The organism is Sphingobium phenoxybenzoativorans (genome assembly GCF_018286635.1).
Taxonomy (GTDB): Bacteria; Pseudomonadota; Alphaproteobacteria; order Sphingomonadales; family Sphingomonadaceae; genus Sphingobium; species Sphingobium phenoxybenzoativorans.
This window is the reverse complement of sequence record NZ_CP073910.1, coordinates 2879514-2994159: the sequence shown is the minus strand read 5'-3', so window position 1 is coordinate 2994159 and position 114646 is coordinate 2879514. Positions and strand designations below refer to the sequence as shown.

Annotated in this window: 102 protein-coding genes and 6 pseudogenes (2 of these 108 only partly in view); 52 read left to right on the top strand and 56 right to left on the bottom strand. The window is 62.1% G+C overall.

Annotation, left to right across the window (positions count from 1 at the left end; genetic code table 11):
* Positions 1 to 288, bottom strand: partial view of a hypothetical protein gene (locus KFK14_RS14885; RefSeq protein ID WP_212608178.1) — the beginning only. Its footprint begins 600 nt before the window's first position; only the first 288 of its 888 coding nucleotides appear in the window; the start codon lies at positions 286 to 288; its stop codon lies beyond the left edge, outside the window.
* 243 nt (positions 289 to 531) lie between these two features.
* Here KFK14_RS14885 and wecC point away from each other — a divergent pair, with 243 nt between their 5' ends.
* Complete coding sequence (gene wecC / locus KFK14_RS14880; protein WP_212608177.1) at positions 532 to 1836, top strand: UDP-N-acetyl-D-mannosamine dehydrogenase; 1305 nt, start codon at positions 532 to 534, stop codon at positions 1834 to 1836.
* A 25-nt stretch (positions 1837 to 1861) separates the two neighbouring features.
* Here wecC and rfbA read toward each other — a convergent pair whose 3' ends face one another.
* The 10 genes and pseudogenes from rfbA to KFK14_RS24085 form a co-directional block, all read right to left on the bottom strand.
* A complete protein-coding gene (gene rfbA / locus KFK14_RS14875) occupies positions 1862 to 2737 on the bottom strand; it encodes a glucose-1-phosphate thymidylyltransferase RfbA (protein ID WP_212608176.1) in 876 nt (291 codons plus the stop codon).
* 6 nt (positions 2738 to 2743) lie between these two features.
* A complete protein-coding gene (rfbD, locus tag KFK14_RS14870; RefSeq protein WP_246524650.1) occupies positions 2744 to 3646 on the bottom strand; it encodes a dTDP-4-dehydrorhamnose reductase in 903 nt (300 codons plus the stop codon).
* Positions 3646 to 4707 (bottom strand): dTDP-glucose 4,6-dehydratase, encoded by a 1062-nt coding sequence (gene rfbB, locus KFK14_RS14865; RefSeq protein WP_212608174.1) that lies wholly within the window; start codon positions 4705 to 4707, stop codon positions 3646 to 3648. Before rfbB ends, rfbD begins: the two co-directional genes overlap by 1 nt.
* A 27-nt stretch (positions 4708 to 4734) precedes the next feature.
* Positions 4735 to 5325, bottom strand: coding sequence for a dTDP-4-dehydrorhamnose 3,5-epimerase (gene rfbC, locus KFK14_RS14860; protein ID WP_246524649.1), 591 nt, complete (start codon positions 5323 to 5325; stop codon positions 4735 to 4737).
* Between the two features lie 748 nt (positions 5326 to 6073).
* Positions 6074 to 6283, bottom strand: a pseudogene (locus tag KFK14_RS14855) (nucleotidyltransferase); the annotation flags it as partial.
* A gap of 71 nt (positions 6284 to 6354) precedes the next feature.
* Positions 6355 to 7215, bottom strand: coding sequence for an IS21-like element helper ATPase IstB (istB, locus tag KFK14_RS14850; protein WP_281417154.1), 861 nt, complete (start codon positions 7213 to 7215; stop codon positions 6355 to 6357).
* Positions 7212 to 8475, bottom strand: a pseudogene (gene istA, locus KFK14_RS14845) (IS21 family transposase). Before istA (KFK14_RS14845) ends, istB begins: the two are co-directional and overlap by 4 nt.
* Before the next feature lie 149 nt (positions 8476 to 8624).
* Positions 8625 to 9344, bottom strand: a pseudogene (locus KFK14_RS14840) (nucleotidyltransferase); the annotation flags it as partial.
* A gap of 78 nt (positions 9345 to 9422) precedes the next feature.
* A complete protein-coding gene (locus tag KFK14_RS14835) occupies positions 9423 to 9644 on the bottom strand; it encodes a sigma factor-like helix-turn-helix DNA-binding protein (RefSeq protein ID WP_212608173.1) in 222 nt (73 codons plus the stop codon).
* Positions 9641 to 9925: pseudogene (locus tag KFK14_RS24085) on the bottom strand (zincin-like metallopeptidase domain-containing protein); the annotation flags it as partial. The pseudogene KFK14_RS24085 and the gene KFK14_RS14835, both read right to left, overlap by 4 nt.
* 144 nt (positions 9926 to 10069) lie before the next feature.
* Between KFK14_RS24085 and KFK14_RS24080 the strand changes: the two are divergent.
* The 9 genes and pseudogenes from KFK14_RS24080 (at position 10070) to KFK14_RS24065 (ending at position 15561) form a co-directional block, all read left to right on the top strand.
* A complete protein-coding gene (locus KFK14_RS24080) occupies positions 10070 to 10660 on the top strand; it encodes a hypothetical protein (RefSeq protein ID WP_246525093.1) in 591 nt (196 codons plus the stop codon).
* 117 nt (positions 10661 to 10777) lie between these two features.
* Positions 10778 to 10954 carry a site-specific integrase gene (locus KFK14_RS24075; protein ID WP_246524648.1) on the top strand — a complete coding sequence of 59 codons (177 nt, stop codon included), beginning with the start codon at positions 10778 to 10780 and terminating at the stop codon, positions 10952 to 10954.
* 28 nt (positions 10955 to 10982) lie between these two features.
* Complete coding sequence (locus tag KFK14_RS24070) at positions 10983 to 11279, top strand: tyrosine-type recombinase/integrase (protein WP_343227815.1); 297 nt, start codon at positions 10983 to 10985, stop codon at positions 11277 to 11279.
* Complete coding sequence (locus tag KFK14_RS14820) at positions 11276 to 11503, top strand: hypothetical protein (protein ID WP_246524647.1); 228 nt, start codon at positions 11276 to 11278, stop codon at positions 11501 to 11503. Before KFK14_RS24070 ends, KFK14_RS14820 begins: the two co-directional genes overlap by 4 nt.
* 110 nt (positions 11504 to 11613) lie before the next feature.
* A pseudogene (gene istA / locus KFK14_RS14815) lies at positions 11614 to 12858 on the top strand (IS21 family transposase); the annotation flags it as partial.
* Between the two features lie 15 nt (positions 12859 to 12873).
* Positions 12874 to 13482 carry an ATP-binding protein gene (locus tag KFK14_RS24245; protein ID WP_425516688.1) on the top strand — a complete coding sequence of 203 codons (609 nt, stop codon included), beginning with the start codon at positions 12874 to 12876 and terminating at the stop codon, positions 13480 to 13482.
* Positions 13479 to 13736 carry an ATP-binding protein gene (locus KFK14_RS24240; protein ID WP_281417152.1) on the top strand — a complete coding sequence of 86 codons (258 nt, stop codon included), beginning with the start codon at positions 13479 to 13481 and terminating at the stop codon, positions 13734 to 13736. Before KFK14_RS24245 ends, KFK14_RS24240 begins: the two co-directional genes overlap by 4 nt.
* 122 nt (positions 13737 to 13858) lie before the next feature.
* Positions 13859 to 14572, top strand: a complete 714-nt coding sequence (locus tag KFK14_RS14805; protein ID WP_246524646.1) for a tyrosine-type recombinase/integrase — start codon at positions 13859 to 13861, stop codon at positions 14570 to 14572.
* Positions 14569 to 15561 (top strand): tyrosine-type recombinase/integrase, encoded by a 993-nt coding sequence (locus KFK14_RS24065; protein ID WP_212608827.1) that lies wholly within the window; start codon positions 14569 to 14571, stop codon positions 15559 to 15561. Before KFK14_RS14805 ends, KFK14_RS24065 begins: the two co-directional genes overlap by 4 nt.
* 136 nt (positions 15562 to 15697) lie before the next feature.
* Here the strand turns inward: KFK14_RS24065 and KFK14_RS24345 are convergent.
* Positions 15698 to 16279: pseudogene (locus tag KFK14_RS24345) on the bottom strand (ArdC family protein); the annotation flags it as partial.
* A 650-nt stretch (positions 16280 to 16929) separates the two neighbouring features.
* Here KFK14_RS24345 and KFK14_RS14795 point away from each other — a divergent pair.
* Entirely contained in the window at positions 16930 to 17184 is a 255-nt protein-coding gene (locus tag KFK14_RS14795) for a helix-turn-helix transcriptional regulator (RefSeq protein WP_425516621.1), read from the top strand.
* A 9-nt stretch (positions 17185 to 17193) separates the two neighbouring features.
* Here the strand turns inward: KFK14_RS14795 and KFK14_RS14790 are convergent, their stop codons facing one another.
* Complete coding sequence (locus KFK14_RS14790) at positions 17194 to 18498, bottom strand: tyrosine-type recombinase/integrase (protein ID WP_212608171.1); 1305 nt, start codon at positions 18496 to 18498, stop codon at positions 17194 to 17196.
* Between the two features lie 466 nt (positions 18499 to 18964).
* On the opposite strand from KFK14_RS14790, the gene KFK14_RS14785 reads away from it, so the two are divergent.
* The 8 genes from KFK14_RS14785 to KFK14_RS14750 all read left to right on the top strand — a co-directional run bounded on the left by KFK14_RS14785 (position 18965) and on the right by KFK14_RS14750 (position 28953).
* Entirely contained in the window at positions 18965 to 19705 is a 741-nt protein-coding gene (locus KFK14_RS14785; RefSeq protein WP_343227759.1) for a polysaccharide biosynthesis/export family protein, read from the top strand.
* A 1-nt stretch (position 19706) separates the two neighbouring features.
* The gene (locus KFK14_RS14780; protein WP_212608169.1) at positions 19707 to 21842 is read left to right on the top strand and encodes a GumC family protein; all 2136 of its coding nucleotides are present in this window, start codon (positions 19707 to 19709) and stop codon (positions 21840 to 21842) included.
* Positions 21843 to 21976: 134 nt separating this feature from the next.
* Positions 21977 to 23095, top strand: a complete 1119-nt coding sequence (locus KFK14_RS14775) for a glycosyltransferase (protein WP_212608168.1) — start codon at positions 21977 to 21979, stop codon at positions 23093 to 23095.
* 138 nt (positions 23096 to 23233) lie between these two features.
* A complete protein-coding gene (locus KFK14_RS14770) occupies positions 23234 to 23998 on the top strand; it encodes a class I SAM-dependent methyltransferase (protein ID WP_212608167.1) in 765 nt (254 codons plus the stop codon).
* Positions 23995 to 25332, top strand: a complete 1338-nt coding sequence (locus KFK14_RS14765) for a hypothetical protein (protein WP_246524644.1) — start codon at positions 23995 to 23997, stop codon at positions 25330 to 25332. The genes KFK14_RS14770 and KFK14_RS14765 overlap by 4 nt, the downstream gene beginning before the upstream one ends.
* Entirely contained in the window at positions 25329 to 26504 is a 1176-nt protein-coding gene (locus KFK14_RS14760; RefSeq protein WP_212608166.1) for a glycosyltransferase family 4 protein, read from the top strand. Before KFK14_RS14765 ends, KFK14_RS14760 begins: the two co-directional genes overlap by 4 nt.
* On the top strand, positions 26501 to 27256 hold the full coding sequence (locus KFK14_RS14755) for an FkbM family methyltransferase (RefSeq protein WP_212608165.1): 756 nt from the start codon (positions 26501 to 26503) through the stop codon (positions 27254 to 27256). Before KFK14_RS14760 ends, KFK14_RS14755 begins: the two co-directional genes overlap by 4 nt.
* Positions 27253 to 28953 carry an MFS transporter gene (locus KFK14_RS14750; protein ID WP_212608164.1) on the top strand — a complete coding sequence of 567 codons (1701 nt, stop codon included), beginning with the start codon at positions 27253 to 27255 and terminating at the stop codon, positions 28951 to 28953. The genes KFK14_RS14755 and KFK14_RS14750 overlap by 4 nt, the downstream gene beginning before the upstream one ends.
* Positions 28954 to 28966: 13 nt before the next feature.
* On the opposite strand, the gene KFK14_RS14745 is transcribed toward KFK14_RS14750, so the two are convergent.
* Genes KFK14_RS14745 through KFK14_RS14730 form a run of 4 tightly spaced genes read right to left on the bottom strand, consistent with a single transcriptional unit; the run spans position 28967 to position 33255 of the window.
* Positions 28967 to 29812: a metallophosphoesterase gene (locus KFK14_RS14745; RefSeq protein ID WP_212608163.1), complete on the bottom strand. Its 846-nt coding sequence runs from the start codon at positions 29810 to 29812 to the stop codon at positions 28967 to 28969.
* A gap of 19 nt (positions 29813 to 29831) precedes the next feature.
* Positions 29832 to 30638, bottom strand: a complete 807-nt coding sequence (locus tag KFK14_RS14740) for a class I mannose-6-phosphate isomerase (RefSeq protein ID WP_212608162.1) — start codon at positions 30636 to 30638, stop codon at positions 29832 to 29834.
* Positions 30635 to 32389, bottom strand: coding sequence for an amidohydrolase (locus tag KFK14_RS14735; protein WP_212608161.1), 1755 nt, complete (start codon positions 32387 to 32389; stop codon positions 30635 to 30637). The genes KFK14_RS14740 and KFK14_RS14735 overlap by 4 nt, the downstream gene beginning before the upstream one ends.
* The gene (locus tag KFK14_RS14730; RefSeq protein ID WP_212608160.1) at positions 32386 to 33255 is read right to left on the bottom strand and encodes an NAD(P)-dependent oxidoreductase; all 870 of its coding nucleotides are present in this window, start codon (positions 33253 to 33255) and stop codon (positions 32386 to 32388) included. Before KFK14_RS14730 ends, KFK14_RS14735 begins: the two co-directional genes overlap by 4 nt.
* Positions 33256 to 33342: 87 nt before the next feature.
* Here KFK14_RS14730 and KFK14_RS14725 point away from each other — a divergent pair, with 87 nt between their 5' ends.
* The gene (locus KFK14_RS14725) at positions 33343 to 34590 is read left to right on the top strand and encodes a threonine ammonia-lyase (RefSeq protein ID WP_212608159.1); all 1248 of its coding nucleotides are present in this window, start codon (positions 33343 to 33345) and stop codon (positions 34588 to 34590) included.
* Positions 34591 to 34756: 166 nt separating this feature from the next.
* Positions 34757 to 35134, top strand: a complete 378-nt coding sequence (locus KFK14_RS14720; protein ID WP_212608158.1) for a hypothetical protein — start codon at positions 34757 to 34759, stop codon at positions 35132 to 35134.
* 56 nt (positions 35135 to 35190) lie between these two features.
* On the opposite strand, the gene KFK14_RS14715 is transcribed toward KFK14_RS14720, so the two are convergent.
* Positions 35191 to 36501 carry an exopolysaccharide biosynthesis polyprenyl glycosylphosphotransferase gene (locus KFK14_RS14715; RefSeq protein WP_212608157.1) on the bottom strand — a complete coding sequence of 437 codons (1311 nt, stop codon included), beginning with the start codon at positions 36499 to 36501 and terminating at the stop codon, positions 35191 to 35193.
* A 299-nt stretch (positions 36502 to 36800) separates the two neighbouring features.
* On the opposite strand from KFK14_RS14715, the gene KFK14_RS14710 reads away from it, so the two are divergent.
* Together KFK14_RS14710 and KFK14_RS14705 are read left to right on the top strand one after the other, a co-directional pair.
* Positions 36801 to 37799: an NAD-dependent epimerase/dehydratase family protein gene (locus KFK14_RS14710; protein ID WP_212608156.1), complete on the top strand. Its 999-nt coding sequence runs from the start codon at positions 36801 to 36803 to the stop codon at positions 37797 to 37799.
* 209 nt (positions 37800 to 38008) lie between these two features.
* Entirely contained in the window at positions 38009 to 38830 is an 822-nt protein-coding gene (locus KFK14_RS14705) for an arginyltransferase (RefSeq protein ID WP_212608155.1), read from the top strand.
* A gap of 75 nt (positions 38831 to 38905) precedes the next feature.
* On the opposite strand, the gene KFK14_RS14700 is transcribed toward KFK14_RS14705, so the two are convergent.
* From KFK14_RS14700 to KFK14_RS14680, 5 genes are all read right to left on the bottom strand, one after another.
* Complete coding sequence (locus KFK14_RS14700) at positions 38906 to 39724, bottom strand: RcnB family protein (RefSeq protein WP_246524643.1); 819 nt, start codon at positions 39722 to 39724, stop codon at positions 38906 to 38908.
* 199 nt (positions 39725 to 39923) lie between these two features.
* Positions 39924 to 40409, bottom strand: a complete 486-nt coding sequence (locus KFK14_RS14695; protein ID WP_212611164.1) for a GAF domain-containing protein — start codon at positions 40407 to 40409, stop codon at positions 39924 to 39926.
* Positions 40410 to 40452: 43 nt separating this feature from the next.
* Positions 40453 to 41019, bottom strand: coding sequence for a hypothetical protein (locus tag KFK14_RS14690; protein ID WP_212608153.1), 567 nt, complete (start codon positions 41017 to 41019; stop codon positions 40453 to 40455).
* Positions 41020 to 41115: 96 nt separating this feature from the next.
* Entirely contained in the window at positions 41116 to 41520 is a 405-nt protein-coding gene (gene arfB, locus KFK14_RS14685; RefSeq protein WP_070155515.1) for an alternative ribosome rescue aminoacyl-tRNA hydrolase ArfB, read from the bottom strand.
* On the bottom strand, positions 41507 to 42208 hold the full coding sequence (locus KFK14_RS14680; protein WP_212608152.1) for an RluA family pseudouridine synthase: 702 nt from the start codon (positions 42206 to 42208) through the stop codon (positions 41507 to 41509). The genes arfB and KFK14_RS14680 overlap by 14 nt, the downstream gene beginning before the upstream one ends.
* A gap of 90 nt (positions 42209 to 42298) precedes the next feature.
* Between KFK14_RS14680 and KFK14_RS14675 the strand changes: the two genes are divergently transcribed.
* The gene (locus tag KFK14_RS14675; RefSeq protein ID WP_212608151.1) at positions 42299 to 43255 is read left to right on the top strand and encodes an acyltransferase family protein; all 957 of its coding nucleotides are present in this window, start codon (positions 42299 to 42301) and stop codon (positions 43253 to 43255) included.
* Positions 43256 to 43302: 47 nt separating this feature from the next.
* Here KFK14_RS14675 and wrbA read toward each other — a convergent pair whose 3' ends face one another.
* Together wrbA and KFK14_RS14665 are read right to left on the bottom strand one after the other, a co-directional pair.
* The gene (gene wrbA / locus KFK14_RS14670) at positions 43303 to 43902 is read right to left on the bottom strand and encodes an NAD(P)H:quinone oxidoreductase (RefSeq protein WP_212608150.1); all 600 of its coding nucleotides are present in this window, start codon (positions 43900 to 43902) and stop codon (positions 43303 to 43305) included.
* 99 nt (positions 43903 to 44001) lie between these two features.
* The gene (locus KFK14_RS14665) at positions 44002 to 44700 is read right to left on the bottom strand and encodes a pirin family protein (protein ID WP_070155506.1); all 699 of its coding nucleotides are present in this window, start codon (positions 44698 to 44700) and stop codon (positions 44002 to 44004) included.
* Between the two features lie 128 nt (positions 44701 to 44828).
* On the opposite strand from KFK14_RS14665, the gene KFK14_RS14660 reads away from it, so the two are divergent.
* The 3 genes from KFK14_RS14660 (at position 44829) to KFK14_RS14650 (ending at position 48040) form a co-directional block, all read left to right on the top strand.
* Positions 44829 to 45728 (top strand): LysR family transcriptional regulator, encoded by a 900-nt coding sequence (locus KFK14_RS14660; RefSeq protein ID WP_070155561.1) that lies wholly within the window; start codon positions 44829 to 44831, stop codon positions 45726 to 45728.
* Between the two features lie 410 nt (positions 45729 to 46138).
* A complete protein-coding gene (gene ctrA / locus KFK14_RS14655; RefSeq protein ID WP_070155504.1) occupies positions 46139 to 46846 on the top strand; it encodes a response regulator transcription factor CtrA in 708 nt (235 codons plus the stop codon).
* 405 nt (positions 46847 to 47251) lie between these two features.
* The gene (locus KFK14_RS14650) at positions 47252 to 48040 is read left to right on the top strand and encodes a sugar phosphate isomerase/epimerase family protein (protein WP_212608149.1); all 789 of its coding nucleotides are present in this window, start codon (positions 47252 to 47254) and stop codon (positions 48038 to 48040) included.
* Between the two features lie 9 nt (positions 48041 to 48049).
* Here KFK14_RS14650 and trpE read toward each other — a convergent pair whose 3' ends face one another.
* Positions 48050 to 49579, bottom strand: a complete 1530-nt coding sequence (gene trpE, locus KFK14_RS14645) for an anthranilate synthase component I (RefSeq protein ID WP_246524642.1) — start codon at positions 49577 to 49579, stop codon at positions 48050 to 48052.
* Between the two features lie 14 nt (positions 49580 to 49593).
* Complete coding sequence (locus KFK14_RS14640; protein WP_212608148.1) at positions 49594 to 51561, bottom strand: peptidylprolyl isomerase; 1968 nt, start codon at positions 51559 to 51561, stop codon at positions 49594 to 49596.
* Between the two features lie 142 nt (positions 51562 to 51703).
* Here KFK14_RS14640 and tpiA point away from each other — a divergent pair, with 142 nt between their 5' ends.
* The 4 genes from tpiA (at position 51704) to KFK14_RS14620 (ending at position 55716) form a co-directional block, all read left to right on the top strand.
* On the top strand, positions 51704 to 52444 hold the full coding sequence (gene tpiA / locus KFK14_RS14635; RefSeq protein WP_212608147.1) for a triose-phosphate isomerase: 741 nt from the start codon (positions 51704 to 51706) through the stop codon (positions 52442 to 52444).
* 47 nt (positions 52445 to 52491) lie between these two features.
* Complete coding sequence (locus KFK14_RS14630) at positions 52492 to 52803, top strand: hypothetical protein (protein WP_212608146.1); 312 nt, start codon at positions 52492 to 52494, stop codon at positions 52801 to 52803.
* Between the two features lie 105 nt (positions 52804 to 52908).
* Positions 52909 to 54885 (top strand): TonB-dependent receptor plug domain-containing protein, encoded by a 1977-nt coding sequence (locus tag KFK14_RS14625; protein ID WP_212608145.1) that lies wholly within the window; start codon positions 52909 to 52911, stop codon positions 54883 to 54885.
* A gap of 192 nt (positions 54886 to 55077) precedes the next feature.
* Complete coding sequence (locus KFK14_RS14620; RefSeq protein WP_212608144.1) at positions 55078 to 55716, top strand: carboxymuconolactone decarboxylase family protein; 639 nt, start codon at positions 55078 to 55080, stop codon at positions 55714 to 55716.
* Positions 55717 to 55780: 64 nt separating this feature from the next.
* On the opposite strand, the gene KFK14_RS14615 is transcribed toward KFK14_RS14620, so the two are convergent.
* A complete protein-coding gene (locus KFK14_RS14615; RefSeq protein ID WP_212608143.1) occupies positions 55781 to 56194 on the bottom strand; it encodes an EthD domain-containing protein in 414 nt (137 codons plus the stop codon).
* A gap of 298 nt (positions 56195 to 56492) precedes the next feature.
* Between KFK14_RS14615 and secG the strand changes: the two genes are divergently transcribed.
* Together secG and pyrG are read left to right on the top strand one after the other, a co-directional pair.
* Positions 56493 to 56885, top strand: a complete 393-nt coding sequence (gene secG / locus KFK14_RS14610; RefSeq protein ID WP_212608142.1) for a preprotein translocase subunit SecG — start codon at positions 56493 to 56495, stop codon at positions 56883 to 56885.
* 93 nt (positions 56886 to 56978) lie between these two features.
* A complete protein-coding gene (pyrG, locus tag KFK14_RS14605) occupies positions 56979 to 58610 on the top strand; it encodes a CTP synthase (protein WP_212608141.1) in 1632 nt (543 codons plus the stop codon).
* A 153-nt stretch (positions 58611 to 58763) separates the two neighbouring features.
* Here pyrG and KFK14_RS14600 read toward each other — a convergent pair whose 3' ends face one another.
* Positions 58764 to 59069: a glycine zipper 2TM domain-containing protein gene (locus KFK14_RS14600; protein WP_070155484.1), complete on the bottom strand. Its 306-nt coding sequence runs from the start codon at positions 59067 to 59069 to the stop codon at positions 58764 to 58766.
* A 158-nt stretch (positions 59070 to 59227) separates the two neighbouring features.
* Between KFK14_RS14600 and KFK14_RS14595 the strand changes: the two genes are divergently transcribed.
* Positions 59228 to 60883: a dipeptidyl-peptidase 3 family protein gene (locus KFK14_RS14595; RefSeq protein ID WP_212608140.1), complete on the top strand. Its 1656-nt coding sequence runs from the start codon at positions 59228 to 59230 to the stop codon at positions 60881 to 60883.
* Between the two features lie 49 nt (positions 60884 to 60932).
* Here the strand turns inward: KFK14_RS14595 and KFK14_RS14590 are convergent, their stop codons facing one another.
* The 3 genes from KFK14_RS14590 to KFK14_RS14580 form a co-directional block, all read right to left on the bottom strand.
* The gene (locus KFK14_RS14590) at positions 60933 to 61679 is read right to left on the bottom strand and encodes a class I SAM-dependent methyltransferase (RefSeq protein WP_212608139.1); all 747 of its coding nucleotides are present in this window, start codon (positions 61677 to 61679) and stop codon (positions 60933 to 60935) included.
* A gap of 124 nt (positions 61680 to 61803) precedes the next feature.
* Complete coding sequence (locus KFK14_RS24055; RefSeq protein ID WP_246524641.1) at positions 61804 to 62937, bottom strand: DUF2279 domain-containing protein; 1134 nt, start codon at positions 62935 to 62937, stop codon at positions 61804 to 61806.
* A 160-nt stretch (positions 62938 to 63097) separates the two neighbouring features.
* Positions 63098 to 63559, bottom strand: coding sequence for an Hsp20 family protein (locus KFK14_RS14580; protein ID WP_070155480.1), 462 nt, complete (start codon positions 63557 to 63559; stop codon positions 63098 to 63100).
* A gap of 484 nt (positions 63560 to 64043) precedes the next feature.
* Here KFK14_RS14580 and KFK14_RS14575 point away from each other — a divergent pair, with 484 nt between their 5' ends.
* Positions 64044 to 65288 (top strand): lipoprotein-releasing ABC transporter permease subunit, encoded by a 1245-nt coding sequence (locus KFK14_RS14575; RefSeq protein WP_212608138.1) that lies wholly within the window; start codon positions 64044 to 64046, stop codon positions 65286 to 65288.
* Complete coding sequence (locus tag KFK14_RS14570) at positions 65281 to 65955, top strand: ABC transporter ATP-binding protein (RefSeq protein ID WP_212608137.1); 675 nt, start codon at positions 65281 to 65283, stop codon at positions 65953 to 65955. Before KFK14_RS14575 ends, KFK14_RS14570 begins: the two co-directional genes overlap by 8 nt.
* 11 nt (positions 65956 to 65966) lie before the next feature.
* Here KFK14_RS14570 and KFK14_RS14565 read toward each other — a convergent pair whose 3' ends face one another.
* Positions 65967 to 67775 (bottom strand): diguanylate cyclase, encoded by a 1809-nt coding sequence (locus KFK14_RS14565; protein ID WP_212611161.1) that lies wholly within the window; start codon positions 67773 to 67775, stop codon positions 65967 to 65969.
* A 77-nt stretch (positions 67776 to 67852) separates the two neighbouring features.
* Here KFK14_RS14565 and KFK14_RS14560 point away from each other — a divergent pair, with 77 nt between their 5' ends.
* Positions 67853 to 68332, top strand: a complete 480-nt coding sequence (locus KFK14_RS14560; RefSeq protein WP_212608136.1) for a glutathione peroxidase — start codon at positions 67853 to 67855, stop codon at positions 68330 to 68332.
* Here KFK14_RS14560 and KFK14_RS14555 read toward each other — a convergent pair.
* Positions 68325 to 69515, bottom strand: a complete 1191-nt coding sequence (locus KFK14_RS14555; RefSeq protein WP_212608135.1) for a Yip1 family protein — start codon at positions 69513 to 69515, stop codon at positions 68325 to 68327. The genes KFK14_RS14560 and KFK14_RS14555 overlap by 8 nt on opposite strands.
* A gap of 148 nt (positions 69516 to 69663) precedes the next feature.
* Here KFK14_RS14555 and dnaE point away from each other — a divergent pair, with 148 nt between their 5' ends.
* Entirely contained in the window at positions 69664 to 73224 is a 3561-nt protein-coding gene (dnaE, locus tag KFK14_RS14550) for a DNA polymerase III subunit alpha (protein ID WP_212608134.1), read from the top strand.
* 77 nt (positions 73225 to 73301) lie between these two features.
* A complete protein-coding gene (locus KFK14_RS14545) occupies positions 73302 to 74894 on the top strand; it encodes a long-chain fatty acid--CoA ligase (protein ID WP_212611160.1) in 1593 nt (530 codons plus the stop codon).
* Between the two features lie 3 nt (positions 74895 to 74897).
* Here KFK14_RS14545 and KFK14_RS14540 read toward each other — a convergent pair whose 3' ends face one another.
* From KFK14_RS14540 to KFK14_RS14525, 4 genes are all read right to left on the bottom strand, one after another.
* A complete protein-coding gene (locus KFK14_RS14540) occupies positions 74898 to 75965 on the bottom strand; it encodes a PA0069 family radical SAM protein (protein WP_212608133.1) in 1068 nt (355 codons plus the stop codon).
* A 307-nt stretch (positions 75966 to 76272) separates the two neighbouring features.
* A complete protein-coding gene (gene moaB, locus KFK14_RS14535; protein ID WP_212608132.1) occupies positions 76273 to 76800 on the bottom strand; it encodes a molybdenum cofactor biosynthesis protein B in 528 nt (175 codons plus the stop codon).
* On the bottom strand, positions 76790 to 78547 hold the full coding sequence (locus KFK14_RS14530; protein WP_425516619.1) for a lytic transglycosylase domain-containing protein: 1758 nt from the start codon (positions 78545 to 78547) through the stop codon (positions 76790 to 76792). Before KFK14_RS14530 ends, moaB begins: the two co-directional genes overlap by 11 nt.
* Positions 78544 to 79275, bottom strand: coding sequence for a uracil-DNA glycosylase family protein (locus tag KFK14_RS14525; protein WP_246524640.1), 732 nt, complete (start codon positions 79273 to 79275; stop codon positions 78544 to 78546). Before KFK14_RS14525 ends, KFK14_RS14530 begins: the two co-directional genes overlap by 4 nt.
* 149 nt (positions 79276 to 79424) lie before the next feature.
* On the opposite strand from KFK14_RS14525, the gene KFK14_RS14520 reads away from it, so the two are divergent.
* The 5 genes from KFK14_RS14520 (at position 79425) to ilvD (ending at position 86064) form a co-directional block, all read left to right on the top strand.
* Positions 79425 to 81077: an electron transfer flavoprotein-ubiquinone oxidoreductase gene (locus tag KFK14_RS14520; protein WP_070155461.1), complete on the top strand. Its 1653-nt coding sequence runs from the start codon at positions 79425 to 79427 to the stop codon at positions 81075 to 81077.
* A 70-nt stretch (positions 81078 to 81147) separates the two neighbouring features.
* On the top strand, positions 81148 to 82725 hold the full coding sequence (locus KFK14_RS14515) for a tetratricopeptide repeat protein (protein ID WP_246524639.1): 1578 nt from the start codon (positions 81148 to 81150) through the stop codon (positions 82723 to 82725).
* 13 nt (positions 82726 to 82738) lie between these two features.
* On the top strand, positions 82739 to 83587 hold the full coding sequence (locus KFK14_RS14510) for a 4-(cytidine 5'-diphospho)-2-C-methyl-D-erythritol kinase (RefSeq protein WP_246524638.1): 849 nt from the start codon (positions 82739 to 82741) through the stop codon (positions 83585 to 83587).
* Positions 83584 to 84300 carry an N-formylglutamate amidohydrolase gene (locus KFK14_RS14505; RefSeq protein WP_212608130.1) on the top strand — a complete coding sequence of 239 codons (717 nt, stop codon included), beginning with the start codon at positions 83584 to 83586 and terminating at the stop codon, positions 84298 to 84300. The genes KFK14_RS14510 and KFK14_RS14505 overlap by 4 nt, the downstream gene beginning before the upstream one ends.
* A gap of 42 nt (positions 84301 to 84342) precedes the next feature.
* The gene (ilvD, locus tag KFK14_RS14500; RefSeq protein ID WP_212608129.1) at positions 84343 to 86064 is read left to right on the top strand and encodes a dihydroxy-acid dehydratase; all 1722 of its coding nucleotides are present in this window, start codon (positions 84343 to 84345) and stop codon (positions 86062 to 86064) included.
* A 10-nt stretch (positions 86065 to 86074) separates the two neighbouring features.
* Here the strand turns inward: ilvD and KFK14_RS24050 are convergent, their stop codons facing one another.
* Complete coding sequence (locus KFK14_RS24050) at positions 86075 to 86395, bottom strand: hypothetical protein (protein ID WP_246524637.1); 321 nt, start codon at positions 86393 to 86395, stop codon at positions 86075 to 86077.
* Here KFK14_RS24050 and KFK14_RS14495 point away from each other — a divergent pair.
* Both KFK14_RS14495 and KFK14_RS14490 read left to right on the top strand, forming a co-directional pair.
* Positions 86395 to 87789 carry an NAD(P)H-hydrate dehydratase gene (locus tag KFK14_RS14495; RefSeq protein ID WP_246524636.1) on the top strand — a complete coding sequence of 465 codons (1395 nt, stop codon included), beginning with the start codon at positions 86395 to 86397 and terminating at the stop codon, positions 87787 to 87789. The genes KFK14_RS24050 and KFK14_RS14495 overlap by 1 nt on opposite strands.
* Positions 87786 to 88985 carry a class I SAM-dependent RNA methyltransferase gene (locus KFK14_RS14490; protein WP_212608127.1) on the top strand — a complete coding sequence of 400 codons (1200 nt, stop codon included), beginning with the start codon at positions 87786 to 87788 and terminating at the stop codon, positions 88983 to 88985. The genes KFK14_RS14495 and KFK14_RS14490 overlap by 4 nt, the downstream gene beginning before the upstream one ends.
* A gap of 120 nt (positions 88986 to 89105) precedes the next feature.
* On the opposite strand, the gene KFK14_RS14485 is transcribed toward KFK14_RS14490, so the two are convergent.
* The 3 genes from KFK14_RS14485 to KFK14_RS14475 form a co-directional block, all read right to left on the bottom strand.
* A complete protein-coding gene (locus KFK14_RS14485; protein WP_070155450.1) occupies positions 89106 to 90299 on the bottom strand; it encodes a type III PLP-dependent enzyme in 1194 nt (397 codons plus the stop codon).
* Between the two features lie 137 nt (positions 90300 to 90436).
* The gene (locus KFK14_RS14480; RefSeq protein WP_070155448.1) at positions 90437 to 91609 is read right to left on the bottom strand and encodes a carboxynorspermidine decarboxylase; all 1173 of its coding nucleotides are present in this window, start codon (positions 91607 to 91609) and stop codon (positions 90437 to 90439) included.
* A 136-nt stretch (positions 91610 to 91745) separates the two neighbouring features.
* Entirely contained in the window at positions 91746 to 92951 is a 1206-nt protein-coding gene (locus KFK14_RS14475) for a saccharopine dehydrogenase family protein (protein WP_070155446.1), read from the bottom strand.
* A gap of 58 nt (positions 92952 to 93009) precedes the next feature.
* On the opposite strand from KFK14_RS14475, the gene KFK14_RS14470 reads away from it, so the two are divergent.
* Complete coding sequence (locus KFK14_RS14470) at positions 93010 to 93978, top strand: threonine ammonia-lyase (RefSeq protein WP_070155444.1); 969 nt, start codon at positions 93010 to 93012, stop codon at positions 93976 to 93978.
* A 95-nt stretch (positions 93979 to 94073) separates the two neighbouring features.
* On the opposite strand, the gene KFK14_RS14465 is transcribed toward KFK14_RS14470, so the two are convergent.
* From KFK14_RS14465 to murI, 8 genes are all read right to left on the bottom strand, one after another.
* On the bottom strand, positions 94074 to 94424 hold the full coding sequence (locus tag KFK14_RS14465) for a GFA family protein (protein WP_212608126.1): 351 nt from the start codon (positions 94422 to 94424) through the stop codon (positions 94074 to 94076).
* Positions 94425 to 94550: 126 nt separating this feature from the next.
* Positions 94551 to 96149 (bottom strand): cisplatin damage response ATP-dependent DNA ligase, encoded by a 1599-nt coding sequence (locus KFK14_RS14460; protein WP_212608125.1) that lies wholly within the window; start codon positions 96147 to 96149, stop codon positions 94551 to 94553.
* Between the two features lie 109 nt (positions 96150 to 96258).
* Entirely contained in the window at positions 96259 to 97260 is a 1002-nt protein-coding gene (locus tag KFK14_RS14455; RefSeq protein WP_212608124.1) for a ligase-associated DNA damage response exonuclease, read from the bottom strand.
* A 68-nt stretch (positions 97261 to 97328) separates the two neighbouring features.
* Entirely contained in the window at positions 97329 to 98975 is a 1647-nt protein-coding gene (ybaL, locus tag KFK14_RS14450; protein ID WP_212608123.1) for a YbaL family putative K(+) efflux transporter, read from the bottom strand.
* 88 nt (positions 98976 to 99063) lie between these two features.
* Entirely contained in the window at positions 99064 to 99246 is a 183-nt protein-coding gene (locus KFK14_RS14445) for a hypothetical protein (RefSeq protein WP_212611284.1), read from the bottom strand.
* A gap of 33 nt (positions 99247 to 99279) precedes the next feature.
* Positions 99280 to 99684, bottom strand: a complete 405-nt coding sequence (locus KFK14_RS14440; protein ID WP_212608122.1) for a hypothetical protein — start codon at positions 99682 to 99684, stop codon at positions 99280 to 99282.
* A gap of 101 nt (positions 99685 to 99785) precedes the next feature.
* Positions 99786 to 101006: a 5-aminolevulinate synthase gene (gene hemA, locus KFK14_RS14435; RefSeq protein ID WP_212608121.1), complete on the bottom strand. Its 1221-nt coding sequence runs from the start codon at positions 101004 to 101006 to the stop codon at positions 99786 to 99788.
* A 167-nt stretch (positions 101007 to 101173) separates the two neighbouring features.
* Complete coding sequence (gene murI / locus KFK14_RS14430; RefSeq protein ID WP_212608120.1) at positions 101174 to 101977, bottom strand: glutamate racemase; 804 nt, start codon at positions 101975 to 101977, stop codon at positions 101174 to 101176.
* A 272-nt stretch (positions 101978 to 102249) separates the two neighbouring features.
* On the opposite strand from murI, the gene plsY reads away from it, so the two are divergent.
* The 4 genes from plsY (at position 102250) to KFK14_RS14410 (ending at position 107832) form a co-directional block, all read left to right on the top strand.
* Positions 102250 to 102858 carry a glycerol-3-phosphate 1-O-acyltransferase PlsY gene (gene plsY, locus KFK14_RS14425; RefSeq protein ID WP_070155431.1) on the top strand — a complete coding sequence of 203 codons (609 nt, stop codon included), beginning with the start codon at positions 102250 to 102252 and terminating at the stop codon, positions 102856 to 102858.
* A gap of 2 nt (positions 102859 to 102860) precedes the next feature.
* Complete coding sequence (dprA, locus tag KFK14_RS14420) at positions 102861 to 103943, top strand: DNA-processing protein DprA (RefSeq protein WP_212608119.1); 1083 nt, start codon at positions 102861 to 102863, stop codon at positions 103941 to 103943.
* Between the two features lie 169 nt (positions 103944 to 104112).
* Positions 104113 to 106671 carry a type I DNA topoisomerase gene (gene topA, locus KFK14_RS14415; RefSeq protein ID WP_212608118.1) on the top strand — a complete coding sequence of 853 codons (2559 nt, stop codon included), beginning with the start codon at positions 104113 to 104115 and terminating at the stop codon, positions 106669 to 106671.
* Positions 106672 to 106782: 111 nt separating this feature from the next.
* Positions 106783 to 107832, top strand: coding sequence for a spore coat protein U domain-containing protein (locus KFK14_RS14410; protein ID WP_212608117.1), 1050 nt, complete (start codon positions 106783 to 106785; stop codon positions 107830 to 107832).
* Between the two features lie 3 nt (positions 107833 to 107835).
* Here the strand turns inward: KFK14_RS14410 and KFK14_RS14405 are convergent, their stop codons facing one another.
* The 5 genes from KFK14_RS14405 to KFK14_RS14385 all read right to left on the bottom strand — a co-directional run bounded on the left by KFK14_RS14405 (position 107836) and on the right by KFK14_RS14385 (position 111575).
* On the bottom strand, positions 107836 to 109134 hold the full coding sequence (locus KFK14_RS14405) for a M28 family peptidase (RefSeq protein ID WP_212608116.1): 1299 nt from the start codon (positions 109132 to 109134) through the stop codon (positions 107836 to 107838).
* Positions 109135 to 109335: 201 nt separating this feature from the next.
* Positions 109336 to 109890, bottom strand: coding sequence for a dCTP deaminase (gene dcd / locus KFK14_RS14400; protein ID WP_070158122.1), 555 nt, complete (start codon positions 109888 to 109890; stop codon positions 109336 to 109338).
* A gap of 5 nt (positions 109891 to 109895) precedes the next feature.
* Positions 109896 to 110399 carry a cytidine deaminase gene (locus KFK14_RS14395; RefSeq protein ID WP_212608115.1) on the bottom strand — a complete coding sequence of 168 codons (504 nt, stop codon included), beginning with the start codon at positions 110397 to 110399 and terminating at the stop codon, positions 109896 to 109898.
* The gene (locus tag KFK14_RS14390; protein ID WP_212608114.1) at positions 110396 to 111088 is read right to left on the bottom strand and encodes a GH25 family lysozyme; all 693 of its coding nucleotides are present in this window, start codon (positions 111086 to 111088) and stop codon (positions 110396 to 110398) included. The genes KFK14_RS14395 and KFK14_RS14390 overlap by 4 nt, the downstream gene beginning before the upstream one ends.
* A 4-nt stretch (positions 111089 to 111092) precedes the next feature.
* Entirely contained in the window at positions 111093 to 111575 is a 483-nt protein-coding gene (locus KFK14_RS14385; protein ID WP_070157746.1) for a UPF0262 family protein, read from the bottom strand.
* A gap of 172 nt (positions 111576 to 111747) precedes the next feature.
* On the opposite strand from KFK14_RS14385, the gene KFK14_RS14380 reads away from it, so the two are divergent.
* Complete coding sequence (locus tag KFK14_RS14380) at positions 111748 to 113238, top strand: replicative DNA helicase (RefSeq protein ID WP_070157747.1); 1491 nt, start codon at positions 111748 to 111750, stop codon at positions 113236 to 113238.
* A gap of 225 nt (positions 113239 to 113463) precedes the next feature.
* On the opposite strand, the gene KFK14_RS14375 is transcribed toward KFK14_RS14380, so the two are convergent.
* On the bottom strand, positions 113464 to 114646 hold the 3' portion of the coding sequence (locus KFK14_RS14375; protein ID WP_212608113.1) for a DUF885 domain-containing protein. It continues 623 nt past the right edge of the window; only the last 1183 of its 1806 coding nucleotides appear in the window; its start codon lies off the right edge, out of view — the gene reads right to left on this strand; its stop codon occupies positions 113464 to 113466.

The following is a 114646-nucleotide window of genomic DNA, read 5'->3' as shown; positions in this document are numbered from 1 at the left end:
GTCTGATGGACGCTCCCGAAGAGGACCGTCTTTGAAATGCTTCCAGACATGGTCTTGATTGCTTGGGACCTTATTCCTCATCTGCCAGAATACATATTTATCGCGCCGCGCGCCTGTTCCCGTAGGTGGCTCTATATTCGACAGAAATTCGAAATCGGCATCGATCCTGATGTCCGTCAGGATAACCACGTCGCCGCGCTCGAAATGCGCTCTCACCTCTCTGGGCCTTGTCGACGGAATGAGGAAAATATTGTTCGGGATGTCTGTGTTCAGATCGATGATGGCCATCAGCCTCTCCCGGCATTGGCTTCGCAGCGGCTCGCATGAGGTTTTGACATCTCTTTCAGGACGAGTCTCCCGAATTTTGAAGTGAACTACCCTTCGCCGTGCCGCAAGATGGAAGGGAGGCTTCCGGGGTGGACGGATGTCGCGATCTCTTCGGCAAGAATTACGGAATATTCATGGTTTTGCGCCAAATAGTGCGGGTCGGCGATGGTTGCATCGCTGCCTATGCATTGAGGTTCTCTTCCTATGCCCGCAGACGTTTCGCTGAAGGTTTCCGTCATCGGCCTTGGCTATATTGGCCTGCCGACCGCCGCCCTGATCGCCCGGTCGGGGATGAACGTGCTGGGAATCGATAACAATGCGCGGGTGGTTGAGACCGTCAACAGCGGACGAGTGCATATCGAGGAGGTGGATCTGGACGGACTGGTGCAGGGCGTCGTTGCCCGGGGCAACCTGCGCGCTGCGACACAGGTCGAGGCCAGCGACGTTTTCGTCATCGCGGTGCCGACACCAGTTGCCGAAGATCGCGCGCCGGACATCAGCTATGTTCTCGACGCTGCCCGTGCCGTTTCGACGGTGCTGAAGGCTGGCGATACAGTCATTCTTGAATCGACATCTCCTGTCGGGACGACCGAAGCAATGCGCGACCTGCTCGCGCAGCTCCGGCCGGACCTCAGGATGCCGCGCGACGGCGCTGCCAGCCCTAACGCGGCGGACATCGCCATCGCCTATTGTCCGGAACGGGTTCTGCCCGGCCGCATCCTGGTCGAACTGATCGACAATGATCGCTGTATTGGTGGCATAACGCCGCGTTGCGCGCGAAAGGCACTGAGTTTCTACCGTCAGTTTGTGCGTGGGCAGTGTGTCACCACCACCTCGCGATCTGCCGAAATGGTAAAGCTCATCGAAAACAGCTTCCGGGACGTCAACATCGCCTTCGCGAACGAGCTTTCCGTGATCGCGGAGGGCATGGGCATCGATGTGTGGGAAGTCATCCGGCTCGCCAACCGGCATCCGCGCGTCAATATTCTCCAGCCTGGTCCGGGTGTGGGCGGCCATTGTATCGCGGTTGACCCCTGGTTCATTGTCCACTCGGACCCGGAAAACGCCCGCATGATCCGTATGGCGCGTGAGGTCAATGACGGGAAAACCGACTATGTCGTCTCTCATGCCTCTGACGTGATCGATGAATTGCCGGGTGCAACGATCGCCTGCCTGGGGCTTGCTTTTAAGGCGAACATTGACGATTTCCGCGAAAGCCCGGCCATCAAGGTCGCTCATCGCCTGGCAAAGCGCTACGGCCGCCGGGTAAAGCTGGTCGAACCCCATATCAGGGACGTTCCCGCCGAATTTATTGGCACGGGTGCAGAACTGATCGATCTGGATGACGCGCTTGAAAGCTGCGATATCCTGATCGTTCTTGTCGATCACGACATCTTCAAATCGGTGCCTGTGGCCGAGCGTCTCAACAAGATTGTCTACGATACGCGCGGCATCTGGCCGGACCAGCCAAAGTCATCCGCGCCTGCGCCTATCCGCGCCGTAAGCTGATCTCGCAGCGGATGAGCGAAGCGGTTTAGCTGCTGCGCCTTAGCGCCACGGCCTTGAGATATACGCCATAGGCGCTCTTGCCCAAGGCAACGGCGAGCCGCTCGAGTTGCTCTGCATTGATAAAGCCCTGTTCGAATGCGATTTCTTCAGGGCAGGCGATCTTGAAACCTTGTCGCTTCTCCAGTGTCCGGACAAATTCGGCGGCTTCTATCAAGCTGTCGGGAGTGCCGGTGTCCAGCCAAGCATAGCCGCGGCCCATCATTTCGACCGACAGCTGCCCCATGTTCAGATAGGTGCGATTTACATCGGTGATTTCCAGTTCACCGCGCGATGACGGCTGCAGGTTCCGGGCGATATCGACCACCTGATTGTCGTAGAAATACAATCCAGTGACCGCCCAGTTGGAGCGCGGCGCAACCGGCTTTTCTTCTATCGATAAGGCCCGCATTCCTGAATCGAACTCTACCACACCATATCGCTCTGGATCGGTAACGTGGTAGGCGAACACCGTCGCGCCGTTGGCCCGTTCGAGTGACCGGGTGAAGAGTTCGGTGGCGCCATGACCGTAGAAGATATTATCACCCAGAATCAGGGCAGAATTGGAGGCACCGACAAAATCCGCGCCGATTATATACGCCTGCGCCAACCCGTCCGGGCTGGGTTGTACGGCATATTGAATATCCATGCCCCATTGCGAGCCGTCACCCAAAAGCGCTTCGAAACTGGGTAGGTCTCGGGGAGTCGAGATGATCAGTACCTCGCGAATGCCAGCCAGCATCAGCGTTGTCAGCGGATAATAGATCATCGGCTTGTCGTAGACCGGCATCAGTTGCTTGGATGTGACAAGCGTCATGGGGTGCAGCCGCGTGCCCGAACCGCCGGCGAGAATAATGCCTTTCAAGAGCTGCTAAACCTCTGCCGTTTGCGGAACCGTTGCGGTCAGTTCTGTGATGATCTCAGACACGGCATTTTCCCATGGACGCGGGGTGATGCCATAGTCCGCCGAAATTTTTTGCGTAACCAGACGGGAATTTGCCGGCCGTCTTGCTGGCGTGGGGTATTCAGCGGTTGTGATCGCCAGGACGTCTGCGTCCGGGCCTCCGCGAGCCTTGCTCATCGCGAAGATTTCCCGGGCGAGTCCGCACCAGCTCACTTCACCCGCATTGACGAAATGATAGATGCCTGCCGGAGCATTTTCGTCCGCAATCATCCGCAATGTGATTGTCTTGAGCGCCTGGGCAATGTCGCTCGCGGCCGTCGGGCAGCCGACCTGGTCATCGACTACGCGGAGCTGTGGATTGGCCGCCGCAACGCGCAACATCGTCTTGAGGAAGTTTCCCCGATGGGCGCTTAACACCCAGGCCGTTCGCATGACTACCGAACGAGAATTGCCGGCGCGGACCGCAATTTCTCCAGCGAGTTTTGAGGCTCCATAAATGCCAAGAGGGGCGACCGGATCCGTTTCATCATATGGACCAGTCTTGTCACCAGCAAACACATAGTCGGTCGAAACATGAACCAGCGGTATGCCTGCTTTGCGGGTTGCCTCAGCAAGATTGGCCGGCCCCTGCGCGTTGGATAGAAATGCTGCGGCACTGTCATCTTCCGCCTTGTCAACGGCCGTATAAGCAGCGGGATTGATCACGGCGGCGAAAGTGCGTTGGCTGAAATAGGATGTGACACTCGCAGTCGAACTGATGTCCAGCTCTGTGCGATCGGGCAGGTGCAGGGTTACGTCCTGTCCCCAATCCTGGCGCGCAAGTTCAAGACCGACCTGCCCGGTGCCACCCGTAATCAGAATGTCCAGCATCAACTTGCCTTTGCGAGGCCGAGCCGGCCGGTATTGTAGCGCCCGGCGAGGATAGCGCCCCACCAGTCGCGATTTTCGAGATACCACGCCACTGTCTTTGCAATCCCGTGCTCGAATGTCTCTTCGGGCTTCCATCCCAATTCGGTTGCGATCTTCGTCGCATCGATCGCGTAGCGATGATCATGTCCGGGGCGGTCTGCCACGAAACTGATCTGCGTCGCATAGGATATGCCGTCTTTACGTGGCAATTGCTCATCAAGTGCCGCACATATGGCGTTCACGACGTCGATATTACGCCGTTCGGAATTGCCGCCGACATTATAGGTCTGCCCTGGCTCACCGGTCTCGAACACCGTGCGCAGGGCGCGCGCGTGATCCTCGACGAACAGCCAATCGCGAACATTGCTGCCATCGCCGTAGACAGGAAGCGGTTCGCCGTTGAGCGCCCGGATGATGATGAGTGGAATCAGCTTTTCCGGGAAGTGATAGGGACCATAATTGTTCGAACAGTTGGTGACCAGAACGGGCAGGCCGTAGGTATGGCCCCACGCACGCACCAGATGATCGGAGGAAGCCTTTGAAGCGGAATAGGGCGAACGCGGATCGTATGCGGTTTCCTCGGTAAAATAACCCTCTTCACCAAGCGAGCCGAATACTTCGTCCGTTGAGATATGATGAAAACGGAACATGTCCTGCTTGTCGGCAGGGAGGCCTTGCCAATATCCCAGTGCCTGATTCAGCAGGGTGAATGTGCCGACCACATTGGTTTGAATGAATTCGCCAGGCCCATCGATGGACCGGTCGACGTGGCTCTCCGCAGCCAGATGCGCAACTATGTCCGGCTGAAACTCGTTCAGCAGAGTCGCAATCAGTTCTCCGTCGCAAATGTCCCCCTGAACGAAGCGATATCGTGGAGATTGGTCCACAGGAGCCAACGACGTCAAAACGCCCGCATAGGTCAATTTGTCGAGGTTAAGCACCTCATGATCCGTGTCATTGATGATATGACGGATCAGTGCCGATCCTATAAAACCGGCCCCTCCAGTCACCAAAATACGCACATTAGTCTCCGTCTATGGCTCTTCGCTTCACAGCGGCAGCAGGGGCTGGCCATCGTAGGTAAAGGGGCTGTCGAAATCCGCAAGCGCCGGAAGCACCATATCCTTGGGCGATAGAGTTGGTCCACCCTCAGGGAGCGGCCAGTTGATCCCGATCGTCGGACAGTTCCACAAGACGCCACCGTCGCAATCCGGTGCATAGATGTCGGACACTTTGTAGATGACTTCGACATCGGGTTCGAGGGTAACAAAGGCATGGCCGAAGCCGACGGGCACGAAAAGCTGATGCCCGTTATCCGCCGTCAATTCAGCCGCCACATGCTGGCCATAGGTGGGCGATCCTTTGCGCAGATCAACGGCATAATCCATGATCCTGCCGCGCACGCACCGCACCAGCTTGTCCTGCGCGTGGGGCGGTGATTGGAAGTGGATGCCGCGAACGGTGCCCGCCGGTCTGGAGTAACTGTGGTTATCTTGCACAAAGCGACATCTTACGCCTTTTTCAGCCCAACCTTTTTCACTGTAGGTTTCGGAGAACCAGCCTCGGTCATCGCCAAATCGGCGTGGTGTGATGAGTTTTATGGGGGAAGGTATGCTGTTTGATTCCATGGTCGCCTCCATGGAAAAATCTTGCGTCGAGAGCAAGCTCGCTGAGAGATGTCATTCTGGAATTTCTTAGTCTGAAATTGTGGATTGACCACTTGTTCAACGCGGTCAGCGGTGCGACAGTCCTTTATACACGGCCCCATTCAAGCTCGTTGGCTCGGGATCTCTCGCCAAAAATCTGCGTATCAGAGGCGCCTCATGTTCCCAATGATTCTCGTGATGCTTGTAAAAATTCAGACCTCTTTTTCATCAGGTAGATCGATCGTCCGTGAGGAATGATTTGCTTATTTTGTGACTTTTCGAGAGCAGTTTACGCTAAACAAATTTGTACAAAAATCAGCTTTGCAATGGGCGATTCACGCCGCGAAATCTGTCGCATTTTATTTGAATTTTTGATGCTGCCAAAAAGGCTAAAGAGTCTCGCTACAGTCTCGTTAATCGGAGAGACTCGCTCTCAAAAATATTGAAATATAATAATGCTTTCGAGAATCCCGAGAGATAAGCCTTCAATCTTGTGTCCCACCCCCTATCTCTCAATTGTCTCTAAGCGTTGATAGATGAGTTTTTGTGAGATCTTGAATTTTTTGAGCCCGAACTTCCACGATTAGCCCATGTGCTGAGCATTTGGTCGAGGCCTCAAAATCAGCGCCAAATTGTCGGGTGTGCCGCAGCTTAAAGTGCGATGGTTCTATACGTCAATTATGTAAGGGGATGTGCCGCCGGCGGGTACCGGACAATGCTGCAGTGACCGCCAGCATTTCGATCACCTGGCAGCCTCTTCCAGCGCCGCGATCCTTTCGCTGCACACAGCATGCACAACACGCCCAAGCTCCTCGACCTGGGTACCAAGCCATGTGAGTTCCTCCTCACTGATGCGGTAGTGCTTTGAGTAGCGCGCCTTCACATAGGCGTCCTTCAGTTTCTCGAACATCGCCCGCTCCTTGCGATTGTCGGAGGGCCAGACATGTGTCAACGGGCACCGAAGATTCCGCAAAAGTGGGCATCTAAAATTCCCTAGTTTGGCGGGAGGGTTGGTGTCGGTGATCAGCCGTGATGGAGATCGGGCTTTTCCTTTGCTGGCGGGCGGCCGCGCCGTTTCGGCAAGGGCGGTGGGTTGATGGACGGTGCCATGCGCGCATGCTCGGGCAGCAGGTCGGCGTGCTGTCGCATGCGATAGCTGGAGCCCTCGATCTGGACGACCACAGCGTGGTGAAGAAGGCGGTCGAGCAGCGCGGTGGCCACCACCGGATCGCCAAAGACATCACCCCATTCGGCGAAGCCGCGGTTGGATGTCAGGATCATGGCACCCTTTTCGTATCGGGCGTTGACGAGCTGGAAGAAGAGATTGCCGCCGCCGGGCGTGACGGGAAGATACCCGATCTCGTCGACGACGAGCAGGGAGGATCGGCATAGGAAGCGGATCTTCTCGCGCAACGTGCCCTCGCGTTCAGCCTTGGTCAGTGAAGCGATCAGATCGGCGAGCGGGATGAAGTAGACGCTCTTGCCCGCCTTCACGGCCTCGACGGCAAGGGCCGTGGCGATATGGCTTTTCCCGGTACCGGGGCGGGCCCAGCAGATGCACCACCTCGGCCCGGTTGATGAAGTCCAGGCCAGCGAGCGCCAGGATGCGGTTCCGGTCGAGCGATGGCTGGAAGGAGAAGTCATATCCGTCCAGCGTCTTGATGATCGGCAGCTTGCCATGCGCAGGGGCTGCCTTGATCCTGCGGTTCTCCGGAGCGACAGTTCTTCGTTCAGCAATATGTCGATGGCCTCGATGCCATCGATTTTGCCCTGCTCTATGCCGCGCAGGGTGGCGTCGAGCATCTCCAGGGCGCGTGGCATTTTGAGATGGACCAGGCTGCGGCGGATATTATCGACGCGGGATGCGGCACCCCCATGGTTCATGGCCGTTCTCCCCGCGCCAGTTGGCTGCCGATCGCTTGATAGATGGCCAGGGAGCGCACGGTGACATGCTCGCCTACACGACCGATGGCGATTACCTCTTTGCCATGGATACGGCGCTTGGCGCGCTGCTTGCCTGTCCGGTGCGCAGGATCGATCCTGTACTGCCGGCGCCCCTCAAGAACCGGGTGCTCGGCAATGACCTGGCCCAGGTCTACGATCCGGATCTTGTCGGGCAACTGCTGGATTTCGACGACGCGCCGGGTGCGATCGGGAACGCTGTAGTAATTGCCGCCGACCGAGGACCATCCCATCGTGGCTGACGCGGCGCTCCAGCTTCAGAACAGCGTCAAAGCGGCCCGCCGGGAGCAGCTGCAACTCAGGCTGCTCGGCGGCGAAGGCTTCAGCAATAATCCGCTGCGTCGTGCCGTGGACACGGGACGTTGGCGACGGTATCGAGCCAGTCGATCAGCTGGACATTGAGATCGTCCAGATTGCGGAAGCTCCGGCCCAGGAAGAAGTCCTTGCGGATATAGCTGAATGGCCGCTCGACCTTTCCCTTGGTCTTGGCCCGATAGGGACGGCAGGCGCGCGGCACGAAGCGATAATGCCCGGCCAGAGCCAGCAATGATCGATTGTAGATGATGTGGCCCTGATCATCTTCCCCGGTCACAGCGGTTTTCATGCGATCGTAGAGGATCTCGATCGGGACGCCGCCGGAGCGCTTCAAAGGCCTGCATATGACAGCGCAACAGGCTTTGGAGATCCTGATGCATGACGTAGCGCGCAAACAGGAAGCGCGAATGTCCCAGCACCAGGCTGAACAGCCAGACGATCCGGCTGACGGGCTCATCGTAAATTCGACGACGAACCGGGCAAAGTCGACCTGTGCCTGCACGCCAGGCGGCGTCTCGAACCGAACCTCAAAGGGCTTAGGCCCGTTTTCCGGCCGGATCGCTGCCAGGAACCGCTTTACCGCGGTATAGGCGCCCCATATATCCCAGCTCACGGATTTCCCGCGTCAGGCGCGCCGCAGTCAGATCGGGAAAGGCCGTCACTCGCTCACGCAAAAAATTCCAGATAGGGTGCCAGGTTTGTTCGGTCGACCCAGCATGCGAGGGCCGTAAACCGGGGCCTCGATGCCCCGTTCGATTATTTTCGGATGGTCTTGGGATCGCGACCAGTGCGTCGGGCAATGGCGGATATCGATACACCCTGCCGATGTAGTTCGAGGATCATCATCAATTCTCCAAGTCGGATCATCGGCCCCGTCTCCGCGTCTGCAAAGGAGATGAGGACAATGTCGGCTCATCTCATTCTGCCGGGGCTAGCCCCGGCAGAATGAGATGAAGGGGCCACCAACTAGGGAATTTTCAAAGCCCACTTTTGCGGAGAATTGCACGACCGATGACAACATGGACCAGCCGCCGGTCGATCCGCTCCGCCTGCGTACGCAGAAACCCGAGATTGTGCACGTGAGGTGTATAGAAGGTGCAGACCAGAAGCACGCAGTGATAGAGGCGTTCAGTTGCTTGGTGCAGATCAAAAGCTGCTTTCTTCTGCCAACCTTGGGAAATTGAATGTTGGGCAGAGCCATGAAAATGACTCGCCGTTGGAAACCACTCCTCAAAATACTCCCTGGCCATGGCGAGGGCCTGATCGGGTGTCTTGGGCTTGGGGGTGTGGAGCTCACTGTCATTGGCCTGATAGAGGGCGATGCCGTCACGGGCCACGTCCATGAAAAAGTACCGCCCATGCGCCAGACCGTCATTCACCTCCTGCAGACTGTGCACGATGAAGTTCACTGGCGTGCGCAGCGTGCCCGTGATCGCCCGCTCCCGGTTCAGACGCTCCTCCGCACGCGCCCAATAGGCAACCCGGTCCGTCAGCTCCTTGCCGCTCACAATGATCAGCAGATCAAAGTCCGACTGATAGCCCTTGGCGGTATGCGGCTCATCCACCCAGCCGCCTCGCGCATAGGAGCCGTACAAAATGATCTTGCCGATACGCCCCAGCCGCTTGCGGCCGGTCGCCCCCGCCAGCGCATCGCCAAACTCCTCGAACAGGATCTGCACAACACGCTCAAGCTCACGCACCTTGGCCGGGGGAAGATGATCAAGATCGGTTCGCATGCGACTTATCCCTTAGACCGATCCACGGCCTCATGACGAGAGGCTGAGGATGAGGAGATGGACCCGCTTTGACCATAATCATGAGGATGGGTCCTCCAGCGCCCTGGCCAGCGCCGCCAGCGCCTTGGCCAGATGCCGTTCCACCTCCTGCATGGAAAGGCCGGTGATGCGGGATATGGCACCATAGTCATGACCCTCGACCGCATGGAGGTGGAACACCCGCGCAGATGTGGGATCGATGCTCCCGAGCGCCTGTTCGAGGCGCTCGGGGGTGAGGGCGGGATGAGGGGGGCGGCTCATGACTCGCCATCCTCGGGGATAAGGAACGCCATCAGATAGCGGGCCGCCTTGCTCGCCTGGGCAGCGGCCCGGAAGATGGCGCGATTATCTTGCCTGAGGATGGCCAGCCAGGATCCGATATAATCAGCATGCCGGACCGTGGGGATGATCCCGAGCTCGGCACACAGGAACGCTGCGGCCATCTCGGCAACCAGCTCCTCCCGTGCATACCAATGCTGGGGATCGATGGCCGCGACGCCATGGAAACGGTCAAGCCTGCGTGCATGTCCGGTCCAGTGGGTGTTATGCCGATATCGGCATAATACCCATAATGCCGCGATCCGGATTATGCCGCATGTCGCTGAATTAGCGCGGCTGGCGGCATGATTACGTGCGGGCCATTCGGCATAATCTTCGTCGCTCCGACAACATGGAGCACGAAGATCATGTCCGAAAATCTGAAAACCTGCGTTGAGCCGTATCTGGCGGCGTTCGAGCAGACCTATGCCGCAGAGAACTACAAAGCTCGGACGATCATCGCTTATCGGTGTCTGGCGAGGAAGTTCGGCGCGGTTCTGGACGAAGCGGGTATCGCACCCCCGTCCGTAACGCTCGACTGCGTCGAGCCGCTGACGCGCGACCTTCCAAGGGAGCGGAAGAATACAATACGCCTCGACACCATCGCGCGCCGGTTCGTCCAGCACTTGGTCGATATCGGCGTGGCGCAGCCGGTGCCGCTGACAGACAATGAGATCGCGCGTGCGACTTTGCTGGCGGACTTCGAGACCTATCTCATCAAACAGCGCGGCCTCAGTCCGCGCAGTATCCCGCACTCGGTGGGTTTTGCGCGCCGCTTTCTCGACTATCGGTTTGGCAAGGCATTGCCCGATCCGGGGCGCCTGTGCCCCGCCGATGTAATCGGCTTCATGGAGCATGTGCTGGCCAGCGCGCGTCGCGACAGACGGTGGCGACCCACGTCCGTATCTTCCTTCAATACCTGTTCGCGTGCGGCGCGACCGCGACCAATCTGGCGCTGAGCGTTCCAAAAACGGCGAAACGCTGGGCTGCACGACTGCCGCGCCACTTGTCGCCCGATGGTGTCGAGGCCGTGCTTGCGTCCGTTCGCGACAATCACCGGCATGGTGCGCGGGATTATGCGATGCTGTTGGTTATGGCCCGGCTCGGGGCGTGCGGCCGAGGTCGTCGCGATCCAACTCGACGATATCGACTGGCGCGCGGGCGAACTGATGGTGCGCGGCAAGGGCAAGCTGCACGACCGTCTGCCGCTCACCGCGGAGGTCGGCGACGCGCTGAGCCGGGTATCTTCGTGAGGAGCGAGGACCGGCGACCTGTCGCACGCTGTTCGTCGCGCATCGCGCGCCACATCGGCCGTTCAAGGATGGGACGATCGTCAACGCCATCCTCAAAGATGCCTTGAAAGCGACCGGCCAAAAGCCGGTGACGCCTTATGTGGGATCGCACCTGCTGCGTCATAGCCTTGCCACCCAACTGGTGAACACGGGTGCATCGCTCGACGAGGTGGGCGACATGTTGCGACACCGATCGCGGTCATCGACGATGATATATGCGCGGCTCGACATCGACGGGCTGCGGTCGATCGCGCAGCCCTGGCCGGTTGCGGGAGGCACGCTATGAGCCTCACCGACCAGCTCGACCGCTATCTGAGCGTCCGGCGCGGCCTCGGCTACGATCTTGGCACCAGCGAGCGCATCCTCCGCCGCTTTACCCGGTTCGCTGACGGCGAGGGTGCCGCTTATATCGACACGCCGCTGTTCCTGCGCTGGCATGCCACGCTGGCGGAGGCCCAGACCTCGACTCGTGTCATCGGTCGTGCAATTCTCCGCAAAAGTGGGCTTTGAAAATTCCCTAGTTGGTGGCCCCTTCATCTCATTCTGCCGGGGCTAGCCCCGGCAGAATGAGATGAGCCGACATTGTCCTCATCTCCTTTGCAGACACGGAGACGGGGCCGATGATCCGACTTGGAGAATTGATGATGATCCTCGAACTACATCGGCAGGGCGTATCGATATCCGCCATTGCCCGACGCACTGGTCGCGACCCCAAAACCATCCGAAAATATATCGAACGGGGCATCGAGGCCCCGGTTTACGGCCCTCGCATGCTGGGGCGACCGAACAAACTGGCACCCTATCTGGATATTTTGCGTGAGCGAGTGACGGCCTTTCCCGATCTGACGGCGGCGCGTCTGACGCGGGAAATCCGTGAGCTGGGGTATATGGGCGCCTATACCGCGGTAAAGCGGTTCCTGGCAGCGATCCGGCCGGAAAAACGGCCCTAGCCCTTTGAGGTTCGGTTCGAGACGCCGCCTGGCGTGCAGGCACAGGTCGACTTTGCCCGTTCGTCGTCGAATTTACCGATGAGCCCGGCGTCAGCCGGATCGTCTGGCTGTTCAGCCTGGTGCTGGGGACATTCGCGCTTCCTGTTTGCGCGCTACGTCATGCATCAGGATCTCCAAAGCCTGTTGCGCTGTCATATGCAGGCCTTTGAAGCGCTCGGCGGCGTCCCGATCGAGATCCTCTACGATCGCATGAAAACCGCTGTGACCGGGGAAGACGATCAGGGCCACATCATCTACAATCGATCATTGCTGGCTCTGGCCGGGCATTATCGCTTCGTGCCGGCGCGCCTGCCGTCCCTATGGGCCAAGACCAAGGGAAAGGTCGAGCGGCCATTCAGCTATATCCGCCAAAGACTTCTTCCTGGGCCGGAGCTTCCGCAATCTGGACGATCTCATGTCCAGCTGATCGACTGGCTCGATACCGTCGCCAAACGTCCGTGTCCACGGCACGACGCAGCGGATTATTGCTGAAGCCTTCGCCGCCGAGCAGCCTGAGTTGCAGCTGCTTCCGGCGGGCCGCTTTGACGCTGTTCTGAAGCTGGAGCGCCGCGTCAGCCACGATGGGATGGTCTCGGTCGGCGGCAATTACTACAGCGTTCCCGATCGCACCGGCGCGTCGTCGAAATCCAGCAGTTGCCCGACAAAGATCCGGATCGTAGACCTGGGCCAGGTCATTGCCGAACCCGGTTCTTGAGGGGCGCCGACAGTACAGGATCGATCCTACGCATCGGACAGGCGGCAGCGGCGCCAAGCGCCGTATCCATGGCAAAGAGGTTAATCGCCATCGGTCGTATAGGCCAGCATGTCGCTGTGCGCTCCCTGGCCATCTATCAGGCGATCGGCAGCCAACTGGCGCGGGGAGAAACGGCCATGAACCATGGGGGTGCCGCATCCCGCGTCGATAATATCCGCCGCAGCCTGGTCCATCTTAAAAATGCCACGCGCCCTGGAGATGCTCGACGCCACCCTGCGCGGCATAGAGCAGGGCAAAATCGATGGCATCGAGCCATCGACATATTGCTGAACGAAGAAACTGTCGCTCCGGGAGAACCGCAGGATCAAGGCGGCCCTGCGCATGGCAAGGTGCCGATCATCAAGACTCTGGACGGATATGACTTCTCCTTCCAGCCATCGCTCGACCGGAAACCGCATCCTGGCGCTCGCTGGCCTGGACTTCATCAAACCGGGCCGAGGTGGTGCATCTGTTGGGTCCTCCCGGTACCGGGAAAAAGCCATATCGCCACTGCCCTTGCTGTCGAGGCCGTGAAGGCGGGCAAGAGCGTCTACTTCATCCCGCTCGCCGATCTGATCGCTTCACTGACCAAGGCGGAACGGGAGGGCACGCTGCGCGAGAGGATCCGCTTCCTATGCCGATCCTCCCTGCTCGTCGTAGATGAGATCGGGTATCTTCCGTCACGCCCGGGGGCGGCAATCTCTTCTTCCAGCTCGTCAACGCCCGATATGAAAAGGGTGCCATGATCCTGACGTCCAACCGCGGCTTCGCCGAATGGGGTGATGTCTTTGGCGATCCGGTGGTGGCCACCGCGCTGCTCGACCGCCTTCTTCACCACGCTGTCGTCATCCAGATCGAGGGCTCCAGCTATCGCATGCGACAGCACGCCGACCTCCTGCCCGAGCATGCGCGCATGGCAACGTCCATCAACCCACCGCCCTTGCCGAAACGGCGCGGCCGCCCGCCAGCAAAGGAAAAGCCCGATCTCCATCACGGCTGATCACCGAAACAAACCCTCCCGCCAAACTAGGGAATTTTAGATGCCCACTTTTGCGGAATCTTCGGCGCCCGTTGACAACTCGAGGGGCGAGGCTCAGCGCTGTCCGTCTGTTCGCGCAGTGGTTGAGCAGCTTCGATCCGGCACATGAAGTACTGCCGCGAGGTCTGCTGCCGAGCGCCATCGCACGGTCTCGACCGCACATCTACAGCGATGCCGAGATCGGAGCGATCATCATGGCGGCCAAGATGCTGCCGTCCATTTATGGTCTGCGCGGACTGACCTGCTCGACGTTGTTCGGACTCATCGCCGTCACGGGCCTGAGAATCAGCGAGGCGCTGGCACTCGATGGTGAAGACCTCGAGATCAATCATGGCGTGCTGCGCGTTCGACAGGGTAAGCTCGGCAAAGAGCGGCTGCTGCCACTCGACCCGAGCGTCGTCACCCGGATGATCGACTATCGTGTCGAGCGTGACCGGCTGATCGGCCATCCGGTTACGCCGATGTTCGTCACCGACAAAGCCACCCGCCTCACCGACTGTGCCGCCCGATACAACTTCGCGCACGCGTGCCAGCAGATCGGGCTCCGGACTCCTCAGCCATACTGCAAGCATGGCAGAGGACCGCGCATCCATGATCTTCGCCACAGCTTCGCGGTGAGGACGATGATCGACTGGTATCGCACCGGCAAAGACCCGGCGCGCGAAATGATCCGGCTCACGACCTATCTGGGCCATAGCGATCCCTCCAACACGTACTGGTATCTGGAAGCGGTTCCGGAACTGCTCGATCTGGCGATGGCGCGGGCCACCGCCGATGGCCGGGAGGCTGTGCAATGAGCGCCGCCGCCTTGCCCGCGCTGATCCAGCGCTTCTTCACCGATCGGTTGTGCGTCCAAATGGAAGCGAGCCCACACACCGTCGCGGGCTATCGCGACACGTTCCGCCTGCTGTTGCGGTACGCAGGCGCTCGATGCGGGAAGCCGCCGGTCAAGCTCACCGTCGAGGATATCGACGCCGATCTGGTCGCCGACTTCCTCGCCCATACCGAGACAGCGAGAGGTAACAGCGCGCGCAGCCGCAACACACGGCTTGCCGCGATCCGATCGTTCTTCCGCTACGTCGCGATGAGCGATCCGACCTGGCTGCTGCAATGCCAGCGCATCCTCGCCATGCCCAACAAGCGCTATGTGAAGCGCACGGTGACGTTCCTCGACGCCGACGAGATGGCGGCGTTGCTCGCAGCGCCGGACCGCACAACATGGGCGGGGCGGCGCGATCATGCGCTGCTCCTGCTCGCGATCCAGACCGGCCTGCGGGCATCCGAACTGGTCGGCCTCACGCTCGGTGATGTTGTGCTCGGGAACGGCGCGCACATCCGCTGCATGGGCAAGGGCCGGAAGGAGCGTGCGACCCCGCTTCGCCGCGAGACGGCCAGGCTGCTGGGGGCGTGGATAGGCAACGACAAGGATGAGAACAGACCGCTGTTCCCGTCGATCCGGGGAGAACGACTGAGCCGCGACGCTCTCGAGCATCTGGTCCGCAAGCACTGCCTCACGGCATCGCGCACGTGCCCGAGCATCGGCACCAAGCGGGTCACACCGCATACGCTTCGCCACAGCACGGCAATGGACCTGCTCCACCACGGCGTCGATCCAGCGGTGATCGCGCTCTGGCTTGGTCACGAGAATGTCGAGACCACCCAGATCTACATCCACGCCGACATGCGGATGAAGGAAAAGGCGCTCGCTCGCGTCGCCCCTCCAGCCACCCCGTCAGGCCGGTTCCGCCCCGACGACAAGCTCCTCGCGTTCTTGGAAGGCCTCTGATTATGCCGAACCGCCGCATGGCCGATGCCCGGAAAACCAGCCTCCAACAGACGCCATGCGGCATAATCCGGATCGCGGCATTATGGCCCAGCTCATGAAGGACCGTGCGGTAATAATCGATAGGGGCGCCGAACAGTTGCCGCCGCGGCACATGAATCCGGTCCTCGCCGGGGGCATAATAGGCAAGGCTTCCGCCAATGCGGATATCCGCCCCGCTTGCCTTGATCAGCGTCTCGGCATGGGGGACGATGATGGCAGGGTCAGCGCCTGTATCTTCGCCATAGAGATCTTCGGGCAGATCGACGCACTGGTCGATGTTGAAGATGGTGAAGCGCTTGAGGAAGGGGATGTGCCTGGGACCGCCATCGGCCCCGACCTCCGCCTGGCCATCCGCGCCTTTGGGCACGAAGGTGTCGGCATAGCAGATGCCAACACCGCTCTCGCCCTTCCGGACGCTGCCGCCCAGCGCCATGGCCTGACGATAGGTCAGCCACTTCTGTGTCGCATAGCCTGATCCGAACAGCGCGTTCCACAGGATGAGGATATTGATCCCGCTATAGGGCCGTCCGGTCACTGCGTTCCTGGGCAGTCCAAAAGCGGCATCGTCGGTCTGCCAGGGCTGTACCCAGGGGAGGCATCCTTCTTCCAGCTGGGCAATGATGGTGGCGGTCACTTCGTCGTGGAGGCTCGCTCTCGAGCCACGTGGCTGCTTGTCCATGTCCTTACGGTCTAACCTTCCTGCCTTTCACAGCACCGGCCCGCCGGAGGGGCGGGGGGTGGGCGGCAAGGAGAGCGGTGAGCGGACACAGCGCATGAGGCGGGGGGCACCTGTGGCCGGAACGCATGTGGAGGACCCTGAGCGCAGCGAGGGGTTGCGCCCCGTCGCGATGGGTCCAGAGGCGAGCGACGCCCACCTCCCGGCCCTCAGGTGGCCGCGATCCCCAAACGCCGCGCAAAGCGCGACCGCCAGCGCCAGGCCGTCAGGCCTGCGCCACCGTCAGTGATCGTCACGGGCACCGACGAGACCCGCCAGGCGGGGCTCGGCCGACCAAAGGGAGGTAGAACGCGGCCGGCCCCGCAGGGGACGGGACGGCGTGGCCATGGTTCAGGACGTCTCGCGTTGGCTGGGAAGTTCCAGATTTCATGGCTGAGCGCAGAAAAATTGCACCCATTATGGTGGGCAGTTGTGGACCTTTGCGGGCCGTTGAAGACCCTTCCGATCCTTTCCGGACCCTTTGTAAAGATAACAGGTCCGCAGTGCCCAGATCACGCTTCCGGGTCCCGTTGATTTGGGCAAATCTCCTCATAACATAATCCAGTCTGGCTGAGTCGGAGGGCTAGCCTGCGTGAGAAATCGGGATCGACAAGATGAACAAGGTAAACTTCATGAACGACATGCCAGCTGATCGTTTTTTGCGTGTTGAGGCCGTGCTGGATCGCACGGGCTTGAGTCGAGCAACCTTGTATCGAAAGGTCCGGCAAGGAACCTTCCCGCGGCAGATCCGCATTGCTGTGCGCTGTGTAGGATGGCGAGAATCTGCCGTTGCGGCATGGCAACGCAATCCCAATCTTTATCGAGCGGATGATCAACTTCCCGCCTCAAGCATTCTTGGCAATCGCTGAGCGCTTTCATCATTTGCATGTCTGCGAAAAAAATTGCCCTTTGAACGACGTGGTGAAGGACAATGTTTTTCGTACAGGCGTCGCAATGTGGGTTTGAAATAGATTGGCGGGATCCATTGCATCTGCAGGAAACAGTCCCATCCTCGCGACCGTATCCGCCCAATCCTGTAACAAGCGCCTCCGCGGTTCTAGATACAATGCACTGTTATAGGCTCCACGCACGTCCGCTACATGATGCGAAAGCGCCATTTCGATGCAATCTGCGTTATATCGCTGCTGTTCATTAGCCCATGTTGAAGCAAGCCCCCGAAGACCATGTATGGTTTGTGCGCGGCGATAGCCCATGCGATAACAGGCGCTGATCATGGTGTTTTGCGAGATTGGCCTGTCACCGCTGCGGCCAGCAAACAGAAATTTGCTTCTGCTTTCTTGTCGCAAGTTCCGTACTAAATTCGCAGCCTGTCGTGACAGCGGAACTAAATGTTCCTGTCGCATTTTCATGCGCTCCGTCGGCACCCGCCAGAGTGGCGTAGGACCGTCAATATCTTCAAACTCATCCCATGTTGCAAAACGAATTTCCGCAGTTCTGGCCCAGGTGAGGATTGTGAGTATAAGCGCTTCCCGTACGATGTGAGGCTTGTAAAGCCGGCCCAGATCCTCGTACGCAGCCACCTTGCGCAAAAAGCCAGGAAACTCAGCAAAGCTCACATGACGGCAATGCTGCGTCCGAACGCGCGGCTTCAATGCATCGCTAAACCCTGCAGTCGGATCGCGTTCGGCCCAACCATTGGCCATGGCGTAGCGGAAAATCTTTCCCACTGTTCGTTTAAGCTGCAGGGCCATCGTCAAGGCGCCGCGCTCTTCAATTTTGCGAAGAGTCGCCAAGACCTGAAAGGGCGTGATGCGAGTGATGATTTCTCCCCCCAGCATGGGGAATATGTCGAGTTCGAGCCTCTGCATCAACCGAGAGGCGTAAAAGGGGTTAAGAACATGCTCCCGGTCGCGATGCCAAGTTCGCGCAATAGCCTCAAATTTCAAAGTTTGGACTGGGCTCTCCTTTATTTCACGCCATATATCTCTCCCCGCCGCCATCGCTCGGAGGGCGTCGTCGCGTCTGATCCTTGCCTCCTCAAGCGAAATCTGCGGATATCGACCGAAGTGTAGAACGCGGTTTAATCCAGCTCCATGGCATTTCAGGCGCCAAATTTTTGAGCCGTTAGGCTGAACTAGCAGGTACAGTCCGTCGTCATCCCATAGTTTAAGGGCGCAATCGCCGGCCTTGGCCTCGATCACATTTTGCTCCGTCAAACGCATAGTAAATTCTCCTCATAAGAGACAGGAGAAGGCCTGATTTGGCGTTTAAGGGCAAGGTTACGCGATGAAGCAAGTAGGCAATTAATGACAATTGGTGATCAATTATGATAGAAGGGTAATAATTCAAAATGGATTTAAAATTTTCAATTTTGATATGATATGAAACTTAATGATATTTGGTCGAATGATATTGTGAATTCTGCGTGAGATCCTTGATAGCCTTGGGAATATCTATGGCGGGGCCGAATCGCTTAACGCTCGATGTTTTAACTCCTGTCCTGTAGGACATTGCCGCTGCGGTCGGACACGGTTAAGCAACGCTACGTCCGCAGCAGAATTTGGCAGGTCCGGGATGCTTGGCCATGTCATCACTCAACGCGAAACCCGACCTTGTCACCCTTGTCCTTGCCACAAAAGTTCATTGGAGCAGGTTTGAAGGTTGAACATTTGCCTGAACCGCCTAACGATGGTGATGATGTTGCTCCTCAAGTTCATCAGCCTCCCTTGCATCGTTCTGCTGTGTGCTTGCGCTTCTCTAAGTGACTTTTCGCTTACGGCGCACAATAGCCGGATGCAGTTGACGGATCTTACCGAGCTGCCTCCCCCTCCCGGCATTGATGTTTCGATGCCGGATCGGGGGTACCGGATTGGGCCCTTTGATCAGCTGTTGGTCGATGTTTTTGAAGTGCCCGAACTGAGCGGCAAGGAAATTCAGGCGGCGTCGGATGGCTCAATCGCCTTTCCGTTGATCGGCAGCATAGAGGCTGCTGGCATGACAACGGACGAGCTTGCCGCAATCGTCGCGGCTCGGCTGCGTGAGAATTTCGTCAAAAATCCGCAGGTTACCGTCTCCCTGCAAAAAACGGTCAGTCAGGTCGTCACCGTCGATGGCGAGGTTAACGAACCGGGCCTTTATCCCGTGATCGGCCAGATGACTTTGCGAAAGGCTATTGCCTCCGCGAAGGGAGCAAAGGCGGCCGCGCGCCTCGGCCGGGTGGCCATCTACCGCAAGGTGAACGATCAGGACATGGCCGCCGTTTACAATCTGACCGCCATTTATCGGGGCGCCTATGCTGACCCGGAGATATTCGCCGGCGATATAGTGGTGGTCGGTAGTTCCCAGACCGGCAGAATATTCAAGGGCATAAAGGCTCCCGCGTCCTTGATGGACGCTCCGCTCGTCGTCGCGATCCGGGCGGGAGAATAGGATGGCTTCCCGCACGCGCGCCGAGGCTGATCACATATCTTTCGGCCATGTGATGATGCAGCGTTTTCGTCGCCTGGGCCGTGCCGCATGGCGCGGAAAAGCGATTATTTTCAGCATTATCGCCACATCACTGGTCATTGGGGCTGTGGTGACGCTGATGATGAGTTCCCGGTTCACGGCGACTTCCCGCATCGAGGTAAGCCGGGACCAGAAGAAGATCGCGCCTCCGCAGGGTAGCGGGGTGGACGCGAATCAGGATACGGACTTCTACAATACCCAATATTATCTGCTTCAGGCTCAGTCTTTGGCGATCCGGGTCGTGCGCGTGATGAAACTGGCGGAGAATGACGACTTCTTCGCCGCCCATGGTTTGTCGGCTCCCGGAAAGACGGAGGTTTCCACGCTTGGCAAGCCTCGCTTCACGCCACAGAATTTGGGGGAGCGGGAGCGTCTGGCGGTCCAGTTGCTGGAAGATAATATAGAGGTGAAGCCGATCAGGGGATCGTCCCTGATCGATGTTAGTTACACCAGCCGGTCACCTGTCTGGTCGGCCAGGGTGGTCAATGACTGGATCGGGGAATTTGTCAGCTCCGGCGTCGAGAGGCGCATGGCCTCCACGGCGGGCGCGCGCAAATTTCTCCAGCGTCGTCTGGCCGAAGTAAGAACGCGCATAGAGCTTTCCGAGCGGAACGCCACGCTCTACGCATCCATGTCCGGCATCATTCCGCTATCGCCGGGGAGCGATGGCCGCAATGGTCCCCGACAGGAACAGACGCTCGCGTCTACCGATTTCGCTGCACTCAACGATGCCCTGCACAAGACGATGGTCGAGCGAGCCGTCGCGGGGAGCCAGGCCAGCGGTGACGGTAGCGGCGCGCTGGCCGCCGAAAGCAGTGGGCAGACGCTGGCCCTGCTGCGCGCCAGGCGGGGGGAGGCCGCGGCTGAGTATGCGCGGCTTTCCGCTAAGTTTAAGCCGGCTTACCCCGCTGTTGCAGCAGTTGCGCGCCAGCTCAAGGCGCTGGATGAGAGCATCGCCGGGGAAGAAAGGCGCATCAGCGCATCCTTTGCTTCCCAAGCGCGGAATGCAGCGCAGCTTGAAAATCGCCTGCGCAGCGAAGTGAGCCAGTCAAAGGCGCGGTTGGACAAGCAGAATCGCGATACCGTGCAATATGATATCTACCGGCGTGATGCGGATACCAATCGCGCGCTCTATGACGGGTTCCTTGAGCGCTACAAACAGCTTAGCGTTTCTGATGTCGGGGCCAATGACGTGTCTGTCGTCGATCTGGCCCAGGTTCCCGAAAAGCCTTCCTCTCCCAAACTGCTGAACAACCTGCTGCTTGCATTGCTGTCTGGTGGCCTGTTGGCCGGGATAGTGACAGTGATGCTGGCGCGGGCGGACAATGGCGTCGAGGAAAATTCCGATATCCAGGAGATATTGGGTATCCCGCTCCTCGGCACGACACGGGAATTGGAAGCCGAAGATGTCGCGGAACTTCTGGCCGAACCCAAATCCGCCCTGTCGGAAGCATATGCCCGCATATGGTCCCGTCTCAGCCCGGCTGGCACACAGGACGCCCCCGGCGCAATCATGGTCACCAGCACGCGTGAACATGAAGGCAAGAGTACCAGCGCGTGGGGGCTGGCGCTTGCTGCGTCACGGTCCGGGAAGAAAGTGATTTTAGTGGATGCGGACATGCATCGCCCCGTGCTGCACAATTATATGAATCTGGAAAATGACAGGGGCCTCAGCAATCTCCTTTCGGGCGATGATAACTGGAAGGGGATGGTGCGGCGCACGACGTCGGGCGGCATTACGCTTTTGCCTGCAGGTCCCGTACCGCCTGGCGTAGCGGAGCTTCTGAACGGCGACCGGATGACGATCCTGATCGGACAACTCATTCAAGCATATGATCACGTCATCGTCGACGCCCCGCCATTGCTGGACATGCAGGATGCTCCGCTGGTTGCGCGTTCGGTTCAGGCGGTGGTGTTTGTCGTGGAGGCTGGCGGGGCAGGCGTTCGCGCTGTCCGCTCCGCGCTGGATCGTCTCGATGGCATCGATGCGCCCATATCAGGCGCGATCATGACAAAGCTTGGCGAGCGCAACGCGCATTATCATTACGACAAGCTCTGAGCGGCCTGGGATTGGATGACATATCCTTAGGTGAGGCGCTTATGTTAACCGGGCAGCTTCTTGCTTTTGCGGCGCATCGCACTAATGGGACGACCGGCGGCAGGGGCGCCGCGCAAAGGGCGTGAACACGGGTCATGGATGTATTTCTCCTCTCCGTGCTGCTGCTGAGCATTGCGGCTGTCCTGTATCCGTTTCTAATATATCCGGCCATCCTCCGGCTCTTGCCGGTTCGTCCTGTGGATGGTGCGTCCAACGCGCATTCCGCATCACTGTTGTTTTGCGCTTATAATGAAGCGGCGGTCGTCCCGGAGAAAATCGCCAATCTGGAAGCGCTCAAGAGGCTTCACCCGAACCTTCAGATTCTTGCCTTCGATGATGGGTCTTCGGATGACACCGCCCGGCAACTCGCCGCGCGGCCGGATTTGTTGACGCTCGTGCGGGGCAATCGTTCAGGCAAGGCGCGTGGGATGAAGCGCCTTGCTGCTTTGGCGACCGGCGATATCCTCATTTTCACTGACGCCAATGTGATGCTCGCGCCCGAAGCCATCGCCAATCTGAGCGCCTATTATGGTGATGCGCAGGTGGGTGGGGTGCTGGGCTCGCTGCACTATCTGCAGGAGGAAAACAGCGCTACCGCATCTGTCGGTCAGTCCTACTGGAAGATGGAGGAGAGGTTGAAGGACCTCGAATCGCGCAGCGGCAATGTCATGGGGGCTGACGGTTCGATCTTTTCCATTCGCCGGGCGCTATATCCGGATTTCCCCGATACGGTGCTCGATGATCTCACCGTGTCCATGTCCGTGGTGTTCGCCGGCAGGCGCCTCATCAAGGTGGGGGATGTGATCGCCTTCGAACGGCTGGTGTCGGCCCGTGGCGACGAATATCGCAGGAAGGTGCGCATCGCCGCCCGCGCATGGCACACGCACCGCTATTTGCGTCCCCAACTGTGCCGGATGTCGCCGATCGACCGCTTCAAATACGCCTCTCGCAAGGTGGTCCGCTGGTTTGGCGGGGTATTTCTCCTTTCCGGGACCGCTGCCGCCTTGGCTCTCGCCTGGTGGATAGACGTTCGGCTGTTCCTCGCGGCGCTTGGCATCGGCATACTGCTGCTATTGCTGGGATTAGTGAGCCGCAGGGGGCCGCTTGCCAAGATCGCAGACATATGGATTGCCTATATGGCAACGCTTCAGGGTGTGTTCCGGGCCATGCGCGGCGACACGTTTGCCGTGTGGAATCCCGCCAAGTCGCGATAGCTCTGGTGGTATTTCCACGCAGCGCCAGATGATAGGGTTGTGCCCTTCTGAAGCAATCTTTGCGTGATTGCGTCATCCCCCTCGCAAAGCGCCGGGACTATTGTATAGCGCGATCGCACGGGACAGCCGGAGATAGAAGTGATCACGACGAAGCGGGTGGCGAAAGCGGCCGGCAAGCATGTGTCGAAGGCTTTGCTGGCCCTGCGCGCGGCGCTTGGCGCTGCGCCTGCCTTCGACTGCCCGGCGTGCGGTGCGCCGGTGGTGGGCTTTTTCCGCTATGGTGATTGCGCCGATTGGGGGTGCCCGCGTTGTGGAGCGTCGCCGCGCGAGCGGCTGATGAACTATCTGATCGATTCGGGCCGGTTGCCGTTAAATGGCGGCGTGATCCTCCACATGGCTCCCAATGAGGGCACGCTTGTCCGGCGTTTTCGTGAATCCGCTTCGGACTATGTACCGGCTGACCTCGATCCATCGCGCTATACTGTTGCTGGAGCGACCCGCGTTGACCTGATGGAGTTGGCCGACATCGACAGGTTCGATATTTTTTATGCGAGCCACGTCATGGAGCATGTGCCCGATGATGCGGCGGTCCTCTCCAATATCTTCCGTGCACTCAAACCCGGCGGAGAAGCCTGGCTGATTGTGCCGCTATGGGAGAAAGCGACGGAGGATGGCAGCTATGCCATGCCCCCGCGCGAGCGGGAACGGCGCTTCGGGCAGTGGGATCATGTCCGGCAATATGGAATGGATTTCGCTGACCGGATCGCAGCCGCCGGCTTTATCGTTGAAACCATCGCCGCTGCGGATCTCGACCCCGCCAACCGCGCGCGCCATGCTCTTGGCGATATCCTGTTTCGCGCGCGCAAGCCTGGGGCCCCGTTGGCAGAAGGCATTGCGCAATGATGGTTGCCAGCGGTCTGCTATCCCGGCTGGAGCGATCCCCGCGCATCCTGGCGATCGCGAAGCTTGCCAATGTCGGCATCACGATGATTTGGGGATTCGCGGTCACCTATGTTTTCGTGCGCGCGCTGCCGCTGTCGGAATTTCAGGCATTTCTGTTGCTTGTCGCGTTCGGCAACTTCACGGTGTCGGCGGAATTCGGACTGACCAGTATCATTTATTCGCGGTTGCGCCGTTACTGGCTGCGTTCGGCCGGGGATCCCGATGACGATGATTTCCGGATGGAGGAGATCGGTTTCCTTTTCTTCCTCCTGGTCGCGATGGTCGTGGTTGCGGGTTTCCTGCTAGGCGGAGCGATGTTGGCGGGATGGGTCGCCACCGGATTGCCGCTATTGTTTTTCATCTATTTTCTGTCCGCCTGTATCAACCTGCCGCTGCTGCTGGTGAAGCGCGGCCTGATGGCAACCGATCATAATCTGTTCTGGGAACTGCTTGATCTGGTGCGCCGTGGGGTGACGCTCATATTGTTGTTGGCTGTGCTCGTCGGTTTTAATCTGACCCTTTCCGTCACATTGCAGTTCGTTCTTGCAGTTCTGGGGATAGGCATTGCTGGCGTCCGGCTGCACCGGCGCGTGGGTATGAAGAAGCGGCACTGGGTGGCGATCCGCCGGGGTGGACGCCATGTGAAGGCGCGCTATCTGCGTGATATCGGTTCCACCATGTCCCTGACGATCTCAGAGATGATGGCCTATAATGCGCCCTATTTCACGATCGCGATGGCGACGCATGACGCCAGGCCGATGCTGTTGTTCGACTTCACCTTTAAGATGTCGCGAGCTTTGACGATGGTAGTGCGCGCGTTGACGGAGGCTGCGATGCCCGGCCTTACCGCCACCTACTATGCCAAGGCGCGGGACAAGTTCGCCAAGCTGCTATTCCGGGCGCTGGGCGTCGCTGCCGTGGCCGCGATGGGCGCGGGCGTGTCCCTTGCGATTCTGGGGCAGTTCATCGTCACGCATCTCTTTAATGGAGAGATCGAGATCGCCTATACAGAGATTGGGCTCATCATCCTGCTCATGCTCACTTTGTCCACCATCTGTGTATCGGTGTTTCTGCAGGGATCTCTTGGCCGTTTTTCGGTGGTCCTGCGGCAGTCCATACCGTTCCTGATTGGGTCTTTGCTCAGCGTGCCGGTGGCGGTGGTTGTTGCGCCGCTTGTCGGCCTGTCCTTTTCATTCGCGTTCCTGGCCATATACACGCTGGTTTTTGTGGGGACTGCGGCCTTGCATGGTATCTCGCTGGCGCGGCTGTTGCATGGGATGAAAGCCGCATCATGAGAGTTGCGATGGTTGATCCGTCGCTGTTCACGGGCCGCTATGATGACAGCCTCTGCGCGGCGCTGGCGGGGGAAGGACATGACGTCATATTATTTGGCCGCAGGATGCGCGCCACCGATGCGGTAAAGCCTCAGAGCTATGCCTATTCGGCCCGTTTCTTCGGACTTAGCGAGCGGTTACGCGCCTTCACCGGTGAGGGGCGGGCCTTTCGCGCTGTCAAGGCGGCTGAGTATAGCCTCGATTGCATGATTGGGCCGCTCGGCCGTATCGCTAGCGTTGACGCTGTTCATGTCCAGTGGTTGCCCTTCGCCGCCGCCGACCGGCATATGCTCAGCCGCTTGCAGGGGCGGGCGGCGCTCATTCACACCGTCCACAACGCCACGCCCTATCATGGAGACGGGAAGATGGCGGCGATGCAGGGCAGGGGCTATCGCGCTCTGCTGGATCAGTTCGACGCCCTTATTGCGCATGGCGAACCGACGCGGGATGCGCTGATCCGCCAGTCAATCGACCCGGCGCTCATCCATGTGGTGCCGCACCCGCCAATGCGGCTGGCACAGGCCGATGCAGCGATGCTGGACACTGTGCCCGATCCAGTGCTTCCACGGATCCTCTTTTTCGGTACAATCCGCCCCTACAAAGGGTTTGACCTGCTGATCGACGCCTGCATCGCTCTCTGGAACGCCGGTCACCGCTTCGAACTGGCCGTCGCGGGAAAACCTTTCATGGATATCGGCCCGCTGCTGGATGCGGTCGAACAGGCCGGACGCAAGAATGATCTCGTTCTTGACCTTGGGTTTCTGAAGGAAGAAAGGCTCGACGCTCATCTGCGCAAGGCGGACATCATTGCCTTCCCCTATCGCCATATTGATTCAAGCGGCGCGTTTCTCTCAGCGCTGCATTATGGGAAGGCGATGGTAGCATCAAATGCCGGCATGTTTCGCGGCCTGCCCGCCGACGCCGATGGCGAACAGGCGGTGTCACTGGTAGAGGCGGGCAACGCGCACGCCCTTGCCGATGCGCTCCTACCGCTCATCACGAGCGGCGCAGTCCGGCAGCAGGCGGGTATGAGGGCGAAGGGTCTGGCCAGCCGGCTGGGCGACTGGGAGGATGTGGCAGTGCGGACGGCAAAGGTTTATGAAGCGGCGATCAGGCGTAAGTCGGAACGATGAGTAGTAGAGTCACCGTGGAGCTTTCGCGCCGCTGGCTGGCTGTGCGCCTCGCTGCGTCCGGCCGGGTGCATCAATATCCCGAAATCCTTGCGCTGCGTCGGTTCCTGTCAGCCTTTGCGATAGATTGTGTATTGGATGTCGGCGCCAATGCCGGCCAGTACGCGAAGATGTTGCGGCGAGAGGCGGGCTTCGCCGGCCACATTCTCTCTTTCGAACCCAATCCGGAGGTATTCGCGGCACTTGCCAAGGCCGCTGCATCCGATGCGAAGTGGCATGTGTTCAACATCGCCCTGTCGGATTTTGACGGGACAGCCGATTTCAACATCATGGCCGCCGACCAGTTCAGTTCCCTGGAACGCCCTGCAGAGGACCTGGATGAGATTTTTGTGGACCGCAACAAGGTCACCCGTACGGTGAAGATGGAATGCCGCCGGTTGGAAAGCCTATTGCCCGAACTAATGTCCGCGCACGGTTTTTCCCGCCCCTTTCTGAAGATGGATACGCAAGGCCATGACCGCGCTGTATGCGTGGGAGCGGGGGAGACGCTTTCCCGCATGTTCGGCCTTCAGACGGAGCTTGCCGTCCGTCCGCTTTATCAGGGCGCAACCGGTTACTGTGATATGATCGAATGGCTGGAGCAGCGTGGTTTCGTCCCTTCCGCCTTCTTCGCTAATAATAAGGGGCATTTCCCGCTACTGGTTGAAATGGATGGCATTTTCATCAGCCGGTCGCAGGCTGACGCGCAAGCATGACGTTCCGTTCGGCTGATTCCGTTCGCCCGATTGACCCTGGCCGCTTTCTGATCATGGCGGCGGGGGCTATAACCCTGTGGCTGGTCGGCCTGTTCCTGTTGCATTTCACCTTCGGTCACGGGCGGCAGATCACGCATATCCTGTTCCTTGATCAGGATTTTCCGGCCCTGCTGCTGGCGCTGACAGGTCTTGTGCTATTTTCTCCTTTGGCGCGATCGACCGATGTTTCGCTGCCGCTGCCTACAGCACGCCTTGTTCTGCCATTGATCCTGATCTGCGCGCTCTGGAGCTGGGCAGGCCATTATCTGGTTTTCCAGGACTATGCGCTGTCCCGCGACGAGGAGGTTGCGGAGTTTGGCGCCGCCTATCTTCGTGACGGACTGCTTTCCCGCCCGATACCGCCCGAATGGCTGGAGTATCGCCGCGCGATCATGCCTGAATTCTTTTCACCATTCGGCGCTGAGAACCATTGGACTGCTGCCTATCTTCCGGTGAACAGCGCCATTCGCGCGCTGTTCTGGCATATGGGCGATCCCAACCTGTCTGGTCCGATATTGCTCGCTATCGGCCTGATCGCGCTATGGCGGGTGGCCCTGCATTTGTTCCCGAACCGGCCAGACGCAGTGTGGGTGGCGATGCTGCTGGCTTTCACTTCCGCCCAGCTTTCGGTCACGGCCATGACACCCTACGCCATGACGGGCCATTTCGCGCTGAACATGGTCTGGCTGGCGCTGGCCTTGCGCGGCGGCTGGTTGGGGCATGGCTGTGCGGTCGTCGTCGCGATCGTCGCGGGAGGGCTGCATCAATATCATTTCCCGCCCATCTTCCTTGCGCCTTTCCTGCTGTGGATGGTGCTTGGGCGGCGATGGGCGGCATTTTTGGTGCATTTCGCGGCGCTTGTCGTGCTGGTCATCCTCTGGGCAAAGCTTTGGCCGGGATTTCTATTGCATGAACTGGGGCCGCCCGCCGATGTGCGCGCTTCCGCCGGGGTCGGGGACAAGGCCGCCAGCCTGTTGCGCCGCCTGGGGAACAAATGGCAACCGCTTTTCAACCTCAGCCGGTTCATGGCCTGGAACAATATTCTCATGGTTCCGCTGGCGGTGCTTGGCGTCGCGGCGATGAAGTGGCGCGGGGCAGTCCGTGGCGAAACCGTGGTGCTGCCGCTCGCCATAGGCTGCATTGCCGCCTGTGTCTTCGCGCTGTGGCAGGGTTATGGCTGGGGGTTCCGCTATGCCCACGGTTTTATTGGGCCATTCTGCCTGCTGGCAGCCTATGGCTGGGTCAGGCTGGGCGCACATTCGCTCTGGCCGGTTCTGTTCGCTTCCGTCCTGGCGCTGGTGACAGGAGCCTTTTTGACAGACCGCGCCCATGATTATGTCGCGCCCTACGCGGCCAGCCACAGGATGATCCACGCCGCCAATGCCGATGTCGTGCTGGTCGATCCGCGTGGAGGGCTGTTCGCCACCGATCTCGTCCGGTCGGAGCATGGCGACATGAAACGGCCAATGGTCATGAATCTGGCGATGCTAACGCCTTCTGCGCTGGATCGTCTCTGCGCCAACTACAGCGTTCGCCTGTTCGACCGCAGCGCTTTTCGCCCGCTCGGCCTACGTGCATCGCGCTTGCAGCCCGGCTATCTCGACAGGCTTCGGGCGCATCTGGACGCCATAGGTTGCGCGGAACGCCTTCCCCGCTGACGAGGCAGGCCAATCAATTCGCAGGGCGGATAGTGATCATCCAGATGTCCGGTGGCGCAGCAAGCCGCAGTGGGAGGCTGCTGGTTCCCACGCCGCCCGACACGATGATCGTTTTTCCATCGATGTCGTATCGGCCGCAAGTGAAGGGCAGCTTCTGCGGTACAAATACGGGGCCGTAGAAGGGAAGGGCAATCTGCCCGCAATGGCTGTGACCCGCCACCACAAGTCCGCGCCATCCCCCAAGCTGCGTCACCGCATCAACATTATGCGATAGAAAGATCGGCGCGCCGCCCAGACGCCGCATCGCTGCGATGGTCGCCGGGACATCCGCGCCGTTCTTATAGAAGTCCGGGATACCGCCGATGACCAGCGGCCCACGGCGCACTGCTTCGTTCGTAAGCAGGCGGATGCCGGCTTCCTGAAAGCTTGTCAGGATCTTGGGCGCTGAACTGCCATCGAAATGGGATATTTCATGATTGCCGAGCACAGCTACGACGCCCAGCGGCGCTTTCAGCCGCGCAAGCGGCGCGATCATCTCGCTATTGCTGTATATCTTGGAAAAGGGCTTGTTGCGGCTGACATAATCCCCGCCCAGCAGGATCAGGTCCGGCCGCAGCGCATTCACCCGGTCGAAGATTCTCGCCAGCCTCTCAGGGGAATTGTCTGGCCCAGACAGATGCGTATCCGTGATCAGGGCAACACGCAGCGGCGTTTGAGGGGTGCCCGGAGGAAAGGGCAAGATCACATCGGCGGTACGGACAACCGGCATCGATTGCGCGAGCCAGAACATGTAGCCGACTAGGCCGGCAAGTCCGGAGGCTATCAGCGCGCACACGATCAGCCAGCGGGGCAATCTCATGAGAAAGAAGGCGATTCTGTCAGAGTGTGGCGACCAGCGCCTGCGTGTCGGATGTTACGCTGATCTGCGCACCGCCATCGACCAGCCAGCATTCGCCTTCCCGCCACACCTTGCCGTCGATCGTTCCATCACCGGTCAGGGGGATGAACCAGCTCTGCCCATTGCCCAAGGTGATGGTCTCCTTTGCGGGCCATGACGCCATGTCGAGCGCAAAGGGTTTGTCGGTCCCCTCCAGCATCCTCGTGGCGCTGCCGAGTGGGATCACCTGCTCCTGCATGGGATGGGGGACGGCCTTTGACACCGCCACGCCATTGTCCAGATGCAGTTCGCGTGGCCGCCCATAGTCATAAAGGCGGTAGGTCACGTCATTGTTGATCTGTGCCTCCACCAGTGTCAGTCCGCCGCCAATGGCATGGACCGTCCCGGCCGGAATATAATAGAAGCTACCCTTGCTGACTGGCTTCCAGTCGATCAGTCCTTCGATGGATCCGTCGATCGCGGCAGCGCGCAGTTCCTCGGCGTGCAATGGCCGTTTCAGGCCGATGCCGAGCACAGCACCCGGCTCCGCATCCAATATATACCAGCATTCGGACTTGCCGCCGGGCAGGCCGCGTTCCTTCGCTTCGGCATCATTGGGATGGACCTGGATGGACAGTTTTTCGCTGGTGAAGATATATTTGATCAACAGGGGCGGGTGTCTGCCCTCCGGTCCGTCAAACCAGATCTCGCCAATCTGTTTCTTTTCAGGATTTGGAAAGATCGACGGAAGATCGGTCCGGCCCCATGGCTTTTCCACTGATTTGGTATGCAGCTTCACAGCGCTCACGGCGATGATATTCCCGTTATTTCGTTGGGCTGTGTTTCTACAGGCGCAGTCTCGCCCTTCACATAGACCCGTTTCCCGCCGATCCATGTCTCAATAACCTGAATATTCCGTATCTCTGCAGGCCGCGTCGTGCTGATATCCCGGTCGATGATCAGGAAATCGGCTTGTTCCCCTGGCGCCAGCGTGCCGAAACGGTCCTCGGCAAACCCGGCATAGGCTCCGCCGCGTGTAAAGGCGGCCATAGCTTCCTCGAGCGTTAGCCGCTGCTCTGGCATCCAGCCGCCGGCGGGTTCACCCTTTGCGTCCTCGCGCGTCATCGCCACGGATATGCCGGGGAAGGGGTTGGACGATTCGACTGGCACGTCGGATCCGAAGGCCAGCGGGACATGCGCGTTCAGCATTGTGCGCCATGCATAGGCCCCCTTCAGCCGGGCCTCGCCCATCCGCGCCATCGCCATGCGCCAGTCGGACGCTTCATGCACGGGCTGCATGGAGGCGATAGTGCCATTCTGTGCAAAGCGGGGCAGGTCTGTCGGATCGATGATCTGGGCATGTTCCACGCGCCAGCGCCTGTCGCCCTTGTAGGTTTCGGATAGTTCGGCGATGGCGTCCACCACCTCGGCATTGGCCTGGTCGCCAATCGCGTGGACCGCCACCTGAAACCCATCCATGGCCGCCCGGCTCATATTGTTGCGAAGCTGTGCCCCGGTCATCAGCGGCAGACCGCGCTGGCCGGGCGCATCACTGTAATCCGCTTTCAGCCATGCGCCGCGCGATCCCAGAGCGCCATCCATCAACAGCTTGACGCCACCCATGCGCAGCCGGTCGCCATATAGCCAAGGCGTCGGTTCCGCCCCGGCAATCGCAACCATATTCTCTATGCCCTTGGCATAGACCATGATGCGGACGCGCAACCTGTCCCTGTCGCCCGCGCGGCGATAGGTCTGCCAGTCGTTCAGGTCCGCGCCCATATCGGCAATGCCGGTGATACCTTGAGAAAGCAGCAGATATTGGGCTTTCGCAAACGCCAGGTCGCGATCCTTGGGTGCGGGGGGAGGAACCACGCGGTCGATCAGACCGCGGGCGGCATCCACGAACACGCCTGCCGGTTTGCCCGCCGCCGTCTCGATCCGACCGCCGGCGGGGGCCTTGGTCGCAGGGGTGATGCCCGCCGCCCGCATCGCCGCGCTGTTGGCCCAACCGGCATGTCCGTCCACCCGTTCCAGCCATGTCGGGACATCGCCGGTGACAGCGTCCAGTTCCGCTGCCGTGGGGAAGCGGCCCAGACCCCAACTCTCCTGGTTCCAGCCGCCGCCCAATATCCACTTGCGGCCCGGATTATCCTTCACATAGGCGGCGATCTTCGCCTGCGCCTCGGCCAGCGACTTGGTATCGGTCAAGTCCAGCGTCAGCAGCGAAAGGCCCAGCCCCATTACATGCCCGTGCGCGTCGATCATCCCGGGGATCAGAGTGCGGCCCTGCCCATCGAGCCGGAAGCTGTAGGAGGGGGCAGGGGGCGTGTCGTCGCCCTTCTTCCGTCGCTTCTTTTCACGCGAGCGCGGCTCCTCAACCTTGCCTTGCACGAGCTTGGTGATCTTGCCCTGATCGTCGATGATCAAGGCATCGAAGTGGATCAGCTTGCCGTCGCGGTCGAGGGCGATGCCGTTGACATTATCCACAACCCCTGCGGCGTGCAGCGGGATGGCAAGGGCGAGGGTAGCAACCGCCAGGATGATCCCGGCCGCCCTCATGCGCGGGTAACCCGTCTCACCAGCGAACTGGTATCCTGCCGCCCGCCGCCCAGCGCCTGAACATCCGCGTAGAATTGATCGACCATCGCTGTCACCGGCAGCGTCGCCCCGCTTGTTCGCGCTTCTTCCAGCGCCAGGCCCAGGTCCTTGCGCATCCAGTCGACCGCGAAGCCGAAATCGAAACTGTCCTGCGCCATCGTCTTCCAGCGATTTTCCATCTGCCAGCTTTGCGCTGCACCGCCGGCAATTGCCTCGAACACTTTGTCCATGTCCAGCTCTGCAGCCTGTGCAAACCGTAAGCCTTCGGATAATCCTTGCAATACACCCGCAATGCAGATCTGGTTGACCATCTTGGTCGTCTGCCCAGCGCCTGCGGCACCAACATGGACGATGCGAGCAGCGTAGCAGCCCATGACGATCCTGGCGGCGTTCACTGCCGGTTCCGTTCCGCCGCACATGATGGACAGGCGGCCATTTTCCGCACCGGCCTGCCCACCGGAAACGGGTGCATCGACGCAATGAATGCCCCGGCTTTCTCCCTCGACAAACAACTGCCGGGCTATGCGCGCTGAAACAGTTGTGTGATCAATGAACAGGGAACCCGACGCCATGCTGCGGAAGGCGCCATCTTTCCCCATCGTCACTGCTGACAGGTCATCGTCATTGCCCACGCAACTGATGACGATATCCGCCCCCTGCGCTGCGTGGGCGGGACTAATCGCCACGGTGCCGCCATGCGCTTCATTCCATGCCTTCGCCTTGGCGATGGAACGGTTGTAGACACTTAGCTCATGCCCGGCCTTGGCCAGATGCCCGGCAACGGGTCCCCCCATGACGCCAAGGCCGATAAACGCGATCTTTGCCATGTCCCTCGCATAAGGCCAGTTTTGCGTGAGAGCCAGCCCTTCTTGGCCAGTTTCCTCTCGCTGCAATATCGGTTAGGGGCAACTCCCATGAACACGCTCAGCAAGATCGAAAGCGCACTGCCGCTCCCCGTCACCGTCGATGACATATTGGCGGCGCGAGCCCGGATTTCCGGCGCGATCGTGCGGACGCCCACGCTGACGAGCAAGACGCTGTCGCACATGCTGGGCGCAAAGGTCTATCTGAAGTTCGAAAATCTTCAGTTCACTGCCGCTTACAAGGAACGCGGCGCACTCAATCGCCTGCTCCTTCTGGACGATGCTGCGCGCGACAAGGGTGTGATTGCAGCATCGGCGGGTAATCATGCGCAGGGACTGGCCTATCATGGCGCTCGTCTTGGCCTGCCCGTCACTATCGTCATGCCGCGCACCACGCCGACCGTGAAGGTGATGCAAACGGAAGGCCATGGTGCGACCGTTGTCCTGCATGGCGAAACCTTTGATGATGCATATGCGCATGCTCGCGCCTTGGAGGTTGAGCGTGGCCTGACCTTTGTTCACCCCTTTGATGAGCCGGATATCATAGCCGGGCAGGGTACGGTTGCGCTGGAGATGCTGGAGGATGCGCCGGACATCGATACGCTGGCGATTCCGATCGGCGGCGGCGGGCTGTTTTCCGGCATGGGAACGGCCGCGCGGGCAATGAAACCGGACATGCGGCTGATCGGCATCCAGGCTGAACTTTATCCGTCGATGTATGACTATATCAAGGATGCTGACCTCCCCTGTAGCGGCGATACTCTGGCCGAGGGCATCGCGGTCAAGGAACCAGGTCAATTGACGCGCAGGTTTGTCGAGCGGCTGGCCAATGATGTTGTGCTGGTGAGCGAACGTAGTCTGGAGCAAGCTGTCAGCCTGCTCCTGCAGATAGAAAAGACGGTAGTGGAGGGCGCCGGCGCGGCCGGCCTCGCCGCCATGCTCAGCCACCGTGAGATGTTTGCCGGGCGTACGGTCGGTTTGGTGCTGTGTGGCGGCAATATCGATACGCGGCTATTGGCGAATGTGTTGTTGCGCGACCTTGCGCGATCCGGCCGCCTCGCGCGCCTGCGCATTCGGCTACAGGATCGACCGGGCGCGCTTTATCATGTGGCGCGCATCTTCGACGAGCAGCAGGTGAATATCCTTGAACTCGCGCACCAGCGCATTTTTACCAATTTGCCGGTTAAAGGCTTGAGCCTCGACGTCGAATGCGAGACGCGCGACGGTGAACATCTTGACCGGTTGATCGTAGCGCTGCGCGAAGCTTCCTATGATGTCTCGCCGATTGAGGTGGCGTAATGAGACACGCTCCCGTTTCGATGGGAGAAATGCTGATCTTCGTCGGCCGCGCTTGAAGAATGGTTTGCCTAAGACTTTCGTAGCAAAGGGCCGAGTTATATCTGCCCATTAATATTCGGCTGACATATCTGCTCTAGCGCTTATCTTGTCTCGAAAGCGAAGCGCTATGATCGAATTGAAGATTGACGAGCCTACTGGGATTATAAAGGCCGTGGGTACGGGGCGGTGGAGCATCGCCGATGTTGATGCTTTTTTTGACAAACTCGAACCCATAGTCGCCAACTTCCGCGCGTCGGGACGTCCGATCCGTTTTCTATCAGATGTTACTGGTGCGGATATACAGTCACCGGAGGTCGAAGCGCGGATCAATGCGCATTCCTTGCAACTTCATCAACCCGGCGACCGGTCGGCAGTTGTCGTGAAGAACATCCTCCATAAGGCGCATGCGCGTGATGCGGCTGTCTCGCCGCAGGCTGCGCTATTCTGTTCCTACTCCGCTGCGCAAACTTGGCTGCTTGCTCACGATTATAAAATCAGCGCCTAACACCCAGATTAGGAGCAAGGCGCAGGGCTGCTCAATTCCGGTGTCGCAATGCCTTTTTAAAAAGCGTTGCGGTGCACCAGCACTCTGAACGTCGCCAGAATGATCATGATGTCATTGAGCAGCGACCAGTTCGCGCGATATTCCAGATCGGCCTGAAGCCGGTTGGACAAGTCCTCGCGTACTTCGGTGGCGCCCCGGAAACCGCGGATCTGTGCAAGGCCTGTGAGGCCGGGCTTGACGGCGTGGCGGTGGAAGTAGCGGTCGTCGATGTCCCAGAACAGCAGGTTTTCTGCCCGCGATCCTACAGCATGCGGGCGAGGACCAACGATGCTCATATTGCCGATCAGGACGTTGAGAATCTGAGGCAGTTCGTCGATGCTGGTCTTGCGGATGAAGTTGCCGACCCGCGTGATCCGGTCGTCGTCGCGTCCAGCCGAGCGATTGCCTTGGGCATCGCACAGCTCGACCCGCATCGAACGGAATTTGAGGATGTGGAAGGGGCGGTTGCCGCGTCCGATGCGTACCTGACGAAACAGGACCGGTCCAGGCGATTCGAGTTTGATGGCCAGCGCCACCAGCGCCATCGGGATTGCCAGGAAAGGCAGCACGGTAAGAACCAGCGCAACATCGAATCCGCGCTTCATCAGTCGGCTACGCAGGCCCATCGGCCCGGCAGAGACAACCATCGTAGAGCTGTTGCCCAATTGGCACATGGAAACCGCGCCAAGTTCATCAAGCTCCGGCACGCAAAGCTCTGCATCGATATCCAGCGCCTTCAGCACAAAAGCCCACTGCACGCGCCGCTCCGGCGGGCAGGCGACCACAACACGGTCGATATTATGAACGAAATTGCCCAGCCGCTGGATGTTCACAGGATCGCGAGTGGACGGCTGCAGATTATGGGCGGCCGCGTCGATAACCATCGCGTCATAATGTTCGGGCAGCGCCACGCCATCTCGGATAATCAATTCGGAAAAGGGGTTGGTTCCCATAACACGCCGCGTCAGCCGGATGTAGAACAGGCGCAGGCCCAGCAGGATTGGCACGCACATCACTGTGCCCATGCCAAAGACCAGGCGCGAGAAATCGGAGCTGACCTTCAGAAAGAAGACCATCAGCGTCACCGTGCCAATCGTAAACAGGAATGCCATGATTGCGCGTTTCGCACTCGTGCGGAAATCGCGAATCGACTCCAGATCATACGCCTTGCTGTTGAGCGCCGTGCCCAGATAGACAGGGAGGGTCACGCTCATGACGGTCAGCCACTGGTCCAGCCCAGCGAGGCCATGACGCATGAAGGCTGCGACCCCGAATGTCAGGATGATCGCGGCAATCTCGCTCGCCAGAAGCGCAAACCGCAGCGCCAACCGCGTCTGAAACTTGTTCCCGCTCCGACCACGGTCGCTGGCTTGAACACTATGGTCACCTAAAACGTCATTGCCGACGCCGGTAGATAGTGTCCCGGCATCAACCATAGCATTCTGGTTCCGGGCGCTTAATAGCATATAAATCCTCGCTGCCTTGCAGGAAGCGACCCCATTTGCGCTACCATGCCTAGGCTTCTTCGCTTATGCAATATTTTTAAAGACTTTATGAGTGACCTCGAAGGCCGTTGGACGGATTTGGTACAGTTTACGGCAATAAGGTTAATGGATTTGGAGCGATAATGACGGTTCTGGTTACGGGTGTCGCCGGTTTCATCGGCATGCATGTGGCAGATGTCCTGATGGCGGCCGGCCGCGCCGTCATTGGTCTCGACAATATGAACGATTATTATACGGTCCGGCTCAAACAGGACCGTATCGCTCAGTTGCAAGCGATTCACGGTGGGCTGTTCTCTTTCATCGCATGTGACTTTGCCGACAATGCGGCGTTGCTGGCTGCTGTTGAGGGGCATGCGATCGAGAGCATCATTCATCTGGGCGCCCAGGCCGGCGTGCGCTATTCGCTGGAAAATCCCCATGCCTATGTGCAATCGAATCTGGTCGGGCACGTCAACATGCTTGAACTCGCCCGCCACCGGCAGGTGCGGCACATGGTCTATGCTTCGTCATCTTCGGTCTATGGCGGCAATGACAGTCTGCCGTTCCGGGTGGAGGATCGCGCCGATCATCCCGTCTCCCTCTATGCGGCGACCAAGAAAGCGGATGAGTTGATGAGCGAGACCTATGCGCATCTCTACCGCACGCCGCAGACGGGCCTGCGCTTCTTCACAGTCTATGGCCCATGGGGCCGGCCCGACATGGCGATGTGGATATTTACGAAGAAGATACTCGCAGGTGACCCGATTCCCGTGTTCAACCATGGCAAGATGCAGCGCGACTTCACCTATATCGATGATATCGTCGCGGGGGTTATCGCGGCTCATGACAATCCGCCCCCGGACGACGGAGCGGGGAAGGCGGGAGGCAGCCGCTCCCCCCATCGCGTCTATAATATCGGTAATCACAAGCCGGAGGAGCTGATGCGCCTGATCGCGCTTCTGGAGGAGGCTTGCGGCAAGGAGGCGATCGTTGATCTGCTCCCCATGCAGCCGGGGGATGTGCACGCCACCTATGCAGACATTAGTGCGATTTCCGCTGACCTGGGCTTCCAGCCAACCACGCCCATAGAGGCAGGCGTGCCAAAATTCGTTTCCTGGTACAGAGGCTATACAGATAGCTGATTGAGGCGGCCGGAGGGAGTTTTTTTGGCGGGTGGACGGAGTCGCGCCGTTGACGGGCGGGCCGATGAGATGATGTTAAGGGATGCGCTCTATGGGCTGATACGGGCATCCAATCGGGCTTTATTAGTAAATGGGCTTTTCATCACAGGGGGCGGGGGGCATAGTCGGGAAGTGACAGATGTTCGAGCCAGTTCGGGAGGGGAAGGCCAGTGAGCGCCCCATTCCGTTTCCCGCGATTTTTCGTAACCAATCCCAGTCCCTGCCCCTATCTGCCGGGCCGGAGTGAGCGGAAGGTCTTTACCGAGCTTTCTGGCGAGCATGCCGGGGAGCTTAATGATGCGCTGGGCCGTATCGGCTTCCGCCGCAGTCAGAATGTCGCCTATCGTCCGAGTTGCGCCGACTGCTCCGCCTGTGTTTCCGTGCGGGTCGTCGCCAATGAATTTCGCGCCAACGCCACCCAGCGCAAGTTGATAAGGCGCAACAGCGATCTGGTGGTTACCGCCTGCAAGCCATGGTCGACCGAGGAGCAATATGCGCTGCTCCAGCGCTACCTCCGCGCGCGTCATCCGGGCGGCGGCATGACCGAGATGGATGAGATGGACTATGCCGACATGGTCGAGCAGACCCCCGTCGACAGCCATGTCATCGAATATCGGGAGCCCGGGGCAGGGGGGCGGCCCGGCCGTCTGGTCGGCGCCTGTCTGACGGATCGTCAGGCTGACGGTCTGTCGATGATCTACAGCTTCTTCGATCCGGAACTTGCCAGCCGTCCGGGCATGGGCAATTTCATCATCATGGATCATATCCTGCGCGCCCGCGACGCCGGTCTTGCCTATGTGTATCTTGGCTATTGGGTCGAGGGGTCGAAGCGGATGCAATATAAGATTCGTTACCGGCCACTCGAACGGCTGGGCCGCGGCGGCTGGACCCGGTTCGACCCGGAGGAGCAGGCTGACGCGATCCGTGATGTGGCGGCTCGCTCTCCATCGCCTTTGCCTTCGGTCGAGGCCAGCGGAATATTCCGCAAATAGGGCGAGGCGGCCAATCAGCGGCCAATGCTCAATTCTCGATAAGATCCGGAAATTCCGGTATCCTGCCGCCTGTTTCTAACAGTTGCAGCGAATGATTTTGCCGGAGCGCTTCCACGTCCTGCGTACAGGGACGACCTCCTCCTCGGTAGTGGTTGTGGTGGTCGTGGTTCCCGGCTGGATCACAATCGTCGTACCCGGCGCGGCATAATAGACCTGGGTATTGGGACCATAGGCGTCGCCGTTCATCCAATGGGAACCCGTATAAGGCGGTGCGACATAAGGCGGCGGGCTGGCATCCGCAGTGCCGTTATAGGTGCCCTCATAGGTTCCGCTGTAGACGCGGCCGTCGTCGCCGCGCCAGGTTCCGCGCCATTGTCCGCGATATTCGGCAGGCCCCGGATATTCGTTGGATGCTATGCTGTTCTCGTCATAGGGCGCGCGGCCGGGCGGTGGTGGGCCTTCCGGCGGAGGGGAGTGATGCGCGGCGGGCGTTTCAACGTGGACGGGCCGCGTATCTGGGTCATAGCCGCCTTCATACCGGTCCCAGTCGATGCCGCTCCGGCTGTCATACACCCGGCCATATTGGTCGGTCAGCACCGCATCGTCATAATAGCGCGACCAGCCATAACCGTAATTGGGAACGGGAAGGCCGTAAGCGCGATAATCGGCGATATAATAGGCCGGCTGAATCCAATAGCGGGGAAGTGCGAAGCCATAAGCCGGACGGCGGTAAGCCGCCCAGCCTCCGGGCGCGTCATGCCCTCCGCGCCAGCGGCCATCCACCCGCTGCCCCCAGCGATGTGTGGCGTGCGGCGCAACCGGAGCCATATTCCGGGCTGTGGGTCTAGGGCGCTGCTCCCCCGCCGCCATCACAGGCATGGCGAGAATGAGCATGCCGGCGCCTGTCGCTGCAATCAGAAGGCCGCGCATCATCATCTCCCAGTTCTACGACATCTGGGCAAGCCCAGCAGGTTAACCCAAAGTTTAGCATCGGGTTTCCTGCATTTCCAATGGCTTCGCGGGAATATTGTCCCAAAACAGGTCAGAAAAGATTGGCGATTCCGGCGATGTGGGAGCCGAGGATCAGCGATAGTCAGAGGAGGCGTGGCGCTATTCTCTCTACAATCGCCTCCAGAGCAGCGGCATCTTCGCCGTCGAACCGCGCGGGTTCCGGGCTATCGAGATCGAGCACGCCGATCAACCGGCCTTCATGGACTATCGGGACCACGATTTCCGACCGGGAATCAGCATCGCAAGCGATGTGGCCGGGGAAGGCGTGAACATCGGCGACGCATTGCGTCTTTCGGGTCGCCGCCGCCGTTCCACAAACGCCCTTGCCCATGGCGATCCGTATACAGGCCGACTTTCCCTGAAACGGGCCGAGGACCAGTTCGTCCCCGATCAGGCGATAGAAGCCGGCCCAGTTAAGGCCGGGCAGATATTGCCAGATCAACGCGGACAGGTTGGCCATATTCGCGATGGCATCGTTTTCCCCCTCCGTAACCGCGATAGCTGCGGACGACAGATCGTCATACAAGACGGCCTTGGGCGCGGCACGATCTGGATCGAAAGCGAACATCATCATTATGTAAGCAGCCGATGGGGCTTCGTCACCCCCGGTTTCAGCCTATGGTCACGATGTTGCCTCCACGGCCCTCGCGCAGGGGTAGGCAGCATTCGGGACGACCGGCCTCCAGCTCCTCCACCGTTTCGCCGCGCAAAAACTGCTCTTTCCAGGCCTGCATCTCGCCTTCGGAACGGAATACGGCCCGCGAAAGCTCCTTAAAGGGTGGGAAATTGCCGTCGGCTTCCGTCGCGAAAGCACATTGCTGCATGCCCTGGCGGGGCCGCCCATCGGGTCCTTTCACATTCAGGGCGCGATAGGCGAGAAGCACGGATCTGGGTTCGAGCATGTCTTTCGCAGGCTGGACAGCGAAGCTCACGATTTCCAACCCTGGTTCCGGCGGCAATTTATAGCGCAGATGCTGCTGGCATGCCTTGACCGCTCCCATATCCCGCTTGGCCCCTTCGGGGATTCTCGCCCATTCCGCGAGGCCGAGCAGCAACATGACCACTGCGCTGGCGAACAGGGCATAGAAGAGCGGCGTCCATGCCGGACGAGCAGGTTCACCGTAACGGTCATCCAGATGCAGGATCAGGGGATCGGTACGGAAGTCGCCGCGAGCCATGTCCACCAACTGCACAGGTGTCGATACAGGATCAAGACATATCGCGTCTCTGCGTTCACGAGGGCGACCCTGCGTGAGGCAGGGATCGACGGTGCGTTAGTCCATCCGCACCTTGCCGCGGCCTTGCTTGATCCCGCTGCGCGCCTTCTTTTCGTCCACCCGCCGCGCCTTGGCCGCTTTTCCGGGCTTGGTCGCGATGCGGCGCGCGTCGCGTTCGTGCGCCCTGACCAGAAGGGCGTCCAGCCTCTCCCGCGCATCCTTGCGATTGGCTTCCTGCGTGCGGAATTGCTGGGCCTGAATGACCAATGTTCCGGCGGACGTCATGCGGGAGCCGGCCAGTTCCCTCAGTTTGCGGAAGGCATAGGGCGGCAGGCCCAGGCGATAGACATCGATCCGTAGCTGAACGGCCGTTGCGACCTTGTTGACATTCTGGCCGCCGGGTCCGCCAGCGGTAATGAACCGCTCCTCCAGCGCATCCTCCGGGACGTCAAAGACCGGCATCGTCGATCAGTTTCGTGGGGAATCCGGCCTGAGCGAAGGTGGCGGGGAGGGGCGCCGTCGCTTCCGCAGCGGCCTTGGTCCCGCGCGGAATGGACAGGAAGCGGCTGTGCAGAAGCATGCCTCGTGCCGGGTTCGTCGAAGCAGACGCTCCGGCCTTGCCATAGACCGGATCGCCGACAATGCCCGCGCCCAGACCGTGCAGGGCGTGGACCCTGATCTGGTGGGTGCGGCCGGTTTCCGGGCGGAAGGCGATGAGCGACCGGCCCTCATGCATGGCGATCAATGTCCAATGCGTCTTTGCCGATTTGCCCTTCTGATCGGGCACCATCCGCCAGCCATCCTGCGCGCTGCTGATCTTCTTCAGCGGCAGGTCGATCGTACCTTCATCGCCTTCAGGCACGCCATCGACGACGGCGATATAGCGCTTTTCCACGGTCCCCGCCTCGAACGCGGCAGTAAAACGCTTGTGCGCCTTGGGATTGCGGGCGAGGAGCAGGCATCCGCTGGTGTCCCGGTCAAGCCGGTGGACGGCCAGCGGCCAGCGCTGAAATCCGAAGGTGAGCGAGGCCAGATGGTTTTCCAGGCTCATCGCTCCATCGCGCGGCGGATCGACCGGCAGGCCAGCCGGCTTGTCGAGGATGATCGCTTCCCCGTCGATAAACAGCACGCGGTCAGTAAGCAGGGTCAAGGGCGGTTCCGATGAATGGGATGGTCCCGGCGGTTATAAGCCGGCCATCAGGACAATTGACGCGGGTCGCGGTTGCTATAGGCATTTGGCATGGGTGGGGAAAGGGCCGCGGCCGCACAAAGATATGAATGGGTCGATGTGGCCCGCGGCATAGGCATTGTCGCAGTCGTCATCGGTCATGTGTGGAGCCGCGGGCTGCCGCATACGCTGACCTACAGCTTTCACATGCCCCTGTTTTTCCTTTTATCCGGCTATCTGTTCCGGCCCAAGCCGATCGTGGCATTCGCCCGCAGCCAGATCGTCTGGCAGGGCCTGTCCTATTGCGCTTTCCTGGCGCTGCTGGTCGCCGTTGACACGCTGATAGAGGGCAGCCGGGGCGGGCGCGGCATATTCCACACCTGGCCGCAGGACCTTGGACGTCTGGCCTTTGGCGGGTCGAAGCTGCGGGGGCCGTTCACGGTATTCTGGTTCGTCCCCTGCCTGATCTTCGCGCGCATCCTGTTCAATGCGCTGGCGGCGCGCTTTCCCGATCCGTTGGGCAAGGCATGGTGGTTCATAGCGCCCCTGGCGCTGGCGGTCGCCTATCTGCTGGGTTGGGCGACGGATGTCTCGCCGCTCGGCCTGCTGACGGTGCCCATGGCGCTATTCCTGCTGTGGGCCGGCGCCGCGCTCAATGTCATCGGATGGCGGGGATGGATGCTGTGGCTGCTGCCGCCTTTGTCGATTGCGGGTCTTTTCTTCCTGCCTGCGCTCAATATGAAGGGGGGGGATTATGGCTGGCCGCTTCTGTCTATGGCGGGCGCGATCGCCACCTCGCTGCTGATTTTTCGCGCCAGTCATTGGGGCGGCGGCGTGCTCAAGCCTTTTTCAGCGCTTGGCCGGGCTTCGCTGGTGATTATGTATCTCCATGTGCCGGTGATCCATTATCTGTCCTACCTGCCGCGGCCATGGATTCTGGCGCTGGCGACGGTCATTCCGCTGCTGGTCTATTATCTTCTGAACCTGACCCGGCCGACACGCACCGTCTTTCTGGGTCAGCCCAAATAGAAAGGGGCCGGCGAACCGGCCCCTCCCCATATTCTGTTTCGTCCGGTTCAGCCGTGCACCTTGTTCGCGACCTCGGCGACGCGGCGGCCCTGATAGCGGGCGCCCTCCAGATCGACCTCGCTCGGCTGGCGGCTGCCGTCGCCACCGGCGATGGTGGTGGCGCCGTAAGGCGCGCCGCCGACCACATCCTCATGGCCCATCTGCCCGGCATGGCCATAGTCCAGCCCCACGATCACCATGCCAAAGTGCAGCAGGTTGGTGATGATGGAGAACAGAGTGGTTTCCTGTCCGCCGTGCTGAGTCGCCGTCGAGGTGAATGCGCCGCCGATCTTGCCGTTCAGCGCGCCCTTGGCCCAGAGCCCGCCCGCCTGGTCGAGGAAGGCCGCCATCTGGCTGGAAATGCGGCCGAACCGGGTGCCAGTGCCGACGATGATGGCGTCATAGTCCGCCAGTTCGGCCACGGTCGCGACCGGGGCGGACTGGTCCAGCTTGAAATGCGCGCCCTTGGCGATTTCCTCCGGGACGGTTTCCGGCACGCGCTTCACATCCACGGTGGCGCCAGCCGACCGGGCGCCTTCCGCGACGGCGTTCGCCATCGTTTCGATGTGGCCGTAAGCGGAATAATAGAGAACCAGAACCTTCGCCATGAGATGTCTCCTGCTGCTTGATGAAAAGGGGGCCGCCCGCGCGGGGGCGAAGCGAGGCAAGTGACTCGCTTCGACGCGGGCGGCCAGGCCTGTCGGGGCCTATTCGCTGTCTACGAGGACGATTTCGCTGTCCTCGATAGCGGTGATGGTGATCGGCTTGCCGCCAGTGATCGCCGCCCCATCGCGGGCGTTGAACACCTCGCCATCGATTTCCACCTTCCCCGTGGCCGGGACGAGATAGAGGTGACGGCCGTCGGCGCTGTCATGCGTGACGCTTTCCCCGGCCTTCAGCGTACCGCCGAGCAGCCGGGCGTCGGCGCGGATGCGCAGCGCCTCATTGTCATTGTCATAACCGCTGGCCAGAACGACAAGCTTGCCGGACCGGTCCTCCTTGGGGAAAGGCTTCGCCCCCCAGCTTGGCGCACCGCCCCGTTCGCGGGGGATGACCCAGATCTGGAACAGCGTCGTCGTTTCGTCCTCCAGATTATATTCGGCATGACGGACGCCCGTGCCGGCGCTCATCACCTGGACATCGCCGGCCGCAGTGCGGCCCTTGTTGCCCATGCTGTCCTGATGCGTGATCGCGCCGGTGCGGACATAGGTGATGATCTCCATGTCGCTGTGCGGATGGGGCGGAAAGCCGTTGCGGGCGGCGATCTCATCGTCATTCCACACCCGGATCGCGCCCCAGCCCATGCGGGCGGGATCATGATAATTTGCAAAGGAAAAATGATGCCGTGCGTTGAGCCAGCCGTGGTCGGCGTGGCCGAGCGTAGCGAAAGCGCGTTTCTCGATCATGTGCCAAAATCCTTGTTAAGTCGACGGGGAAAGCGAGGGTGTCACGCCTTTTGTCCCGCTTGATTTCCTACAAGATAGGCGTCAGGATCGTTTCCGAAACAGGCAATGTCGAAACGGATTGTTTCCCTATGCGCTTACCAGATTTCGAGGCCTGGGCGATGTTCGCCGCCGTGGTCGAGCATCGGTCCTTCACCGATGCGGCCAAGGCCCTGTCCGTCTCCAAGGCGACCATATCCAAGGCGGTCGGCCGGCTGGAGCAGCATCTGGACACCAGCCTGTTCAGCCGCACCAGCCGCCGCCTGGCCCTGACCGAAAGCGGCCGCCGCCTTGCCGACCATGCCGCCCGGATAGTCGGGGAGGGCCTGGCGGCGGAGGAGGCCGCGCGCGAGGAGATTACGGAGCTGGCCGGGCTGGTCAGGCTGGCCGCGCCGATGACGTTCGGCCTTAAGAGGGTCGCGCCGATCGTGGCGGAGTTCATGGCGCAGCATCCCCATGTCACCGTCGACCTGCATTTGTCGGACTCCCATATCGATATTGTGGAGATGGGGCTGGACGCCACCCTGCGCGTCGCCGCCATGCCGGACAGTTCATTGCGCGCCCGGCGGCTGGGCGATGTCCATATGTTCATCGTCGCGTCGCCCGCTTATCTGGATGCGCGCGGCCGGCCGGCCCACCCCTCTGACCTCGGCCATCATGACGGGCTGCTCTACTCCAATGCCAAGACGCCTGAGGTATGGCGGTTCAGCGGGCCGGGCGGGCAATCGGTATCGGTGCAGCTTCGATCCCGCTTCATGGCGAACAGCGGCGAGGCGATGCAGTCAGCGCTGCATGCCGGTCTTGGCGTTGCGATGCTTCCCGACTTCATCATCGGCGAGGACGTGGCGAGCGGCAGGCTGGAGGCGATATTGCAGGAATGGACCCCGCCTCCGATCGGCCTTCACCTGGTGACGCCGCCGTCCCGCCTGCGGCCCGCGCGCGTGGAAGCACTGCTGGATTTCCTGGCGGCGCGGATTGCCGCCGACTGTTGATCGCGAGGCGGGGAGGCACCCGAAGACGTGGCGTTGGAGCGGATAATCGGTCCCTGCCATTGGTAAATATATGGCCTGTATGGGATTTTTTTCCTGCAGGGCAGGATTAAGGATCGGCCGCGCCCGCCGTTAATCTTTCGCCGCCAGCATGCCGTTGGCGGTTCCAAAACATGGCGGTTTTGCGCCCATTTTGGCCGTAATAAAAAGAATCTTCGACAGGGGTTAAGCGCCGGAAAAGCGATTCGGTAAAGCGCGACTCGTGGATTCAGGCCGTTTAGGCAAAAATTAACCTTTTGCGTTCATAGATGGTTTGGTTAATGAATAGGGCCGCTGCGGTTTCCCGGCAGGGAACGCAATGGGGGTATTGGGGCGTTGTTGGGTCAACGCACTCTTAAGCAAGGGGCTGCATAATGCGCGTGCTGCTGATCGAAGACGAGCCGACGACTGCCAAGGCGATTGAGCTTATGCTCACGACGGAAGGCTTCAACGTCTACACCACGGATCTTGGCGAGGAAGGCCTCGATCTGGGCAAGTTGTATGATTACGACATCATCTGTCTGGACCTGAACCTGCCGGACATGCACGGTTATGACGTGCTGAAGAAGCTGCGCAGCTCCAAGGTGCAGACGCCGGTCCTGATCCTGTCGGGGGTCAGCGAAATGGACAGCAAGGTCCGCTCCTTCGGCTTCGGCGCTGACGATTATGTCACCAAGCCTTTCCACCGCGAAGAACTGGTCGCCCGCATCCATGCCGTTGTGCGCCGTTCCAAGGGACATTCCCAGTCGGTCATCCGCACCGGCAAGCTGGCGGTCAATCTGGACGCCAAGACCGTCGAGGTCGATGCCAACCGCGTTCACCTGACCGGCAAGGAATATGCGATGCTGGAGCTGCTTTCGCTCCGCAAGGGCACGACGCTCACCAAGGAAATGTTCCTCAACCACCTGTATGGCGGTATGGATGAGCCTGAACTCAAGATCATCGACGTGTTCATCTGCAAGCTGCGCAAGAAGCTCGCTCTTGCCTGCGGCGGCGACAATTATATCGAAACCGTCTGGGGCCGCGGTTATGTGCTGCGCGATCCCGATGAGGAAATCGAACTGGAATCGCGCGTCGCCTGACACGGCTTATGCGCAACAGTGACTCCGGGGGTGAGAACCGGCGATCCGAAAGGGTCGCCGGTTTTTCTTTTGGAATGTGGCTGAAGCGAGGGGGTGGCAAAGGATGGGCTATGACGGCACAGCCATTGCCGCCATGCCGGTCTTGAACCGGTATAGATAACGCTATGGTCGCAGGCTTGTGAAACGCAAGGCCGCCTGGGTTCAACGCATATATCTCTACAAACTCCAATGGCAGACGGTAGGTTTCCCACCGCTAGCACGCCGGTAAATGCGTAAACCCAAGCGGCGCCCGATACAGCAATGGCTGCTCCGCTGCCCTTCTAAATAATAAGGCAATTGCTTTATTTTATTCGCGACAGCACGCATAGGATCAATGTCAGGCGAGGAATCGGAGGGGCGGACGGCATGAACAGGATCGGGCTTGAGGCGCAGGTCGTGCGTGAGCTTGAGCCGGACGATGTGGTGCGTGCTGCCGGGGCGGCCGGGTTCGATATGGCGGGCGTCTATATCGATCTGGACCGCTGGACGCCGGCCATGACGCGCGAGGTCCGCAACGCATTCGCCCAGACCGGCGTTGCGCCCCTGGAGGCGGAAGTGATCCGGATGTGGGAGGCTGTCGGCGAGCACGAACGGAGGCTGATCGACATCGCGTCCGACATTGGTCTGCCCTATCTGATCGTTGTCAGTATGGCGCGGGACGGGGACCGGGCCGCCGATCTGCTGGCGGAGCTGGCCGGAATGGCACGGCCGTCCGGGGTTCGCCCGGTTCTGGAATTTGGCGCTTTCACCGCCATTCGGGATGTGGATGCGGCCCTGGCCGCGGTGTCGCGCGCCGGGGGCGGCGTTAATATCCTTCCCGATCCCATCCATCTCGCCCGGAGCGGGGGCGCGCCGGCCGATCTGAAGCGCATCCCAGCCGCTATCCTGCCCTTTGCGCAGATTTGCGACGCAGGACCACCGCCCGCCAACCCCACGCCGGAACTGCTGCTTGAAGAGGCGCGGCATTACCGGCTGGACATTGGTGAGGGCCAATTGCCGCTCGGCGATTTCTATCGGGCGCTACCGCCGGGCATTCCGCTGAGCAATGAGGTGCGATCGATCGCCTGGGAAAGGCGATACCCGGACCCGTTTGAGCGCGCGCGCATATTGGCGACGAATATGCGCCGCTGGCTGGCATCCATCGATATACGATAGGCCAAGGGGTTATTGGCCGAACTTCGCTTCCCGTGCGAGGGTGACGGCTTCGCGGGCGGCGGCCAGGAGCGCGCCGGATTTCGCCTCACATTCGCGCTGCTCGTAGACGGGGTCGCTGTCGGCGACGATCCCGGCGCCCGCCTGGACGTGCATGACGCCATCCTTCAATACGGCGGTGCGCAGGACGATGCAGCTATCCATATTGCCGTCTGGCCCGAAATAGCCGACCGCGCCCGCATAGGCGCCCCGCGTTTCGCTCTCCAACTCGGCGATGATCTCGCAGGCGCGGACTTTGGGCGCGCCGGAGACCGTGCCCGCCGGGAAGCCTGCAAACAGGGCGTCCAGCGCGTCTTTGCCGGGTGCGAGGCGGCCGACCACATTGGAGACGATGTGCATGACGTGGCTGTAAAATTCGACGGTATAGCTTTCCGTAACCTTCACCGTGCCGGGGGCAGCGACCCGGCCGACATCGTTCCGGCCCAGGTCCAGCAGCATCAGATGCTCGGCGCGCTCCTTGGGATCGGCGAGCAGGCTTTCACGGTTTGCGGCGTCCTCGATCGCGGTCTTGCCGCGCGGCCGGGTGCCCGCAATCGGGCGGATCGTGACTTCGCCGTCGCGCATCCGCACCAGAATTTCCGGGCTGGAGCCGATCAGGGCGAAGCCCGGCATGTCGAGATAATAGAGGAAGGGCGAAGGATTAATGCGGCGAAGCGCGCGGTAAAGCGCGATCGGCGGCAGGGTGAAGGGGCTGGTGAAGCGCTGCGCCAGCACGACCTGAAATATGTCGCCCGCGACGATATAATCCTTTGCCCGCGCAACCATCTCGCCATAGCGGCCTTCGGGCAGCACTGGCGTAACGATGATCTCGGCGGGATCGGCGGCCGGGGCGGTATCCGGCACCGGACCGGCGAGGCGCGCGGCGGTGGCGTCGATCCGGTCAAGTGCGGCGGCAATCGCCCGGTCGGGATCAGACCGGGGATCAAGGGTGGAATCGGCCCAGACCGGCGCGACCAGGAACAGGATATCGGCCAACCGGTCGAACACCAGGATCACGGTGGGACGCACGAACAGCATGTCGGGCACGCCGATGGGATTTTCCGCGGGGCGCGGCAGCTTCTCGACCAGCCCGACAGTTTCATAGCCAGCATGGCCGACAAGGCAGGAGAGGGCAGGCGGCAGGTCCGGGTCCAATTCCGCCCGGCATTCGGCGACAAGCGCGCGCAGTTCGGCAAGCGCGCCTTGAGGCTGGGTGACAAAAGCGTCCCGATCGGTGGCCCAGTGGCGGTTCACCTCCGCCTTGTCGCCGACGGCGCGGAAAACAAGGTCAGGCGCAAGCCCGATCAGGCTGTAGCGGCCACGCACTGCGCCGCCCTCCACCGATTCCAACAGGAAATCGCCCCGGTCCTGCTCCATCAGCTTGAGCGCGGCGGAAATGGGCGTGTCGGTGTCCGCGATCTGCCGCCGCCAGACGAAGGCGGACCGGCCCGCCGCCAGAGCGGAGCGGGCGCGATCCATGGCCTGCCTGTCGGTGTCGCGCATTCCCCCGGACCGGCTTATTGCTCGCCGCCGCCATTGGCGCGGCGCAGTTCCTGCTTTACGCTGGTGACGACGGTCATGTTGCGGGCGACCTTCAGGTCCTTCTCGATCGCCTTCTCAAACTGCTGGGCATATTCATTGCCGACGACATTGCCGAGCTGACCGCGCACCTGTTCCACCAGTTGCGGCTGCCCTGCGGCGTCTTCCTGCTGAACCTGGTCAAGCTGGACGAGGAAGTAACCGCGATCCTGGCCGATGGGCAGCGCCTTGATCGTGCCCTTCGCCATGTTGAACATCAGCGCCAGCGGGGGAGGCGGCGCCTTGTCGCCACGCATCAGGTCGGCGCGGCGGCCTGCGGCCTTCTGAACCGGGGGCAGGGGCACGCCGGCGGCGGCAAGCGCTTCCTCCAGCTTTGCGCCCTTGGCGACCTTTGCGCGAATCTGTTCGGCAACCGCCTTCGCCTTGATCGCGCCCTGAGCGAGTTTGTATTGCGCAACGACCAGTTCGCGAACCTTGACCAGCGGCGGCGGCGCGGCGGCGGCGATATCGCCCACCTTGAGCAAGGCATAGCGCTTGTCCTGAACGATGGGCACGATCTGCGCATCGTCATCGGCGGCCATGTCGAAACCGGGTTTCAACAGCGGCAGCACGTCCGGGTTGGCCTTATATGCCTGATCCTCGACATTCTGGCCGTTGGAGACGAGCAGCGGCGTGTTCTCAATAGTCAGGCCATTATCCTTCACCGCCTCGTCGAAGGTCGCGCCATTGCCGATCTGATCCTCGATCTTGCCGGTGAAGTCGGAGAGCAGAGCCTGTTCCTTCTGGCCGCGCAGCGTCTCGGTGATTTGCGGGCGCACCTGATCCAGCGTCTGGGCAGGCTTGCGGTCGATGGCGGTGACGCGCAGCAGGCTCCAGCCAAGCGGGGCGCGGACGGGGCCGACCAGGCCGCCCTGCGGAGCGGCGAAACCCTGGGCAGCGATTGCGGCGGAGGAGGTGGCGGCAAGCTGCGCCTGTGTCTGGCCAGCCAGGGTCGAGACGGACAGGCCAGCCGACTGCGCAGCCGCGGCGAGGGTCTTGCCGCCCGTAACGTCCGCCGCGACGGTCTTGGCGGCGGCTTCGGTCGGCAGGATCAACTGCTCGAAGCTGCGCGTCTCGGTCGCGGCATAGGCGGTCTTGTTGTCGTTGTAATATTTGCCGATTTCCGCGTCGCTCGGCTGCGCGGCTGCAGCGAAGCGCGAGAGGTCGATCACGGCATAGCGCAGGCGGCGTTGTTCGGGGATCGTATAGCGCCCGGCATTGGCCTTGTAATAGGCGGCAAGCTGCGCATCGGTGGGCGCAGTCGCCGGTACGAACGCTTCGGAAGGAATCGCCGCGATGCGCCCTGCGCGCGCCTCCAGCAGCAGCGAGGCATAGGGCAGGACAAGGCTGTCCGGCAGGCGGACGCCCAGAGTTGCCGGACCCACCACCTGCTTGCCCATGATTTCCTGGGTAATGTCGTCGCGCAGCAGCTTCTCGCTGACATTCTGGCCGGCCAGAGCGCGGCGGAAGATGTCTTGGCTGAAATTGCCCGATGCGTCCTGGAAAGCCGGGATGGCGGCGATCTGCCCGTCGACCATCCGCTTGCTGACGCTCATCCCCTCATTCTTGCCGAAGGCGGCGATGGAAAGGCCCGCAACAAGCTGATCATAAACCTGGTCGACGCCGCCCTGGGCGAGGAAGGATGCGATCTGCAATGTCGGATTATTGCGGCGCTCCTGCTCGAAAACGCGCTGCGACCGGCTCTGCAGGTCGGCGGAGGAGAGGGCCGATCCGCCTACCTTGGCGGCGTTGCTTCCCGCGCCGCCGAACAGGCTGGTGATCCCGCCGCCCTGGCTGTTGCCGGTGATATCGCCCATCGCAAAGGCGATGCCGATGATGGCCAGGAAGCCGAGGGCGATCCATGTGCCGACCTTCGATCCAAGAAAACGGCGGAAAAAACTGAGCATCGGGGGTCCGGGAATGGCTGTATCGTTACGGGTCACCCACTAGGCCGCTTGGGGAGAAGCATCAAGCGGTTACTGGACATGTGGGCATCAGACGCTATCGCCGCTCCCATCATTCACCCTCTCGTGCAGGAGAAGAAGGCTCATGGGCAGGCGCAAGCTGGTTGTCGGCAACTGGAAGATGAACGGGCTGCGCGCCCAATTGCCTGAAATAGCAGCGATCGGGGAACTGGCGGGCCAGCATCCGGCGGTCGAGGTGGGATTGTGCGTACCCGCGACCCTGATCGAGGCGGCAAGCGGCGTGTCGGGTGCAGCCTTCATCGGTGGGCAGGATTGCCATCAGAAGGCGAGCGGCGCGCATACGGGATGCGTTTCCGCCGCGATGCTGAAGGAAGCGGGCGCGGGCTGGGTGATCGTCGGCCATAGCGAGCGGCGGATGGATCAAGGCGAGACCGACGCCGACATCGCCGCCAAGGCGCTGGCCGCCAGAGCCGAAGGGTTGAAGGTCATCCTGTGCGTGGGCGAAAGCCTGGACGTGCGGGACGCGGGCAATGCCGAAAGCGTGGTGTCGGCGCAATTGCTGGCGTCGCTGCCGGAAGGCGCGGCGGCGGACTGGCTGGCCATCGCCTATGAGCCGATCTGGGCGATCGGGACGGGCCGTATTCCAACGATGGAGGCGGTGGAGACCATGCATGTCGCCCTGCGCGCGGCCCTTGCAACGAAGATCGGCGCAGAGGCGGACGGCATGCGCATCCTCTATGGCGGCTCTATGAACGGCGAGAATGCCGCGGAGTTGATGGCCATTGCGGATGTCGACGGCGGCCTGGTCGGCGGCGCGAGCCTGACGGCAGGCAAATTCGCGCCGGTGATCGCCGCTGCGGGCTGATGCAGCAAATCGTTGAGCAGCGCTGATTTGGCGGCTAAGGCGCATCTGTGAACCGGATCGGCCAAATCCTGATGGCGCTGCTGCTGTTGCTGGGGCAGATGAGCGTGCTTGAACCGGCGGTGTCGAGCACGCCGCCGTCGTCGGACGCCGTGCACGCCACGCTGCCCTGTCATTCCGAATCCCATTCGCACAAGGCGCCCCTGCCGCATATGTGCTGTTCCGCCAGCCTCGCCTTTACGGCGACGGCGGAAACGCGGTTGCCCAGCCGGGCGAAGATCGCGGCGGTGGAGCCTGCGCATTGCGTCACGCCCTTGTCTGGCATGGCCCTGCCGCCCCGCACGCCGCCGCCGCGCGCCTGACCTGAAACCGGTAGCGCCGTTCCCAGTGGACGGCATTGAAGGGCGCACTGGCGCCCGCGATCGCCCGCATCTGTCTCCAGACGGGCGACGGTTCAGGATATCTATATGAAATATCTATCATTTGTTCCCGCTACGGGAGCATTGGCGCTGGCGTTTCTTGCCGCGCCGCAAGGGGCGATGGCGCAGGCCAATGAGGAGAGCGCCGAGGAAGAAGAAAGCGGCGAAATCGTCGTTCAGGCGACCCGTTCCGGGCGGCGGCTGGCCGATGAGCCGATCCGTGTCGAAGTGCTCGATCGCGAGGAGATCGAGGAGAAGATGCTGATGAAGCCCGGCAATGTGGCGATGATCCTCAGCGAGACCGGCGGCGTCCGGGTGCAGGTGACGTCCCCGGCGCTGGGCGCGTCCAATGTCCGCATTCAGGGGATGGACGGGCGCTTCACGCAATTGCTGGCGGACGGGCTGCCGCTGTATGGGCAGGCGGCTTCGCTCGGCTTGCTGCAGATACCGCCGACAGACCTTGGCCAGGTGGAGGTGATCAAGGGGGCGGCGTCTGCGCTCTATGGTCCCTCGGCGCTGGGCGGTGTCATCAATCTGGTGTCGCGCCGCCCCACCGACACATTCGGGGGCGAGGCGCTGCTCAACATCACCAGCCGCGACGGACAGGATGCGACCGCCTATATCGCCGGGCCGATCGCGGAGGGCCTGGGCGCATCGATCACGGGCGGCGTTCACCGGCAAACGCGCCGCGACCTGGACGGTGACGGCTGGATCGACATGCCGGGTTATGATCGCTGGACCGTCCGCCCGCGTCTGTTCTGGGAAGGGACCGAAGGAGGAAAGGCGTTTCTTACGCTCGGTGCGATGGATGAAAGCAGGCGGGGCGGCACCCTGAAGTGGCGCACGACTCCCGACGGCACGCCCTTTCCCCAAGCCCAGGATACGCGGCGCTATGACGCCGGGTTGACGGCGGAGATGCCGGTCGAGGGGCTGGGCACGGTGAATATCCGCGCCTCGGCGATGACCCAGAAGCATCGGCACGGCTTTGGCGCAGTGATCGAGAATGACCGTCACAGCACGTTGTTCGGCGAGGCGTCGCTTTCGGGCAAAGGCGCGGGAACAAGCTGGATCGGCGGTGTCGCCGTGCAGGCCGACCGTTACCGGTCAAGGACATTTCCCGCCTTCGATTACCGCTACACCAGCCCCGCCATATTCGGTCAGGTCGAACAGGATCTGGCGCCCGATCTGACCCTGGCCGGGAGTGCGCGGCTGGATGCGCATAATGAATATGGCACGCAGTTCAGTCCGCGATTCTCGGCCCTTTACCGGCCTGGACCCTGGAAAATCCGCGCCTCGGCCGGGCGGGGTTTCTATGCGCCAACGCCCTTTGTCGATGAGATAGAGGCGGCTGGGCTATCCCGGCTGGACCCGCTTGCCGGGTTGAGGGCGGAGACGGCCAAGGGCGCTTCGGTGGACTTCGGCTATGCCAAGGGGCCAGTCGACGCGAATGTGACGCTGTTCGGCTCCAACATTCAGGACAGCACCCGGCTGCAGCCTTTCAGTTCGACCGGCGCGGGTCAGCCCGATCGCGTGCGGCTGATCAATGTGCCGGGAGAGACGCGCCTGCGCGGCATGGAGCTTCTGCTCCGTTATCGCTGGCGGCAGATTACCCTGACCGGCAGCTATGTGCATGTTCATGCGTCCGAACCGGCGCTGTCCGGGGCAGGGCGTCAGCCCGTGCCGCTAACGCCGCGCCACACAGGCGGGCTGGTCGCCATATGGGAAAAGCCCGGCAAGGGCAGGATTGGTCTGGAGACCTATTATACCGGGCGGCAGGCGCTGGAGGACAATCCCTATCGCCAATCGAGCAAACCCTATGTCGAGATGGGGATGATGGGCGAGCTGATCCTGGGCAAGATCAGCCTGTTCCTGAACGCGGAGAATATACTGAACGTCCGCCAGACCCGCTATGATCCGCTGCTCCTGCCGAGCCGCGCGGTGGATGGCCGCTGGACGACGGATGTGTGGTCGCCGACGGACGGGTTCGTGCTGAACGGCGGGATTCGCTTCAAGTTCGGCGGATAGGCGAGGGACGGTCCCCCGGCTGGGCCTCCGCCCGACCGGGAGACCGTTTTGCGATCATCATGGTGTGAAACCCTCGCGCTTGGCGGAAAAGTCATGCAGATGACTGTCAATTGGTGCGTTGACTAAGGTGGATCTTTCCCTGACTTTTCGGACGACGACTAAAGCGTTTCGATAATTTAGGAGAAGACAAGAATGGCCCGCATATCGCTCTGCGAACCGCAAGACCTGCCGCCCTCCCTGCAGCGCATGAGCGAGGAGCATGGCCATGATCCCATGATGGTCAACATGTTGCAGGGTTTCGCGCCCGTGCCTGAACTCATCCAATCCTTCATGGGCTGGTACTATCCCTGGCACGCCAATGGAGAAGGGGTGCCCGCCCGCCTTCCGGCGCGGTTGAAGGAACTGGTCCGTCTGCGGATCGCGACCTTCACCGGCTGCAGGCTGTGCAAGGCCTCGCGCCAGCAGCCGGACACCATTTCCGAGGATGTCGCCGAATATATCGATAATCCGGAAACCCAGGAAAAACTCAGCCCGGCGGAGGCCGTGGCGGTCCAGTTCGCCGCCAAGCTGGCCACCGATCATTTCAGCGTCACCGACGCGGATTTCGCCGTTCTGCGCAGGCATTTCGACAACGCCCAGATCCTCGAACTGCTGGTGATGGTAAGCGTCATCTATCTGGGGTTCGGCCGCGTCCTGTCGGTTTTGGAACTGGATAACGCCACCTGCCCGATACCGTCTGCCGCACCGGCATGGACGACTGCGCCCGAAAATGCGGGCATGCAGGCGCAGAGGGACTATAGGGCGCTCCATGCCGCGCCGGTGGAGGGTTGATACTTTATTTAGGGGGTTCCGTCGCGGGCATGCCGTTTTCCGGGCGCCCGCGACGAATACGCTCTCAGCCAAAGCCCAGCGGAGATTTGTAGCCCGGCGAAGAATAGACCAGCCGCTGTTCGCCGACGAAATTGTAACTGGTCTTATGGTCGATGAAATTCGGCTCGTCAGCGGCGATCGCGGCCAGCGCTTCCTTTCCGGCGGGTGACTGCCACGCCGCAATCAGCGCTTCCTCGCTTTCAAACCAATGTTCGGCAACGCCGTCATAGGGAAGGCTGGCGCCAGGATTGGCGTTTCGCGGGCCATTGACCATGTCGAAAACCCTGGGGTGAGCCACCCGCGTCTGGACGTAGCGAACGTCTCCGATCAGGTCGAGATATTGCGACACCAGGGGACCATGATGATTGCGCCAATAGTCGTCAAACTCCTCCAGGGACATTCCGGGGCGACGGCGGGCAAAGGTCAATATCTTCAGCATCCATTCCTCCTTCTTTTTTGTCCGGCGCTGGCGTCGCTATCCCTATGTATATGGACCGTGAGCGAAGCCGTACGCCGCAACCGAACCGTTCGGACATTGATTGCCCGCAACGACCGGCCGGAGCGGAAATTAGTTGGGCGGCGGTCGCAGCGCCAGCCGGGCCGGACGCGAAGCAGCTTCCCACAAAGGCGATAGCGGACATGCCCCGGCCATAAGCGCATTCCTCCGCCATTGCCCCCAGCCCACATCATCGCTATGTGCCCGCCAACGCATTTCATAACCGGGCTTTGACTTCCGCATGTTCACCTTCCTCCTTGTCGTCCAGGCGATCATCGGCGCGATCCTGGTCACCGTCATCCTGATGCAGCGGTCGGAAGGCGGCGGTCTGGGCATGGGCGGCAGCCCGTCCGGCTTCATGTCAGCGCGCGGCGCGGCGGATTTCCTGACCCGGTCGACGACGATCCTGGCGACGCTGTTCGTTGGCCTGTCGATCGTCATGGCGGTCATCGCCTCGGTCAAGCATGCGCCGAGCACCATCGACACCTCGCTGTCCAAGACGCAGGCTCCTGCGGCGGCGAACGGCGCTCCGCCGATGGCGGGTCAGGACCCGCTGGCCGGCGCGGCGCAGTCCGTCGGCAACAGCGCGGCTCCTGCGGCGACGGGCAATCAGACCGTTCCGCTGGCCAACTGATCCAGATCAAAAAACTATTTCCGACTATTTTTGCAGGCGGGCGGATTCGCGCGCTTGCCCAACAGCTTTGTTAGGGGCTAAGCCTTCATTCCCATGGCGCGGTATATATTCATAACCGGCGGCGTGGTCTCCTCGCTTGGCAAGGGCCTGATGGCCGCCAGTCTTGCAGCTCTGCTGCAGGCGCGGGGATATCGCGTGCGTATCCGGAAGTTCGATCCCTATCTCAATGTCGATCCGGGCACGATGTCGCCCTATCAGCATGGCGAGGTCTATGTGACCGATGACGGGGCGGAAACCGACCTCGACCTTGGTCATTATGAACGGTTTACCGGTGTCCCTTCGCATCAGTCCGACAATGTGACGCAGGGCCGCATCTATCAGACGATCATCACCAAGGAGCGCCGCGGCGACTATCTTGGCGCGACGGTGCAGGTGATCCCGCACGTCACCGACGAGATCAAGGCCTTCGCCATGGCCGACACCGACAATCTGGATTTCGTCCTGTGCGAGATTGGCGGCACTGTCGGCGACATCGAAAGCCTTCCCTTCATGGAGGCGATTCGCCAGCTCCACAACGATCTGGGCCGGGGGCAGTCGATCTTCGTCCATGTGACGTTGGTGCCGTATATCGCGGCCGCCGGTGAGCTGAAGACCAAGCCGACGCAGCATAGCGTGCGCGAACTGACGTCTCTCGGTATCCAGCCCAATATCCTGCTGTGCCGGTGCGAGCAGCCTTTGCCGGACAGCGAACGGGCGAAGATCGCCCTGTTCTGCAACGTCCGCAAGGAAGCGGTGATCCCGGCGCTTGATGCGCCCAGCATCTATTCGGTGCCGACCCAATATCATGCCGAGGGGCTGGACGAGGAAGTCCTGCGCGCCTTCGGCATAGACGGGTCGCCGGAGCCGGTGCTGGACCGCTGGCTGGACATTATGGACCGTCAGGCCAACCCGGAAGGGGAGGTGACGATCGGCGTTGTCGGCAAATATGTCGGGCTGCCCGACGCCTATAAGTCGCTGCACGAGGCGCTGACCCACGGCGGCTTCGCCAACCGGGTGAAGGTCAACATCAAATGGATCGACGCTGAACTGTTCGAGAAGGGCGGGGACATCGCCGCCAGCCTGGAGCCGATGCATGGCATCCTCGTGCCTGGCGGCTTCGGCGTGCGTGGCAGCGAGGGCAAGATCGCCAGCGTCCGTTTCGCGCGGGAGCGGGACGTGCCTTTCTTCGGCATCTGCCTGGGCATGCAGATGGCCTGTATCGAGGGCGCGCGGAACACGGCGGGCATCAAGGATGCATCAACCACCGAGTTCGGCGACACCAGCGAACCGGTCGTCGGCCTGATCACTGAATGGATGGGCACTGAGGGCCTTCAGAAGCGCGCCGCCGGCGGCGATCTGGGCGGTACGATGCGGCTTGGCGCCTATCCGGCGAAGCTGGCGGGCAACAGCGTTGTCGCCGGCATCTATCAGGGCGAGGATATCAGCGAACGGCACCGGCACCGGTATGAGGTGAATGTCGGCTATCGCGACGCTCTGGAAAAGGGCGGCCTGCTGTTTTCCGGCATGTCACCGGACGGCACCTTGCCCGAAATCGTGGAACGGCCGGACCATCCCTGGTTCGTCGGCGTGCAGTTCCACCCGGAACTCAAGTCCAAGCCGTTCGATCCGCATCCGCTGTTCGCCAGCTTTATCGAGGCGGCGGTCAAGCATAGCCGGCTGGTCTGAAAACGGACGAGAGATAGAAAATCCGTTCGGGCTGGGCCTGCCGAACCTCCGACCTTCTCTTTGAGCAAGGGCAGTTCCCTTCGACTGCCGCTCGCGGCAGGCGCTCAGGACAGGCTTCGGCTAGCCCAGCATGAACGGATTCTACCCAGATCGTCAGCAATTGCGCCGGCGGTTGTTCTTTTCGTTGTTCTTCTTGTCGATATGCTTGCCGAGCAATGCGCCGCCCACGCCACCGGCAATCGTGCCCAGCGTCCCGCCACCCAGCGCGCTGCCCGCCACCGCGCCGCCAGCGCCGCCGACGATCAGTCCGGTCGTGCCCTTGCTGCGCTTGCAGCGGGAATCATAGCGGCGGTCGTCGCCGCGATATTCACGGTCGCGGGCAAAACTGACCTGCGGGGCGAGGCCGGGGGCCACCACTGCCACGGCAAGCGCTGCGGCCATGAGCTTCGTCTGTTTCATGTCGGACTCCTCTCAATATAGCCGTCATAACGCGGCCGGGCCGGATTGGTCGCACCGCGCCGGCTTATCTTTCGTCCAGTTTGCCGGGATGGCGGCCTATTCGCGGACGCAGCATCGTGTTTGCTGGACAGCCCGAATGGCGGCGATAGGATCGGCCCATGCGTACTACCCTTATAGCGAGCCTGATGCTCGCCACCGCGCTTCCTTTCGCCGCTCCGGCGATCGCCGCGACCGAATCGGTCCATGACCTCAGCGCCACGCGCGCGAAAATGGCGCGCATTGAGATGCGGCCGGACACCAGCTATCTGAACGCCGAGGAGCGGCAGGTCGTGAACCTGTTGATCCAGGCGGCGAACAAGATGTCGGATATCTACCTCCGCCAGAATTACGCCGACAATCCACAGGTGCGCAGCGCGATTGCGCGGAACCGGCGGGCGGACCAGCCTCTGCTGCTCGACATGTTCGATCTGATGACGGGGCCATGGGACCGGCTGAACGAGGACGCGCCTTTCTGGGGAACGCAGCCCAAGCCTCCGGGCGGCGGTTATTACCCCGTCGACCTGAGCAAGACGGAACTGGACAGTTATATCGCCGCCCATCCGGCCGAGAAGGACGCGCTGCTCAGCCCCTATACGGTCGTGCAGCGGCAGGGCGGCAAGCTTGTCGCTATCCCCTATTCGAAACATTATGCGCAATGGCTGGAGCCTGCGGCGAAGCTGCTGGAACAGGCGGCGGCGATCACCACCAACGCCAGCCTCAAGAAATTCCTGACGCTGCGCGCCACGGCGTTCCGCACCGACGATTATTTCGAATCGGAACTGGCGTGGATGGACGTGAAGGACACGCCGATCGAAATCACCATCGGCCCCTATGAAAGCTATCGCGACGAGCTTTATGGGCAAAAGACAGCGTTTGAAGCCTATGTGACGCTGCGCAACCCGAAGGCGTCGGCGGCGCTCGACAAATATAAGCATTATCTTCGCGACATGGAGGCGAACCTGCCGGTTGCCGAGACCTACAAGAATTTCCAGCGCGGCTTTGAGTCCCCAATCGCCGTCGTCGACCAGGTGCATGGCGGCGGCGAGAATGTTCCGGGCATACAGACGGTCGCGTTCAACCTGCCCAATGATGAGCGGGTGCGCGAGGCGAAGGGCGCGAAGAAAGTCATCCTCTCCAACGTGCTGGGCGCGAAGTTCGAGCGCATATTGAAGCCGATGGGCGCGTTGGTGCTGGTGCCCGAACAGGCGGCCCTGCTTTCCAAGGACTATATGGAGAATGAGACGCTGTTCCATGAGCTGTCGCACAGCCTGGGGCCGGGCACCATCGTCAAGGATGGCCGCAAGACGACCGTTACGCAGGAGTTGAAGGAGCAGGCATCGAGCCTTGAGGAGTGCAAGGCTGATGTGATGGGCGCCTGGAACATATTGTTCATGATGAAGAAGGGCGAAATTCCGGCGGCGGAGCGCCCGCAACTCTATGCGACCTATTTCACCGGCATTTTCCGGGCGATGCGCTTCGGCCTGGGGGAAGCGCATGGGCAGGGGGCGGCCGCGCAATATACGTTCCTGCGCGAACAGGGCGCTTTCTCATGGGACAGCGGCGCGAAGCGGTTCCGGGTCAATGACGACAAGATGGAGGCGGCGCTGGGCGCTCTTATCGCGGCGATCGTGAAGCTGCAGGGCGATGGCGATTATGAGGGCGTAAAAGCCTTCTACACGCGCTATGCGAAGCTGGATGCGGAAGCGCAGGCCGTGGTCGCGACCATGCAATCCATCCCGGTGGATATCCAGCCAAGCTATCCGGAGAAAATCTAGAGTTCTTTGCAGGCGGCAGAGCGGCCCGAATCTCTGTTCTCGCCCCGAATTATCGGTTGGCGATGATTGTGTAGATAGGGGTGCTCCTGCCGGCATAGTCGAACTTGCGCCATGTTATGCTGGAGTCTTTGAAGCCCAGTATGGCGAGATATTCCTTCACCAGAAGCGGCGGAAGGCGGTGCCAGCCGTCGGAAATGCCCTTCGGTTTGAGATGGCTCGGCATGAATTTCGATGTTTTGCGGAATCTGCTCATGAACCGGCTCCATGGAGACACATCGGCGACGATCATGGTCTTTTGAGCAAGGCGCGCGCCATTTTCCAATGCGAGAAACGGGTCGCGCAAGTGGAGCAGGATGCTGCCGTAGACAGCGACATCCACAGGGCCAATATCTTCCGGAATGTCATAAACGACGCCATTCACCATGCGTGCGCGGGATTTCAGGGCCTGGTGGCAGAACCAATAGCCATTGTTGATGGCCCGCAAATGCTGGCGCCGCTGCGCGCGCATCGCCGCAGTGTCATTTTCGAAAAATGGGACGATGTCCCAATCATAATCCTCCGAAAGATCGAAAGAGACCACGTCGGCGCCTTGCTGCTCCATATGATAGGTCAAGATGCCGGACGCGGCGCCGACATCGAGCACTCTGCAGCCCGAAAAGTCAAAATTACCCAGATATTCACCAACGCGGCCGCGAAGATCCCACTCGCCATTGACCGTTCCGTGGCCGGGGATGTCCATCGTATGATAAAAATAGCAATCCTTGACTGACGTTACCGTCCGCGGGGTCGCATACACGCCAGATGTTTCCGCGCCATATATGCTGGGACGTGTTCCAACTGACATGCAATTCCGTTCCTGCCGCTAAGGTCGCTTCAGCGCATAGCCAGCTATCACCCGGCTGGCTACTGCGTTACGCGCTTCAGTCGTGAACATGTACGGCCGTATAGGGGACCTGCACATAGTTCAGAACCGAGCGGGCGGCGCGGCCTGCGCGGGTGCTGGTTGAGCCGAACAGCAGTTCGCCGACGTTGAGGCCGATGCCGAAGAATATCCGGTGCTTGAGCGGGTCGCCGCGCTCCCGCTCCCGCGCGGTGAAGCCGCTCGCCATATAGCCCATATGCAGTTCGACAAGGCGCAGCGGCGTCTTTTTGAATTTCTCGACGCCCGCAAGTTTGAAGGCCGCAAGATAGCGCTGCTGCCGGAAATGGCGGGTGCCGTCGAACGTGTAGACGTCCGAATTCGGCGTCACCAGCACACGGAAGTCGAGCTTCTCCTTCAGCCCCGGAACCTCGTTGCGGATAATGGAGAAGGCCGCGCCGCTCGTGTTCATCACGACGTCCTGCCAGGAAAAGCCGCTGGATTTTTTCAGCCCGTCATAGACTTCGCCATAGAGCATCAGGCCGGATGCCAGCAGGGCTGCGGTCACTGCGCTGCCGCGCGCTTCGCCGCCCGTCTTACGGTCGATGCGGGCGCGCAGAATTTCGGCGAACAGATAGGTGTCATAGGCGTGGGCCAACTTGTCCAGGCCGAGGTTGATCGTGTTTTTCCCGAAAAAGCCTTCATTCTGGAAATGGAACTTCTTGCCGCCTTCCTTGACGATCTTCTCGACATTGAGGACCGTCATATAGGTTGCGGCGGCGGCGACCTCCCACCGGATCGTGCGGAACTGGCCACCGAAGGACCGGAAACGGGCAGCGTTTTCGGGATATTTTTGAGGCTGCGGCTCTCCCGGACCATACACCGCAGGGGCCGCCGCGGTGTCGCTGCGGTCAAGATCGGCCTTGCCCGGATCCGTTGAAAGATCGCTATCGCGCTGGTCGACCAGGCTTGGATCGGCATTTTGCACAAAGCCCGTGCGGCCAGGTTCTATCCCGCAGGGAATCCCTTCCCAGGCGGACCGGCACGGGCTGATGACAGTCTCGACAACGCTGTGCGCATAAGCGGGTCTGGCGAACGCCCATCCGCAGACTAGGGCGCCCGAAACCAGCCGGAAATGCTTTCCCGCCCCCGACGTCCAAGGTTGGGCCGAGCCTGAAAATTTCAAAACCGCCAAGATGTGTCCCCGATCTCCAAATATGGTTAACATCGGGGTGATCGGGACTGTCAATCTCTAAGATGACGCTTTGATGACATTGCGCGGCGGCGTGACGTCACCGCCACAGAAAAAGGGGCCGCAATCACGCGGCCCCTTTCATGCGTATCAGTGAGATAATTCAGGCGGCGTCGCGATTTGCCACGATGTCGACGACCTGACCGCCGTTGATGGCGATCTTCTTCGGCTTCATCGCCTCGGGCACTTCACGGACCAGTTCAATGGTCAGGAGGCCATCGGAAAGTCCCGCGGTGTCGACGCGTACGAAGTCGGCCAGTTCGAAGCGGCGCTCAAAGCTGCGATTCGCGATGCCGACATGCAGGAACTTGGCGCGGTCGGCGCTGGAGCTTTCCTCCTTGCGGCCGGTCACCTGCAGCAGATTCTGCTGAGCCGTGATGTCCAGTTCCTCGGCACGGAAGCCCGCGACGGCCAGAGTGACGCGATAGCGATCCTCACTGATCCGTTCGATATTGAAGGGGGGGTAATTGTCGCCCTGCGCCGCGCGGCTGTTTTCGATCAAGTCGAACAGACGATCGAATCCAACGGTGGAGCGGCGGTAGGGGGTAAGATCAAAACCACGCATGTCATATCTCCAATGAGCATAATGAACGATGCCGGACCCGAAAATATGAGGCGCCCGGCAATAGTACGTCCGATCCCGAACTGGCGACCGGACCATGCTGATATGGTTGAGCTATTTTCCTGTTCAAGAGGGTGACGGAATGCGGCCCTCAGGAAGATGTCGCCTGAATGCAAAAGTACCCGGACCGTCGCCGATCCGGGCACTAATGGACGATTGCTCGTCTCCCCCTTGGTACCGCGTCAACCGATCCATTAGCCCCCAAGCTCCGGACCAGGACTGCGATTTCCCTGAACCACGGCCATTTTGTGCCTGTGTTCCGGGAACCGTGCTATGGCGCAGCGGCGGCGCTGTCATCTCCAAAGTGGAGGGATGATTCATTTTGGAGTCATGCTGTGATTATTACGCAACAATCTGCATCGCCTTGCCTGCATGTTCCCCCGGACCTAGAGGGACAGTAGAAAATTACAGGATTGCTCGCGCCGACATGATTCTTTCGCGCTATGAACGGATGATTGCCAAGCGCTACCTGCTCCCAGGGAAGGGCGAAGGGTTCATCTTCCTTGTGGCGGGCATCAGCCTTGTCGCCGTGATGCTGGGCGTCGCGGCTCTCATTATCGTGATGAGCGTCATGAACGGGTTCCGCGCGGAACTGTTCGACAAGATTGTCGGCCTGAATGGCCATGCCGTGGTGCAGGGCTATAATGGCCGCTTGCCCGACTGGCGGAATGTGCTGAAGGAAGCCAAGGCAACGCCGGGCGTCACCAATGCCACCCCGTTGATCGAGCAGCCATTGCTTGGCACCTATCAGGGGCGGGTCGAGGCGTTGCTGGTGCGTGGCATGACCGTCAACGACATCCGCTCCAATACCACGATGAAGGTGCTGGCCGGCAAGCTTGACGCGCTGACGCCCAATAGCGGCAAGGTCGCCATCGGCTCCCGGCTGGCGGAGAATCTGGGCATTACGCTGGGTAGCCGGATCACCATTATCAATCCGGCGGGGCGGGCGACGCCATTCGGCACCGTGCCGCGCGAGATCAGCTATGAGGTCGCCGCGATCTTCGAAATCGGCGTCTATGACTATGACAAGGCGTTCGTGGTCATGCCGATGGAGGACGCGCAAACCTTGCTGTTGATGGGCGATGTCGTGGCCATGATCGAAGTCGAGACGGTCAACCCGGACAAGGTGCAGGACATATTGGCGCCGCTGGCCGAGAAGGTTGCGGGGCGCGCCGTCGTCAACGATTGGCGGCAGATGAATGCTTCGCTATTCGAGGCGCTGGCGGTCGAGCGGGTCGCGATGTTTGTCGTGCTCTCCATCATCGTGCTGGTTGCGGTGTTCAATATATTGTCGTCCCTCATCATGCTGGTGCGCGCCAAGACGCGGGACATTGCCATATTGCGGACAATGGGCGCGTCGCGGGGCGGCCTGATCAAGATATTCATGACGGTGGGCGTCACCATAGGCACGCTGGGCATGGTGGCCGGGATGGTGCTTGGTTTCATATTCCTGTTCTTCCGCCAGGCGGTCGTGAATGCGATCCAGTTCATCACGGGGCAGAATCTGTGGGACCCATCCATCCGGTTCCTGACCGAATTGCCGTCCAAGCCCGATCCGGTGGAGATAGCGATCATCTGCCTGATGGCGCTGATTTTCAGCTTCCTGGCGACGCTCTATCCCGCATTCAAGGCCGCCAATACCGATCCCGTGCAGGTGCTGCGTTATGAGTGACGTCCTGAAAGTGACGGGCCTGACCCGCAGTTTCACGCAGGGCGGCGTGACCATTGACGTGCTGCGCGGCGTCGACCTGTCGGTCGGGCCGGGAGAGATTGTGGCGCTGCTTGGCCCATCCGGCTCAGGCAAATCCACCCTGCTGCAAGCCGTGGGCTTGCTGGAGGGCGGGTTTGAGGGATCGATCCTGATCGGCGGCGAGGAGGCGGCGAAGCTCGATAATGACGGGCGGACGCGGGTCCGGCGTGATGCGCTCGGCTTCGTTTATCAGTTCCACCACCTGCTGCCTGATTTCAACGCGGCGGAGAATGTGATCCTGCCGCAGATGATCCGTGATGCGGAGCCCGCCAAGGCGCGGGAGCGAGCGGAATCGCTGCTGACTTCGCTGGGACTGGGGCACCGGCTGGAGCATCGGCCCAGCCAGCTATCGGGTGGTGAGCAGCAGCGTGTCGCCGTGGCGCGGGCGCTGGCCAACCAGCCCATGCTGGTGCTGGCCGACGAGCCGACAGGCAATTTGGATGAGCGCACCGCCGATGTCGTGCTGGCCGAGTTTTTGCGGCTGGTGCGTGGCGAGGGATCAGCAGCGCTGGTCGCTACGCATAATGAGCGGCTGGCAGCGAAAATGGACCGGGTTGTCCGCCTGCACGAAGGCGTGCTCGATAACTGAGCGGTCCGCCGTCAGGCCGCTGCGGATGTCGTATCGCGGATATTGGCGACGAGAACCCTGTCCCGTCCTTCCGCCTTGGCACGCAGCAGGGCGGCGTCGGCGGTGCGGAGCAAGGCGTCTGGGCGGCCATGGTCCGGCGTCGAGGCGAGGCCAATGGAAATTGTCACGCTCCGCAGTGACTTCTGATGATGATCGATTTTCAGCTCGAATATCTTCTGCCGGATCTTTTCCGCGCGCTTCCGGGCTGTTTCGGTGTCAAATCCGGGCATGAGAAGCACGAATTCTTCCCCGCCATAGCGGAAGGCCATGCCTTCTTCCCGCGTCGCGTTGGCGAGTACGGAGCCTACGGCGCGCAAAACTGCATCGCCGGCGTCATGTCCATGCTCGTCGTTGAACCGCTTGAAATGATCCACGTCGATCATCAGGCAACTGAGGGGAAGGCCGTTACGGTCGGCCTCAATGGTCTGGGTCTTGAGCATGGCGTCGAGCTGCCGCCGGTTGCCAAGCCCAGTAAGCGGATCGGCCATCGCCATATCGCGCAAAGTGTCGCGCAGCCGCAGATTGGCGAGGGCCAGGCTGATATTCTCCGCCAGCATCTCGACATATTTCCCGGCCGGATTCGCGCTGTCTTCGTCCGCGCCGTCACGCAGCTCGAAATAGAGCAATCCCATCGTCTCGCCCTGCGCCGTCAGCGGCACGCAGATCGGCCGGTGATATTTCGGCCCGTCCAGATGGGCGCAGGGAATGTCGATCAGTTCGCCTTCCGGCCGGTGCGTTTGCCCGCGACGGAGCGCCCAACAGGCGTTGGGAGGAAATTCTTCCCTGGAGTCATGCGGAGAAAGCCAGTTGCACGCCTCTGTCATGCTGTTCCGGCGCTCGTCGAAAATATAGAGGCGGCCAGCAAAGACCGGCGCGATTTCCGGCGCGAAACGGGCGACGACACCGACCAGATCCTCGGTGCTGCCGCAGCCCTGAAGTCGCTGGGTCATACGGGACAGAAGGTCGCGCATTGACCGGTCGGTGTCGCGCTCACGCTCCAGCCGCTGCCGTTCCAGGCCATTTTCGCGGAAGATGCCGATAGCCTGCGCCATGTCGCCAATCTCGTCCACCTGGCCGAGTTCGGGGAGGGGCACCTCGAAATCTTCCGCGGCAAGGCGGGATACAACGTCGCTGAGCCGCACTACGGGGCGCAGGATACGCTGTTTCAGGATGAAATAGAGGACGCAAAGAAAGAGCAGGGCGGTGATGCCGACCATCACTTCGGACATGGAGCGCAGCATCCGCGTCGCCTTTGTCGCCTCCGCGACGGCGCTTTCGGTGCGCTGGTCGATAAGAAACTGAAAGCGGCTGACCTGCGTATCGATGCGGTCCAGCTCCCGCTCATATTCATTGCTGAACAGAATTTTGCGCGCAGTTCCTGCTTCGCCGGCCGACATGGCATCGATGGCTGCCTTCTGCTCATCCAGCAAGGCATCGGACCAGTGAAGGCCCAGGCGCAGGGCCGTCAGTTCGGAGGGAAGCGCGCCAGTATCCTTGAGGTGAGAAAGGCGCTCCTCCACATTTTTCAGTCGGCCTGCTTCCCCGTTCCATGCCGCCAAGTGCGCGGGGTTGCCGCCAACCGCATAAGAGCGCGCCTGTTCTGTCATACGCAGCGAGTCGTCGCGGAGGGTGGAGGTCAGTTCGTCAAAACGTGCCCGTTGCTCAACGGCGGCTCGCTCACGGTCCTCCGCGCCGGATGCCAGCAACATCGTCACACCGGACATGACGGTGAGAAGAACAGTGGCTCCGTAGGCCCAGTTCGTGATCGTGGCGATCCGCATGGATAGGATTATAGACACCAAGCCCTGTCCAATGGTTAAAACCATAATCATTGCGGAGATAAGTGTTAGGAAAGGGCATGACGTCCCTTTACGATTTCGCCGTGCGCACGGTTGATGGCCAGGAGCAATCCCTCAACGACTTTCGTGGTGAGGCGCTCCTTATCGTCAATGTCGCCAGTCAGTGCGGCTTTACGCCGCAATATGCGGGCCTTGAGGCGTTATACAGGAAATACCGGAATAGCGGTTTTGCCGTGCTTGGGTTTCCGTGCAACCAGTTTGGCGAACAGGAGCCAGGGACCGCGGAGGAAATCGCCAGCTTCTGCTCGCTGACCTATGACGTCACCTTTCCACTGTTTGCGAAAATCGATGTCAACGGCGGCAACGCTGATCCGCTCTTTACATGGTTGAAAGAGCGGAAGCGCGGCCTGCTGGGAACAAAAGCGATCAAATGGAATTTCACCAAATTCCTGATCGACCGGACCGGCGCGGTGGTGGATCGCTATGCCCCGCTTGTTAAGCCGGAGGGGATTGAGCGCGCGATACAGGCGATTATTTAGCCAGCGCCGCCAGTTTTTCCGGGCCAACGGCGGCAACCGCAGCTTTCAGCTCGTCGATGCTGGCGGCCGTGCCATTCGCCTCCACCATGAAGCGATTGGCGACCGTCGTGCCGAACTTGCCGTCATTGCTGCTCTTGTCCCATTCTTCGGTCACGATCTGACCGTTGATGGTCTGGGTCTTTTCATAGCCGGTCTCTGTCTGACGGCTGGAATTGACGTTCATGGCAGCGCCCATGCCCGCGAGCGCGCCCATTGCGGCCATGTCAGTGATTTCCACCCGAAAGCTGCGGTCGCCCGCCTCATAGCGCGCCTCCGCATGGGAACCCCCCGCGCCAAGCCCCGCGCTGGATATTTCCGTGCGCTTGTAGCCGCCGATAGCGCCCGGCAGGAACGCCTGCAGCGCCGAGGGATCGACAGCACCGCCCTGGCCGGTCTTGGCGGCGACCTCCATTTTCTTGGCGGCCTCCTCCATCTTCGCTGAGGCGGCCTTCATCTTGTCGAGGTCGATTTCGCCCATGCCAGGAACGGTTACGGTGCCGGACTCCTGTGTCGCCACCGGTCCGGCGATGCCTCCGCCCATCATGGCGAACGGCGCCATGATAAGGCCAAGCAGCGTGTAGAGCACGACACCAACCACCGCGCCGCAGATGACCGTGACGACCGTATAAGACAGGGCCTTGTCCGCCGGCGATTTCATCAGCACGGGCAGGCCGGTATAAAGCAGATAAAGGCTGTAGAGGCCGACAATGCCCAGCAGGGAAAGCGATGGAATAAGCGAGAATATGCCGGCAAGCCATCCTGCCGTCGCGGAGTAGACGGCCACCTTGAACGCCTGAATGCGATTGCTGGTCCCGCCAAAATTCGGCGCGAGGAAATCGATGATGAACGCGAGCAACGCAATACCGGCCAGCGCGAACACATATTGCGTCACCGCCATGCTGACCGAACTCATCAGCGACGGGCGATAATGGAAGCCGAGCGCGCTGAAGCCGAAGATCTGGCTGCCCAGAAGAAGGGCCACCGCAGGGACTGCAGCAAGAATGAGGGCATAATCCTTAAACAGGCCGGAAATCGTCGCAGGCTCGACATCTATGACGGGCCATTCCTCCTTTGGCTTGAGGATGATGGCTTTCGCACGATCGATTATGGATTTCGGGCGCGAAATCGGATCGCCTTCGATCATTCTTCTTCTCCCCACTGTTTGTGTGCTTTTGATCCCACGGGAAGGCGCGAAGTGCAATGACCTGTTTGGGTCGGAAAAGCAGGATTATCCCCGGATAGTTAATGCACGGGGGGTTATCACGACTCGACGGCGTTGCTAGACTGGCTGCATGCCTCATGCGCCGTTCGTCCCGCTTCGCGTATTTTCCTGTTACACCATGCTCGACGGCGCGATGGAACCGAAAGCCATCGCCAAGCAGGCAAAGGCCCTGGGCTTCCCGGCGGTTGCGCTTACGGACCGCAACGGCCTCTACGCCTCGATGGCCTTTTCCGACGGATGTAAGGGGGAAGGCGTTCAACCCGTAGTCGGCGCGATGCTGGGTATCGCGCGGCCTGGGCGGCCGGCCAATGCGCCTCTCGTCATCGACTGGCTGGCGCTCTACGCGCAGGACGCCAGAGGGTACGACAATCTCTGCGAGCTGGTGTCGATGGCGCATCTCGACCGGCCGATCGAGGAGCAGGCGCATGTGTCGATGGACGATCTGGAAGGGCGCACGGACGGCCTGATCGCTTTGACCGCAGGGGGCGAGGGGGCGCTGGCAAGGTTGTTCGCCGAAGATCAGCCGGACGCTGCGGAGGCCGTGGCGGACCATCTGGAGGCTTTGTTTCCAGGCCGCCTCTATATCGAGATTGTCCGCAGGCTTGATCCGGTGGAGGGGCGGGCGGAACCGCACCTTCTGGATCTGGCCTATGCCCGCGACCTGCCTTTGGTGGCGACGAACCCCACCTGCTTTGCCGAGCAGAATTTCCATGAGGCGCATGACGTGATGCTCTGCATTGCTGACGGCGCCTATGTCGACAATGCCGACCGCCGGAGAAGCTCTCCCGACGCCTGGATGAAACCGGCGGCCGAGATGAAGCGGTTGTTCGAGGATTTGCCGGAGGCGCTGGCCAATACGCTGGTCGTCGCGCAGCGCTGCGCCGTGGCGGCGCCAAAACGCAAGCCGATCCTGCCCAGCCTTGCCGGCGATCTGGAGGGCGAGGCCCGGCAGCTTCGAGAGGATGCAGCGGCGGGGCTGGAGGCGCGGCTGGAGAAGCTGGGCATTACCGGCGAGGAAGCACGGCAGCCCTATCTCGACCGGCTGAAGTTTGAGACCGACATCATCATCCAGATGGGCTTCCCCGGATACTTCCTGATCGTTGCCGACTTCATCAAATGGGCGAAGGACAATGACATTCCGGTGGGGCCGGGGCGTGGATCGGGTGCGGGGTCGGTCGTGGCCTGGGCGCTGACGATCACCGATCTCGATCCCTTGCAGCTTGGCCTGCTGTTCGAGCGTTTCCTTAATCCGGAACGCGTGTCGATGCCGGACTTCGACATCGACTTCTGCGAAACCCGGCGTGGCGAGGTGATCCGCTATGTCCAGAATAAATATGGCAGCGACCATGTGGCGCAGATCATCACCTTCGGTAAGCTGAAGGCCCGCGCCGTGCTGAAGGATACCGGGCGCGTCCTCCAGATGAGCTATGGCCAGGTCGACCGCCTCGCCAAGCTGGTGCCGAACCACCCGACCGATCCGTGGACGCTGGAGCGCACGATGAACGGCGTGACCGAGTTCGTTCAGGAATATAAGGGCGATGGGCAGGTGCGTCGGCTGATCGACTATGCGATGAAGCTGGAAGGTTTGCCCCGGCACAGCTCCACTCACGCAGCGGGCGTGGTGATCGGCGACCGGCCGCTGTCCAAGCTGGTGCCGCTGTATCGCGATCCTCGCTCCGACATGCCGGTGACCCAGTTCGACATGAAATATGTCGAGGGTGCGGGGTTGGTGAAATTCGACTTCCTTGGCCTAAAAACACTGTCGGTGCTGCAGAAAGCCGTTCAGTTGCTCAAGAAGCGCGGCGTGACCGTCGAGCTGGAGACGCTCGCCTGGGATGACGGGGCGGTTTACGATCTTCTCCAGCGGGGCGACACGGTCGGCGTGTTCCAGTTGGAATCGGAGGGCATGCGCAAGACGCTGGCCGCCGTGCGTCCGACCAATTTCGGCGACATCATCGCGCTCGTGTCACTCTACCGGCCTGGTCCTATGGACAATATCCCGATGTTCGGCCGCCGCAAGAACGGGCAGGAGAGTATTGAATATCCCCACATACTGCTGAAGCCGATCCTGGAAGAGACCTATGGCATCTTCGTCTATCAGGAACAGGTGATGCAGGCCGCGCAGATCCTGGCGGGATATTCGCTAGGCGACGCAGACCTTCTGCGCCGCGCGATGGGCAAGAAGATCAAGGCGGAGATGGACGCGCAGCGCGAACGCTTCGTGAAGGGTTGCGCCGAACGGAGCGAGATTCCCAAGGCGAAGGCGAACGAACTGTTCGATTTGATCGACAAGTTTGCGGGATATGGCTTCAACAAGTCGCACGCGGCTGCCTACGCGCTGCTTGCCTATCACACGGCTTGGCTGAAGGCGCATTATCCAGCGGAATTCTATGCCGCATCCATGGCGTATGACATCCACCTGACCGACAAGCTGACGGTGTTCGTCGACGATATGCGGCGCATGGGCCTGACCTGCCTGCCGCCCGATGTGAATGTCAGCGAAGCGGATTTTTCCGTGCAAGCGGTGGAACTGCCGGAGGATGGCGATCCCAGGCTTGGCTTCGCTGTCCGCTATGCGCTGGGCGGCCTGAAGGGCGTGGGTGAGAAGGCGATGGAGGTGCTGGTCGCCGAACGCGACGCCAATGGCCCCTTCCTCAGTCTTGACGATTTTGCAGACCGGGTGGAGCCGCGCCTGCTGAACCGGCGGCAACTGGAAAGCCTGGCGGCCGCGGGCGCGTTTGAGAGCATTCATGCCGACCGCGCAGGCGTCCATGCGGCGGCGGAGACGATCCTGTCGGTGGCCGCGAGCGCCGCCGAGGCGCGGCAGAATGGGCAGGGCGGCTTGTTCGGCGGCGAGGAGATCGCCCATGCCGATGTGCGCATTCCGCCGCATCAAACATGGTCGAACGCCGACAAGATGGCGCAGGAGAAGGATGCTTTCGGCTTCTATTTCTCTGCGCACCCTGTGGACCGTTATCGTCACATTGCCGAGGCGAAGGGCGCGCGCAGCTATGGCCTGATCTGCGCCCAACCAACAAGCGACGCCGGTGGACGGACGATGGCAACGATGGCGGCGCTTATTGAGGAAGTGCGGTGGCGCGACACGAGGCGCGGCGGCCGGTATGTTGCGGCGACGCTATCGGACGCCAGCGGCCAGTTCCAGGCAAGCTGTTTCGATGAGGATAGTTGCAAGCTGATCGAGGCGCTGTGGAAGGAAGGCGATTGCGCGCTCTTTTCCGTCGAGCTTGACCGGCAGCCGGGCGAGGAGACGCCGCGCGTCACCATCCGGCTGGCGCAGGCGCTGGGCCAGATTGCCAATTCGGCCCGGATGGAATTGTGGATCGATGTCGCTGATGATGGCGCTGTGCATGCGCTTGCCGCCATTATGGGGCGGAGCCGCGGCGGCAGGAGCGAGGCATTCCTGCGCGCTCCTCTGCCGGAAGGGGGCATGGCCCACCTGTTCATCGGCGACGACTTCACCATCGATGCCGATCTGGTGGAGGCGATAGGCAATGTGCCCGGCGTCGCTATCCACCGGTTCGAAACGATGCCGGTCAACAAGGATGGATACCGGGTGCGTTCCCGCCGGTCCCAGATGCGGTCGGTCAGCCCGATGCGGGCGGCCGGATAAGCGCGCAGCAGCCCGAATAACAGCCGCTTGAGTCGCGGATCATTCAGTCGCATCATCACGCCATAAGGAGAGCGATGATGATAGGCGGGATGCAGGACTTCGCGCTGCGCATATCGACGCTGATTGATCATGCCGCGCAGGAACATGGGGCGCGGCCGGTGGTCAGCCGCTATGCCGATGGTTCGATTGAGCGGAGCAACTGGGCGGAGGTCGCACATGAAGCGCGGCGGGTTGCGCAGGCGCTCGAACGTCTTGGCATCAGGCCGGGAGACAGGGTGGCGACGCTGGCCATGAACCATGGCCGGCATGTCGCGGCCTGGTATGGCGCGATCGGCATGGGTGCGGTGCTGCATACGATCAACCCGCGCCTGTTCGACGATCAGATCATCTATATCGCCAATCATGCGCAGGACCGGGTCCTGTTCTACGATGCAGCGCTTGCGCCGCTTGTCGACCGGTTGAAGCCGCAGCTTCAGACCATCGCGCATTTCATCTGTTTCGATGGGCCAGCCCCGCTTGAATATGTCCGTCTGACAGCGGCCGAAGATGGGGATTACCGCTGGGCTGAGGGGGATGAGCGCGACCCCTGCATGCTCTGCTATACCAGTGGGACGACCGGAAACCCGAAGGGCGTGCTTTTCTCTCACCGGTCGGCGGTGTTGCACGCCTTTGGCGGCATACAGCCCGATTGCCTGGGGCTTGGGTCGGCGAGCGCGGTTTTGCCGGTCGTGCCGATGTTCCATGTCTGCGCCTGGGGCATACCCTTCGCCACGGCGATGGCGGGCAGCAAATTGGTGCTGAGCGCGACGAACGAGGCCGAAGCGCTGTGCGACCTGATGAAGGCCGAGCAGGTGACCCACAGCGCGGCCGTTCCGACCGTGTGGATGGGCATGCTGGCCCATGCCGACGCGACCGGAACCGCGCCGCCGCCCCTCCAGCGGGTGGTGATCGGCGGGTCGGCGGCGCCGCGCGCCATGGTGTCGCGCTTGATGGACCTGGGCATCGGCGTCAGCCATTTGTGGGGCATGACCGAGTTGTCGCCTATCGGCACCGTGTCGCGGAAGGGCGCGAATTTCGAGGCTCTGTCGCGCGAGGAGCAACTCGACCTGCTCGAATATCAGGGGGGTGCGCCCTATGGCGTGTCGATGCGGACCGTTGATGACGCCGGGAATGTGCTGCCCCGCGACGGGATCAGCAGTGGCCGGCTGCAGGTGCGGGGTCCTTGGGTCATCGAGCGCTATTTCCAGGATGAGAGCGGCCCGGCGGTCGATGAGGAGGGCTGGTTCGATACGGGCGATGTCGCAACCATCACGCCGGACGGGATGATGCGGATCACCGACCGGGCCAAGGATGTCATCAAGTCCGGCGGCGAGTGGATCAGTTCGGTCATATTGGAGAATGAGGCGCTGGGCTGCCCCGGCGTGGCCGAGGCGGCGGCGATCGGCCTGCCGCATCCCAAATGGGATGAGCGGCCATTGCTGATCGTCGTGCCCAAGCCGGGCGCGGCGCTGTGCGAGACGCAGGTGCGCGACCATCTGTCCACTCGCGTCGCGAAATGGTGGCTGCCGGACAAGGTGATCTTTGCCGACAGCCTGCCACATACGGCGACAGGCAAGCTGCTCAAGACGGCCCTGCGCACGCAATATGCGGATGTGGAGCTTTCCTCGTAGCGTCTAGAACAGCCGCAACTGGTCGCCCTCCGGCGGGCGGAACAGGTCGGTGCGCAGGACCATGCGCGGACCGCCCAGGCCGAAGCGCTGGCGGGCCTTGTCGAAACGGGTGCGCAGCAATTTCGCCCATATGCCCTGGCCACGCATTCGGTTGCCGAAATTGGGGTCGTTATCCCGTCCGCCGCGCAGATCCCTGATAATGCTCATCACCTTGCCCGCGCGATCGGGATAATGGGTCTCCAACCATGCGCGGAACAGGGGAGCGACCTCATGCGGCAACCGGACGGGAATGAAGAAGGCGTCCCTGGCGCCAGCCTGCGCCACACGCTCTATCAACGCCTCCATTTCATGATCCGTGATCGCGGGGACCACGGGAGAGATGGAGGCGTAAACCGGGATGCCAGCTTCGTTAAGCCTGGCGATCGCGGCAATCCGGCGCTCCGGGTGCGGAGCGCGGGGTTCGAGCGTGCGGGCGACCCTGGGGTCGAGGCTGGTGACGGACAGCATGACGCCAACAAGATTGTCCCTGGCCATGTCGGCCAGCAGGTCGATATCGCGCAGCACCCGGTCCGACTTGGTCGTTATGTAGAGCGGGTGGCGGGTTTCCGAGAGGATTTCAATGATCTGCCGGGTTATGCGCCAGTCCTTCTCTATCGGTTGATAGGGGTCGGTATTGGTGCCCATCGCAATTGGCGTGACCCTGTGCCCCGGCTTCATCAGCTCGGCGCGGAGCAGCATCGGCGCATCAGGCTTGGCAAACAGCTTCGTTTCGAAATCGATGCCTGGCGACAGGTCATGATAGGAGTGTGTGGGCCGGGCGAAGCAGTAGATGCAGCCATGCTCGCAGCCCCTGTAGGGATTGATCGACTGATCGAAGGCGATATCGGGAGAAGCGTTGCGGGTGATGATGGTGCGTGGATGCTCGACAGTTACCGTCGTGCGAAGTTTAGGCGGTTGGCCGTCAATGCTTTCCAGCGCGTCGAGCCAATCGCCGTCAGCCTCCCGCATGGGAAGCTGAAAGCGCGTACTTGCTTCGTTGCGCGTGGCGCCGCGCCCGCCGTTTCTTCCCATACCGTATTGGAACATAAAGTGAACAAATAGGCAAGGCGAATGCCGCGGCAAACCTGCTAAGTTGCGGAAGTTGCGGGTATGAACCGTGTTTTTCAAATTTGCCGGGAAAGGCTGCGCTGCACGGCTGGCTGGCCGTAGAAGTCGTACGTTGGCCATGCGGAAATTCACGATTTTCAATGGCATGACAAGGCGCTTCCTACGGTTTCAAGGACGCGGGAGAAATAGCATTGGCGGGGTGTGTAGGACAGGAATGTATCCTGAACGCGCCGTCACGTCGGCCTGATGACCGGCAGCCGTTCGCGCCTCTCTATGCCTCGCGCAGACGCGGCATCAGTTCGACGAAATTGCAGGGGCGGAAGCGGTTGTCGAGCTGAGTGACCAATATGTCGTCCCAGCCGTCCTTCACTGCGCCGGTCGAACCGGGGAGGGCAAAAATATAGGTGCCGCGCGCGACGCAGGCGGTGGCGCGGGACTGGATGGTGGAGGTGCCGATTTTCTGAAAGCTGAGCCAGCGGAACAGTTCGCCGAAGCCGGGGATTTCCTTGTCCTGTACGGCGGCGAGCGCTTCGGGCGTTACATCGCGGCCGGTGACGCCCGTACCGCCAGTGGTTATGATGCAATCGATCTGCGGATCGTCGATCCAGGCGTGCAGATGGGCGATGATGGCGGATTTGTCGTCCCGCTCCAGATAGCGGGCGGCGAGGATATGGCCCGCCGCTTCTATCCGCGCGACGAGCGTGTCGCCGGATTTATCCTCAGCGGGGGACCGGCTGTCCGATACGGTGAGGACAGCGATCCGTACCGGCGTAAACGCTATGCTCTCGTCAATCGGCACCGGCGGAAAACCCGCTTGGCGCGCCAAGGCGCACAAGTTTCGTGCCCTTCGCGCCGGGGAATTTCGGCCACATGCCCTGCGCCATGCCGGTCAGGCAATCGGCGGAACCCTTGGCCTGGATCTGATACATCCAGTAATTCCGCATCACGATGTTCACATAGGCGCGGGTTTCATAATAGGGCAGGGATTCAATGAACAGCAGCGGGTCGCCGCCATCCTTCACCTGGCTGTTCCAGCGCGAGACCGGCAGCGGGCCGGCATTATAGGCGGCCATGACCTTGGGCAGAAGCCCGCCGGTCGCGCTCATGTCGCGAAGCTGCTCCAGATAGCGCTGGCCATATTCCATGTTGGTCGACGGATTGTAGAGCTGGGCCGCGCCCACCGCTCCACCGGCGACATCGCCAGCGGTGCCGGGCAGCACCTGCATCAGCCCGACTGCGCCAGCCGGGCTGACGGCATCGGCGCGAAACCCGGATTCCTGCAGCGCATGGGCGTAGATCAGCGAGGGATCGACGCGCCAGCCGCCATCCGGCCGCCAATGCGGGGCGGGGAAGCGGGCGAAGCTCGCCGCCTGCTTGCCGCCTGGTCCGTTATGGGCGAGCCAAAGCTGGGTCTGCGGCAGGTCGAGCGCGCTGGAAAGGCGAAGAAGCGCGGTATATTGGGCGGTGCCGCCCAGTTGCGCCTGACGTCGCAGCGCCTGATCGGCAAGGCCGTTCTCGCCAATTTCGTTCAGGGCGATGGCGGCGCGAACGGCGGGACTGTCCTTCAGAATGCGCCAGTCCGCCTCGCCGAAGCGGCCCGCGCCCGCCGTGCCCACCGGCATGCCCAGCGTTTCGCGGGCGAGCAGGCCGTAGAATGTCTCATCCGCGCGGGCGGCGGTGCGCAGCAGATTTTCGACCTTCGCCGGTTCGCCGCACGTCATATAGGCGCGGGCGGCCCAATAGGCCCCGGCCGAGCGCATGTCCGCATTGCCTGCAAGCGCGGCGACATTGGCGAAGGCGGGGGCGGCGGCCTTGCAGTCATTCTGACGCCAGGCGGCAAGACCAGTGGTCCAGTGCGCCTGAACGCGCCAGTCGCCGCCTGCGCCGCCCTCCAAAGCCTTGGCGGCGAGGCGGCGGGCATTGGTGTCGTCATTGCCGATATAATAGGACCAGGCGACCCGCTGACGCCATTCCATCAAGCCCTCGGCCGTAAGGGTAGGCGCGGCCGCGTCGATCAGCGGTTCCGCCGCGCCAGGGCTGTCCGCCTTGATCAGCGGAAGAATCTGCGTGCCGAGCGCCTGGGCGGCGAGGTCGGTCTTTACCGAGGCGACATATTCGCGGCGGGGGGCGGCGCCCATCCATACTAGCTTCTGCACCTGCGGCAGTTCCGGCAGGGTCTGCGCGCCGCGCTTCTGCGCCAGCTTGCTGAGCTGGTCGGCTTCCGGCAGCCAGTTGGAATTGTTCAGGAGGGCGAGGAGATCGAACAACTCCACCCTGGGCGAATTCTTGCCGAGATAGATTTCAGACAGGACGACCGGACGGAGCGGGTCTTTCTCCCCCATGGCGGCGACCAGCGCCTTCGCCTCGGTCCATCGGCCGCCGCGAATCGCGGAGAAGATCGACCGCGCGCGAACGGCGTCTGTTTCGCTCAACTGCGCCGGAACGGCATTTTCGCGACCGGCCGGGGTGGTTTCCGCCGCCGCAGCGACCGGCATAACCGATATAGCGGCCAGGGATACCAAACAGGCGAAAGCGGTACGGATCACGAAGGCAGGTCCTCAATCAGATATTGCAGAGCGCGCCAGCTTTGCGCCTTTGCCTCCGGGTGTTTCAGCAGAAACCGGGGATGACGGCTGGCTATTGCGGGCACCGTGCCCGCCGGATGGTTAACGGACTGCAAACCGGACGGACGTTCGAGCGAGTCCGCCGCCAATAGTGCACGGTTCGTCTTTTCTCCCAGCAGCAACAGGCGCTGCGGAGCGGCCAGGGCGATGTGATGGCGCATGCGGGTCGCCAATATTTCCAGGTCCTGATCATGCAAAATGCCGCCGGGCGCGCGGGTCACGGACAGGGAAGAAAGGTAGATATCCTGCCGGGACCGGCCGATTGCGGCCATCATGGCGTCGAACAGCGCGCCGCAATTGCCGGAGAGCAATGTCCCCGTCTCGGCATCCTCCGGATCGGGCAAATCGCAAATGACCATGATCGCGGCGTTTTGCGCGCCGGCCGGCAGGATGCGCTGGCTCGACCAGCCAGCCTCATGGATGGACGGGTGGGTGGTCAGCCATGCGTGGAAGGCGCTCAGGTCATTGGGCAGGGCGTCCGGGCGATCAACGCGAGGTGCGTCTCCGCCTGGTGACGCTGGTCTGACACGTGCGGGCGCAACCGCGGGACGGAGCCAATTGACCGGCAGTTCGTTGACGGCGTGATCGACCCCGGCGAGCGCCCACCACGACAAGAGGGACTCGGCGGCATCCGCCGGTCCATTCTGCACAATTCCCCGCATAACCTGCACAGGGTCAGAGGTTGACGAGGGGGTCAAGAATGGTCATCGCCCAATCTGTCAAACCGTTAGATGGGTGCGATGACCGGACATGCTGACCAGGGGGGCGTGCATGCCGCCGGTCGTGAGGAGGAGGAATTATGAGCGACCGGGAATCAATGCCCTATGACATCGTCATCGTGGGCGGCGGACCGGCCGGATTGTCCGCAGCGATCCGGTTGAAGCAACTGGCGAACGAGGCAGGCAGCGAATTGTCCGTCTGCGTGCTGGAGAAGGGGTCGGAAATCGGCGCCCATATCCTGTCCGGCGCGGTGATCGACCCCAAGGCGCTGGACGAGCTGATCCCCGATTGGCGTGAGCAGGGCTGCCCGCTGGCGGAAGTGCCGGTGACGGACAACCGGCACTGGATTTTGACGAAAACCAAGCAGTTTTCGATGCCGCACATCATGACGCCCGGCTTCATGCACAATAAGGGCACCTATACCGGGTCGCTGGGCAATCTGTGCCGCTGGCTGGGCGAGCAGGCGGAAGGGCTGGGCGTGGAGATATTCCCCGGCTTCGCCGCCGCAGAAATCCTCTATAATGAGGACGGGTCGGTGAAGGGCGTTGCAACGGGCGACATGGGTATTGCCCGCGATGGCGAGAAGAAGGGCGACTGGCAGCCTGGGCTGGAGCTGCACGCCCGCTACACCTTCTTCGCGGAAGGCGCGCGGGGGCACCTGACCAAAATCCTCAAGCGCCAGTTCGCGCTGGATGCTGATTGCGAGCCGCAGGTCTATGGCCTGGGCATGAAGGAATTGTGGGATATTGACCCGGACAAGCATCAGCCGGGACTTGTCATCCATACGCAAGGGTGGCCGCTAACGGACGCATATGGCGGCGGTTTTCTCTATCATCAGGCCAATGGGCAGGTGGCTTTGGGCTTTGTGGTCGGGCTGGGATACCGCAACCCGCACCTTTATCCGTTTGAGGAATTTCAGCGCTGGAAGCAGCATCCGGCGATCCGGCAATATCTGGAGGGCGGCCGCCGCGTATCTTATGGCGCGCGCGCGATCAACGAAGGCGGCTGGCAGTCCGTGCCGAAGCTGGAATTCCCCGGCGGCGCGCTGATCGGATGTTCGGCGGGCTTCGTCAATGTGCCGCGCATCAAGGGCACGCATACGGCGATGAAGTCGGGAATCCTGGCGGCCGAGGCGGCTTTCTCCGCCATATTGGCTGACCGGACGAGCGACGAGCTGACCGCCTATGGCAGCGCGGTGCGCGAGAGCTGGATCGCCGAAGAGCTGAAGCTGGTTCGTAATGCGGAGCCGGCGCTGTCGAAGTTCGGCAACACCATCGGCACGCTGATCGCGGGCATCGACATGTGGATGCGCACGCTGAAGATCGGCCTGCCCTTCACGCTGAAGCACAAGCCGGACAATGAGAAGCTGTGGCGCAAGGAGCATTGCGCCAAGATCGACTATCCCAAGCCGGACGGTAAGATCAGTTTCGACCGCCTGTCATCCGTGTTCCTGAGCAACACAAATCATGAGGAGGATCAGCCGGTCCACCTGCAGCTCAAGGACCCGGCGATCCCCATCGACTATAACCTGCCGGTATTCGACGAACCAGCGCAGCGTTATTGCCCGGCGGGGGTTTATGAGGTCGTGGGCCTTGACGAAGGCGCACCGCGATTCCAGATCAACGCGCAGAATTGCGTGCACTGCAAGACGTGCGACATCAAAGACCCCACGCAGAACATCAACTGGGTGGTGCCGGAGGGCGGCGGAGGACCGAATTATCCCAATATGTAAGCGCCCGCCACGTTCGATCGTCCTGCCGCTGCTGGCTGCAAGCCTGCACCCCGTGGCGGCTGGCGCGAACGTGGATACCCCGGCGCTGAACGCCTATGCGCGGGCGCGGCTAGCCGATGGGGAGGGCGCGCTGGACCTGGCCGTCAGCAGCTACCGGCAGGCGCTGGCCAATGATCCGTCCAGCAAGGTGGTGGCGCTGCGCTCCTACCGGCAGGCGATCGAGAGCGGTGACAAGAAGCTGGCGCTGTCGTCAGCCTATATTCTGGACCGCGCCAACGCGCTGCCGAAGGACGGCACGCTGCTGATGACGGTCGATGCGCTGGATCGCAAGGATTGGGCGACCGCGCGGCTGCTGTCGCGGCGACTGGTCAAAGAAGATAATTTCGCCTTTCTCGCGCCGATCCTGGATAGCTGGATATCCACAGCCAGCGGCTCTTATGCGGCGCCTTCGGCCGGGCCGGATGGACGGCTGGGCGCACTCACCCAGCGCTATGTCGATGAGCATAAGGCGCTTCAATTGCTTTCCCAAGGGCGGACGGATGCGGCCATGCCGGTTATCGGCCATGCGCTGGTTACGTCCGGCGGGGTTGCGGCGAGCATGCGATTGGCATTTGCGACGCGGCTGGCTGCGCAAGGGCGGAAGAATGAGGCGCTGGCCCTGCTGCCCGCCACATTGCCGGGTGTTGCAAGCGTCCGGAAGGAAATAGGGCAGGGCAAGCGGCGCCCTGTGCCGCCGATCACGCCGGCGGAAGGGTTTGGCCGGTTGCTGGGGCGGCTGGGCGAAGATCTTTCGACAACGGATTCTCGCGCGATCTCACTGGTATTGCTGCGGTTTGCGAGCTTCGCTGACCCGGCGAATGCGGAATATCGCGCGGGTGTCGCCCGGCAGCTCGTCATTCAGCGGCACCCTGACAGCGCGCTGATGGAAGCGGAAAAAGTGTCCGCGAAAAGCCCCTTCTATCTGGCGGCGCAGGAAGTGCGGGTGACGGCCCTTGTCGCGCGTGGCGACCAGGAAACGGCGGTCGCGCTGGCCCGGCAGATCGCCGCCCGGCCCGATGCGGGAGCGGCGGAACAGATCCGGCTCGCCAATATCCTGGCTGACGGCAAGCAATATGATGCCGCGGTCGACGCCTACCGGGCGGCAAAGGCGCGCTATCCGGCGGGCGGCATGCCGTGGAGCCTGTATCTGCTGGAGGGCAGCGCACTGGAGCGCGGCGGCCGGTGGGTGGAAGGCAAGGCGGCGCTGGAGAAGGCGGCGGCGCTTGCGCCGGAGGAAGCCGCGGTGCTGAACTATCTTGGCTATGCGCAGGTCGAACGGGGGCAGAATGTCGAGGCGGCGCTGGCGCTGCTGGAAAAAGCCAGCCGGTTGAAGCCGGACGATCCCTCCATCACGGACTCCCTTGGGTGGGGCCGCTACAAGGCAGGCGATCCGCAGGGCGCAGTGCCGGTATTGCAGAGAGCGGCCGAAGCCGCGCCGGACGATGTGACCATCAACGAGCATCTGGGCGATGTGCTCTGGGTGGTCGGGCGGCGTTTCGAGGCGCGCTATGCCTGGTCCGCGGCGAGCACCTTTGCCGATGCCCCGGATGCGGAGCGGATCGCGCAGAAGATGCGCGAGGGGCTCAATCCGCGCGACGCGGCCTATTGAGGCGATTGCGGGCGTGATTGAAGAAAAAGCCTACGCCAAGATCAACCTGGCGCTGCATGTCCGCAACAGGCGGCCGGATGGATTTCATGAGCTGGAAAGCCTGTTCGCCTTTGCCGAGGATGGCGACCTGTTGCGGGCGTCGGCGCGCGATGACGGGGCGATCCATCTTTCCATCGACGGGCCGTTCGCGCAGGGGCTTGAGGCAGGGGCGGGCAATCTGGTCGTGCAGGCCGCGCTGGCGCTGAAGTCGGCGAGCGGGACGGGTAATGGCGCGGATATCCGCCTGACAAAGAACCTGCCCATTGCTTCGGGTATTGGCGGCGGGTCGGCGGACGCTGCGGCCGCGCTCCGGCTGCTGGATCGTTTGTGGGGCCTTGGTTCGGGGCGGGACGCCTTGCTGGCGATCGCCGATCCGCTTGGGTCGGATGTGCCCGCCTGTCTTGTCAGCCGGACCTTGGTCGGCACGGGAAGGGGCGAGGCGCTGGATGTGCGCGATTTGCCGGGGCTGGCTGGCGCGCCGCTGTTGCTGGTCAACCCAGGGGTCGCGCTGTCCACCGGGCCGGTGTTCCGGGGGTGGGACGGTGTAGACAGAGGCGCGCTTGACGCCTCACGCCTGGACGCGATTGCCGGTGAAGGCCGCAACGACCTGCAGCCGCCCGCCATTGCCCTGGTCCCGGAGATCGGGGAGGTGATTGGCGCGCTGAAGGGCTGCGCCGGTCTCTCCCTCGCGCGCATGTCCGGGTCCGGCGCGACCTGCTTCGCATTGTTCGCCGATGCCGCCGCGCGGGACGAGGCGGCGGCGCGGATCGGGACGGATCATCCCCGATGGTGGATCATGGCGACAAGGATAAGAGGCGAATGAGCGAGGCCTTCACAATATTGCGGGGCGGCGACACGCAGATTTTGATCATCGGCGACCATGCGTCGAACAAGGTGCCCGGCGATATCGACCTGGGGATCGATCCGGCTCTGCTCGACGCGCATGTCGCCATCGATATCGGTGTGGCGGAGGTCGGCGCGCTGCTGGTGGCCGGGCTTGGCTGCACGGCGATATTGGGCGGCGTCTCGCGCCTGGTGATTGATCTCAACCGCGAGGATGACGCGCCAGGGCTGTTGCCGGTGATGAGCGACGGGCATGCCATTCCAGGCAACCGGGCCGCAGACCTTGCCGAGCGGATGATCCGTTTTCACCACCCCTATCATCATGAAGTGGGGCGATTGCTTGGCGGCATGACGTCACCCTTCATCCTGTCGCTGCACAGTTTCACGCCTAGCCTCGCCAGCAAGCCGGACGAGAAGCGCCCTTGGGACATCGGCATCCTTTATAATGAGGACGACCGGGCGGCGCGGATTGCCATCCCGATGCTGGAGGCGGCAGGGCTGAATGTTGGTGATCAATTGCCCTATTCCGGCAAGACGTTGAATGCGACGATGAACCGGCACGGGGAAGCGAACGGCATCCCTTATCTGGGCGTCGAAATGCGGCAGGATCTGGTGTCTGACGCGGGTGGTCAGCAGCGCTTCTCTGAAATATTAAAATTAATTTTGATCGAATGCCGCAACATACTTGCGTAACGGGTGCAATTCTGGGAAAGCGCGCCCGAAAGAAGGATTCCGATGACTCAGAGATTTGACAAGTCGAAGCTGCCCAGCCGCTATGTTTCGGTCGGGCCGGAGCGCGCGCCCCAGCGCAGCTATTATTATGCCATGGGCCTGACCGAAGAAGAAATCGCCCGGCCGTTCGTGGGCATCGCATCCGCGGGCAATGACAGCGCGCCCTGCAACACGACGCTGGACATGCAGGCGGATTTCTGCCGCGAGGGCGTGAATGCGGCGGGCGGCATGCCGCGCCGGTTCAACACCATCACCGTGACCGACGGCATTGCCATGGGCCATCAGGGGATGAAAAGCTCGCTCGTCAGCCGCGAAGTCATTGCGGACTCGGTTGAGCTTTCCGTGCGTGGCCATTGTTATGATGCGCTCGTCACCTTTGCCGGATGCGACAAGTCGCTGCCGGGCATGATGATGGCGATGCTGCGTCTGAACGTGCCATCCATCTTTGTCTATGGTGGGTCGATCCTGCCGGGGCGCTATCAGGAACGTGACCTGACCGTCATCGACGTGTTCGAAGTTGTGGGCCGTTACGCCGCCGGGAACTGTCCCTTGTCGGAAGTCACGGCGATCGAAAAGGCGGCCTGCCCCGGTCATGGCGCATGCGGTGGGCAATATACCGCCAACACCATGGCCTGCGTCGCCGAAGCGATTGGATTGTCCTTACCAAACAGCAATATGACGCCCGCTCCTTACAAGAGTCGTGAAGAAATCGCGGTTGCCGCCGGCAAGCAGGTGATGGAACTGATCGCCCGCAATATCCGCCCGCGCGATATCTGCACGCGGGAAGCGTTCGAGAATGCGGCGCGGATCGTGGCGGCAACCGGCGGATCGACCAATGGCGCACTCCACCTGCCCGCGATGGCGCATGAATGCGGCATTGATTTCGACCTGTTCGACGTTGCCGAGATATTCAAGACCACGCCCTATATCGCCGACTTGAAGCCGGGCGGCCAATATGTCGCCAAGGACATGTATGAGGCGGGCGGCATCTACATGCTGATGAAGACTATGCATCAAAATGGCATGCTGCATGGCGATTGCTTGACGGTGACCGGCAAGACGCTGGCCGAGAATATCGATGAGGTTACCTGGAACCCGGATCAGAAGGTCATCTACGACGTAAAGACGCCGATCACGCCCACAGGCGGTGTCGTGGGCCTGAAGGGATCGCTGGCGCCCAATGGCGCAATCGTGAAGGTTGCTGGCATGCACAGGCTGCAATTCACCGGCACCGCCAAGGTGTTCGAGCGCGAGGAGGACGCCTTCGCAGCGGTCGAGGCGCAGCAAATCGGCGACGGTGATGTCGTCGTCATCCGCTATGAAGGTCCCAAGGGTGGACCTGGCATGCGCGAAATGCTGGCGACGACGGCGGCGCTCTACGGCCAGGGACTGGGCGAGAAGGTGGCGCTGATCACTGATGGACGCTTTTCCGGCGGCACGCGCGGCTTCTGCATCGGTCATGTCGGGCCGGAAGCGGCCGAGGGCGGACCGATCGCGCTGGTCGAGAATGGCGACCGGATCGCCATCGACGCCGAGGCGGGCACAATCGACCTTCTGGTGGACGAGGCCGTGCTGGCCGAGCGCCGCAAGGCGTGGACGCCCCGCACGAACGACTATCAATCCGGCGCATTGTGGCGCTATGCGCAGAATGTCGGTCCGGCCTATAAGGGGGCGGTGACGCACCCTGGGGCCAAGGCCGAAACCCATGTATTCGCGGATATCTAAAACTCTGCTCCTACTGTTGCTGTCCGCCTGTCAGGCTGACGGGAGTGGCAAGGCGGAAGGTGAGGCCATCGCATGCGCCATAGGCGCGGGGAGCGAGATGGCTCCCGTGTGCGCCGTAGAGCGCGGGCATGACGAAGCGGGACCATTGCTCACCATTCGCCAACCGGATGGCGGTTTCAGGCGGTTGCGCAGCGTGGCGGGCGTATGGGATGCCGCCGACGGAGCCTTCGCCGCCGTCACCGCGGATGCAGGCAATGGGCAGATGGAGGTTGCTGTCGAAGGAGATCGCTATCTCCTGCCCGGTCCGCAGGCTACCAAGGAAATAGCGCATTGAGTGGCGCGGCGATCCTGACGGCAGAGGAAATGCGCGCGGCCGAGCAGGCCATATTCGATAGCGGCGTCGCGCCCTATGCGCTGATGGAGACGGCGGGCGCTGCGGCGGCGGACGTTATATGGCGTGCGGGAGGCGTACGCGACACGCTGGTGCTGTGCGGCCCGGGGAATAATGGCGGGGACGGGTTCGTGATCGCCCGGCTGCTGAAGGCGCGGGGCGTTCCTGTGCGGGTGGCGGCGACCGGCGAGAGCAAGACGGACTCTTCGCAAAAAGCGCGGCGGGCGTGGGCCGGGCCGGTCGAGAATATCGCCGATGCCGCTCCCGCCACGCAGATTGTCGACGCCCTGTTCGGCATTGGCCTGGCGCGGGGACTGGACGGCGCATTGGCGCAGCGACTGGGCGAACTGGTCGATGCGGCAGAGCGGAGCTACGCCATCGATGTGCCGAGCGGCGTGGATACGGATGGCGGCGTGCTGCTGTCGCCTGTGCCCCGTTTTGATCTTTGCATTGCCCTGGGCGCGTTGAAACCGGCGCATGTGCTGCAGCCTGCGGCAGGGACTTTCGCGCGGCTGATATGTGCCGACATTGGTATTGGGGCAAATGACGCCAAGGCGTTCCTGCTAACGCCGCCCGATCTGGCCGAGCCTGCGCCTGATGCGCATAAATATACGCGCGGTCTGGTGGATATTGTGGCGGGGACAATGGCGGGAGCGGGCATCCTTGCCGCTACCGCAGCGGCGCATGCCGGGGCCGGCTGTGTCCGGCACCTGGCACCGGAACCGACCAGCCGCCTGCCCAACGCCGTCATCATGGTCACGGCCCCCGATGCAGGAGCGGTGACGAAGGCGCTGCAAGATGAGCGGATTGCCTCCGTGCTTGTTGGGCCGGGGCTTGGCAGATCGGACGAGGCGAGGAAGCGGCTGAGCGCTGCAGTGACGGCGGGGCATCCGTTGGTGGTGGATGCCGATGGGATCACTCTGCTCGAGGCCGCCCCGGACATGCTGCCTGTCGGAACGATCATCACGCCGCATGAAGGGGAGTTCTCCCGATTGTTCGGCGAGATTACCGGGAACAAGATCGATCGCGCGCGGGAGGCCGCGCGGCGCATGGGAGGTGTAGTCGTCTATAAGGGGCCGGATACGGCGATAGCATCGGCCGATGGACGCATTGCTGTATGGCACGGAGGTTCGCCCTGGTTGTCGACGGCAGGGACCGGCGATGTGCTGGCGGGGATCTGCGCGGCCCGGCTGGCTGTGACGGGCGACCCATTTCTGGCGGCGTGCGAAGCCGTCTGGCTGCATGGCGAGGCGGCGCGGCGTGCCGGCGCGGCTTTCATCGCAGACGATCTGATTGCGCATATTCCGGCGGCTGTGGCAGCGCGAACGCAATGAGCGATACCGGATTGATCGTGCGCATTGCCGCGAAGGGCGATGGCGTGACTGCCGATGGGCGGCATATGCCGCTGAGTGCGCCGGGCGACCGGATAGCCGAGGATGGCGCGCTGATCCACGGGCCGGAGCATGTCGAGCCGCCTTGCCGCCATTTTCCCGAATGCGGCGGATGCCAACTCCAGCATGTCGGCGACGACGCCTATGCCCGCTATGTGTCCGACCGTGTGGCGGGCGCGCTGGCGGGGCAGGGGGTGGCCGCCGGGACCGTGCTGCCCGCCCATGTCTCGCCGCCTGAAACGCGGCGCAGGGCGTCGCTGCGCGCGATGCGGATGGGCAAACATGTGGTGCTTGGCTTCGCAGAGGAAGGCAGCCACCGGATAGTTGACATGGAGATGTGCTGCATCCTCCATCCTCGCCTGTTCGTGCTGGTGGCGCCGCTGCGCGGGTTGCTGGGGTCGATGATAGCCGAGAGGAGCGCTGCGCATGTGCGGATGAGCCTGACCGATCAAGGCGTCGACCTGCTGCTGGAGGGGGTGACGGCGGAGGGGCTGGCGGCGCGGGAGGCGCTGACGGAGTTTGCGCGGGCGCATGGGCTGGCGCGGCTGACTTTGGATGACGGTTATGGGCCGCAAGCCTGCTGGGAGCCGGAGCCAGTGACAGTGAGCTTTGGCGGCGTGGCTGTGGCCTTTCCGCCCTACGCCTTCCTGCAGGCGACAGCGGATGGGGAAGCTGTGCTGGCCGATGCCGTAAGACCTGCGGTGGAGGGCGTTGCCGCCTTTGCCGATTTGTTCTGCGGGCTTGGCACCTTTGCGCTGACGCTCGGCGCGGGAAAGGCTGTCTATGCGGCGGAGGCGGGGCGGGATCTGGTGCTGGCGCTCAAGGCCTCAGCAGGGCGGAGCGGGCGGAAGCTGGCGGCGGATCATCGCGATCTGTTCCGGCGGCCCTTGTCTCCCGATGAGCTGAACCGCTTCGGCGCGATCATTCTCGACCCGCCAAGAGCGGGCGCGCGGGAGCAGGCGGCGCAGCTCGCGCGGAGCAAGGTGCCGGTCATCGGCTATATTTCCTGTAATCCCGGAAGTTTCGCGCGCGATGCTGTCACGCTGATTGAAGGTGGATACCGGCTGGAGAGCGTAAAGCCGGTCGGCCAGTTCCGATGGTCGACCCATGTGGAACTGGCCGGGATATTCCGACGGTAAGAAGGCGCACTTGGTCCGTTCGGGCTGAGCTTGTCGAAGCCTTCCGCTGAGCGAAGCGAAGTGCCTCACTCCGTTCGGCTGAACCCTTCGACTTCGCTCAGGGCGAACGGATAAAGGCGCTTACTGCCCCAGCTTCACCACATTGGCGCGGCGCGGGGTTTCGACCTCCTCGCGGTAAAGGCTGGCCATCGGCTCGTCGTCAAGCTCGACCACCGTTTCCGACGAGAAGCCGTTGAAGCCGGTCCGCATCGCGCAGCCATAGGCGCCGAGCATGCCGATCTCGATATAATCGCCCGCTTGGACGTCGTCCGGCAGCATGAACGGGCCGACCATATGATCCATATCGTCGCAGGTCGGGCCGTAGAAGCTGAAGCCCTTCATCTCCGCTTCGCTCTCCTGTTCGCGCAGGAGCGCAACGGGGAAACGCCAGCCGATGTGCGCGGCGTCGAACAGCGCGCCATAGGCGCCGTCATTGATGTAGAGCTCATCGCCGCGGCGGCGCTCGACGCGCACGATCAGCGAGGAATATTCCGCCGACAGCGCCCGGCCCGGCTCGCACCACAGTTCCGACGAATAGGACACCGGCAGGCTTTCGAAGCCGCGATGGATCGCGTCGAAATACAGTTCCAGCGCCGGAGGCTCCATGCCCGGATAAATGGACGGGAAGCCGCCGCCGACATCGATGATGTCGACCGTGACCGCCGCCTCGACGATCGCGGCGCGCACGCGCTCGATCGCCTGGGTATAGGCGTGGGGCGTCATTGCCTGGCTGCCGACATGGAAGCAGATGCCCAGGGCATCGGCCGCCTGGCGGGTCGCCATCAGCAGTTCCTTGGTCTCGCCAATCTCCGCGCCGAATTTCGACGCGAGGCTCAGCTCCGAATATTCAGAAGAGACACGGATGCGGACGCACAGTTCCAGATCGGTGGCGTCGCCGGTGGCGCGCATGATCTTTTCCAGCTCGTCGATCGTGTCGAGCGAGAAGGTGCGCACGCCATGCGTGTGATAGGCCTCGAAGATCGCTTCCTCGGCCTTCACCGGATGCATGAAGCACAGCTTGGCTTCCGGCAGGGTGCGGGCGACGAGTCGGACCTCTGCGATCGACGCGACGTCGTAATGCGTGATTCCGCTGTCCCAGAGCGTCCGGAGAAGTTCCGGCGACGGGTTGGCCTTCACGGCATAGAGCGAGCGCCCCGGAAACTTCTCAACGAAGAATCGGGCGGCGCGGGCGGCTGCCTGCGGGCGAATAAGCGTTACCGGTGCTGCCGGTTTGAGGGCAATTGCTACCCCCAGCGCGCTGGGATGCTCGTACAATTCAAGGGACCTCCAGTGTCGTTCAGCAGAAATAAGCTGCCTTGCGGTGGAAGTCCCATGGGGCAGCGGACGTGCGATATATGAGTAAGGGGGGGTCCTGTAAAGCGGCTGCGTAAAAATAGTGTGTCATAAAAATGTCATGAAAGGCGGTGCTTGAAATCCTCATAGCCAAAGCGGCGAACCTCCCGAAGCGCATCGGTGTCGCTGTTCCACAGCCAGATGCCGGGAAGGGGGACGCCGTTGAACATGGTCGTCTTGACCATCGAGTAATGCGCCTGATCGAGGAAAGCGATCCGCGCGCCCGGTTCGGCCGTGCCGGGAACGCGATAATCGCCGATAATATCGCCTGCGAGGCAGGAAGGGCCGCCAAGACGGGTCGCTGGGCCATCCAGAGGCTCATGCAGCATGGCGGGCCTGTAAGGGGCCTCTATGACGTCCGGCATGTGGCAGGTGGCCGAGATGTCGGTGATGGCGACGGGCATTCCGTTGTCGATGACGTCGAGAATCTCTCCGACCAGGATGCCGCCGTCGAGCGCCATCGCCTCGCCGGGTTCGATATAAAGCTCCAGTCCCGATTTGAGACGGATTTGCCGGATAAATTCAACAAGATCGTCGCGCTGATAATCCGCGCGGGTGATGTGATGGCCGCCGCCCATGTTCAGCCATTTGAGCTGAGCATAATGCGGGGCGATCAGCGATTCGATCGCGGCCCAGGTGCGCTGGAGCGGCGCGAAGTCCTGCTCGCACAGCGAATGGAAGTGCAGGCCGGATACGCCCGCAAGATGCTCCGGCTTCAATTGCGTGATCGGGAAGCCAAGGCGGCTGTGCGGCTGGCAGGGGTCATATTTCGCTACCTCTCCCTCTGCATGCAGCGGGTTGATGCGCAGGCCGATGTCGAACGCATGGCCCGCCGCGCGGGCGGCGTCGATCTGCGGACGGAAACGGGCGATCTGGCCGGGGCTGTTGAAGATGACATGATCGGAAATGCGCAGGATTTCGGGCAGGTCCTCCGCCTTGTATCCGGCGCAATAGGTGGCGATCTCGCCGCGATATTCCTCATCGGCGAGGCGCGCCTCATAGAGGCCGGAGGCGCAGACGCCGTCGAGATATTCGCCCACTACCCCGCCCAGCGACCACATGGAGAAGGCCTTGAGCGCGCCCAGCACCTTCGCGCCGGAGCGGTCGCGAACGTCTTTGAGCACGGCGAGGTTGCGGCGGATCGCCGCCTCATCGACCACGAAGGCGGGTGAGGGGACGCGGTACAGGTCGAAGCGCGCGAATGCGCCGGGGTCGCCAGCTCTGGTTTCCATTATTGCCTCCGTCCGGGCTGAGCGAAGTCGAAGCCCTTCATCGAACGTAGTGAGATGCCTTCGCTATTGCTCAGGCGTACCCTTCGACTTCGCTCAGGGCGAACGGCTTATTGGGTGTTCCGCTTTTTTGCGGCCGTCAGAAATCCAGCGGCGCGTCCAGTTCCTTCAACTGCCAGGGCAGGCCGTGCTTGTTCAGCATATCCATGAAGGGATCGGGATCGAACTGCTCGATATTGAATACGCCCGCACCCGACCATGCGCCGGTCAGCACCATTGCAGCGCCGATCATCGCCGGGACGCCGGTGGTGTAGCTGACCGCCTGGTTGCCGGTTTCGGCATAGGCATCCTCATGGTCGCAGACATTGTAGACATAGACGGTCTTCTGCTTGCCATCCTTCATGCCCGTTGCGATGTCGCCGATATTGGTCTTGCCTTTCGTCGTGACGCCAAGCGACGCAGGCTCCGGCAGCACGGCTTTCAGGAACTGCAGCGGGATGATCTCCCGGCCTTCATACATGACCGGATCGATGCGGGTCATGCCGACATTCTGCAGCACCTCCAGATGCTTGAGATAGGCGTCGCCGAAGGTCATCCAGAAACGGATGCGTTTGATTTCGGGCATGAATTTGGCGAGGCTCTCCAGTTCCTCATGATACATGAGGTACATGTTCTTCTCACCCACCTGATCGAACAGGAAGGGCTGCTTGTGGCTGAGCGCAGGCCCCTCGACCCATTCGCCGTCCGCCCAGTGGCGCGAGGGGGCGGTGACTTCGCGGATGTTGATTTCCGGGTTGAAGTTGGTGGCGAAATGCTGGCCATGGTCGCCGCCATTGCAGTCGAGAATATCGAGCGTGTCGATGCTGTCGAGCAGATGCTTCTTGATATAGGTGGCGAAAACGCTGGTGACGCCGGGATCGAAGCCGGAGCCGAGCAGGGCCATCAGGCCTGCTTCCTTGAAACGGTCCTGATAGGCCCATTGCCAGCCATATTCGAACTTCGCCTCGTCGCGCGGCTCGTAATTGGCGGTGTCCATATAGTGCACGCCGGTCTTGAGGCAGGCGTCCATGATGGACAGGTCCTGATAGGGAAGGGCGAGGTTCACGACGAGTTTCGGCTTCACCTTCGCGATCAGAGCGGCGGTTTCCTCGACATTGTCGGCGTCAACCTGCGCCGTCGAGATCACCACTCCTGTCCGCGCCTTCACCGATTCGGCGACGGCGTCGCACTTAGCGACACGACGGCTGGCGAGGGTGATGTCGCTGAAAATGTCAGGATTCATGGCCATCTTGTGGACCGCTACCGACCCGACGCCGCCCGCACCGATGACAAGGACCTTGCTCAATTCCAATCTCCATGCTTGACCCGCGCGACGCGCGAAAGCGCCCATATAGGGATGTGACATGACAGCGCAAAGTCAGAGTGTAGCGCGTATCCCCGATAGGCAAGGGGTGGAACGCGCAGCGGTAAAAATCGCTGCGATCCTGCCGCCGACGCCTCTGCTGCCGCTGGACATTGGCGGGGTGACGATCTGGTGCAAGGCGGAATGCCTGCAACCGATCGGCGCGTTCAAGATACGGGGCGCATGGCACCGGCTGTCTGACCTGAGTGATGAGGAGCGGCAGGCGGGCGTCGTTGCCTTCTCCTCCGGCAATCATGCGCAGGGCGTTGCCTGGGCGGCGAGGCGGCTGGGTGTGCCGGCGACGATTGTGATGCCTGCAGACGCGCCCGCCGCGAAAATGGCCTCGACGATTGCGCTCGGGGCTATGGTCGTGACCTACGACCGGATGACCGAAAGCCGGGAGGAGATTGCGGGGCGGCTGGCGGCGGAAAAGGGCGCTGTGCTGGTGCCGAGCTTCGACGATCCCTGGGTGATCGAGGGGCAGGGGAGCGCGGGAATCGAGATTGGCGCGCAGATGCCGGGCGGGGCGCTAAGCCGCCTTGTGATCCCCTGCGGCGGCGGCGGGCTGGCGAGCGGATGCGCGCTGGCACTGCCGGAGGCGCAGGTGACGGCCGTGGAGCCGGAGGGCTGGGCCGATATGGGCGAGTCGCTCCGTGCGGGAGAGATTGTACCGGTCGGGCCAAATCCGCCTTTCACAAGCTGCGATGCATTGCAGACGGTGCGGGTTGCGCCGCTGACCTTCGGGATATTGCAGGGCCGGGGCGCCGTGGGCGTCAGCGTGACCGAGGCGGAGATCGGCGCGGCGATGCGGTTGGCGATGACGCAGCTTGGGCTGGTGCTGGAGCCAGGCGGGGCGGTCGCGCTGGCGGCCGTAGTCGCGGGGAAGGTCGCGCCGGTCGAGGGGATGGCGGTGCTGCTGTCCGGGAGGAATGTCGATCCGGGGCGGTTCCGGGCGATGACAGAGACCTAGTTTGAGCCAGCTCTTGTGCTCCTGCGAAGGCAGGAGTCCAGATCAAACGCTGGAACTGGGTTCCTGCCTTCGCAGGAACACGAAATGGGAATCTCTCAAAAACTTGCGCCGTCGACCTTTGTGATTTTCAGCGTGTCGATATCGACTTCCGGCACGCAGCGCAGATTAACCGCGCGCATCTCCGTGCCGTCTGGCATCGCGCTGGCTGCAAAAGCCTGGGTTCCGCAGGTGGTGCAGAATTGATGGTTGATCTTGTGCTTATAGAATGCGTAGCTGCCGAGCGCGTCAGCCCCGCTTTTCAGGGTGAACTGAGCGGCGGGCACGAAGGTCAGGACGAAGCCCTTGCGCGAACAGTGCGAGCAGTTGCAGGTCATGGCCTCCAAGGGCGGGTCTGCGTCCACGCTGAACATCACCTTGCCGCAGTGGCAGCTTCCTTCGTAGGGCATGTTTCTGTCTCCCATATGGCTGGGCAAATATAGCCGTTCGTTTCGAGCGCAGTCGAGAAACCGCGCGCCTGTTTCTCGACTGCGCTCGAAACGAACGGAGGCGAGAGGCGATACCGAGACAATATCCTAGCTGATCATCCGTTCCAGCGTCTCGATCACGTCCGCCTCCGCCGCCGGTTTGTCGCGGCGGATGCGGGAGATGCGGGGGAAGCGCATGGCGAGGCCGGATTTGTGGCGCTTGCTCTGGTGGATGGAATCGAAAGCGACTTCCAGCACCAGCGTCTTTTCTACCTCGCGCACCGGGCCAAAGGTCTTGATTGTGTTGGTCCGCACGAAGCGGTCCAGCCACTTCAGCTCCTCGTCTGTGAAGCCCGAATAGGCCTTGCCGACGGGTAGCAGTTCGCCCTCCGCATTCCAGCAACCGAAGGTATAGTCGGAATAGAAGGAGGAGCGTTTCCCATGACCGCGCTGGGCGTACATCATCACGCAGTCGGCGGTGAGCGGGTCGCGCTTCCATTTGTACCAAAGGCCCGTGCGACGGCCCGCGACATAGGGACTGTCCCGGCGCTTGAGCATCACGCCCTCGATGGCGGCTTCGCGCGCGCCGGCGCGAATGTCGCCCAGGGCCTCGAAATCCGGGGCGTCGATGATGGCGGAGATATCGAAGCGGGCCGGATCGAGTGACGTCATGAAGGCTTCCAGGCGGGCGCGGCGCTCGGTCCAGCCCAGCGCGCGCAGATCCTCCTCGCCGTCCAGCAAGAGGTCGTAGAGGCGGACGAAGGCGGGATAGTCGCCCAGCATCTTTGCCGAGACGGTCTTGCGGCCGAGGCGTTGCTGCAGGGCGTTGAAGCTGGCGGCGGACCCGCCGTGCTGTTCCGCACCCTGAACCTCGCCCTTCACCAGCAGTTCGCCGTCCAGCACGGCATGGCCAGAGAAAGCCTCTGCAATTTCCGGAAAACTGCCGGTGATGTCGTCTCCGGCGCGGCTGTAGAGGCGGGTTTCCTTGCCCGTGCCGACGATCTGGACGCGGATGCCGTCCCATTTCCATTCGGCGGCATAGTCGGCCAGGTCGACCGTGCCGTCCTCCAGTGGATGGGCGAGCATGAAGGGGCGGAAGAAGGGCGTGCCCGCAGGGTCCGGGCGGTCGCCGCGTCCCTCCGCCCAGCCGAACAGGGCCGCATAGGGCGGGGTGAGGGCGTGCCAGACCTCCTCAACCTCGTCTATATCGAGGCCGAACGCTTGGGCGAGGCCGGTCTTGGCGAGGCGGGCGGAGATGCCGACCCGAAGTCCGCCGGTGGCGAGCTTCAGCAGGGCGAAGCGGCCGCTGGCGTCGAGATGGTCCATCATGGCGGCAAGTGCGGCAGGAGCACCGGAGCGGCTGACGGAGGAGAGACGCTCAACGACGGCGCCGACGGTGAGGGAGCCATCATCAATCTCGGCTGGCTGATCCTCGCGCTTGGGCCAGAGCAGGGCGACGGTCTCCGCGAGGTCGCCCACATAGTCCCGGCTCATTTCGAACAGGATGGGATCGACGCGCTCACGGATCATATCGCCGATTGCGGACGCCTTGACGGCCTTCAGGTCGAGATTGCCGGTGAGCGCGGCCAGCGCCCAACCACGGTCGGGATCTGGCGCGGTGCGCATATAGTCGGCGATCAGGTCCAGCTTCCCGTTGCGGGAGCGGGTGTAGACGAGGCCGTCGAGGAGCTGGGAGAATTGCCTCATCGTTCCTCCCTCCCGTGCTCCTGCGAACGCAGGAGCCAAGTATTCTGGACGCTGCGCATTAGACCCTGGGCTCCTGCGTTCGCAGGAGCACTGAGAGAGACGGCAACTTTCATCCCTCGTCCTCATCTTCACGCCCCACTAGCGCCAGCGCCTTGGCGCGCATCTGGCGCATGGTGCACCAGTGGACCAGCGCATCGTCGCGGCCGTGAGTGACCCAGGTTTCGGAAGGGGCGACCTCGGCTATGGTATCGGTCAGCTCGTCCCAATCGGCATGGTCGGAGATGATGAGGGGCAGTTCGACATTCTTCTGCCGCGCGCGCTGGCGGACGCGCATCCAGCCGGACGCCATGGCCGTGATAGGGTCCGGCAGGCGGCGGCTCCAGCGGTCGTTAAGGGCCGACGGCGGGGCGATGATGATGGCGCCGCGCATCTCCTTCGCGTCGATGCCTGTCGCGAGGCGCAGGTCGCCCATCTCGATGCCGAAATCCGCATAGAGGGCGCACATGCGTTCGAGCGCCCCGTGGATATAGATTGGGTCATGGTGGCCCCGGCCGCGCAGTTCGCAGATGATCCGCTGCGCCTTGCCCAAGGCGTAAGCGCCAACCAGCACGCAGCGATCCGGATTGGCGTGGAGCGCGCCGAGCAACCGGTCGATCTCGCTGCCGGTGTCGGGATGGCGGAACACTGGCAAGCCGAAGGTCGCCTCCGTGACGAAGATGTCGCAGGGGGTGACTTCGAACGGCGCGCAGGTCGGGTCAGGACGGCGCTTGTAATCGCCGGTGACGACAACGCGCTCGCCCGCATGTTCTAGCAGGATCTGGGCGGAACCCAGGACATGGCCGGCGGGGATGTAGCTGATGGCCACGCCGCCCAGGCGGATGCTCTCGCCATAGGCCATCGGCGTGCCCTCCGCCGTGCCGTAGCGCAGCGCCATGATGCCGAGCGTCTCTCGCGTCGCCCAGACATGGCCGTGGCCGCCGCGCGCATGATCGGCATGGCCGTGCGTGACCAGCGCGCGTTCGCGGGGAAGGGATGGGTCGATCCAGGCGTCGGCGGGGCGGACATAAATGCCGCTTGGGTGCGGTTCGATCCAGTGCGGGGCGGGCGGCATAGCCCATCAATGTGGGACCGTGGGTGGATGTTCCGCAAGGGGGAGAAGAAGCCGCGCCTTGCCGCCGTTCAACCCGTCCGGCCGGTTGCGGAAATACCGAGCATGCGCGAAGCGGTCTCCCGCTCGCCCATGACCACATCGGGCACACCCAGCCGCCTGAGATGTTCTACCTCTCCATCGGAATGGGCGCGGGCGATCACGCGGATGGCGGCGTTCAGCTTCATCGCGCGCTGAAAGATCGCGCCGGCCTCATAGCCTTCGGGAATGGCGATAAGCAGCGTTCCGGCCCTGTCGATACCGGCCGCCTCCAGGACGCGCCCCTCCACGGCGTTGCCCTTCACCACCTCATATCCATCCTCGACGGCGCGTTTGGCCTGCTCGTTCTTGTCTTCGATGATGACCAGATGGCCACTGCGGTTGCGCAGTTCCGCCGCGATGATGCTGCCGACCCGGCCATAGCCGACGAGGATCATATGGTCGTTGCGCGCGGGTTGCTTCGCCGCGGCTGTCTCATCCGGTTCCTCATCCTCCTCCTTCGCGGACGTGACGAAGGAGAACAGGAACGGATTGAGGAAGATGGATATCAGTGCGCTTGCCAGGATCAGGTCACGGGCGTCGGGCGGCAATATCTTGAGACCGGTGCCCAGCGCGGCGAGAATGAAGGAGAACTCGCCAATCTGGGCCAGGCTGGCGGCGATGGTGAGGGCCACCCGGCTGGAATGCCGGAAGAAGCGGACGATGAAATAGGCCGCGACGGACTTGCCGATCATGATGATGGCGACGGAGGCCAGCAAGGGCGCAGGCTGCTTCATCAGGATGGCGGGATTGAACAGCATGCCGACGGACACGAAGAACAGCACGGCAAAGGCGTCGCGCAGGGGCAGCGTTTCCTCCGTCGCCCGGCGGCTGAGCGGCGTCTCGCCCAGGATCATGCCCGCGAAGAAGGCGCCAAGCGCGAAGGAGACGTCGAAGATCATCGCTGCGCCAAAGGCGACGCCAAGCGCGATCGCCAGCACGGCGAGGCGAAACAGCTCCCGCGATCCGGTATGTGCGACCCAGTGCAGGGCCGATGGGATGACGCGCCGTCCGACCACCAGCATCAGGGCGAGGAAGCCCGTAACCTTGAATATGGTGACTGCGAGAGGTTTCAATATGGCGGAAAAGCCCGCCTCCGCGCCCTCGGAGCCATGCCTGATCTCGGCCAGCGCAGGCAGGAGAACGAGGGCGAGAACCATCACAAGATCCTCGACGATCAGCCAGCCGACCGCGATGCGGCCCCGTTCCGTGTCCACCAGGTCCCGCGCCTGAAGCGCTCGGAGCAGGACTACGGTGCTTGCCACGGACAGCGCCAGGCCGAAGACGAAGCCGGACAGCATGTTCCAGCCCATGAGCCAGGCAAGGCCCATGCCGAGCAATGTCGCCACGGCGATCTGCGCAATCGCCCCCGGAATGGCGATCTTCCGGACGGACAGCAGGTCGCGCAGGGAGAAATGCAGCCCCACGCCAAACATCAGCAGGATCACGCCGATCTCGGCGAGTTCGTTCGCCAGCTTTGTGTCGGCGACAAAACCCGGCGTGAACGGGCCGACGAGGATGCCGGCCAGCAAATAGCCCGCGATCGGCGAAATTTTCAGCCTTTGGGCAATCGCGCCCATCAGGAACGCGACCACCAGACCAGCGACGATAGTGGCGATCAGCGGCGAATAATGCGGCATGGGCTTCCCCGGATTAATTCCAATATGGGCCGCCGGAACGGTTTCGCGCAGCTTACGCCCGCGCCGTCCCGGCGGCGTTATGCATTTGCTATTCCGCCGAAACGGTGACCAACGCGGCCATGATGCCGGCGGCGCCGGCCATGCCCATCAGCACGGTCGGCATGAACCACCAGGGCGGTTTCTTGCGTTTTCTTATCATGGATATTCCTCGCTCTATGGCCGCGCGCGGATGGCGTTCCATCGGCGCCAGCGTTCGCGCCAGCCAGGCCATGAAGGATTGGCGGCCGGTGACGGCCGCCCACTGTCATCCGGCCGCGGGAGGGCCGCGAGGGAGGATGACTGCGAAAAGGCCGGTTGGCGCTATCTGGTCGCTTTGTGACGTGAATGCGGGCGATAGCGTCGCGATGGCGATTGTCTGAACAGCGTTTGCCGACGCGATTGCCAGATCATGCCAGGATCGCCAACCACCATGGGGTGCGGGCTTTATGCTGTCCTTGTCCGCAATCTTTTCTACCGCTGGCACGGCCTTGGTCGATTTTGCGCGCAGGGCAACGACCGAATTGGACGGATTGAAAGCGGACCCGCGGGATTCGCTGCCCGGCAGGCCGGACGGCACAATCGCGCATAGCAAGGCGGTTGCGATGGCGAGCCAAAGCGCGCCGAGAAACGGCAGTTTTTCCGTCAGGCGCCGAGGTTTCGATTCGCTCACATGCTATCAATGACCCAAGGAGCGATGGGTTGCACTAACGTAACGATGAAAAGAGGCCGTCAGCCGCTTTTTCCGGCCGGAAACCCGGCCGGGACGGCGCTTCAGGCGGCTTTCGCCTCGCGCAGTTCAAGCCGGTCCCAGATTTCCACCAGCGCGCTGACCAGTTCCCGCATCATGCTCTCGTCATGCGCCGGACCAGGGGTGAAGCGAAGCCGTTCCGTGCCGCGGGGGACGGTGGGATAATTGATGGGCTGCACATAGACGCCATATTCGGCGAGCAGGATATCGCTGATCCGCTTCGCCTTCACCGGATCGCCGACCATCAGGGGCACGATATGGGTGGTGGAGGGCATGACAGGCAGGCCGGCCTCACCCATCATGGCCTTGAGCCGGGCGGCGGCGGCCTGCTGGCCCTGGCGCTCCTCGCTCGATGACTTGAGATGGCGGACGCTGGCGAGCGCGCCTGCAACCAGAACCGGCGACAGAGAGGTGGTGAAAATGAAGCCGGGCGCATAGCTGCGGATCACATCGACGATCATCTGGTCGGCGGCGATATAGCCGCCCATCACGCCGAACGCCTTGCCCAGCGTTCCCTCAATGATGGTCAGGCGGCCGGCAACCTCATCCCGGTCGGAAATGCCGCCGCCGCGCGGGCCATACATGCCCACCGCATGAACCTCATCCAGATAAGTGAGGGCATTGAACTCGTCGGCAAGGTCGCAGAGCGCCGAGATCGGCGCGACGTCGCCATCCATCGAATAGACCGATTCGAACGCGATCAGCTTCGGCGCTTCGGGATCGGCGGCGGCCAGAAGCTCCCGCAGATGCTCGACATCATTGTGGCGGAACACCTGCTTCTCACAGCCCGAATTGCGAATGCCCGCAATCATCGAGGCGTGATTGAGTTCGTCCGAGAAGATGATGCAGCCCGGCAGCAGCTTTGCCAGCGTGGAAAGGGTCGCCTCATTCGAGACATAGCCGCTTGTGAACAGCAGCGCCGCTTCCTTCCCATGCAGGTCTGCAAGTTCGCTTTCCAGATCAACATGATAGTGGGTGTTGCCGCCGATATTGCGAGTGCCGCCGGACCCAGCGCCGACATCGTGCAGCGCTTCTTCCATCGCGGCGATGACCTTGGGATGCTGACCCATGGCGAGATAATCGTTGGAGCACCATACAGTGATCGGCTTCGGCCCATTATGGCCGTGAAAGCAGCGTGCGTTGGGGTAAGCGCCCTTGTTGCGCAGGATATCGATAAAGACCCGGTAACGGCCCTCGCCATGAAGGCGCTCGATCGCCTGGCTGAAGATGTGCTTGTAATTCACGCCTTAATCCCGCTTCCTCATCCCCTTATCCGGGGCATTTATACGCTGAACCAAGGATTTGCCAGCGATAACGGTTCGCAACTTTATGGCTATTCCCGATCACTGCAATCGGACATTCGGTCCATGTACCAAAAGGGGGCTTGCCGGGGGGCGAATGGCGATCCGCCCTATAATCCCTCAATGCGCGTGAGGCCGTAATCCATAAGCGCCGGGCGCAGCGCCTCCACATCCGGGTCGAGCCGGGTGAAAACGGCGATGCCTTCCTGCCGGGCCGCCGGCCAGGATTGTCCCTGGGTCAGATAGGCGATGCGCCGGGCAATGCCGGGACCGCCATGGGTGAAGACCAGCGGCCGGAGACTGGCGGCCTCCAGTTCCGGCTGAACCAGCGGGAAATGGGTGCAGGCAAGCACCACCACGTCCATCCGGTCGCCGCCGGGTTGATCGAACAGACCCGCCAGCGCATCCCGCGCCACGGCCGGATCGAGCGGCTCTCCGCGCAGTTTCGCTTCGGCGAGCGCGACCAGTGCGGCGGAGCCATGACGCAGAATGATGCAATCCGCGCCATGTTCGGCGGCGAGCCGGTCGACATAGGGCTGACGCACGGTGGCGTCCGTGCCGAGCACGCCTATGACGCGGCTTTTCGATTGCAGGGCGGCGGGCTTGATGGCGGGAACAGTGCCGACGACCGGGATATCGAGCGCCGATCGCACGGCCGCCAGGGCAATGGTGGAGGCAGTGTTGCAGGCGATGACGGCAAGGCGGGGGCGGTAGCGTTCGACCAGGCGGCCCAGAAGCGCCGGAACGCGGGCGGCGATTTCCGCCTCGCTCTTGGTGCCATAGGGGAAACCGGCGCGGTCGGCGGCGTAGACGATAGGCGCATTGGGCAGGGTTTCGCGGGCGGGGCCGAGGATGGAGAGACCACCGACGCCGGAATCGAAAAAGAGCAGGGGGGCATTTTCGGGGACTGACATGGGGAGGTGATGTCGGGTGATGCCGGATGGGAGTCAACAGTCTCCGGTTGTAGAATATCGCCATCGTCATCCCGGCGAAGGCCGGGATCCCGCTTCTTTTTTCCGACGGCATCGAAGGAACAGCGGGACCCCTGCCTTCGCAGGGGTGACGGACGAGGTAACAGGCCCGAGTTGGGATGACGGCAAGGTTTGGCGGCATAGCGCCACGAATCCCGTTGCCCCGGCGGACTTCGCCTCTATGATCCGCCCGCAATCGAAACCGGGGGACATTCATGCAATCGCTCTGGCAGGCTCCGGCGCTGGCGCTGCTGATCGGCTATTTGTTGGGGTCTGTACCCTTCGGCCTGCTGCTCACGCGTTTGTCGGGCGGTGGTGACCTGCGCAAGATCGGGTCCGGCAATATCGGCGCGACCAATGTCCTGCGCACCGGCAAGAAGTGGCTGGCGGCGCTGACGCTGCTGCTTGATCTGGGCAAGGGCGCAGCGGCGGTGGCGATCGGCGCGCAGATTGTTGACGGCGGCGGTGCAATGGCGGGCGTGATGGCCTTTATCGGCCATTGCTATCCCGTCTGGCTGCGCTTTGCGGGCGGCAAGGGCGTGGCGACGATGATGGGCGTGGTCGCGGCGCTATACTGGCCGAGCGGACTGGTGTTCGCGGGGGTGTGGCTGGGCGCATTATATCTGCTGCGCTATTCCTCGGTCGGCGGCATGTCCGCCGCAGTGAGCGCGCCGGTCGGCGCCTTCGCCTTCGGGCATCTGGAATTTCTGCCGCCATTTCTGGCGATGGCGCTGCTGGTGTTGTGGCGGCACAGGGCGAATATCGCGCGGCTGATGGCGGGCACGGAACCCAAGGTCGGGAAGAAAACGGACGAGGCCGCCTGAGCGTGGAGGCTGACCAGTTCGACCGGCTGCGCCTGATCCGGTCGGCGCAGATCGGCCCGGTGACCTTCCTGCAGTTGCTGGCGCGGTTCGGCACGGCGGGCGCGGCGCTACAGGCTTTGCCGGATCTGGCGGCGCGGGGCGGCGGCAAGGCGCCGCGCATCGCATCCATCGATGATGTGGAACGGGAAGTGGCGGAGACGGTGCGGCTGGGCGCGCGCTATCTGTTCCTTGGCGATCCCGGCTATCCCACTTTGCTGGGCGAGATAGAGAATCCGCCGCCGGCACTGATTTACCGGGGGAATATCGACCTGCTGGCGCGCCGATGCATCGGCATGGTGGGGGCGCGGAATGCATCGGCGGCGGCATGCCGGTTCGCGCGGATGCTGGCGCAGGAACTGGCCGAGCAGGCGAGTGTGGTGTCCGGCCTAGCGCGGGGCATCGATACGGCGGCGCATATCGGCGCGCTGGCGGGCGGCACGGTGGCGGTGATTGCGGGCGGCATCGACGTGGTGTTTCCGCCGGAAAATGCCGAGCTTCAGGAGAAGATCGCCAATGACGGCCTGTTGCTGGCCGAGATGCGGCCGGGAACGCAGCCCCATGCGCGGCATTTCCCGTGGCGTAACCGGATCATCGCCGGGGTCAGCGCCGGGACGGTGGTGGTCGAAGCCGCGCCGCGCTCCGGCTCGCTGATCACAGCAAGGCTTGCGGGAGAAGCGGGGCGGGAGGTGATGGCCGTGCCCGGATCTCCGCTCGACCCACGGGCGCAGGGGTGCAACCAGTTGATCCGTGAAGGCGCCACGCTGATCCAGTCGGCGGCGGATGTGCTGGAGGCGATTGGCCCCATCGATCCCCGGATGGTGCGGCAGGGGCGCTTGGACTTCGAAGGCGGGCCGGTGTCGCCGGATGCCGACGAGGCGTCGCGGCGGTCGGTCGCGAACCTGCTTGGCCCCGTGCCGGTGCCGGTCGATGAGGTTATCCGCCAGTCCGGCATCGTTCCGGCTATCGTTCAGACCATCTTGCTGGAGCTTGAGCTGGCGGGGCGGCTGGAGCGGCACGCCGGGGGGCGGGTGAGCGTCATTGCCTAGAGTGATTTCGAGTGAAATGGAACATTTCACGGCTCGGAAATCACGGCACAATACAAAGCTAGACCGCGATTTTGATTCAATCAAAATCGGACAAGGTCTAGGCGCTTGACGGCGGCCGCAACCCGTTTCCAGACTCGCGCGTACACGTAAGGGACCGATTCAGCATATCATGCAGCTAGTCATCGTAGAGTCGCCGGCGAAGGCGAAGACCATCGAGAAATATCTGGGCGGGGATTTCCATGTGCTGGCGTCCTATGGCCATATCCGGGACCTGCCGGCCAAGGACGGGTCGGTAAACCCCGATGACGGCTTCGCCATGTCCTGGGAGAATTATGGCGACAAGGGCAAGCAGCTCAAGGCGATCAGCGACGCCGCCAAGGGCGCGAGCCGCCTGATCCTGGCGACCGACCCTGACCGGGAGGGCGAAGCGATAAGCTGGCATGTGCAGGAGGTGCTGCGCGCCAAGAAGGCGCTGCCCCAGACGGTCGACCGGGTGACGTTCAATGCGATCACCAAGACGGCGGTGCTGGACGCGATGGCGCATCCGCGCGCGCTGGACGAGGATTTGATCGACGCCTACCGGGCGCGGCGGGCGCTGGACTATCTGGTAGGGTTCACGCTTTCGCCGGTGTTGTGGCGCAAGCTGCCGGGCGCGAAATCCGCCGGGCGCGTGCAGTCGGTGGCCTTGCGGCTGGTCGTGGAGCGCGAACGGGAGATTGAGAGCTTCACGCCGCAGGAATATTGGTCGGTCGCGGCCGAAATGGAGCAGGGCGGGCAGGGCTTCACCGCGCGCCTGACTCGCTGGAAGGGCGAGAAGATCGACCGGCTGACCATCGGCAAGGAAGGCGACGCGCTCGCCGCCAAGGCCGATGTCGAGGCGGGACGCTTCACGGTCGAGAAGGTCGAGACCAAGCCGGTCACCCGCAACCCCCCGCCGCCCTTCACGACATCGACGCTGCAGCAGGAGGCCGCGCGCAAGCTGGGCTTTTCCGCCAGCCACACCATGCGGATCGCGCAGCAGCTCTATGAGGACGGCGCGATCACCTATATGCGGACCGACGGCGTGCAGATGGACGGCAGCGCCATTTCCGCCGCGCGCAAGGCGATCTCCAACCGCTATGACGGCGCCTATGTGCCGGACAAGCCGCGCATCTACCAGACCAAGGCCAAGAATGCGCAGGAAGCGCATGAGGCGATCCGGCCCACGGACTTCTCCCGCGACAAGGTGGGATCGGGCGATCATGCGCGTCTGTACGACCTAGTTTTCAAGCGCGCCCTGGCCAGCCAGATGGCGTCGGCGCGGATGGAGCGCACGACGATTGAGCTGGTCGACGGCACCGGTCAGCATGCGCTGCGGGCCACCGGGCAAGTTGTTATTTTTCCCGGTTTTCTGGCGCTCTATGAAGAAGGCAGGGACGACAGCGAGGATGAGGACGGCAAGCTGCTGCCGCGGCTGTCCGAAGGCGATGTTCCAGCCAAGAAATCCGTCAGCGCCGAACAGCATTTCACCCAGCCGCCGCCGCGCTACAGCGAGGCGAGCCTGGTCAAGCGGCTGGAGGAATTGGGGATCGGGCGGCCGTCCACCTACGCTTCCACGCTGCAGGTGCTGAAAGACCGCGACTATGTGCGCGTGGAGAAGAACCGCTTCTTCGCCGAGGAGAGCGGGCGGCTGGTGACGGCGTTCCTGGAGCGCTTCTTCGAGCGCTATGTCTCTTACGACTTCACGGCGGGCCTTGAGGACGAACTGGACGATATTTCCGGCGGCCGGGCGCAGTGGCAGAAAGTGCTGGAAGCCTTCTGGCGCGATTTCAAGCCCAAGACCGAAGAAGTCATGGCGCAGAAGCCATCCGACATCACCGCCGAGATCGACCAGTTCCTCGCCCCCATGCTGTTTCCGCCCAAGGCGGACGGCAGCGACCCGCGCCTCTGCCCCAATTGCGGCGAGGGCAGACTGAGCCTGCGCGGCGGGCGGTTTGGGGCGTTCATCGCCTGCTCCAACTATCCGGAGTGCAAATATACCCGGAAGTTCGGCCAGCCCGGCAGCGATGGCGCGGCGGACAGCGGGCCGGAGATTCTGGGCCAGCATCCCGAAACCGGGCAGGACATCACCCGCAAGAGCGGCCGTTTCGGCCCCTATATCGAGATGGGCGAGGGCAAGGAGGCCAAGCGCGGCTCCATCCCCAAGGACCTGCCCGATGGCGAGATGACGCTGGACTGGGCGGTGAAGCTTTTGAGCCTGCCGCGCACGGTGGGCGATCACCCGGAAACGGGCAAGCCGATCGTCGCCAATATCGGCCGTTTTGGGCCGTATCTGCAGCATGACGGCAAATATGCCCGGCTGTCCTCGACCGCCGAGATATTCGAGACGGGCATGAACGCCGCCGTCGCGAAGCTGGCGGATGCAGCGAACAAGGGTCCGCGCGCGGGCGGATCGCGGGAACCGCTCAAGGTGCTGGGCGCGCATCCGCGCACGGAAGCCGAGATCAAGCTGATGGAGGGCCGTTATGGCGCCTACGTCACGGACGGCACGACCAACGCCACCCTGCCCAAGACGGTGGACAAGGACCAGTTGACGCTGGAGGAAGCAGCGCAGCTAATTGACGCCCGCGCCGCAGCCGCCCCGGCGAAGAAGGGCAAGAAGAAGGCCGCACCGAAAAAGGCGGCCGCCAAGAAGCCCGCCGCGAAGAAAGCGCCTGCTGCAAAGGCGACGGGGAAAGCGAAGGTGTAAGCCCTACGGAATGCGACCAAAGTCTAAGGTCTTCAGGGCCTTGGCCATGGCGCATTTCACGCTTCATTAAAGGCGATTTGGCATCTCTGACCCCCATATCTAGGGGCGTCGATGGTCTTGACGGTTAAGGGTTTCTGGAAGTGCCTGACGGTGCTGCTGATCAGCGCCGCCGCCCTTTTTGCGTCCCCGGCACTCGCATGCACGGTCAGCGGCACGGTGACGAACAATGTCGGCCCCTATTCCCCGGCGGCGGTCAAGGCGGGGGCGGTGCCCGCGATCAGCAATCAGGCGGGGCTTAGCTGCGGTACGGCTGTGCTGGTGCTGCTCGGCGGCAGCTATATCCGGGCGACCTTCACCAGCGCCAACAACTTCCTGCTGAAGCCATCCAGCGGCGCGAATATCAGCTACACGGCATCGGCCGATTCCAATGCGGCGGTGCCGATCACGCAAGGCGCGACCGTCGACTATATGCAGAATAACCTATTGAATTTACTTGGACTTCTTGGCGGAAGCAATGCGGCATTGCCCTTCTTCATCAAGCCGTCCAGCGCTACTTTGGTGGCGGCGGGCACCTATAGCGATGTCATCACGATCAACTGGAGCTGGCGCCTCTGTTCGGGCGTCTATGTGGCCAATGTCTGTACGCTGGGCACGCTGGATCAAGGCACGGGGCAATCAGTGATCACCGTCAACCTGACCGTCGCGCCGCAGAATATGACGATGGTGATGAGCACGACGACAACCTGGGACACGCTGAACAGCACCACCAATCCGAAGGCGTTGCCGGGCAGCAAGCGGCGGTCGTCCGTGCTGTTGACCAATCCCGATATCGTGCCGCTGGACAGCAATACCGTATCGGTCGTCGTACCGACGCCGGCGGGCACCTATATCGCGCTCGATGGCGATGGCAGTTCAGGCGGGGCGGCGATCCAGTTCACGCAGGGCAATCCGACATCCAACCTGACTTTCACCTACACATCACCCAGCAGCACGAGCGACAATGTGGAGTTTTCGTCGGACGGCGGCAGCAGTTGGGCCTATGTGCCAGTGGCGGGAGATGCGACCAGCCAGTCGGCGGTGACTCATGTCCGCCTGAAACCGCAGGGCGTCATGGCGGCAGGGTCGTCCTTCACGGTTTCCCTGCCTTACGCCGTCAAATAGCGCCTATTTGCGCGGGGCCATGCCGCCAAAAGTGACAAGGCTTTCCGACCCGTCAGCACCGACCGCCGCGACGCCGATGAAGGTATCGTCGACAATGACGTCGAGCGTGGTCGCGGTTCCATCCTTAACCACCCGGCTGTCCGCCCAGTCCTGGCTATCGGCGCGCCGCCAGTAGACACGATAAGCCGATGCGCCGGGCACTGCGTCCCAGCTTACCTTGGTATTCATCGATAGCGCGCCGTCCAGATTGACCGTAGCGGGCGCGGCGGGGGCGGAGGCGAGGGTGGTGAGCGCAGCGATATTGAGCGCCGTCACCTTCGCCAGATAGGGGAAATCCATGCCGTCAACCGTGTCGCCATAGACGCGGCCATTTTCGGTCCGCAGATTTTGGTGCTGGCGGTCGTAATTCTCGATGCCGACGGTGAAGCGGACCGCCGGGAAGCCGAGGTCGAGGAAAGGCGAATGGTCGCCGCCGCGGCCGAAACGGTCCGGGCGGCGGATGGCGAAGACGTCAAGGCCGATGGAGGGTTCCGCCTTGGCGATGGCGTCGACCTTCTTCGCCAGGGCGCGGGACGGGCCGTCATCCTCCCCGCCGATCGCGCGGCGGACGAGGGTCGCCTTGGGATCTTCGGAGGCGCGCGCGCCTTCGGAAAAGACACGGACCCGGTCAGCCACGCGGGTTCCGTCCTGGCCGACCGTATTGCCGACGATGTCGTTGTTCAGCATGGCGCGCACCTGCCAGCCGCGCTCCTTGGCGGTGCGGGCGAGCAACTGTCCGCCCCACAGCCCCTGTTCCTCGCCGGAGAGCAGGGCGTAGACGATCGTCGCCTCAAACTTTCGTCCGGCAAGGATGCGGGCGGCCTCCATGACAAGGGCGCTGCCTGATGCATTGTCGTTCGCGCCAGGGGCGTCGCTGGTAACATCCATGACGTCGGAGACGCGGCTGTCGATATGGCCGGCGACGATGACCACCTGATTGGGATCGCCCGCGCCGCGCTGAATGGCGAGGACGTCCACCACCTCGACCCCCTGTGGAGCGCGCGGACCGGAGAAGGGACCGGCGATGTTCTCGACCGTCAGACAGCCGCCGCAGCCCTTGCCGATCCTTTCGAACTCGGCGGTGGCCCAGCGGCGTGCGGCGCCGATCCCGCGTTTCTTGTCGGTGGTGGAGGACAGGGTATGGCGGGTGCCGAAGCTGACCAGCTTTTCGACCGTGGCTTTCAGCCGGTCCGGGCTGGGTTGCGGATTATTGGCGGGCGCTGGAGCGGCCGCGATCAGCAGCAGGGGGAGGAGGCGTTTCATGACGCCATCATGCCCCCTGCGCAGGCGTGGTTCAACCGGACACCAATGCCGCCGCCCAGAGTTTGTCTTGATATGTGGGAGATTTAGCGTGCTCCTGCGAAAGCAGGAGCCCAGTCCTGCCCTCTGAACTGGGCTCCTGCTTTCGCAGGAGCACGCCTCAGTCGGAGCAGGGCAAAGTCTAGAGGCGAGACAGCGCGAAGTTTAGAGCCGGGGCAGGGTAACGCCGCGCTGGCCCATATATTTGCCCGCGCGGTCGGCATAGCTGGTCTCGCACGGCTCATTGCCCTGCAGGAACAGGAACTGGCAGGCCCCTTCATTGGCGTAGATTTTCGCGGGCAGCGGCGTGGTGTTGGAAAATTCCAGCGTCACATGCCCCTCCCAGCCTGGCTCCAGCGGCGTGACGTTCACGATAATGCCGCAACGGGCATAGGTGGACTTGCCAAGGCAGATGACCAGCACGTCGCGCGGAATGCGGAAATATTCGACCGTGCGGGCCAGCGCGAAGCTGTTGGGGGGGATGATGCAGCAGTCGGTCTTGCGGTCGACCAGGCTGTTGCCATCGAAGTCCTTGGGATCGACTATACTGCTGTTAACATTGGTGAAAATCTTGAACTCGTCCGACACGCGCGCATCATAGCCGTAGGAGGAGAGGCCGTAGCTGATGCAGCCGTCGCGCTTCTGCGCCTCCACGAACGGCTCGATCATGCCGGTTTCGAGGGCCTGGGTGCGGATCCACTTGTCGGAAAGTATGGCCATGAGCGTCAGGCGTCCCTTGATTCAATTGCGGCGCGGGCAAGGCCGGGGGTTATGCCCAGATTGGCGGGTCCGAAGGCGGCGGGCAGGAGGGCGGCGACGCTGTGCGTCTGCACGGCATCGCCCTCCGCAGCGGCACAGAGGATAGCGAGGGTGCGCCCGGCCATCTGTTCGGCCTCGTTCATGATCTGGCGGCAGCGGCCACAGGGGGTGACGACGGCCGCGCCCCCAATGCGTCCCGCATCGTCGATCGCACCGCCCGCAACGGCGATCGCCTCAATATCCGTCAGCCGCCCCTGCGCATTGGCGGCGGCGATGGCGACGGTTTCGGCGCAGAGCGACAGGCCGTAGCTGGCATTCTCGAAATTGCTGCCCTGGATGATCGTGCCGTCGATCAGGCGCACGGCGGCGCCGACCGCGAACCGGCTGTAGGGCGCGTGGGCGTGATGCATGGCGGCGCGGGCGGCCGCGACGAGGGACTGGACGGAAGCAGGGGTGGGGGAGTCTGTCATGGCGCCACGACATCCCATTCCACCGGCGCATCGACCCCGTCAAGGCGGCGCATGTTCGAGGCCGTCCACATCACCCAGGCGCGCCCGGCATAGTCGGGCTTCAGGAAATTGCGGTCCAGCCACAGGGTGCGGTAAATGCCGCCGCCGACATCGTACAGGTCATTGAAATCCTTCGACATGCGCACCACCGCCGTCTTGCCGCTATGCGCCTCTATCAGGTTGAGGAAGGTGTTGAGGCTGGCAAGCACGGAATCCCGGCTCGGGCGCTTGCCGCAATCTGGATTGAACGCCAATCGCACCACGGGCGGGAGCGCCGCATTGTCGCGCGGCACGGTGGTCACGAACATCGTCGCCTGATCGGCGGCGGGGGCACACAAGGAAAAGTCGTGCATGGCGCCGTAGCGCAGGCCGACCTTCCGCGCGCCGGCCCAGTTGGCGGCAAAGGCGGGGTCCCGGTAGGCCGCCCCGGCGGACGCGCGGATATAGGCGAAATCGGCATGGCTGGCGTGCAGCGTGCCCCAGTCGATCGCGCCCGACGTCGAGTCGACGGACACGCCCTGCACGGGATAGTCCCCGCGGGACGGCTCCCACCGTCCGGCATAGACCCAGGCGGCGGAGGCGAGCATGGCGAGGAGAATGAGAGCAAGCCCGGCACGGAACAGCGTGCCGCGATAGGTTGTCCGCGCCATTGCCTCAGCCCTTGATGTGCAGGACGCAGATGAGCGTGAACAGGCGGCGGGCGGTATCGAAATCGACCGTGACCTTGCCCTCCAGCCGCTCCTTCAGGATTTCGGCGGCTTCGTTGTGAATCGCGCGCCGGGCCATGTCCACGGTTTCGATCTGCTGGGCGGTCGCGTTGCGGATCGCCTGATAATAGCTGTCGCAGATCGCGAAATAATCCTTGATCGGCCTGCGGAACCGGGCGAGGCCGAGAATGATCGCCTCCAGCGGCGTGCCGTCCTCCCGGTCGATCTCTATCGCCAGGCGGCCTTCCTCCACGCGCAGGCGGACCTTGTATGGCCCGGCATAGCCGTCCGGCTGTTCGCGCTGGGGCGCGAAATGATTTTCTTCGAGCAGGTCGAAGATCGCGATCCGCCGTTCCTGCTCGACATCGGCATTGCGCCAGATGATCGTTCGCTGGTCCAGCTCAATATCTATGATGCGCGGATCGGCCATAAGAGGGGACAGTCACTGCGGCGGGAAGGCAGGAATTGCAAGGGGCTGCGCGGCGGCGCGGCGCGGCGGGCAAGTTTTGCACAGCTTCTCCACAGCCTGTTCCCATGCCGATCCACAGGGCCGTCGCGCCTTTGGTCTTGCTCCCTTGGCCCAAGAGGAGGATGATAAGGCCATGGTCGAACCGATGAGAGTATTACAGGCGACGGACCCCGCGCGCCCTGAACTTCCCCGCAATGTCGAGGCGGAGGCGGCGCTTCTGGGCGCGCTGATGATCGACAATCGAATCGCCGAGGACGTGCAGATGAAGCTGCGCGCCGAGCATTTCTACGAGCCGCTGCACGGGCGCGTCTATGAAGCGATCATGAAACTGCTTGAGCGGAACATGATCGCCAATCCGGTGACGTTGAAGCCGCTGGTGGAGAGCGATCCGGCGCTCAAGGAACTGGGCGGGCCGGCCTATCTGGCGCAACTGACTGGCAATGGCGCGGCGCTGATCGGCGCGCGGGACTTTGCGGCGCAGATCTATGACCTCGCCCTGCTGCGGCAATTGGTGGAGGTTGGCCGCGATCTGGTTGAACAGGCGCTGGACACCAGCGAGGATGTCGACCCGCGCGGGCAGATAGAGGCGGCGGAAGTCGCGCTCTACAAGGTGTCGGAAGGCGACGGCGAGACTGGATCGGTCAAGAACTTCCTGCAGGCGAGCACCATGGCGGTGCAGGTGGCGGAGCGCGCGCTGAACAGCGGCGGCCATTTGTCGGGCATCACCACGGGCCTGACCAGCCTCAACGAGAAGATCGGCGGCCTGCACAATTCGGACCTCATGATCCTGGCGGGACGTCCGGGCATGGGCAAGACGTCGCTGGCGACGAACATCGCCTATAACGCCGCCTCGCGCTGGCTGCGGGACGATGCGGACGGGATCGAGCCGGCCAAGAATATGGGCGCGCGCACGGCCTTTTTCAGCCTGGAAATGTCGGCGGATCAGCTCGCCACCCGCGTTCTCGCCGAACAGTCGGGGATCAGCGGCGAGGCGCTGCGCATGGGCAAGATCAGCCGGCAGGATTTCCAGAATCTGTCGCGTGCGGCTCGCGAATTGCAGGAATTGCCGCTCTACATCGACGATACGCCGGGCCTGACGATCGCGGCGCTGCGCACGCGGGCGCGGCGTTTGAAGCGGCGGCACGACATTGGCTTCATCGTCGTCGACTATCTCCAGCTTCTTCAGGGCACGTCCAAATCGGGCGACAACCGTGTGCAGGAAATCTCCGAAATCTCGCGCGGATTGAAAACGCTGGCCAAGGAGCTGAACGTGCCGGTGCTGGCGCTGTCCCAGCTCAGCCGCGCGGTCGAACAGCGCGAGGACAAGCGGCCGCAGCTATCGGACCTGCGCGAATCGGGATCGATCGAGCAAGACGCCGACATGGTGTGGTTCGTGTTCCGCGAGGATTATTATGTGTCCGCCCGCCAGCCGCGCGATACGGAGAGCGAGGAACATAAGCAGTGGGCGGAGGAGATGGAGCGCATCTATGGCCTGGCCGAATTGATCATCGCCAAGCAGCGCCACGGCGCGACCGGCAAGGTGCGCATGAAATTCGACGCCAAGATCACGCGGTTCAGCGATCTGGCCGAGGACGCCTATGCGGGGTCCAGTTACGACGATTAACCTGTGCTGGTGACAGGCGATCCCCATTCCCGTTCGGGCTGAGCCTGTCGAAGCCTTGTCCTGCACTTCGAAGGAAAGGACAGCCCTTCGACAAGCTCGGGGCGAACGGAGTCGATGTAGCCGAGGCGATCAAGTGTTCCTGCGAAAGCAGGAGTCCAGTTCAGGCGGCAGATCTGGGCTCCTGCTTTCGCAGGAGCACTGTGGAAGTAGGCGGCGAATATCCGCCTATGTCGCGACGCTCTTGATCCACCCGTCGACTTGCCGCTCCAATATCGACAGCGGCATCGGGCCTTGCTTAAGAATCTCGTGGAATTGCTTGATATCGAAGCGTTTCCCTAGAGCATCCTGCGCCTTCTTCCGCGCAGCGACCCATGTGCCGTGGCCGACCTTGTAGCTGCACGCCTGCCCGCCCTGGGTGCAGTAGCGCTCGACTTCGCGCTGCGAACGGGGACGGGCGAAGCCGGTTTTCTGGACCAGATAGTCGGTCGCCTGTTCGCGGGTCCATTTCTTCGTATGGATGCCGGTATCGACAACCAGCCGCGCGGCGCGGAACAGGAAGGATTGGAGATAGCCCGCCCGCTCCAGCGGGGTGGCGTAGCCGCCAAGCTCGTCGGCAAGCTGCTCGGCATAGAGCGCCCAGCCTTCGCCATAGGCGCTCATGAAGCCGACCTTGCGGATCATCGGGATATCGGTCGAAAGCTGCGCGATCGAATTCTGGAGATGATGGCCCGGAACGCCCTCATGATAGGTGAGCGAGGGCAGGGAATATTTCGGCCAGTCGCCGACATCCTTCAGGTTGATGAAGTAGATGGCCGGGCGGGAGCCGTCGAGCGCGGCGCGGTTATAATAGCCGTTGGATGCGCCATCCTGAATCTCCACGGGGACGGCGCGGATTTCCAGCGGCACGTTGGGCACGGTCGCAAAGACCTGCGCCAGTTTCGCCTGCATGGCGGCGTTGCTGCTGTTCAGGCCGTCGATCAGGGTAGTCCTGCCCTCGGCGGTATTCGGATAAAGCTGTTCCGGTGAGACGTTGAGAGCGGCGAGGCGGGCGCCGACTTCGCCCTGGGTCATGCCCTGCGCCTTTAATATGGCATCAAGGGCGCCGCTGATTTCAGCGACTTGATCCAAGCCCATCTGGTGCACCTGATCCGGCGTCAGGTCGGTGGTCGTCGCCTGATTGAGCGCGGCAGCGTAGATCGCGTCCCCCTGCGGCACGCGCCAGACGCCATCGCCTGCCGCGGTTTTCGGCCGCAGTTCCCTGAGGAGCGCAATCTGGCGGTCGAGGGCGGGATAGACGGCGGCCTCGACGATTTTGGCGGCCTGGGCCTGCCAGTCGCCGGGGATGTTTTTGGCGGCCGCGCGTTTCGCGAGGGACTGAACGATGCTGCTCGACGCGGCGGGCTGACCG

What these genes read in the sequence shown, in the direction of transcription:
- KFK14_RS14490 (WP_212608127.1), top strand. Translation starts at nt 87,786, where the DNA reads ATGAGCGATACCGGATTGATCGTGCGCATTGCCGCGAAGGGCGATGGC.
- topA (WP_212608118.1), top strand. Translation starts at nt 104,113, where the DNA reads ATGCAGCTAGTCATCGTAGAGTCGCCGGCGAAGGCGAAGACCATCGAG.
- KFK14_RS14795 (WP_425516621.1), top strand. Translation starts at nt 16,930, where the DNA reads ATGAACAAGGTAAACTTCATGAACGACATGCCAGCTGATCGTTTTTTG.
- KFK14_RS14520 (WP_070155461.1), top strand. Translation starts at nt 79,425, where the DNA reads ATGAGCGACCGGGAATCAATGCCCTATGACATCGTCATCGTGGGCGGC.
- KFK14_RS14570 (WP_212608137.1), top strand. Translation starts at nt 65,281, where the DNA reads ATGAGTGACGTCCTGAAAGTGACGGGCCTGACCCGCAGTTTCACGCAG.
- KFK14_RS14575 (WP_212608138.1), top strand. Translation starts at nt 64,044, where the DNA reads ATGATTCTTTCGCGCTATGAACGGATGATTGCCAAGCGCTACCTGCTC.
- KFK14_RS14720 (WP_212608158.1), top strand. Translation starts at nt 34,757, where the DNA reads ATGATCGAATTGAAGATTGACGAGCCTACTGGGATTATAAAGGCCGTG.
- KFK14_RS14565 (WP_212611161.1), bottom strand. Translation starts at nt 67,775, where the DNA reads ATGCGGATCGCCACGATCACGAACTGGGCCTACGGAGCCACTGTTCTT.
- KFK14_RS14745 (WP_212608163.1), bottom strand. Translation starts at nt 29,812, where the DNA reads ATGAGATTGCCCCGCTGGCTGATCGTGTGCGCGCTGATAGCCTCCGGA.
- KFK14_RS24080 (WP_246525093.1), top strand. Translation starts at nt 10,070, where the DNA reads ATGTCCGAAAATCTGAAAACCTGCGTTGAGCCGTATCTGGCGGCGTTC.
- KFK14_RS14730 (WP_212608160.1), bottom strand. Translation starts at nt 33,255, where the DNA reads ATGGCAAAGATCGCGTTTATCGGCCTTGGCGTCATGGGGGGACCCGTT.
- pyrG (WP_212608141.1), top strand. Translation starts at nt 56,979, where the DNA reads ATGGCGCGGTATATATTCATAACCGGCGGCGTGGTCTCCTCGCTTGGC.
- KFK14_RS14460 (WP_212608125.1), bottom strand. Translation starts at nt 96,149, where the DNA reads ATGAGGCAATTCTCCCAGCTCCTCGACGGCCTCGTCTACACCCGCTCC.
- KFK14_RS14650 (WP_212608149.1), top strand. Translation starts at nt 47,252, where the DNA reads ATGAACAGGATCGGGCTTGAGGCGCAGGTCGTGCGTGAGCTTGAGCCG.
- tpiA (WP_212608147.1), top strand. Translation starts at nt 51,704, where the DNA reads ATGGGCAGGCGCAAGCTGGTTGTCGGCAACTGGAAGATGAACGGGCTG.
- KFK14_RS14615 (WP_212608143.1), bottom strand. Translation starts at nt 56,194, where the DNA reads ATGCTGAAGATATTGACCTTTGCCCGCCGTCGCCCCGGAATGTCCCTG.
- KFK14_RS24050 (WP_246524637.1), bottom strand. Translation starts at nt 86,395, where the DNA reads ATGCGCTATTTCCTTGGTAGCCTGCGGACCGGGCAGGAGATAGCGATC.
- secG (WP_212608142.1), top strand. Translation starts at nt 56,493, where the DNA reads ATGTTCACCTTCCTCCTTGTCGTCCAGGCGATCATCGGCGCGATCCTG.
- KFK14_RS14560 (WP_212608136.1), top strand. Translation starts at nt 67,853, where the DNA reads ATGACGTCCCTTTACGATTTCGCCGTGCGCACGGTTGATGGCCAGGAG.
- KFK14_RS14480 (WP_070155448.1), bottom strand. Translation starts at nt 91,609, where the DNA reads ATGGAAACCAGAGCTGGCGACCCCGGCGCATTCGCGCGCTTCGACCTG.
- KFK14_RS14625 (WP_212608145.1), top strand. Translation starts at nt 52,909, where the DNA reads ATGAAATATCTATCATTTGTTCCCGCTACGGGAGCATTGGCGCTGGCG.
- KFK14_RS14445 (WP_212611284.1), bottom strand. Translation starts at nt 99,246, where the DNA reads ATGGCCTGGCTGGCGCGAACGCTGGCGCCGATGGAACGCCATCCGCGC.
- dnaE (WP_212608134.1), top strand. Translation starts at nt 69,664, where the DNA reads ATGCCTCATGCGCCGTTCGTCCCGCTTCGCGTATTTTCCTGTTACACC.
- KFK14_RS14470 (WP_070155444.1), top strand. Translation starts at nt 93,010, where the DNA reads ATGACAGCGCAAAGTCAGAGTGTAGCGCGTATCCCCGATAGGCAAGGG.
- KFK14_RS14700 (WP_246524643.1), bottom strand. Translation starts at nt 39,724, where the DNA reads ATGCTCATTCTCGCCATGCCTGTGATGGCGGCGGGGGAGCAGCGCCCT.
- trpE (WP_246524642.1), bottom strand. Translation starts at nt 49,579, where the DNA reads ATGCGCGACACCGACAGGCAGGCCATGGATCGCGCCCGCTCCGCTCTG.
- KFK14_RS14545 (WP_212611160.1), top strand. Translation starts at nt 73,302, where the DNA reads ATGATAGGCGGGATGCAGGACTTCGCGCTGCGCATATCGACGCTGATT.
- KFK14_RS14390 (WP_212608114.1), bottom strand. Translation starts at nt 111,088, where the DNA reads ATGGCGCGGACAACCTATCGCGGCACGCTGTTCCGTGCCGGGCTTGCT.
- KFK14_RS14540 (WP_212608133.1), bottom strand. Translation starts at nt 75,965, where the DNA reads ATGGGAAGAAACGGCGGGCGCGGCGCCACGCGCAACGAAGCAAGTACG.
- KFK14_RS14750 (WP_212608164.1), top strand. Translation starts at nt 27,253, where the DNA reads ATGACGTTCCGTTCGGCTGATTCCGTTCGCCCGATTGACCCTGGCCGC.
- arfB (WP_070155515.1), bottom strand. Translation starts at nt 41,520, where the DNA reads ATGCCGGTCTTTGACGTCCCGGAGGATGCGCTGGAGGAGCGGTTCATT.
- KFK14_RS14640 (WP_212608148.1), bottom strand. Translation starts at nt 51,561, where the DNA reads ATGCTCAGTTTTTTCCGCCGTTTTCTTGGATCGAAGGTCGGCACATGG.
- KFK14_RS14595 (WP_212608140.1), top strand. Translation starts at nt 59,228, where the DNA reads ATGCGTACTACCCTTATAGCGAGCCTGATGCTCGCCACCGCGCTTCCT.
- rfbC (WP_246524649.1), bottom strand. Translation starts at nt 5,325, where the DNA reads ATGGAGGCGACCATGGAATCAAACAGCATACCTTCCCCCATAAAACTC.
- KFK14_RS14620 (WP_212608144.1), top strand. Translation starts at nt 55,078, where the DNA reads ATGGCCCGCATATCGCTCTGCGAACCGCAAGACCTGCCGCCCTCCCTG.
- KFK14_RS14505 (WP_212608130.1), top strand. Translation starts at nt 83,584, where the DNA reads ATGAGCGAGGCCTTCACAATATTGCGGGGCGGCGACACGCAGATTTTG.
- KFK14_RS14600 (WP_070155484.1), bottom strand. Translation starts at nt 59,069, where the DNA reads ATGAAACAGACGAAGCTCATGGCCGCAGCGCTTGCCGTGGCAGTGGTG.
- istB (WP_281417154.1), bottom strand. Translation starts at nt 7,215, where the DNA reads ATGAACCATGGGGGTGCCGCATCCCGCGTCGATAATATCCGCCGCAGC.
- KFK14_RS14665 (WP_070155506.1), bottom strand. Translation starts at nt 44,700, where the DNA reads ATGATCGAGAAACGCGCTTTCGCTACGCTCGGCCACGCCGACCACGGC.
- KFK14_RS14780 (WP_212608169.1), top strand. Translation starts at nt 19,707, where the DNA reads ATGGCTTCCCGCACGCGCGCCGAGGCTGATCACATATCTTTCGGCCAT.
- KFK14_RS14710 (WP_212608156.1), top strand. Translation starts at nt 36,801, where the DNA reads ATGACGGTTCTGGTTACGGGTGTCGCCGGTTTCATCGGCATGCATGTG.
- ctrA (WP_070155504.1), top strand. Translation starts at nt 46,139, where the DNA reads ATGCGCGTGCTGCTGATCGAAGACGAGCCGACGACTGCCAAGGCGATT.
- KFK14_RS14395 (WP_212608115.1), bottom strand. Translation starts at nt 110,399, where the DNA reads ATGACAGACTCCCCCACCCCTGCTTCCGTCCAGTCCCTCGTCGCGGCC.
- KFK14_RS14380 (WP_070157747.1), top strand. Translation starts at nt 111,748, where the DNA reads ATGGTCGAACCGATGAGAGTATTACAGGCGACGGACCCCGCGCGCCCT.
- KFK14_RS14775 (WP_212608168.1), top strand. Translation starts at nt 21,977, where the DNA reads ATGGATGTATTTCTCCTCTCCGTGCTGCTGCTGAGCATTGCGGCTGTC.
- KFK14_RS24075 (WP_246524648.1), top strand. Translation starts at nt 10,778, where the DNA reads ATGCGATGCTGTTGGTTATGGCCCGGCTCGGGGCGTGCGGCCGAGGTC.
- wrbA (WP_212608150.1), bottom strand. Translation starts at nt 43,902, where the DNA reads ATGGCGAAGGTTCTGGTTCTCTATTATTCCGCTTACGGCCACATCGAA.
- KFK14_RS14760 (WP_212608166.1), top strand. Translation starts at nt 25,329, where the DNA reads ATGAGAGTTGCGATGGTTGATCCGTCGCTGTTCACGGGCCGCTATGAT.
- KFK14_RS14725 (WP_212608159.1), top strand. Translation starts at nt 33,343, where the DNA reads ATGAACACGCTCAGCAAGATCGAAAGCGCACTGCCGCTCCCCGTCACC.
- KFK14_RS14835 (WP_212608173.1), bottom strand. Translation starts at nt 9,644, where the DNA reads ATGAGCCGCCCCCCTCATCCCGCCCTCACCCCCGAGCGCCTCGAACAG.
- KFK14_RS14735 (WP_212608161.1), bottom strand. Translation starts at nt 32,389, where the DNA reads ATGAGGGCGGCCGGGATCATCCTGGCGGTTGCTACCCTCGCCCTTGCC.
- KFK14_RS14785 (WP_343227759.1), top strand. Translation starts at nt 18,965, where the DNA reads ATGGTGATGATGTTGCTCCTCAAGTTCATCAGCCTCCCTTGCATCGTT.
- KFK14_RS14455 (WP_212608124.1), bottom strand. Translation starts at nt 97,260, where the DNA reads ATGCCGCCCGCCCCGCACTGGATCGAACCGCACCCAAGCGGCATTTAT.
- KFK14_RS14580 (WP_070155480.1), bottom strand. Translation starts at nt 63,559, where the DNA reads ATGCGTGGTTTTGATCTTACCCCCTACCGCCGCTCCACCGTTGGATTC.
- KFK14_RS14675 (WP_212608151.1), top strand. Translation starts at nt 42,299, where the DNA reads ATGGGTGGGGAAAGGGCCGCGGCCGCACAAAGATATGAATGGGTCGAT.
- ybaL (WP_212608123.1), bottom strand. Translation starts at nt 98,975, where the DNA reads ATGCCGCATTATTCGCCGCTGATCGCCACTATCGTCGCTGGTCTGGTG.
- KFK14_RS14695 (WP_212611164.1), bottom strand. Translation starts at nt 40,409, where the DNA reads ATGTTCGCTTTCGATCCAGATCGTGCCGCGCCCAAGGCCGTCTTGTAT.
- rfbD (WP_246524650.1), bottom strand. Translation starts at nt 3,646, where the DNA reads ATGCTGGACATTCTGATTACGGGTGGCACCGGGCAGGTCGGTCTTGAA.
- KFK14_RS14765 (WP_246524644.1), top strand. Translation starts at nt 23,995, where the DNA reads ATGATGGTTGCCAGCGGTCTGCTATCCCGGCTGGAGCGATCCCCGCGC.
- KFK14_RS14660 (WP_070155561.1), top strand. Translation starts at nt 44,829, where the DNA reads ATGCGCTTACCAGATTTCGAGGCCTGGGCGATGTTCGCCGCCGTGGTC.
- plsY (WP_070155431.1), top strand. Translation starts at nt 102,250, where the DNA reads ATGCAATCGCTCTGGCAGGCTCCGGCGCTGGCGCTGCTGATCGGCTAT.
- KFK14_RS24065 (WP_212608827.1), top strand. Translation starts at nt 14,569, where the DNA reads ATGAGCGCCGCCGCCTTGCCCGCGCTGATCCAGCGCTTCTTCACCGAT.
- KFK14_RS24240 (WP_281417152.1), top strand. Translation starts at nt 13,479, where the DNA reads ATGATCCTGACGTCCAACCGCGGCTTCGCCGAATGGGGTGATGTCTTT.
- KFK14_RS14690 (WP_212608153.1), bottom strand. Translation starts at nt 41,019, where the DNA reads ATGGCTCGCGGCGACTTCCGTACCGATCCCCTGATCCTGCATCTGGAT.
- murI (WP_212608120.1), bottom strand. Translation starts at nt 101,977, where the DNA reads ATGTCAGTCCCCGAAAATGCCCCCCTGCTCTTTTTCGATTCCGGCGTC.
- KFK14_RS14385 (WP_070157746.1), bottom strand. Translation starts at nt 111,575, where the DNA reads ATGGCCGATCCGCGCATCATAGATATTGAGCTGGACCAGCGAACGATC.
- KFK14_RS14755 (WP_212608165.1), top strand. Translation starts at nt 26,501, where the DNA reads ATGAGTAGTAGAGTCACCGTGGAGCTTTCGCGCCGCTGGCTGGCTGTG.
- KFK14_RS24245 (WP_425516688.1), top strand. Translation starts at nt 12,874, where the DNA reads ATGAACCATGGGGGTGCCGCATCCCGCGTCGATAATATCCGCCGCAGC.
- KFK14_RS14790 (WP_212608171.1), bottom strand. Translation starts at nt 18,498, where the DNA reads ATGCGTTTGACGGAGCAAAATGTGATCGAGGCCAAGGCCGGCGATTGC.
- KFK14_RS14410 (WP_212608117.1), top strand. Translation starts at nt 106,783, where the DNA reads ATGGTCTTGACGGTTAAGGGTTTCTGGAAGTGCCTGACGGTGCTGCTG.
- dcd (WP_070158122.1), bottom strand. Translation starts at nt 109,890, where the DNA reads ATGGCCATACTTTCCGACAAGTGGATCCGCACCCAGGCCCTCGAAACC.
- KFK14_RS14405 (WP_212608116.1), bottom strand. Translation starts at nt 109,134, where the DNA reads ATGAAACGCCTCCTCCCCCTGCTGCTGATCGCGGCCGCTCCAGCGCCC.
- wecC (WP_212608177.1), top strand. Translation starts at nt 532, where the DNA reads ATGCCCGCAGACGTTTCGCTGAAGGTTTCCGTCATCGGCCTTGGCTAT.
- KFK14_RS14465 (WP_212608126.1), bottom strand. Translation starts at nt 94,424, where the DNA reads ATGCCCTACGAAGGAAGCTGCCACTGCGGCAAGGTGATGTTCAGCGTG.
- KFK14_RS14820 (WP_246524647.1), top strand. Translation starts at nt 11,276, where the DNA reads ATGAGCCTCACCGACCAGCTCGACCGCTATCTGAGCGTCCGGCGCGGC.
- KFK14_RS14555 (WP_212608135.1), bottom strand. Translation starts at nt 69,515, where the DNA reads ATGATCGAAGGCGATCCGATTTCGCGCCCGAAATCCATAATCGATCGT.
- ilvD (WP_212608129.1), top strand. Translation starts at nt 84,343, where the DNA reads ATGACTCAGAGATTTGACAAGTCGAAGCTGCCCAGCCGCTATGTTTCG.